We start from the raw sequence: 114,185 nt of genomic DNA on the forward strand, positions 1-114,185 counted from the left end.
AGCGGCGTTTACCGTTGCGGGCACTGCCCGCCTGTTTAAGCGCTTCCCGAACAGTCCTTGATCAGGATGTCTTGGGAGCTCTAATTGTGGATAAGTTCAGCGGCAATCGCCGCCAGGTCGTCAAAAATCAAGGTGCCCACCGGCAGGGTCTTGCCCAGAGTCTTCTCGCCTTTCCCGGTCTTTACCAAAACTGGCTGACAATCGACGGCCTTGGCCGCCTCCAGGTCACCGAGACTGTCACCGACGAACCACACACCTGCCAAAGCCACATCGTAATGCGCGGCAATGGTTTTCAACATGCCCGGCTTGGGCTTGCGGCAATCGCAGCCGTCGTCCGGCCCGTGCGGGCAATAGACGATCAAGCCGACTTCCCCGCCCTGCTCCGCCACGAGGACGCGCAAGCGCTCGTGCATGGCATCGAGGACGGCGAGGTCATAGTAACCGCGGGCAATGCCCGACTGGTTGGTGGCCACCGCCACCGTCCAGCCGGCCTTGCTCAACTGCGCAATGGCTTCGATCGAACCGGGCAGCGGCAGCCACTCCTCCACCGATTTGATGTAAGCGTCGGAGTCGTGATTGATCACCCCGTCCCGATCGAGAATCAGCAGTTTCAAGCGTTACCCCAGCAGCGAAATATCGGCGACGCCGAGGAACAGCCCACGCAGACGCGCCAGCAGCGCGTAACGGTTGGCCCGTACTTTGGGGTCTTCGGCATTGACCATCACCGCCTCGAAAAACGCATCCACCGGCTCGCGCAGTGCCGCCAGGCGTGCCAGGGTTTCGCTGTACTGACGCGCCGCCGCCATTGGCTGTACCGCCTGGTCCGCCTGTTGGATCGCCGAATACAGGGAGAACTCGTTGGCATTGTCGAAGTACTTGGCTTCGACAGTGGCCGCGATGTTGCCTTCGGCCTTGCCCAGCAGGTTCGACACGCGCTTGTTCACCGCCGCCAACGCTGCCGCTTCCGGCAATTTGCGGAATGCCTGCACCGCTTGTACGCGCTGGTCGAAGTCCAGGGCGGAGCCCGGCTTCAGGGCACGCACCGACAGGTAGGTCGCAACGTCGACGCCTTCATCTTCATAACGCGCACGCAGACGGTCGAAGATGAACTCCAGCACCGCATCGGCCAGGCCGGCGGCCTTGACCTTGCTGCCGAACGCATTGACGGCGAACGCCACGGCGTCGTTCAGGTCCAGGTCCAATTGCTTGTCGATCAGGATCCGCAACACGCCCAGCGCCGCGCGACGCAAGGCATACGGGTCTTTGCTGCCGGTGGGCAGCATGCCGATGCCGAAGATGCCCACCAGGGTGTCGAGCTTGTCGGCGATCGCCACGGCCGCACCGGTCAGGGTGGTCGGCAGCTCAGCGCCGGCACCGCGGGGCATGTACTGCTCGTTCAGTGCCAGGGCCACATCTTGCGGCTCGCCATCGTTGAGGGCGTAGTAGTAACCGGCGACGCCTTGCATCTCCGGGAACTCACCGACCATTTCGGTGGACAGGTCGCACTTGGACAGGATGCCGGCACGAGCGGCGCGCTGGGCATCGCCGCCGATGCGTGGGGCGATGAACGCGGCCAGCTTGGACACGCGCTCGGCCTTGTCGTAGACGCTGCCGAGTTTCTCCTGGAACACCACGTTGCGCAGGCGCTCGTTGAAGCTTTCCAGGGGTTGTTTCTTGTCTTGCTTGAAGAAGAACTCGGCATCGGTCAGGCGCGGGCGAACGACTTTTTCGTTACCGGCGATGATCTGCTGCGGGTCCTTGCTTTCGATGTTGGCGACCGTGATGAAGCGCGGCAGCAACTTGCCTTCGGCGTCCAGCAGGCAGAAGTATTTCTGGTTGTCCTGCATGGTGGTGATCAGTGCTTCCTGCGGCACTTCAAGGAAACGTTCCTCGAACGAGCACACCAACGGTACTGGCCATTCCACCAACGCGGTCACCTCGTCCAGCAAGTTGGCCGGCACGATGGCGGTGCCTTCCTGCAGGGTGGCCAGCTCTTCGGTGCGCTTGCTGATCAGCTCGCGGCGCTCGTTGGCGTCGGCCAGCACGTAGGCGGCACGCAGGTCGGCCAGGTAGTTGGCCGGCGAGGTGATGCGCACGCTTTGCGGGTGATGGAAGCGGTGACCGCGGGAATCGCGACCGGCTTTCTGGGCCAGGATCGTGCAATCGATGACCTGGTCACCGAACAGCATGACCAGCCACTGAGTTGGACGTACGAACTCTTCCTTGCGCGCAGCCCAGCGCATGCGCTTGGGGATCGGCAAGTCATTGAGCGAGTCTTCGACGATGGTCGGCAACAGGCTGGCGGTCGGCTTGCCCTTGATGCTCTGGCTGTAGCGCAGCTTCGGACCGCTCTGGTCGATTTCGCTCAGGTCCACGCCGCACTTCTTGGCGAAGCCCAGGGCGGCCTGGGTCGGGTTGCCGTCGGCATCGAACGCAGCCTGGCGTGGCGGGCCATCGAGGTTGATGCTGCGGTCCGGCTGTTGGGTCGCCAGAGCGGTGATCAGCACGGCCAGGCGGCGCGGCGCGGCGTACACCTGTTTGGCTTCGTAGCTCAGGCCGGCAGCTTGCAGGCCCTTGTCGATACCGGCCAGGAACGCATCGGCCAGGGTGTTCAGGGCTTTGGGTGGCAGTTCTTCGGTGCCCAGTTCAACCAGAAAATCTTGAGCACTCATTGTGCAGCCTCCAGCTTAGCCAACACTTCATCACGCAGGTCCGGGGTCGCCATCGGGAAGCCCAGCTTGGCACGGGCCAGCAGGTAGGCTTGCGCAACGGAACGCGCCAGGGTGCGTACACGCAGGATGTATTGCTGGCGCGCGGTCACGGAAATCGCCCGGCGTGCGTCCAGCAGGTTGAAGGTATGGGATGCCTTCAACACCATTTCATAGCTCGGCAACGGCAGCGGCTGGTCCAGCTCGATCAGGCGCTTGGCTTCGCTTTCATAGAAATCGAACAGCTCGAACAGCTTCTCGACGTTGGCGTGTTCGAAGTTGTAGGTGGACTGCTCCACTTCGTTCTGGTGGAACACGTCGCCGTAGGTCACTTTGCCGAACGGGCCGTCGGCCCACACCAGGTCGTAGACCGAATCCACGCCCTGCAGGTACATGGCCAGGCGTTCCAGGCCATAGGTGATCTCGCCGGTGACCGGGTAGCACTCGATGCCGCCCGCTTGCTGGAAGTAAGTGAACTGAGTCACTTCCATGCCGTTGAGCCAGACTTCCCAGCCCAGGCCCCAGGCGCCCAGGGTTGGCGATTCCCAGTTGTCTTCGACGAAACGAATGTCGTGCACCAGCGGGTCGAGGCCGACGTGCTTGAGGGAGCCCAGGTACAGTTCCTGGAAGTTTTCCGGGTTCGGCTTCAGCACCACCTGGAACTGGTAGTAGTGCTGCAGGCGGTTCGGGTTTTCGCCGTAGCGGCCGTCAGTCGGGCGGCGGCTGGGCTGCACATAAGCGGCGTTCCAGGTTTCCGGGCCGATGGCACGCAGAAACGTGGCAGTGTGGAAAGTGCCGGCGCCTACTTCCATATCGTAGGGCTGAAGTACCACGCAACCTTGCTCGGCCCAGTATTGCTGGAGGGCGAGGATCAAGTCTTGGAAGGTACGCACGGCTGGCGTAGGCTGGCTCACGAAATTCACCTGTTTCTTGGGCTGCGATTTAAAGAGCGGGAGTATACCCGATTCGTTCGTGCGCACGCCCCCTGGAGCCTTATGCCACGCTGCTTTTGGTGTTCTGACGATCCGTTGTACATGGCTTATCACGATCAGGAGTGGGGCACGCCGCTGCGCGATGCGCAGGGTTTGTTCGAGTTGCTTTTGCTCGAAGGGTTCCAGGCCGGGTTGTCCTGGATCACCGTTTTGCGCAAACGCGAGCGCTACCGGGAAGTGTTGTACGGCTTCGATGTGCAGCGGGTGGCGCAAATGAGCGATGCGGAAATCGATGAACTGATGCTCGACCCCGGTATCATCCGCAACCGTCTCAAGCTCAAGGCCGCCCGCCGCAATGCGCAGGCCTGGCTGGCGCTGGAAGACCCGGTGGCGTTCCTCTGGTCGTTCGTGGGCGACCAACCCATCATCAATCATTTCAAGGACCGCACCGAAGTGCCGGCCATCACGCCCGAGGCAGTGGCGATGAGCAAAGGCCTGAAGAAAGCCGGATTCACTTTCGTCGGCCCGACCATTTGTTATGCGTTGATGCAGGCCTCGGGCATGGTCATGGACCACACCCAGGACTGCGACCGCTACGCCGAGTTGGTAAACGGCGGTTAGAATAGCCGGCTCGCAACACGGCCCATACATTCAGGAGTGACCTGTGGATAAGTTGAAAGGCGCCTTGCTGGTCGGCGCTCTGCGGTTGTTTGCGCTGCTGCCTTGGGGGGCGGTGCAGGCAGTGGGTTCGGCGATTGGCTGGCTCATGTGGAAATTTCCCAACCGTTCCCGCGACGTGGTGCGGATCAACCTCGCCAAGTGCTTTCCCGAGATGGACCCGGCCGAGCGCGAACGCCTGGTGGGCCAGAGCCTCAAGGACATCGGCAAATCCCTGACCGAAAGCGCCTGCGCCTGGATCTGGCCGGCCCAGCGTTCCATCGAACTGGTGCGCGAAGTCGAAGGCCTGGAAGTGCTGAAAGAAGCCCTGGCTTCCGGCAAAGGCGTGGTTGGCATTACCAGCCACCTGGGCAATTGGGAAGTGCTCAACCACTTCTATTGCAGCCAGTGCAAACCGATCATTTTCTACCGTCCGCCCAAGCTCAAGGCGGTGGATGAACTGCTGCAAAAACAACGCGTACAGTTGGGCAACAAAGTCGCGGCGTCGACCAAGGAAGGCATCCTCAGCGTCATCAAGGAAGTGCGCAAAGGCGGCCAGGTGGGCATTCCCGCCGACCCGGAACCGTCCGAATCCGCCGGCATCTTCGTGCCCTTCTTCGCCACCCAGGCCCTGACCAGCAAGTTCGTGCCGAACATGCTGGCTGGCGGTAAAGCAGTCGGCGTGTTCCTTCATGCCCTGCGCCTGCCGGACGGCTCGGGCTACAAAGTCATCCTCGAAGCCGCCCCGGACGCGATGTACAGCACCGACACCGAAACCTCGTGCGCCGCCATGAGCCAAGTGGTGGAGCGCTATGTACGGGCCTACCCAAGCCAGTACATGTGGAGCATGAAACGCTTCAAGAAACGCCCGCCGGGCGAGGCGCGGTGGTACTGAAGGCCTGTTGCTTCATATGAGCGAGGCGGCTTGGGATTTGTGGTGGATGCAGAAACTGTGAACACCCAAGACCCCGGTGGGAACCGAGCTTGCTCGCGATAGCGGTGGGTCTGCCTGCATCGATGTTGAATGTGCCACCGCCATCGCGAGCAAGCTCAGCTCCCACAGTTTTTCCAAGTCATTCACAGGCATCGCATCCATCCCAAATCCCTGTGGGAGCGAGCCTGCTCGCGATAGCGGTGGGTCTGCTTGCATCGATGTTGAATGCGCCGCCGCCATCGCGAGCAAGCTTAGCTTCCACAGTTTTTCCAAGTCATTCACAGGCATCGCATCCATCCCAAATCCCTGTGGGAGCGAGCCTGCTCGCGATAGCGCCCCGTCAGCCGCCGCATAACCACGGACGCCACTCTCCTGTGGCGAGGGAGCTTGCTCCCGCCGGGCTGCGCAGCAGCCCTCGCTCCTAAAGCTCGGTCCCCCGCTGTCGATAACCCGATGTATCCGCCAATCATGGACCGATGAAATGGAATTCTCAGTTAGCTCTGCCGCTATCGCTCCCGCCAACACCAACCTCACCCGCTCCGACCAGAAGCTGGTAACCAATCCTCCCGCAGACGCCGTAAAGCAGCTGGCAAACGCCGGCCCTGCAGCGATCTACCACCCCAGTGACGACGCCCAGATCATGGTGGAATCGCCAGTGGTCATCGAAAACTGGGTCGGTCGCTCCCAATCGCCAGACTTCCCTCGATTCGCCGCACTTGCCGAGAGCGCGAAAAACACCCTGAAGACCTCTTTCGAGACCTTCCAGTCAACGCTGTCGGCAACCCATCCGGACCTGGCCGGCAAGAAGTACGGCTTCACCGTCGAGGCCGATGGCCGACTCAAGGTGCTCAACACGGCCGGCCAACTCAGCAGCGCAGACACCCAGCGGCTGACCGATCTGCTCAATGATTCCAGCGACCTGAAAACCGCGGCCATTGCGTTCCGCGACGCCTCTATCGACATGGTCGACGCCGACTCGCCCTGGTCCGGCAGCTACTTGGGCCGCTACAACCTGACCAAGGAAAACTTCGCCAACACCATCGACTTGGCGCCGATGCTCAAACCCAGAGGCTCGGTGTCTCCCCAGGAGTTTTCGGACGGGTTGTTTTTCAACCAACTGGCCTACAAAGGCGAACGGGCGACGCGAGAGACCGAAGCCGCGATGCTTGCACGGCGTGCTGCACAGCGATTCAGCGCGCAGGCCTGAAAGGTTGGTCTACCGAATCTTGTGGCGAGGGAGCTTGCTCCCGTTGGGCTGCGCAGCAGCCCCACCCCATGAGCAAACACCCCACCAACCCCTGTGGGAGCGAGCTTGCTCGCGAAGAGGCCGGCACATTTACATGAATGTCGGCTGATGCCCTAAGCTTGCTTGTCCCCAACCAGCCAAGGAAGCATCAATGGGCATTCGCGGAAAAGACCGTCAGATCGATAACATCGAGTTCAATGTCAACGACATCGCCCGAAGCAAAGCCTTCTATGGCGGTGTGTTTGGCTGGAATTTCGTCGACTACGGCCCGACCTACACCGAATTCAGCGACGGTCGCCTGACCGGTGGCTTCACGACCGGCGAACCGGTGCGCCCGGGCGGCCCGTTGATCATCTTGTACGCCGATGACCTTGAAGCCACTCAATCCAGGCTCGAAGCCGCAGGGGCGACCATCTGCCGTGAAGTGTTCGCTTTCCCGGGTGGCCGACGTTTCCACTTTATCGATCCGGATGGTTATGAACTGGCCGTGTGGTCGGTTTCCTGATGACTGACTGATCACAAAGAGGCGCAAAGCCTCAATCGTGTCCATGATTAAAGACCTGCGATATCGGCGACGTCGGGATGGCAACGCCATCTCTACGTCCGTTGGATGACTGTCCAGCCAGAACGATCGCACTTCCTCTGGTCTATTCATCAAGGAGTCCCCTCATGAACATCGACTTCACCGGACGTCACGTCCTGGTCACCGGTTCCACCAGCGGTATAGGTTTTGCGACCGCCAAAGGCTTCCTGGAAGCCGGCGCCCACGTGGTCATCAACGGTCGCAGCGAGAGCAGTGTGGAGGATGCGTTGCAACGCTTGGGCACCCTCTCTTCAAGGGCGACTGGCTTTGTCGGCGATCTCAGCCATGAGTCCGGCTGCCAGGCACTCGTCACCAAGCACCCAAGCTTCGATATCGTCATCAACAACCTGGGCATTTTCAAACAGCAAGACTTCTTCGAAACGCCAGACAGCGAATGGCAGCGCTTCTTCGAAACCAACGTAATGTCCGGCGTGCGAATTTCCAGGGCCTACGCCCAGGGCATGGTCGAGCGCGGTTGGGGGCGGATTGTGTTTATCTCGTCGGAATCGGGCGTGAACATTCCTGCCGACATGATCCACTACGGCTTCACCAAAACCGCGCAACTGTCCATCGCTCGCGGCCTGGCCAAGCGCCTCGCCGGCACGGGTGTGACGGTGAACTCGGTGTTGCCAGGGCCGACCCTTTCCGAAGGCGTTGCCCAGATGCTCCAGGCAGACGTCGAGCGCAGCGGGGAAAGCCTGGAAAAGGTCGCGGCAGATTTCGTCAACGAGCACCGCAGCACCTCGATCATCCAGCGCGCAGCGCGCGTCGAGGAAGTCGCCAACATGATCATCTACGCCAGTTCGGAACAGGCCTCGGCCACCACTGGGGCGGCGCTGCGTGTTGATGGGGGTGTGGTGGATAGCATCGTCTAGGACTTATGCCACATTAAAAAAAACGCCGCTTCCTCGTGAGAGATAAGCGGCGCTTTTGTTTTGGAAGCAACATGGGTGGGTTCGACCGGCTTTCGGAGTGGTGAAGGGATCGTTCAGCTCACTCTGTTTTCCATCAGACGATCCGAGCCGCCTTCGGCCACGCGGTTTTCGATCAGTCGATCCGAGCCACCTTCGGCTATGCGGTTTTGGATCAGACGATCCGAGCCACCTTCGGCAACACGGTTTTGGATCAGTCGATCCGAGCCGCCCTCGGCTATGCGGTTTTGGATCAGTCGATCCGAGCCGCCCTCGGCTATGCGATTTTGGATCAGTCGATCCGAGCCGCCCTCGGCTATGCGGTTTTGGATCAGTCGATCGGAGCCGCCTTCAGCGACGCGGTTCTGGATCAATCGATCCGAGCCACCTTCAGCGACACGGCTTTCGATCAGGCGATCCGAACCACCCTCAGCGAACGTAGGTTGAACAAAAGAACTCGCGAATGCGTTGCTGAGCGACAGCGCCAGAAGCGAGCCAACGAGAGTTTTGCCGAGAGTGTTCATGTCCTGATCCTTTTAGATGATGTGAGTTAGACGGTGACGTGCAAACGGACGTCGACGTTGCCGCGAGTCGCGTTGGAGTACGGGCAAACCTGGTGAGCCGCGTCGACCAGCGCTTGAGCATCGGCTTGATCCAGGCCTGGCAGGCTGATGTGCAGGTCGATGTCCAGGCCGAAACCGCCAGGGATCTGGCCGATGCCGACGTGTGCCGTGATCGAGGCGTCAGCAGGAATGCTGCGTTTGCTCTGGCTGGCGACAAACTTCAATGCGCCGATGAAGCAGGCCGAGTAGCCGGCGGCGAACAACTGCTCAGGGTTGGTAGCTTCACCACCAGCGCCGCCCAGGGCTTTTGGAGTGGCCAGTTTCACGTCGAGAATCTTGTCGCTGGAAACAGCACGGCCATCACGGCCACCGGTGGAGGTTGCGACTGCGGTGTAGAGAACGTTCATGGTGTTTCCTCTTTTGCTGACGGGTCTGATTAGTTTTGGTTTGCGCTAAATGTTTGTGCGCTAACCAGTTGAGATAAAGTTAACGGATGAATAATTAGCGCGCAATATAAATTTTCAAAAATTTATTGTTTTTGCATTAAGCAATTGATCTAAAAGGAAATTTATTTTTAGGCTTTGCAGTATCGTCAGCCGCGTGGGCCGCGAGGAAAGCCAAGGGGAAGGAGTTTCCAGGGAAATCAGCAGGGCCAGCGCAGTGGCAGGCCTTCATAGAGAGGAAAATTCATATAGCAGAATGATGGGTTTTTCGATCGTCCCCACGCTCTACGTAGGAATGCTGTCAGGGGCGCTTCTGAAGGGTGACGCAGACCGCCACGGGATGCATGCCCACGCAGAGCGTGGGTACGATCAACGCCCGACCATCACGCCTCCGCCAGCCCACACATCCTTGCGCCTTTGCCTACAACCACACCAGAACCCACCTGCTTGTGTGCCTCGCCCACGGACTCTATTGTCTTTTTTGCCCTGTCCATCATCGTATTCACCACATGAAACGACCACGCATTAGCAACTTCAAGCATCAGGTGTTCCGCTCGACCGCAATGCAGCTCGCTAAAGAGTTTCTGGTGGATGATCCTAAGGCACTGTCGGAGAAAGGTATCGATGCTGCGCGGATAAGGTACGAGCCGATAACCCAAGAGGCACTCAACCAATGCTATCTATGGGGCTCAGAAGCCCAACTTTATCCATGGGAGGAAATACCTGTCTGGAAGAATCGTGACGGGAAAGCGTTTGATCTTTCTCTGTGGTATGACCAAGAGTTATGTGGGCTTTGCTTTGCCACGCCCAAATCAAGCACCTTGTCCATCAAGGTTGTCCTCCTGGAGGGCAAGCCTGACGCGACTCACCCTTTAAAGGGTGAAGTGGCCGGTTTAGTCTTGATCGCGATCAGCCGATATGCGCGAATGCTGAAGCTTCGCGAGATTGAGATTTTTGAGCCTGACCCTGGCGCCGTCCAGTGGTATCGGTATCTGGGCTTCGATTTCGACGACCAGCGGCGCCTTGTTATAGCGGTGAACGAGGCATAACATTAGCCCCAATTATATTGTGAGTTTTCCATGAAGGCTTCCAAGCGCACTCCAAAATCATCGCTTGCAACTCAATACCAAGCGGAGGCCCGCCGTCTGGCTGGCTGCGCGACCACTATTGAGCGCCAGTTCTTGTCGGTTAGCCTCGCCAAGGGTAAGGAGCTTGAACCCGTGGGCCGTATGGCCGGTGCCACAACCTGATTTTCTGCTGATAAAAAAACCGCCGAATTGGCGGTTCTTTTTTGGTTTCGCTCTGGGCAAAGCCAACCCAACTAAGCAACCGCCACTCGATTACGCCCCAACGCCTTCGCTCGATACAGGGCCTTATCCGCATCGTTCATCAAGCTGTGAAGGTCCTTATTACAGGTCCCCGTCGACGCCACGCCAAGGCTGGCGGATATGCCCTGAACAGGCTCGATCATCAAACCCGAAATCGTATCGATGAGCTGTTCTGCAATTTTGGTAGCGACTTCGATGGACGTATCCGGAAGCAGAATGGCGAACTCTTCCCCACCGAGTCGTCCGTGGATATCGGTTGCCCTAAACGATGAACTGATCACCGTCCCCATCTCGCGTAAAACCTGATCTCCCACTTGATGGCCGTAGGTGTCGTTGATGTGCTTGAAGTGATCCATGTCCAACATGACGGCGCACAATCCTAACCGGCTGCTCTTACATTCGTCATAAAGCTGCTGGGCATGCTCGAAAAAAGCCCGCCGACTCTTCAGGCCGGTCAGTTCATCGGTTTGTGCGGCACGGGTCGAAATGCTGTTCGCCTGTTCCATTTCACGGGTGAGTCGAAAGGCGATTTCCAGTGCCTGGGACATTTTGTGCGTGGCCCGGGCGGCAAATGCCGCAAACACCAGGATCGAAAGGGCGATGCCGACTTGAATCGGGGACGGTTGAAACAGCAGCCAGGCGGTGCACGGGAACAGCACCACGCCAATGGAAGCCAGCGTCATGTCGCGGTAAGCCGAATAGCAGGACACCGCGCTGACGGACATTCCGACGGTGAAGAGCATGACCAACGCCTGGGACAACAGATCATCCGCCGGCATGAGCACAAACGCCCCGCCGCCCCAGATGCTGGCGGACAGCACCAGCGTGACCCAGTATCGGCGCTCCCAGCGTTGCGGTGTACGTTCACTTTCGTCGCTGCGGAAATAGGCGACAAACATCGCGATACGCAACAGCGTCGATGCGGTCAGGATGGCAATCCACCAAAAAATGACGCTGTGCTCAAACCGATCCCAACACAGCCAACTCAGCATGATGGCAGCCAGGTAACTGCCGAAAACCGCAGAAACGGACTGGCGAAACAGTTGCTGCAATCGGTCCGTTCGCACCTGCTCGGCTATGAAAAAAGCCTGGCCGTTCCGAGATCTTGGGCCATCCATTTGATCCACCTGATCGTGACGCAACGAAAACGGCGATTGTGGCACCCTGCCACCAACGCAAACAACTGAATTACACCCAAAGCCCCGATTGAACCGAAACCCCGTGGCGAGGGAGCTTGCTCCCGCTGGGCTGCGCAGCAGCCCCAACCATTCCTACAAACAAACTGCATCATCTTCTTTACAGGAATCAGGCCGGAATCAATCCTGCCTCCCGGTAGCTCAAAATCAGATCATCGAACAGACCGACATCCGCCCGAGTCCGCGCGATTAACTGAGCACCCGCCACAGCGGTGTAAATGGCCAGGGCTCTACGTTCACACTCCGCTGCGCTGCCCATTCCGGCATCCGCCAACACCTGGGCGAGCCACGTTACGTTAACGTCCGCAAATGCCCGGATTTCCCGCAAGACTTCATCGGGAAGGCCCTCGTATTCGGCGGCCATGAAGCTGGACAGACACAGCCTGTTGCCGTCCTCAAGCGATTTTCGAAAAAGGGACGGGTACAGCTGCAAGCACACTTTTGGCTCGGCATTGGCGGCGCGTATCTCGTCTAGTGCCCGCTGCACGTCCTGCCAATAGCGTTCCGCGACCGCAGCAGCCAACCCCGCCTTGCTCGGAAAGTGGTAGTAAATGCTGGCGTTCTTGATGCCTACCTGGTCGGCAATGCTACGGAAATTGATCCCGCTGTAACCGTGCAGTTGGGCAGCGGATTTCGCCGCCGCCAAGATGGCTTCTCGAGCATTTTCGTTCACGTTGCAGCCTCGTTTACCTAGTCGATGCACTCATTTGAATGCGATTCTACGCCCAGATTCGCTTACCTGCCAATTGTCAGGTAGGGGATTGACAGTGCCAAAATATCGGTCCAGTCTTTTACCTACCAATTGACAGGCAGGTATTCCAATCATGTCTTCTTCACATCCACACGCTGACATTTCCACGGTTCCTGAAATGAAAATCTACGATTGGTTCAACGGCCCCTACCCCGCCCGCGTGCGCATTGCACTGGCGGAAAAAGGCCTGTTGCCAAAAATCGAATTCATTCCAGTGAATCTCTGGACCGGTGAGCATAAGAAACCGGAATTCCTCGCCATCAACTACTCGGGGACATTGCCCGTCCTGGAGCTGAGCGATGGGACGCGGATAGCCGAATGCACGGCGATTACCCAGTACCTGGACAGCCTGGTCGGCGAACCGACGCTGACGGGCGAAACGCCTGTTGAAAAAGGCCTCATCCACATGATGACCAAGCGTGCCGAGATCGAGTTTCTCGACGCCGTCAGCACATACTTCCACCATGCCACGCCGGGCCTCGGCCCAGAGGTTGAGCTGTACCAGAATGCCGAGTGGGGCGGCCGGATGCGCGATAAGGCGATCAGAGGCATGCGCTATTTCGACAACTTGCTCAAAGACCAGCCCTTTGTGGCGGGCGACAGATTTTCGATGGCCGACATTGCGGTATTGGGCGGCATGATCTTCGCCTCGCTGGTGCAGCTCCCCGTGCCTGATGAATGTGCCGCACTGCGCGCGTGGCACGCCAGGATGCAAGAACGTCCTAGTGTCCAAACATGGCGCGCGATGGTCGAGCGTGGCGTTGCGTAGCACGGATCACAAAGAAAAAACCCGACGCTTAAAGTCGGGTTTTTTCTTGGAGTACGACGGCAAGTCCGACGTGCTTATCGGTTACTCGACTTGCGACAGCTTGGCGTCGTCGCAACCGGCAGCACGGCACTCGCGCTCGACAGCCTTGAGAATGACGATGCGCGCCTCGGTCTTCTCGTTGGCACAGTCCAGATAGAGCAGGCCATCGTTGGAGCAGGCGCTGTCACGATTTTTGATCCACTGGATTTGAGCGGCTTTCACCTTTTTCTTTTGATCCGGGTTCAGGGCACTCATCGTCTTCTTGTATTGATCGTTGATGTCCTGATCCGACTGAACCATTTTCAGCGACGCGCAATAGGTTCTGTCATAGGCGTTTCTAGGGTTATCGCAACTCATCGCGGATGCCGATGCGGATGCCATTGCCAGCAACGCCCCAACCAACAAAGACTTGATCACTGATTTTCTCTCCCTGAATGCCCTCTATCGATTAGAGGTCGCGGCGGGAATTTATCATGAGGGTTGTCGAACAATGAAGCGGATCCTAGGGTTCATTCGGCCCGAACACTGGGCAAATGCGGATAGAGGTTCGGGAGCCAGTGATTGCTGAAAAAGCCTGCGTCGTTCCCGCCGCCCTCGCCGAATCCCCAACCGGTCAAACGTGGCGAGGGAGCTTGCTCCCGCTGGGCTGCAAAGCAGCCCTCACCCACCCCGAAAAATACCTACAGACAAAACCGTATCACCCACTTCGAACCGCAACCGCAAACCCGTCTAGCCCGATTTACGGGCCAAAACCAAGCCCTGTTTATTCCGCTGGCGCGATCCTTCCATCAAGCTACGAATCCTTGCGCCATTGCCTACAACTACGCCAGAATCCGCCCGCTTGTGCGCCTTGACCATGGGTTCTATTGTTTTCCTGCCATTGCCCATCAGTGGTCGGGTTTAGTAGCTCGGTTAGTCATCTTCGGTTGCATGAGTGTCATCCAGTCAGGCGTTTGCCTGCACTTGATGGTGGCTGTGCGCGAGGCGCCTTCGGGCGCGCCGGGTTTGGTGACTTTACCGGTCTACTAACTTGCGCACAGCTGCCTCCTTTCGTTTAGTAGCGAGATGGTGGCGGCCCTATATAGGAAAGTCCCAATGTTCAAACCTACTCCGAACCCTCCAGAGACAGACCACGCCAAATCCAAGGCAAAAAAGCACGACGAAGCCACCAATCGCGCCTTGGATTATTACCTGCGACCAAAACCGGAAAAGTCCGAAGAGGCGTCCCAACCGGACCAGCTCTTCACCGTCGCAAAAAACGCCGACAACGAATCCCTCCTCGCCAACCTCAGCGAAACCCTGGCGGCAGCTGATGCGATGGTCAGCAACCTGGCCTTCGATTTGGATGGTCCTCGCCGGCACATCCTTCTGGGCGTCCAGCAACTGATTGAGCTGAGTTCATTGCTGGCGAATCGGGTGTTGGATAACGTTGATCCGCGATAGCAGATAAACATTCTTCCCAAAAGCAAACCCGACATCGTGTGTCGGGTTTGCTTTATTAACGCTCTAGAAACACGAAAGCCCGCAGAGATTTCTCTCAAGCGGGCCTCGGAACGTAGGCACGAGAGCCACCTCTCATGCGTTGGGATAAGTATTGTTGCAGGACAATCACTCGGTCAATCAAATTTGATGGATGCCGATCTTGCGAATCTCTGCGCGACACGCATATTTCCGAGCATAAAAAAACGGGCCCGCATTCCCACGCAGCCCCGTTTTTTATTACCTGATCAGCTCAAAACGCCGGCAAAACCGCCCCTTTGTACTTCTCAAGAATAAAAGCCTTCACTTCCGGCGTATGCAGCGCCGCAACCAGCTTCTTCATCGCCTCACTGTCCTTATCATCCGGACGGGCCACCAAGATGTTCACATAAGGCGAGTCGTTACCTTCGATCACCAACGCATCCTTGGAAGGATCAAGCTTGGCCTCCAACGCATAGTTGGTATTGATCAACGCCAGATCCACCTGGGTCAGCACCCGCGGAATGGTCGCCGCTTCCAGCTCACGGAATTTCAGATCCTTTGGATTCTCGGTGATGTCCTTGGTGGTGGACAGGATGTTGCCCGAGTCCTTCAACTTGATCACCCCAGCCTTCGCCAGCAACAACAGCGCACGGCCGCCGTTGGTGGCGTCGTTCGGGATCACCACGTTGGCGCCGCCCGGCAGTTCGGTCAGTGCCTTGTACTTGCTGGAATACGCGCCCAGGGGTTCCAGGTGCACACCGGCCACGCTCACCAGGTTCGTGCCCTTGGCCTTGTTGAACTCATCCAGGTACGGCTGGTGCTGGAAGAAGTTGGCGTCCAGGCGCTTTTCCGCCACCTGTACGTTGGGCTGGATGTAGTCGGTGAAGACTTTGACCTTGAGGTCCACGCCTTCCTTCGCCAAGGCCGGTTTGACGAATTCGAGGATTTCCGCGTGCGGCACCGGCGTGGCCGCGACGGTGAGGGTGTCGGCGGCGTGGGCGGAAAACGCGGCGGCGGCAGCGAAGGCAACCAGTAGTTTTTTCATTCAGCTAACTCCTTGTGGGGCGCCTGCTCTTGGCGCCTGCCAGCGAATGGCCGGCTCATGGTTTATTGGCCGCGAGGCCTTATTTTCTAGAGAAATGCACAACCAGTTTGTCGCCCACGGTCTGTAGGGCTTGCACCAGCACCAGCAGCAACACCACCGTGACCACCATCACATCGGTCTGGAAACGCTGGTAGCCGAAGCGGATCGCCAGGTCGCCCAGACCACCGGCACCGACTACACCGGCCATGGCCGTGTAGGACACCAGCGTAATCGCTGTCACCGTAATCGCTGCAAAAATGCCTGGGCGGGCTTCTGGCAGCAGGGCGTTTACGATGATCTGCCGCGTGGTCGCGCCCATGGCCTGGGTGGCTTCGATGATGCCGCGGTCGACTTCGCGCAGGGCGGTTTCCACCAGGCGGGCGAAGAACGGTGTCGCGCCGACCACCAGTGGTGGGATCGCGCCGGCCACGCCCAGGGAGGTGCCGGTGATCAACACCGTGAACGGAATCATCACGATCAACAGGATGATGAACGGCAGCGAACGCAGGATGTTCACGATCAGCGACAGCAGCGCATAAACACCGCGGGCTTCGAGCAACTGGCGCGGGCTGCACAGGAACAGCAACACGCCCAGGGGCAAGCCGAGCAGCACGGTGAACAGCAACGAGCCGAACAGCATCAGGAAGGTGTCGCCGGTGGCTAGCCAGATTTCCAGCCAGTCGACGTTTGCAAAAAATTCCATCAGCGCAGCACCTCCATGTGGACATCAGCCGCGGTGAAGCGGGCAAACGCCGCCTCCATGTCACCGCCGGTGATGGCGAGGGTCAGTTGCCCGTAGGGGGTGTCTTTGATGCGATCGATGCGACCGGCCAGGATGCTGTAGTCCACACCGGTTTCCCGGGCGACGGTGCCGAGCAATGGCGCGTAGGTTGCGTCGCCTTGGAACGTGAGACGTACGATGCGTCCTGGGACGTGGGCGAAATCGTCGCGCTGTTCGCTTTCGTCGATCTGCTCGTCTTCCTGGACGAAACGCTTGGTGGTCGGGTGCTTCGGATGCAGGAACACCTCGGCCACCGGGCCCTGCTCGACGATCACGCCGGCGTCCATCACGGCCACTTGGTCGCAAACGCGGCGGATCACGTCCATTTCATGGGTGATCAGCACGATGGTCAGCTTCAGCTCGCGGTTGATCTCTGCCAGCAGTTGCAGCACCGAGGCGGTGGTCTGCGGGTCGAGGGCGCTGGTGGCCTCGTCGCACAGCAGGATCTTGGGTTTGGTCGCCAGGGCGCGGGCGATGCCGACGCGCTGCTTCTGGCCGCCGGACAGCTGCGCCGGGTATTTGCGGGCGTGGTCGGACAGCCCTACCCGCGCCAGCAACTCGGCGACGCGGCGGTCGATGTCACTACGGGACAACTCGCCGGCCAGGGTCAGCGGCAGTGCCACGTTGTCGGCCACGGTCTTGGACGCCAGCAGGTTGAAGTGCTGGAAGATCATCCCGACTTGCTGGCGGAAGCGGCGCAGGCCGCTGGCGTCCAGGGCGGTGACTTCTTCGCCGTCGACAATGATCTTGCCGCCCGTGGAATCTTCCAGGCGATTGATCAGGCGCAGCAGGGTACTTTTTCCTGCACCGGAATGGCCAATCAGGCCGAAGACCTGACCGTTCTCAATCGTCAGACTGGTCGGATGCAGGGCGGGGATATCCCTACCGGCAACCCGGTAGGTTTTATGGACGTTTTGAAACTCGATCACGTAGCGAACCTTGTGGGGCGCGTTGGAAAAGGATCAGCGGTTAGCCGGGCGCGCATTTTAGCCTGTCCGTATAGAGGTTCTTAGCATTTATTTGCGATCGGACCAGTCATTTGGCAATAACGCGATCAAAGGCCATAAAAAAGGAACACAGCCAAACGGCATGGGTCACTCATTAAGCCACTCCAAATGCCCGGGTCCTGCACCTGCGGCATCGAACTCAAGAGTCCTGGCCACAGCGAGGAACGCAAAGAGGAGTCATGCCTGATGAGTATCAACAAGCCCACGGTCGACAAGAGCCAGCTGGCCGGGACCGACACCCTGGACCGCGGTAACACCAACGCCAAGCTCGAAAGCCTGGAACAGTTTCGCTCCGACGCCACCGAGCAGGCGCTGCGCACCAACCAGGGCGTGAAGATCGCCGATAACCAGAACACCTTGCGCGCCGGCCCGCGCGGGCCCTCGCTGCTGGAAGATTTCATCATGCGTGAGAAAATCACGCACTTTGACCATGAGCGCATCCCGGAGCGCATCGTTCACGCCCGCGGCACCGGTGCCCATGGCTACTTTCAGGCCTATGAATCCCATGCGGCCCTGACCAAGGCTGGTTTCCTACAAGACCCGAGTAAAAAGACGCCAGTGTTCGTGCGCTTTTCCACCGTGCAAGGTCCACGGGGTTCCGGTGACACCGTGCGGGACGTGCGCGGCTTTGCGGTGAAGTTCTTCACCGACGAAGGCAACTTCGACCTGGTGGGCAACAACATGCCGGTGTTTTTCATTCAGGACGCGGTGAAGTTTCCAGACTTTGTCCACGCGGTAAAACCCGAGCCCCATAACGAAATTCCTACGGGCGGCTCGGCCCACGACACGTTCTGGGATTTCGTCTCGCTGGTGCCGGAATCGGCCCACATGGTGATCTGGGCGATGTCTGACCGGGCCATTCCAAAAAGCCTACGCACGATGCAGGGCTTTGGGGTGCACACCTTCCGTATGATCAATGCGGAAGGCCGCAGTAGCTTCGTCAAGTTTCACTGGCGACCCAAGGCCGGGACCTGTTCCCTGGTGTGGGACGAAGCCCAGAAACTCGCGGGCAAGGACACCGATTACCACCGTCGCGACCTGTGGGAATCCATTGAGATGGGGGACTACCCGGAATGGGAGTTCGGCGTGCAGATCGTTGCCGAGGAGGACGAGCACAAATTCGACTTCGACCTACTTGACCCGACCAAGATCATTCCCGAAGAACTTGTGCCTATCACCCCGTTGGGCAAGATGGTGCTGAACCGCAACCCGGACAACTTCTTCGCCGAAGTCGAGCAAATCGCCTTCTGCCCTGGGCACATCGTGCCGGGCATCGACTTTTCCAACGACCCGCTGCTGCAAGGCCGGCTGTTTTCCTACACCGATACGCAGATCAGCCGACTCGGCGGGCCGAACTTTCATGAGCTGCCAATCAACCGTGCGATTACGCCCGTTCACAACGGCCAGCGTGACGCGATGCACCGCACCACCATCGATAAGGGGCGTGCGTCCTACGAGCCGAACTCCATCGACGGCGGCTGGCCAAAAGAAACCCCGCCCGGCCCGCAGGACGGCGGCTTCGAAAGTTACCCAGAGCGTATCGATGCCTACAAGATCCGCCAACGCAGCGATTCGTTCGCCGATCATTTCTCCCAGGCGCGGCTGTTCTACAAGAGCATGAGCCCCCACGAAAAAGAGCACATCATCGCCGCCTACAGCTTCGAGCTGGGCAAGGTCGAGCGGGAGTTCATCCGGGCGCGGCAGGTCAATGAAATCCTGGCCAACATCGACCTGGAACTGGCCGGGCGGGTAGCGAAAAACCTCGGCTTGCCGGCACCGACCGCTGGAACTGTCGATGTTCCGACGCCATCGCTGGAGCAATCCCCGGCCTTGAGCCAGGCGAACCTGCTGTCCGGTGACATGAAGACGCGCAAAGTGGCGGTGCTGGTGGCCAACGGTGTCGATGGCGCGATCATCGATACGCTCAAGCGGGCTCTGGAGGCTGAGGGCGCCCACGCCAAAGTGCTAGGGCCGACTTCTGCGCCGGTCACCACGGCCGATGGGAAAACCCTGGCGGTGGATGCGTCCATGGAAGGCTTGCCGTCGATTGCCTTTGACGCGGTGTTCGTGCCCGGTGGCGCGGAGTCGATCAAGGCCTTGAGTCGCGACGGCGTGGCGTTGCATTACGTGCTGGAGGCCTACAAGCATCTGAAAGCCATCGGGCTTCATGGTGAGGCCCGGCAGTTGTTGGTGGAGTTGAAGCTGGAGGTGGATGCAGGGTTGATCGAAGATGCGGATGCGAGCGGTTTTTCGCGGTTTTTCGCGGCGATTGCTCAGCATCGGGTTTGGGCGCGGGAGCCCAAGGCGAAGGCGGTTCCGGCTTGATGGCTGCCTGAAAGAAGCTTGTTGCTAGTAGGGACGCCTTCGCGAGCAGGCTCGCTCCCACATGAGATTTTGTGATCGACACAAAACCACTGTGGGAGCGAGCTTGCTCCGGGCGGCGTTCCGACGATGCTTTTAGGGCTTACGCGGTGTCAACACAACCTGCGCCGGCACACTGCGCAAAATCTGCTTTTGCAGTTTCAAATCAAACCCCGGATCCAGTTTCTTGACCCGCTTGCTCAGCAACGTCGCCAACCACGGATAATCATCGGTACGCGGCGCCTGGATGCTGACGTCGCACTGATAATTCACCACATCGGCGGCGATGGCGTCCAATTGCCGACGCATTTGCTGGATATCGGCTATGTTGAGCGCAACGGTAGTGCTGGGTGCGCTCGGGTCGATCACCTTGGCGACCGGTTTGGCTTCGGCGGCCTTGAGGTCGGCCTCGGCTTTTTCCAGGTCGGCCTTGCGGGCTTCGGCAATGGCGCTGTTGACCTCGCCAGTGAGCGCTGGGGCCTTGGGCATCAGCGCTCGGGCACGGCTCAGGGCGGTGGCGGCGGCGTTGACATCGCCTTTTTGCAGGTCGATCTGGCTGCGGCGCAGGTACGCCTCGGCCAATTGCCGCTGGTAGGGTTCCAGCGTCGGGTCTTCGGGCGACTGGGCTTGCAAGGCGGCCAACTGGCCTTCAGCGGTGGCCAGCTCATTGCTGGCCAGGCTTTGTTCGAGCTGCGCGATGGCCGGGCCCCGCGTATCGGGGGCCTGGGTAACCGGCGGAGTACTCTGGCACGCGCCCAGCAGCAGGGAAAATGCGACAAGGAGCAGATAACGGGAGGCGAACGGCTTCATTCCTGCGACTCTCTATTTGCGCAAAAAGCGAGCAAGTCTACACCCCTCGACGGGGCAGGACAAAACTCAGCAGAAACAACGCAGCGGCGCTGACCACGATCGACGGGCCGGCCGGGGTGTCCTTGAACCAGGAAAGGGCCAGGCCGCCGCACACCGCGAGCACGCCCAGCAGGCTCGCACCCAAGGCCATTTGCTCGGGCGAGCGGGCGTGACGCTGTGCCGCAGCCGCCGGAATGATCAGCAATGACGTAATCAGCAACACACCGACAATCTTCATCGCCACGGCGATGACCACCGCAATCAACAGCATCAGCGCCAAGCGCAGGCTGACCACGGGCAAACCCTCGACCCGTGCCAGCTCTTCATGGACGGTGACCGCCAGCAACGGTCGCCACAGCGCCACCAGCAGCAGCAACACCGCCGCGCTGCCGCCCAGGATCCAGGCAAGGTCCGTCGGACTGATCGCCAGCAGATCGCCGAACAGATAGGCCATCAGGTCGATCCGCACGTCGCGCATGAAGCTCAGCACCACCAGCCCGAGGGACAGCGTGCTCGGCGCGAGGATGCCCAGCAGTGTGTCGGACGCCAGTGGCTGGCGCTGTTGCAGGGTGACCAGCACCACCGCCAGCAACAGGCAGCCAACGGTCACCGCGATGGCGGGGCTGACATCCAGCAGAAACCCCAGGGCGACGCCCAGCAGTGCCGCGTGGGACAAGGTGTCGCCGAAATAGGCCATGCGCCGCCAGACCACGAACGAACCCAGCGGACCGGCGACCAGGGCGAGTGCCAAGCCTGCGAGCAGGGCGTACAACAGAAAATCAGCCATGCTTGCAGCCGTCTCCATGAACATGATTGGAAGCAGAAGGGGCGCTGACCACCGAGCCATGCAGGTCATGGGCGTGGTCATGGTGGTGGTGATAAATCGCCAGGCTTTGTGCGTTCTTTCCGAACAACTCGACGAAGGCCGGATCGCCGCTGACCTGCTCGGGATGCCCGGAGCAGCAAACGTGGCGGTTGAGGCAGACCACCTGGTCGGTGGTGCTCATCACCAGATGCAAGTCATGGGAGACCATCAGCACGCCGCAGCCGTGGCGGTCGCGCAGGCGGGTGATCAGGCTGTACAGCTCGGCCTGGCCCGCCACATCGACGCCTTGCACCGGTTCGTCGAGCACCAACAATTCAGGTTCGCGCAGCAGGGCGCGGGCCAGCAGCACGCGTTGCATCTCGCCACCGGACACGCTTTGCACTGGGCTGTCGATCACCTGTTCGGCGCCGACCTCGTTGAGCGCAGCCAAGGCCCGGGCGCGGTCCACCCCAGGCACCAGGCGCAGGAAACGCAGCACCGACAGTGGCAGCGTCGGGTCGACGTGGAGTTTTTGCGGCATGTAGCCGACGCGCAACCTGGGCTTGCGCCAGACGCTGCCACTGTCGGGCTTAAGCAAACCCAGCACGGCGCGCACCAGGGTGGTCTTGCCGGCGCCGTTGGGACCGATCAAGGTCACGATCTGCCCCGGCTCGACGCTCAGGTGAATGTTGTCCAGCACGTTCTGCCCGGCGAACGTCACGGCCACCTGCTCGAGGCGGATCAGCGCGTTGCTCATCAGGCCCCCTGGCAGCCGGAGCAGAGGCCGACGACTTCGACGGTCTGGGTGTCGACGACGAAGCCGACTTCCCTGGCGCTGGCGACGATGGCATCGCTGATGGATTTCTGTTCCAGCTCGATGGCGGCGTGGCATTCGCGGCAAATCAGGAATTGGCCTTGGTGGGCGTGCTCCGGATGGTTGCAGCCGACGAAGGCGTTGAGCGACGAAATCCGATGCACCAGGCCGTTTTCCAAGAGGAAGTCCAGCGCCCGATAGACGGTTGGCGGCGCGGCGCGGCGGCCGTCCTGCTCGCTGAGCACCGCGAGGATGTCGTAGGCGCCCAGTGGCTTATGGCTTTGCCAGACCAATTCCAGGACGCGCCGCCGCAGGGCGGTCAGGCGCAACCCTTGGCGCGCGCAGATGGCGTCGGCCTCGGACAGCGCGCTGTGCACGCAGTGGGAGTGATCGTGGGGACGACTGGCAAGGGGTGTAATAGGCATGGGCAGCGACGAGTTTAGTGAGAGACGTTATTATGTTACCCGTTCTCGCCTCTACGAGTGGTCATCGTGTCCCGATTTTTTTCGCTCTTTGTCGCTTTTGTCGCAAGTTTTCTACTGATCGGCCCGGCCCAGGCCGACGTCAAGGTCCTAACCAGCATCAAGCCGCTGCAACTGATCGCCGCCGCCGTGCAGGACGGCGTGGCCGTTCCGGAAGTGTTGCTGCCCCCGGGGGCTTCGCCGCATCACTACGCGTTGCGGCCCTCCGATGTACGCAAGGTGCAGTCGGTGGACCTGCTGTACTGGATTGGGCCGGACATGGAAGGTTTCCTACCGCGCGTGCTGAACGGTCGTACCCTGCCCTCCGTTGCGGTGCAGGAGCTGCCCGGGCTCAAGTTGCGTCACTTCGCCCAGGACAGCGCGTCCCACGAGGATCATGACCATGATGAAGGCGACGATCACGATCACGATCACGACCATCGCCCCGGCACCGTGGACGCCCACCTGTGGCTTTCGCCGCACAATGCGCGGGTGATCGCCGCCAGGATGGCGGCTGACCTGAGCGCGGCGGATCCAGCGAATGCGGCCCGCTATCAAAACAACCTCAAGGGCTTCAACCAGCGCCTCGATGCCTTGGACACGCGCCTCAAGACGCGCCTGGCCGGGGTCGCGGGCAAGCCGTACTTCGTCTTCCACGAGGCGTTCGACTATTTCGAAGACAACTACGGCCTCAAGCACGCCGGGGTGTTCGCCGTGGCCGCCGAAGTCCAGCCCGGGGCCCAGCACGTGGCGGCGATGCGCACGCGATTGCAGGCGGTGGGCAAGACCTGCGTCTTCAGCGAACCGCCCCTGCGCCCGCGCCTGGCCGAAACCCTGGTGGCCGGGTTGCCGGTGAAGCTGGCGGAGCTGGATGCACTGGGCGGCTATACCCCGGCGACGGCGCAGGGGTATGAGCAGTTGTTGGAAAAGTTGGGGAATGATTTGGCGGGGTGCCTGGAGGCGTTATAACCCCACTGCTCTTGTGGCGAGGGAGCTTGCTCCCGCTGGGCCGCGAAGCGGCCCTAAAAATCTTGCGGTCGCTGCGCAACCGAGCGGGAGCAAGCTCCCTCGCCACAAAGGCATTCAGATCCACTAGGTGTCAGAGGGCGAACGGCAACACCGTATGAACCGTCTGCCGCTGCGCCAACCGCTGCTGGAACTCCTTTGGGTCATGGATCAACACATCCTGCCCGGCAAACGATTCGGCGGCGATCAACCGCGACAACCAGAACCGCACGCATGCCACGCGCAACAGGGTCGGCCATAGCTCGGCCTCGGCAGCCGTGAACGGCCGCAACGCTGCATAAGCACCCAGCAACGCCCGGGCCCGGGCGCCATCGAGCACGCCGTCGTCATCCGAGCACCAGTCATTCAGGGCGATGGCGACGTCATACAGCATCGGCCCGGAGCAGGCGTTATAGAAGTCGATCAACCCGGTCAGGTGCGTGCCTTCGAACATCGCATTGTCGCGGAACAGATCGGCGTGGATGTTGGCCCGGGGCAGCGCCAGGATGCCGACCTTCTTCAACGAAATTTCTTCCAGCGCAGCCTCCAGCAGCTGACGCGGTTCGGCGTCGAGGTGCGAAAGCAGTTTGCCGCCCTCCTCCTCCATCCAGTCCAGGCCGCGATCGGTCTTGCGCTTGATCATGTTGCCTTTGGTCGCCAGGTGCAGATGGGCTAGCAATTCGCCGACCTGGGCGCAATGCTGGGCGTTGGCCTGCTTGATGTGCTTGCCGGCCAGGCGCGGTTGCAGCAGCGCCGGTTTGCCCGCCAGCTCCCGCAGCGCGACGCCGTCGGTGGTGCGCAAGGCGTAAGGCACCGGCAGGTTGGCGTCGTGCAGCACGTCCAGCAGTTCGATGAAGAACGGCATTTCCTGCACCGGGCCGCGCTCTACCAGGGTCAGGACGAACTCGCCCTGCTCCAGGCTGATAAAGAAATTGGTGTTTTCGCTGCCAGCGGCGATCCCCTGGAAATCAAGCAAGCGGCCGAGCCCGTAAGGGGCGAGAAAGGTTTCCAGCTCGGGCCGAGCCAGGGGCGTGAACACAGACATGGTTAAACTGCCAGTACGGGCGCCCTTCAGCGGGCGCCGGTTGAAGTCGCGAGCGGTATTACCACTCAAAGATTTTCCACGAAGGGATCAGCATATCCGGCTGGTCCGAGCGGATGAAGTTTGCATCAGTGCCGTCGGCGCGTACCAGGAAATAAGGCTTGCCGTTCTTGGGCGTGACCTTGATCGCGTACAAAAAGCCGTTTTGCCGATATTCCTGAATGGTTTTATCGCCTTCGGTGCGGATGGTGACATCCGGGTCCGCCGAGGGCGCGTCATCCGCCGCCATGACGGCCAGCGGGGTGAATGCAAACAAGCCAGCCAGTAACAGGCGATTTAGTGTACGCATGATAACCTTGTCCCTTTGTCGTCAACGGTCCCGCTATTCTAGCCCCGGACCCGCCGAAAAGGTTGATCCTGCTCATGAGCCAAGCCCCCCTCGTCCTGGTGGACGGTTCTTCTTATCTGTACCGCGCCTTTCATGCGCTGCCACCGCTGACCACGTCCAAAGGCCTGCCGACCGGTGCGGTCAAGGGCGTGCTGAACATGCTCAAGAGCCTGCGCAAGCAGTATCCGGACAGTCCGTTCGCCGTGGTGTTCGACGCCAAGGGTGGGACGTTTCGCGATGCGCTGTACGCCGAATACAAGGCCAACCGCCCGAGCATGCCCGACGACATGCGCGTGCAGATCGAACCGCTGCACGCCAGCGTCAAGGCCCTGGGCTTCCCGTTGCTGTGCGTGGACAACGTCGAGGCCGATGACGTGATCGGCACCCTGGCCCGCAGCAGCGCGGCGGCCGACCGTCCGGTGGTGATCTCCACCGGCGACAAGGACATGGCGCAGTTGGTCGACGGGCACATTACCTTGGTCAATACCATGACCGGTAGCGCCCTGGACGTGGCTGGCGTGAAGGAGAAGTTTGGCGTCGCTCCGGAGCAGATCATCGATTACCTGGCGTTGATGGGCGATTCGTCCGACAACATCCCGGGCGTCCCGGGTATCGGACCGAAGACCGCTTCCGGCCTGCTGGTGGGCGTCAACGGCGGCCTGACCGAGCTGTACGCGCAACTGGACATCGTCGCCACCTTGCCGATCCGTGGCGCCAAGACCCTCGCCGCCAAGCTCGAAGAACACAAGGAAATGGCATTCCTGTCCTACGAACTGGCGACCATCAAGACCGACGTGCCATTGGATGTCGGCCTCGACGACCTGCAAATGGGCACGCCCGACCACGAGAAACTGGCCGAGCTGTATACGTTGCTGGAGTTCAAGAGCTGGTTCGAAGAAAACCAGCGGGACGCCAAGCGTGCCGGCCAGGAGATCGTCGAAGTGGCCGACGAACAGCCCGGCGCTGCCGAGGCCAAGTACGAGGTCATCCTCGACCAGGCGCGCTTTGACGCGTGGCTGGCGAAACTGGAAAAAGCGCCGCTGTTTGCCTTTGTCACCGAAACCAACGGCGGCGATGCCCAGCATTCGCAACTCGTTGGCCTGTCGTTCGCCGTGGCCCCGTTCGAGGCGGCCTACATCCCGCTGACCCATTCCTACATGGGCGTGCCGGAGCAACTGGACCGCGACACAGTGCTCAAGGCGCTCAAGCCGCTGCTGGAAAACCCGGACAAGCTCAAGGTTGGCCAGCACGCCAAGTTCGAAACCAACATCCTGGCCAACTGCGCCATTGGCGGTGACCAGAACAACGGCATCCTGGTCCAGGGCATCGCCTTTGACACCATGCTGGAATCCTACGTGCTGGACTCCACTGCGACCCGTCACGACATGGACAGCCTGGCGCTCAAATACCTGGGCCAGAGCAAGACCGATTTCCAGGACATCGCCGGCAAAGGGGTCAAGCAACTGACCTTCGACCAGATTTCCCTGGAACTGGCCGGCCCTTACGCCGCCGAAGACGCCGACGTGACTTTCCGCCTGCACCAGGCCTTGCAGGAAAAGCTGGCCGCCACGCCAAGCCTGGGCCCGGTGCTCAACGACATCGAAATGCCGCTGATGCCGGTCCTGGCGCGCATCGAGCGCCAGGGCGCGCTGGTGGATGCCAACCTGCTGGGCGTACAAAGTGTCGAGTTGGGCGAGAAGTTGGTGGCCCTGGAGCGTGAGGCGTTTGCCATCGCCGGTGAGGAATTCAACCTCGGTTCGCCGAAGCAATTGGGCGTGATCCTGTACGAAAAGCTCGGCTTGCCGGTGCTCAGCAAAACTGCCAAGGGCCAGGCTTCCACCGCCGAAGCGGTGCTCGCCGAACTGGCGGAGCAGGATTACCCGCTGCCCAAGGTGCTGATGCAGTACCGCTCCCTGAGCAAGCTCAAGAGCACCTACACCGATCGCCTGCCGGAACAGATCAACAGCCGCACCGGCCGCGTCCATACCAATTACCAGCAAGCCGTCGCCGCGACCGGGCGCTTGTCGTCCATCGATCCGAACCTGCAGAACATTCCGATTCGGACCGCCGAAGGCCGGCGCATCCGCCAGGCGTTCGTTGCGCCGAAAGGCTACAAGCTGCTGGCGGCGGACTATTCGCAGATCGAACTGCGGATCATGGCGCACCTGGCCAAGGATGAAGGGTTGCTCCACGCCTTTCGCAATGACCTGGACGTGCACCGGGCCACGGCGGCCGAGGTGTTCGGCGTCGACCTGGAAGCCGTCACCCACGACCAACGCCGCAGCGCCAAGGCGATCAACTTCGGCTTGATCTACGGCATGAGCGCGTTCGGCCTGGCCAAGCAGATTGGCGTCGATCGCAAGCAGTCCCAGGCCTACATCGACCGCTACTTCGCCCGCTACCCGGGTGTGTTGGCCTACATGGAGCGCACCCGCGCCCAGGCGGCCGAGCAAGGTTTCGTCGAAACCATTTTCGGTCGTCGCCTGTACCTGCCAGACATCAACGCGAAAAACCCGGCCCTGCGCAAAGGCGCCGAGCGCACCGCCATCAACGCGCCGATGCAAGGCACGGCGGCTGACATCATCAAGAAAGCCATGGTTGCCGTGGATGGCTGGCTGACGGCGTCAGGGCTGGATGCGAAAGTCATCCTGCAGGTCCACGACGAACTGGTGCTGGAAGTGCGTGAAGACTTGGTTGACCAGGTGCGCGAAGAGATCCGCCAGCACATGAGTGCCGCCGCTAAGTTGGACGTGCCGCTGCTGGTGGAAGTGGGCGTGGGCAATAACTGGGACGAGGCGCACTGATTCCCACGTCCTGAGGCCTAGGGCTTTTGTGGCGAGGGAGCTTGCTCCCGCTCGGCTGCGCAGCAGTCGCAAACCGGGCGATGCAGTCCGCCTGGAAAAATGCAGGGGCCTGCTGCGCAGGCCAGCGGGAGCAAGCTCCCTCGCCACAGGGAGTCACCGCAATGCCAGCGATGGCTTCGTTAGCTCGGAAAATTCCTACGGTTATTTCCAAAAAAAATCTGAACTAAACCCGTGAATCGCCACTCAGAGATTCTGAATGGCTGGTGAAGCCCTTCAATGCTCCTATGTTGTGTTAAGTGTTGGCAGATATCTGGACCCCGCCCTAGCGGTCCGGAACTTGGACCCCGAACTTCCCCCTCCCCATAAGAAGTCCGGGGTTTTTTTTGCCTGCGATTTGGCTTATTCGGCCTCTTCGCTGCCCTTGTCCGCCAATTCCATCCAGTCCGCCAGCACGGTATAGGCTTCTTCCAAGCCCATGCGCTTGGGTGCCGAGAACAGTTGGATAGTGATCGCGTCGCCCCAGCCCTTGCGAATGTCCGACTGCACTTTGAGCAAGGTATTTTTCGCCGCGCCGTAGGTGAGCTTGTCGGCCTTGGTCAGCAGGATGTGCATCGGCATGCCGCTGGCGACTGCCCAATCGAGCATCAACAGGTCGAAGTCGGTCATCGGATGGCGAATATCCATCATCAAGATCAGGCCTTTCAGACTCTCGCGGCTGCCCAGGTAGGCTTCCAAGTGACGCTGCCAGTGTTGCTTGAGCGGGATCGGTACCTTGGCGTAGCCGTAGCCGGGCAGGTCGACCAAACGCCGTTCATCGTCTAGCTTGAAGAAGTTCAAGAGCTGCGTGCGACCCGGGGTTTTCGAGGTGCGTGCCAGGCTCGCATGGGTCAAGGTGTTCAGCGCGCTGGATTTGCCGGCGTTGGAACGGCCGGCAAACGCCACTTCGAAGCCTTCGTCGTCTGGGCATTGATCGACTTTGGCGGCGCTGAGCATGAAGGTGGACTGTTGGCACAGGCCGAGGATAGGGTTCTTCAGTTGCATGGGATTTCCGATGTGGGCGGCGTCGGGAATGGACGCGGCAAGCTGTGTCGTTTCCGTTTCAGTGACGCCAGTATATAATGCCGCAGATTTTGTGTGCGTTTTGTCCCAGCGTAGGATGAAGCTCACGGGAGCGACCGACCGAAATTGCGCATTAGAACGCAGCTCGTTCCCAACCCTGAAAAGGTCGTTTTATGACGAAATGGCTGCTAGCTGCCGGTGTCTTGATGCCGCTTTACAGCGCTCAGGCTACACAGGATCCGGAAGCTGTGTACAACCGTGTTTGTGGTGCCTGTCATTCCGGCCAACTCCCCATGGCGCCCCGCAAGGGCGATCAGGAAGCTTGGACGCCGAGGTTGGCGAAAGGTATGGAGACGCTGGTGCAACACGTGACCCAGGGTTTCAAGGCGATGCCGCCGCGTGGTTTGTGCATGGACTGCAGTGCCGAGGATTACCGAGCCATCATCCAGTGGATGAGCGAGTGAACCCGGTCCATAACTCTTTAACCCTTAGCCGTAGTTGGATTAGCTGATGAACAAACTGATCGTGAGTCTGCTGTTGACCTTGGGGATATCCGGCGTAGCCCACGCCGCTGGCGATGCCAAGGCCGGTGAGGCGAAAGTGGCCGTATGCGGGGCCTGCCACGGCCCGGATGGCAATAGCATGGCGCCCAACTTTCCGAAACTGGCGGGCCAGGGCGAGCGCTACTTGACCAAGCAGTTGAAGGAAATCAAGGACGGCAAGCGTGTCGTGCTGGAAATGACCGGCCTGCTGACCAACCTGAGCGATCAGGACCTGGAGGACATCGCAGCCTACTTCGCCAGCCAGAAGGGCAGCGTCGGCGCCGCCGATCCAAAACTCGTGGCTCGCGGTGAAGCGCTGTTCCGCGGCGGCAACCTGGAAAAAGGCCTGCCAGCCTGCACTGGCTGCCATTCCCCTGACGGCAAGGGCAACGCCGCTGCCGGTTTCCCACACTTGGGCGGCCAGCATGCCCAGTACATCACCAAGCAATTGACCGATTTCCGCAAGGAAGAAGGCGGTCGTGCCAACGACGGTGACGCAATGACCATGCGCACCATTGCCCGCAAGCTGAGCGACGAAGATATCGCGGCAGTTTCCAGCTACATCCAGGGCCTGCACTAAGGCCGTTGCGAGGGGATACACCTCTTGCAACGTTAACGCTCGATTAATCTGTCGATGCGAGCATCAAAAGGGTGGCTTTGGCCGCCCTTTTTTGTGGCCGCTGCCGTTACACTAGAGAACTTGAACCCGCCACGGTCTGTCTTAGAAACAGGCCTTGCCAGGCCCCCTCATTGTCCAGGAGTAAAGCATGCGTAATCTGATCATCAGCGCCGCGCTCGTCGCCGCCAGCCTGTTCGGCGTGACTGCCCAAGCGGCTGAAAAGCCCGCCGCCCCCTATGTCGAACTGGCCAACCCCGTTCCGGTGGCAGCGCCTGGCAAGATCGAAGTCGTGGAGCTGTTCTGGTACGGCTGCCCGCATTGCTACGCATTCGAACCGGTGATCAACCCATGGGCTGAAAAACTGCCTTCGGACGTCAATTTCGTCCGCATTCCCGCCATGTTCGGTGGCCCATGGGACGCCCACGGCCAGATGTTCCTGACCCTCGAAGCCATGGGCGTCGAGCACAAGGTTCACGCTGCGGTATTCAACGCGATCCAGAAAGAAGGCAAGAAGCTGGTCAAGAAAGATGAGATGGCGGACTTCCTCGCCACCCAGGGCGTCGATAAGGACAAGTTCCTCGCCACCTTCGATTCCTTTGCCATCCAGGGCCAGATCAAGAAGGCCCGCGAGCTGGCGAAGAAATACGAAATCACCGGCGTACCGACCATGGTCGTCAACGGCAAGTACCGCTTTGACATCGGCTCTGCCGGCGGTGCCGAACAAGCCCTGCAACTGGCCGACCAGTTGATCGCCAAAGAGCGAGCGGCCACCAAGGCTGCTGCCAACTAAGCGCGGCCCACGCCCATGGCCCGCTGGAGTACCGAACGCATCGTTGGCCTGCATGAACCACGGGTCAACGAGCATCATGTCACGTCCACGGGCCTGCCTGGCGACAGCCGCTTGCGGCTGCTCAGCTTCAATATCCAGGTGGGCATCAGCACCGAGCGCTACCGGCATTACCTGACCCGCGGCTGGCAACATTTGCTGCCGCACACCGGGCGTGCCGGCAACCTGCAGAAAATCGGCGACCTGCTCAAGGACTTCGACCTGGTGGCGCTGCAAGAGGCCGACGGCGGGAGCTTGAGGTCAGGCTACGTCAATCAGGTGGAACACCTGGCCCAACTGGGCGCTTTTCCCTACTGGTACCAGCAACTCAATCGCAACCTCGGACGCCTCGGCCAGCACAGCAATGGCGTGTTGAGTCGCCTGCGTCCGTGGGCGATCGAAGATCATCCGCTGCCGGGCCCCAAGGGGCGCGGGGCGATCCTGGCGCGTTTCGGCGAAGGTCCGGAGGCGCTGATCGTGGTCATGATGCACCTGGCCCTCGGGGCGCGTACCCGGACAATGCAGCTGGCCTACATTCGCGAGCTGATCGGCGGCTACAAACATCAGATCCTGATGGGCGACATGAACACCCACGCCACCGACTTGCTGCAGACGTCGCCCTTGCGCGATCTCGGCTTGCTCGCCCCGCAACTGGAAGCGACATTCCCCAGCTGGCGCCCCCAGCGCTGCCTGGACCATATTCTATTGAGCCCGACCCTGACCCTCGAACGCGTCGAGGTGCTGGCCCAACCCATTTCCGATCACCTGCCGGTCGCGGTAGAAATTCGTTTGCCGGGTTCGCTCACGGCCGATGCATTCCCTGCGCTGAGTACTGCCCTCGCGGATCCGAATGAATGAGCGACGACGCCGAACGCTGGAGAGAGAAATACCTCAAGAGCATCGAACAGCAGGAAAAGCTCGAGCGCCGCTGGGATGCTCGGCTCGACTTGCTGCGTCGTGGCCTGGTGCGCAGCACCCTGGCCGCCGAGGGCACTGACCGGGCTGTCGATCAATGCATGAAAGAGATGCGCGAGGTAGTGCGCACCGATGACATGGATGCCGGCCTCGCTGCCCTGCTGCCGCGCCTGGAGAAAGCCGTACTCGATTCCGAGCAACGCCGCGAAACCCGGGTCGAGCAGACGAGCGCTGCGTTGACCGCCCTGGTCGCCCAGTTGCAGAGGCTGCCGTTGCCCAAAGAAGTCAGCCGGCCGCTGAAGAAGTTTGCCAAGCAACTGGAGGACCGAGCCGGCCAGGCCCGGGAGATTCCGCTGCTGCTCAGCGAACTGAGCGGTTTGCAAGGCAAGGCCCTGAGCGCCTTGGACGCCCCTGTCGAACCGAATCGACCCGGCCTGCTGCAACGGCTGTTTGGCGGCCAAGGCCATGAGGAAGCGACGCCGCAGCCCCACGAGCCTGCCCAGGCCAGCGTGGCGTCTGCGCCAGAAACGACTCTGCCGGTAGCCGTTGAGCCGGCAGGTGATGCAGCCTCCGTCGCACCAGGGCCAGCACCGCAGCCATTGGTCGCGGAGCAAGCAGCCGAGGCGACGCCCGAACCGGTCGGCCCGGTTGCGCCGCAGACCCAAGTCGCGCCGACGCCCACTCCGACACCCGTCGCCGAAGTGATTCAGCCAACCAGCGAGCCGGACGAAGCAACCGCGCCCGCCCCGTCGCAAACACCGGTCGCCCACGAGCTCCCGGTAGCAGCGTCCAGCCCGGAGAATCCCGACGAACTGATGCCCGAGGATGAGCCTCAGGCCCTTCCCGCCTCCTCGTCGCCGCCAACAGAAGTCGAGCCCGACGACCCCCTGGCCGCAGCCGATATCGTAGACGCCCAGTACGCCCTGCCCGACTCGCCGGAGCCGTCCTACAGCTCGGTCGCCAAACACATTGAAGACACCTTGTTGGGCCTGTTGGGCGACCTGACCTTGCCCGAACGCCATCGCCCACAAGCCGAAGCCATGCGCGAGCGGCTGCGAAATGGGATGAACTGGTACGAACTGCTACCGATCCTCGATGATCTGGCGGTATTGATGCTGGCCATCACCGACACCGGCCAGCATGAGTTCGAAGCGTACTTGCAGCGCCTCAATGATCGGCTGGAGTCCTTCCAGAGCAGCCTGCAAGCCGCCAGTGAAGACCACGCCGACAACCTGTCGGCCTCCCGGCAAATGGACACCCAGATTCGCGAACAGGTGGACGGGCTGCAAAGCAGCGTGCAACAAGCCGATGACCTGGAAGGCCTCAAGCAGGTGCTGGAGAATCATCTTGAAGGCTTGCTCGGCACGATGGACCAACACCGTCAACAACGGGATCAGCGCGAGCAGGAAGTCTCGACGCGCCTGAAAAGCCTGGCCGATCGTGTCGCGCTGATGGAGCAGGATGCCCAGGTCGTGCGGGAAAATCTCGAAGAGCAACGGCAAAAAGCGCTGGTCGATCCGCTCACCGGCTTGCCCAACCGTGCTGCCTGGTCCGAGCGGCTGGAACATGAAGTCGGCCAGTGGCAGCAACATGGCAACAGCTTGCTGCTGGCCATGCTGGACCTCGATCATTTCAAGCGCATCAATGACAACTATGGCCATCTGGCCGGCGACCGGGTGTTGAAACTGATCGCTTCGGTCCTGCGCAAGCGTCTGCGTGGCAGCGATTTCATCGCGCGTTTCGGTGGCGAAGAGTTTGTCCTGCTGGTGCCGGATACGCCGCTGGCCGCTGGCGCCAAGCTGGCCGAGGCGCTGCGCCTGGCCATCGAAGCTTGCCCATTCCATTTCAAGGGCGAGCCGGTGACCGTGACGGTATCGGTGGGCATGACGGCCTTCAAGCCGGGCGAACACAGCGATTCAGTGCTTAAAAGAGCCGATCAGGCGCTCTACCGGGCGAAAAATGCCGGGCGCAACCGCGTGGAGCTGGGCTGAGGGCTAATTGTTCCAATTTGTTTATTATCGTCCCGCGCACCGGATCATCGCGGGGCGATACGTTACACTGTTGCATTACTTCCAGCGCGTAATGCCTTCCGCCATGAAATTTCTTTCGCTCATCGTTGCTTTCATTGTCCTGGCCGGCTGCACCAGCGGCCCGCGGTTCGACACCAGTCACCCTTCCGTCAACCATGACAACCGCATCCAATTCGTGGTGGTGCATTACACCTCGGCCTCCCTGGAACGTTCCCTGGCCCTTCTGACCCATGGCGAAGTCAGTGCCCATTACCTGATTGGCGACGATAAAGACGCAACCATCTACAAGCTGGTGGATGAAAGCCGACGGGCCTGGCACGCCGGGGAAAGTGAATGGGAAGGTCGGACCTGGCTCAATTCCAGCTCCATTGGCATCGAAATCGTCAATCCAGGTTTCATCGACACGCCCACCGGGCGTCTCTGGTATCCCTACAGCGAAGCCCAGGTCCAGGCGCTGACCGTGTTGCTCAAGGACATCCTGAAGCGCAACGGGCTCAACCCGCGCAGCATCATCGGCCACAGCGACATCGCGCCCCTGCGCAAGCTCGATCCAGGCCCGCTGTTTCCATGGAAGCGCCTGGCGCAGGCGGGCTTGGGAGTATGGCCGGACGAGCAGGCAGTCGCGCGCCAGCAGGTACTCTTCGCCGCGCAGCTACCGTCCGCCAGTTGGTTCCAGGCCGAACTGGCCCGCCTGGGCTACCCAACGCCCCAGACCGGCGAATGGGACGTGGCCACCCAACAGGTGCTGGCCGCCTTCCAGATGCACTACCGTCCGACCCGCTTCGACGGCACACCGGACGCGCAAAGCGCGGCGATTCTGCAGGTGCTCAACCAGACAAAATAATGACGCCCGTCCGACGAATCGGGCCAAATCCAAATCAGAGGCTATAACTCATTGGTAACTTTCGGATTACCGATGATGACGGCTGCCCGCGAAAACCTACAGAGCTGGCTCCATCGCCCCCTTTTCCTGGCGATGATAGCGGCTGCCCTGAGTACCGTCCTGCTGCTGGCGGGCAGTCTGTTCGTGGTGGTGCAGCAGATCCAGCAGCGTGAAAGCGACCAGATGAATGCCCAGGGCGAGCGCTTCCTGCTCCGGCTGGAACAGCTCTTCGGGCAACTGCGTGAAAGCCTCGACGACCTGCAAAACCAGCCCTTGCGCGGCTGCGACGATGACATGATCGCGACCTTGCGCGAGGTCAGCTTCAACTACCGTTTCGTTTATGAAGCGGTGTACATCGACGGCAGCGGCGTTTGTACCAATCGCCCGCGCCCGAGTGGATTGTCGGTGACCCGCCCGCCCGACCTCCGGGGCCCGACCTACAGTTACTGGCTCAATACCACCACCGAACCCGATGAAGACCGCGCGGCGTTGATGCTAGGGCGTGGCAATTTCCGCGTCGCGACCTCCCGTGGACATTTGGCCGACGTGGTCGACCTGCCACCCGGCAGCAGTCTTCTAGTGGTCCTGGATCATGGCGAGCGGGCCATTCCCGTGTTGGGCACCCAACAACGCTGGCCGCCCGCGGAGCCTTGGCCACCGAAAAGCCAAAATGCCTTGCAGGTAACGCAGACCCGGCTGATCTATCGGATGCCCACTGACAGCCCGGAATATCAGCTAGTGCTGATTGCCCAGCGCAACGGTTTCAAGGTTCCGCCCTATGCTTGGTGGATGTTGCCCATCAGCCTGGTGCTGGGCCTGGGGATTGGTTTCCAGGTGTATCTCCTGGCACGCCACCGCCAGTCCATGGATGCCGAACTGCACGGGGCCATTCGGCGCGGTGAACTACAGGTGTTGTACCAGCCGATTTTCGACCTCGACAGCCGCAACTGTGTTGGCGCCGAAGCCTTGCTGCGCTGGCGACGACCGGACGGCACCCTGACCAGCCCGGACTTGTTTATCCCGATGGCCGAAAACACCGGGCAGATCCGCCAGATCACCGATTTCGTGCTGCAGCGGCTGTTCGACCAACTGGGCCAGCTGTTGCGGGCCAATCCGCAGCTGTATATCTCGGTGAACCTGGCGGCCTGCGACGTGATGGTGCCGCGCATTGGCGAAGTCATCGCTCGCCTGCTGGCGTTGCATCGGGTTTCGGCGAACCAGATAGCTTTCGAAGTGACCGAGCGCGGGCTGATCGATGTGTTGGTCGCCCGGGATAACCTGCAATCGCTGCGTGATGTCGGGCACCAGGTGCTGATCGACGATTTTGGCACCGGTTATTGCAGCCTGGCCTACCTGCAGACCCTGCCGGTGGACTGCCTGAAAATCGACAAGGCTTTCATCGACGCCCTGGGCCACGATGCCGCCAGCAGCGGCGTGGCCCCGCACATCATTCGCATGGCCCACGCCCTGGAACTCAAGGTGATCGCCGAAGGCATCGAGCATGAAGCCCAAGCCTCCTATTTGAGCAGCGAAGGGGTGAGGTTCGGCCAGGGCTGGCTGTTCGCCCATGCTCTTAGCGCGGTGCAGCTCATTGAGTTGATTACCCGCGGCCGACGCCTGCGCGGACGTCGCCTTGATGATGAAGCCTAAGCCGTGAGTCAGACCGTCAGCGCCATGTAGAACTGCGTGCCCTGTCCCGGCCTTGAATACACGCCCATGCGGCCGCCGTGGAGCTGGACGATCTCCTTGCACAGGGCCAGGCCGAGACCGGCGCCACCCTTCTTGCGTCCGACCTGGACGAAAGGCTCGAAGATCCGTCCCTGTTGGCCGTAGGCAATGCCTTCACCGTTGTCTTCGACGCTAATGATCACCCGCTCGCCATGGCGCCGGGCCTGCAAGCGGATCTGGCCGTCTTCGCCGGTGTGGCGCATGGCGTTGTCGATCAGGTTGTCGAGCACGCGATCCAGTTGCCCGGCGTCGGCGTGCAACCGTGGCAGCGGACCCTGGATGGCCACGAGCAGCTCGATACCCTTGGCGTGGGCCTGTTCGGCGAACCGCAACCGGGCATCCTCCAGCAGGTCGTCGATGGAACAAGGCGCCAGGGTCAGCTTTTGCAGGCCGTTCTGGTAGCGAGAAAAATTCAGCAGGTCATTGATCAGTTGCATCAGCCGCTGCATTTCTTCCGTGACGGTGTTAAGCAGGTCCGCCTCGCGGGACTCCGGCGGGAAGTGCAGGCGTTCCTGCAACAGGCCGAATGCCATGTGCATGCCCGTCACCGGCGTGCGCAACTCGTGGGAGGCACGCAGGACGAACTCGCTGCGCACCCGTTCGAAGGCGCGCTGTTCGGTGACGTCATGCAGCACCATGACCGCGCCGAGGATGTGGCCCTGGGTATGACTGACCGGCGTGAGGCTGTAGGTCAGCACCCGCGACTCGCCGTCGACCTCGATGCTCAGGTCTTCCGGTGCGCGCTCCAGGGTTCCACCGCGCAATACCAGGTGCAATTCTTCATCCAGTTCCAAGCGTCCCAAGGCCTCGCCCAGCCCTTGGCCCAGGCGCGCCTCATCCCAGCCCAATTGGCGCTGGGCCACCGGGTTGAGGTGTTCCAACCGGCCTTGGCGGTCGATCATCAGCAAGCCGTCGTCGATGCTGTCGAGCACGGCTTGCAAACGTTGCTGGCCGGCGAGCAGTTCATCGACATTGGTGGCTTGGTGTTCGCGCAGTGCCTGGGCCATGACCCCGAAACGACGGGTCAGCAGATTCAACTCGGCGGCGGAAGAAATGGGCAGCGTGACCTCGAAATTGCCCTGGCCGATGTCATCCGCCGCCGCGGCCAGCGCCTCGATCGGCGCGCCGAAACGCCGGGCAATGCCGTGGGCCGTAATAAAGCCGATGACCAGCACCGCCAGCCCCACCAGGCCCAGCAGCCCGGAAATCCACATCGCACGTTTCCGGGCGCGGTCCTGGGTTTCACTGATGTTGGTCAAGGCCTCGCGATAACCCTCGATCAACCCGTTACGCAGCACGTTGAATTTCTCGGTGAGCGCCTTGATACCGGTGAGCTGGCTCGCCTGCTGGCGAGACGCGGTGAAAGCCTCGAGAAACTCGACATAGTCGGCCTTGGCCCGGCTGAAGCTGACCGCTGCATCGTCCAGTTTTCGTTCGTGGGCAATCCCCTCGTCGATCAACGCCAGGTATTGCTGCTTGGACGCCTCCAGCGCAGCCAGGTTGGGCTTGTCGTCGAGCATGATCATCAACTGATCGCCCAGGGTCTGGCGCAGCTTGAGGCCCAGGTCCAGCAGGATGAAGTTGTCGCGTACCGATTGTTCCTGGGTGTTGGCCATCTGCATCACGCTGACCAGGCCAAGCACCAGCCCCAGCAAGGCCACGGTGATCAGCGCCGAGATGCTGAGAAACAGTCGCGTGCGCAGCTTCATCGCCAGTTTCATAAGGTGTCGCTCACAGGTTGTACTGCTTGCGTTTGCGATACAGCGTGGAAGCATCGATACCCAGGGTCTTGGCCGCCTGGTCGAGGGTATCGGCCGTGGCCAGCACCGCGCCGATGTGGGCTTTTTCCAGTTCATCGAGGCTCAAAGCGGCACCGATGCGCGGCGCATTGTTGACCGGCTGCTCGGCCATGCCCAAGTGACTGATTTCGACTTTTTCCTGTGGGCAGATGATGCTGGCGCGCTCGACCACGTTGCGCAGTTCGCGGATGTTGCCGGGCCAGCGATAGCCTAGCAGCGCTTCGCGCGCCTCGTCGCTGAAGCCCCGGGCCGGGCGCGCGTATTCCTTGACGAAGCGGGCCAGGAAGCGATCGGCCAGGGTCAGGATGTCTTCGGCGCGCTCACGCAGCGGTGGCAAGTGCAGGGTGATGACGTTCAGGCGATACAGCAGGTCTTCGCGAAAACGCCCGTCGCGCACCATGTCTTCGAGGTTGAGGTTGGTGGCGGCGAGAATTCGCACATCGGCGCGGCGAGTGACCGGATCCCCTACCCGCTCATATTCCTTGTCTTGGATAAAACGCAACAACTTGGGTTGCAAAGTCAGCGGAAAATCGCCGATCTCGTCGAGAAACAGTGTGCCGCCGTCGGCCTGGTTGACTCGGCCCAAGGTACTTTCGCTGGCGCCGGTGAACGCCCCTCGGCTATGGCCAAACAACTCGCTTTCCATCAATTCGGCGGTCAGTGACGGGCAATTGATGGTGACGCAGGATTTCTTCGCGCGCTTGCTCCAACCGTGGATCGCTCGAGCCAGCTCGCCTTTACCGGTGCCGGATTCGCCGAGGATCAGGATGTTGGCGTCGGTGCTGGCCACTTGGCGCGCGGTCTCCAGCACGACTTTCATCGCCGGACTGTGGGAGTCGAGGCCGTCCTTGGGTTTACGCACCTCGCCTTCCAAGGCTTCGAGCCTTGCCGACAGTTGGCGCACTTCCAGTTGCTTGGCGGTGGCCAGGCGCAGCTGATCCGGGCTGCAAGGCTTGACCAGGTAATCGGCGGCGCCAGCCTGGATGGCATCGACCGCGGTGTCGACGGCCGAGTGGGCGGTGACGATCACCACTCGCATCCAAGGCGCTTGGATACGCATTTGTGCCAGGACATCCAAGCCGTTGTCTTCCCCCAGGCGCAGGTCGAGAAAACACAGGTCGAACACCTGGCGTTGCAGCAGTGCGTCGGCTTGGGCAGCGCTGTTGGCCGTGGCGACGGTATAGCCTTCGTCTTCCAGGCAGTAACGGAACGTACGCAGGATGGCGGACTCGTCGTCTACCAGCAGAATGCGGCCTTGGTGCTCAGTGGCGGATTCCATTTTTCCTACGCTCCTTTAATGAATGATGTTGGTTAGTGTCAGAAAAATCGGGCAAGTTGCATGGTCGATTCTGAGGGGATATTACCCACCGAGCGTGCCTCTGTGGATGTCTGACTCCTAAAAGCCTGATTTGAGTTCCTTTTTTTCTGCTTCCTACGGGTCGGACGGTTCGTATCGCTGATTCCGACGGTTGCGTCTGACAGGCAGTTCCAAAACAACCTGACGCGTTTTCTTTTTCCACTCGTGCAATACGCACGACAGGCGCGCGGGCCATCGTGCAGGATGCGTTCCCCGCGTTTTGTGGTGATTCCACAACATATTGATTTTAAAGAGATTTATCTGAACAAAATCCTGGCACGGCGGCTGCAATGCTCTGGTCAACGTTGGCGTATATGCGCCTCAACCAGACACCACACCCGGGTGGGGAGGAATTTCAGGATGAATCGTCAAAGTGCCGCCCAATTTAAAAGCGCCGCCCAATTTCGACTCTCTTCTCTGCACCTCCAGCAGGGCTTGTGGGCTGCCCTGGCCCTGTTGGTCACGCTCGTGATTGGCCAGCAATGGTTGCTCTGGCAGGAGCGTCAGCAACCAGAAGCGCCGCAAGTTTCGATTCATCGCGCCCCACAAACCCACTTCAGCGCCGTCAGCAACCTCAAGGACGCTTCCTCTGCCATGCGCATGATGGATGTCGATCAGGTTCAGCCAATGACCGACATGCCGCGTGAAGAGCGCTGGGTGTTTTAACCCGATGTACCGGTCGTCCACTGCGCCGGAACCATCACCGCCAGACCCTCACTAAATAGAAAAGCGTAAGGAGAATCACCATGTTGAGCTGGGCAATTACCTTCCTGATCATTGCCATCATCGCCGCCGTACTGGGCTTCGGTGGTATCGCAGGCACCGCCACGGGCATCGCCAAGATTCTCTTTGTCGTGTTCCTGGTGATGTTCATTGCTTCCTTCTTCTTTGGCCGTCGTGGCCGAGGCTGACCATGAGCGTTTCATTCAAAGGACTGGCCGCCGCCCTGTTGCTGGGCGGCAGTGCCATGGCAATGGCTGCCAATGACGGACAGATGCGCGTCAACCAAGTGCTGCAGGCGGACCCGCAATACCGCGAGACTTGGCAGCACGTCGTGAAAAAAGAAGAACGCCTGCCGGAATGGGTGATGAACCTGACAGGCGATTCGGAACAGATGAATGCTGTCGAGGAAGACGGCGACAAGTACTTGGTGGGGCCGCTCTGTGAAACCCAGGCAACGTGTCGCAGCAAGCGTCTGATCGTTGCCTTCAGTTTCGACAAGGACGAGGCCTATGCCATGTTGGTGGAAGTCCCTGCCGGACTGCCGGCGGACAAGTCCCCAACCCGTCATGCCGATTACCGCTTCCTCGGTAATCCCAATGAAGGTATGCAAGAACTGTTGATGGAACAACTGAAGAAAGATCCGAACTGGTACTGATTCTGAAAACGGGAAAAGCAGCCCTGCTTTTCCCTGCTGCACAGCCCGAGGAGGGCCGGTGCATGACCAGGGGGCCGGGACGTTCTGACGGATGAGCGTCGGAGTGACCTACGGGCACAAGGGGTGCCTGCGAAAGGGCCGGGTCAGGTAATAGCTGCGACGCAAGTTCGCAAAGCCCGCATGGCTTGGCGAACTTGCGTAGAGCTTCGTGTCGCACAATGCGTGGGCCAGAGCGATTGGGTTCTTCTGGCGTCATACGCCGGTCGCGATGCGGCATTTTGTCTCCTCCCGCCAATTTATTGCCCTTTCCTCGACCGTATATCGGAGAATGCCGAGATAAATTGTCTCGTGGGCTGCGCTTCGATGCGTTGCCATTTCATCGGTTTACCAACCCAGGCTGAATCAGCCCAGCTACGCTGAAATGGCCGCTCCACGGCACTTATGCCTGCATAAATGGCGCATTCGAACCGCTTGTTAGGCGGGTTTCGTTTGGAAAATCTCATGCCGATTCGGCATGGGGTAGGCGTTTACGGCATTAGACGATCCCCCCTGGCATCGCAATAGTTGCGCCTTTTTTCGCCTGCCAGTAAGCCGCTCGCGCGTGCTCGGGGTGACCTTATACGGGGGCAGGGGCGCGAATGTTTTTCGTCATCGACGAGCCATTCGCGCCCCTGTCCGAGTCCAACTGAAGTAAGGGTAACGATATGAAGAAGGCACGACTAAGCCTCGCCTGGCAGATCCTCATCGGTCTGGTGCTAGGGATTGCATTGGGCGCGCTGCTCAACCATTTCAGTGCCGAGAAGGCCTGGTGGATCAGCAACGTGCTGCAACCGGCGGGCGATATCTTTATCCGTCTGATCAAGATGATCGTGATCCCGATCGTGATTTCCTCGCTGATCGTCGGCATCGCCGGGGTGGGTGATGCCAAGAAGCTCGGGCGTATCGGTCTCAAGACCATCCTTTACTTCGAAATCGTCACCACCATCGCCATCGTCGTCGGCCTGCTGTTGGCCAACTTCTTCCAGCCGGGCAGTGGCATCGACATGAGCACCCTGGGTACGGTGGATATTTCCAAGTACCAGGCCACGGCGGCGGAAGTCCAGCATGAACATGCGTTCATCGAGACCATCCTCAACCTGATCCCGTCGAACATCTTTGCCGCCGTCGCCCGTGGCGAGATGCTGCCGATCATTTTCTTCTCCGTCTTGTTCGGCCTGGGCCTGTCCAGCCTGCAATCGGACTTGCGCGAGCCGCTGGTGAAAATGTTCCAGGGCGTGTCGGAAAGCATGTTCAAAGTCACCCACATGATCATGCAATACGCCCCGATCGGTGTGTTTGCCCTGATCGCGGTGACAGTCGCCAACTTCGGCTTCGCCTCCCTGCTGCCGTTGGCGAAACTGGTGATCCTGGTTTACGTCGCCATCGCCTTCTTCGCCTTCGTCGTGCTGGGCCTGATCGCCCGCCTGTTCGGCTTCTCGGTGCTCAAGCTGATGCGCATCTTCAAGGATGAGCTGGTGCTGGCCTACTCCACCGCCAGTTCCGAAACCGTGCTGCCGCGCGTGATCGAGAAGATGGAAGCCTACGGTGCGCCGAAAGCCATCTGCAGCTTCGTGGTGCCGACCGGTTATTCGTTCAACCTTGATGGCTCGACCCTGTACCAGAGCATCGCGGCGATTTTCATCGCCCAGCTGTACGGCATCGACCTGTCCATCAGCCAGCAATTGCTGCTGGTGCTGACGCTGATGGTCACGTCCAAGGGCATTGCCGGCGTGCCGGGCGTGTCGTTCGTGGTGCTGCTGGCCACCTTGGGCAGCGTGGGTATTCCGCTGGAAGGCCTGGCCTTCATCGCCGGTGTCGACCGCATCATGGACATGGCCCGTACTGCGCTGAACGTTATTGGCAACGCCCTGGCGGTGCTGGTCATCGCGCGTTGGGAAGGCATGTACGACGATGCCAAGGGGCAGCGCTACTGGAACTCCCTGCCGCACTGGCGCAGCAAGGAGCCGTTGCCGGCGGGGGAAACTTCCAGCAATTGATGCCTGCCTTGAGGCCGCCATCGCGAGCAGGCTCGCTCCCACACTGACGAGTGTTCCCTGTGGGAGCGAGCCTGCTCGCGATGGCGGCGGCACATTCAACATCAAGCCAACCAAACCCCGGAGCAATCCGGGGTTTGTCGTTTCTGCCAGCCCCGCTATCATTCGCGGCATCTTCCGAGGGACTTAACCGATGCTCAATGGCCTGTGGCTTGGCTTCTTTATCGTGGCAGCCGTGTCGGCGCTGGCGCAGTGGCTGATTGGCGGCAACGCCGGGATCTTCGCGGCCATGGTGGAAAGCATTTTCGCCATGGCCAAGCTGTCGGTGGAGGTGATGGTCCTGCTGTTCGGTACCTTGACCCTGTGGCTGGGCTTCCTGCGCATCGCCGAAAAGGCCGGGATCGTCGACTGGCTGGCCAAGGCCCTCGGCCCGCTGTTCTTGCGCTTGATGCCGGAAGTGCCCGCAGGCCATCCGGCGATCGGCCTGATCACCCTCAACTTCGCCGCCAACGGCCTGGGGCTGGACAACGCGGCCACCCCCATCGGCCTCAAGGCCATGCGCGCCCTGCAAGACCTCAACCCCAGCCCGACCATCGCCAGCAACGCGCAGATCCTGTTCCTGGTGCTCAATGCCTCGTCGCTGACCCTGCTGCCGGTGACCATCTTCATGTACCGCGCCCAGCAAGGCGCGCCGGATCCGACCCTGGTGTTCCTGCCGATCCTGCTCGCCACCAGCGCCTCGACCCTGATGGGGCTGCTGTCCGTGGCGTTCATGCAACGCCTGCGCCTGTGGGACCCGGTGGTGCTGGCTTACCTGATTCCGGGTGCGCTGGTGCTGGGCGGTTTCATGGCGTTGTTGGCGACGCTCTCGGCCACGGCGCTGGCGGGGCTGTCATCGATCCTCGGCAACCTGACGCTGTTCGGCCTGATCATCTTGTTCCTGGTGGTGGGCTCACTGCGCAAGGTCAAGGTGTATGAAGCCTTTGTCGAAGGCGCCAAGGAAGGGTTCGACGTTGCCAAGAGCCTGTTGCCGTACCTGGTGGCCATGCTCTGCGCCGTCGGCGTGCTGCGGGCCTCGGGCGCGCTGGATTTCGGCCTGGACGGTATCCGCCACCTGGTGCAGTGGGCCGGCCTGGACACGCGGTTCGTCGATGCCTTGCCGACTGCCATGGTCAAGCCGTTCTCTGGCAGCGCCGCCCGGGCCATGTTGATCGAGACCATGAAGACCTCCGGCGTGGACAGCTTCCCGGCCCTGGTGGCGGCGACCATCCAGGGCAGCACCGAGACCACGTTCTACGTGCTGGCAGTGTATTTCGGTGCCGTGGGCATCCAGCGGGCGCGCCATGCCGTGGGCTGCGCGTTGCTGGCGGAGTTCGCCGGAGTCGTGGCGGCGATTGGTGTGTGCTACTGGTTCTTTGGCTAAGCGGCGGGAGTGAGTTCTTGCGATAGCGGTGGTTCAGCTGACAGCGCTGCTGGATATGCCGCCGTCATCGCGAGCAAGCCCGGCTCCCACAGGGTCTAGAGCCGGACATAAATATTGGCTACACCTCAGAACCACTGTGGAAGCTGAGCTTGTGGGAGCAAGGCTTGCCCGCGATGCAAACACCTCGGTGTAGCGGATAGACCCAGGCGCTGCCATCGCGAGCAAGCCCGGCTCCCACAGGTCACCGCGAATCCCTGTGGGAGCGAGCTTGCTCGCGATAAGGTCCGAAGGGCCTTCAGTCCGTCACCTCGAAACGCAGCACGCCGATCATCTGGCCGTTTTCCGTAAGCACTCGCACTTGCCATTTGCCGGTCGAATTTTCCGGGAAGTTCTGCTTGTGGGTCCAGGCGCGATAGCCTTCCTTGCGCCCGCCATGGATGTCCAGGGCGATGCGGTCGACTTCTTTGCCGTTGAACTGCCAGACGTGATAAATCCGCTCGTCGAGCCCTCGCGGCGCATTGATGGCCGTGTAGGCGTACAGGCCATTGCCGCGAATCTGCGCCGCGCTGACCTGCTTGAGGCTGGCGCCCGGCGTGCGGTCCTCCAGTTGGGTGCTGATGGCCACTTCGGTCATCCACAGCGTGGCCGGTGGCACCCAGGAGCGCAGCATCCACCCAGCGGCCCCAATCCCCACGGTGATGCAGAGGATCGCCAGGGCGTTGCGCACGGTGCGGATCGGGAAGATCGAGGCCAGGCTGGGAAACGACAGCAACATGGCAGTGCCCAGCGCCAGCTTGAAGCTCTGGTCGGTGGTCAGGTGCAGGATCACCGGCAACGCGGTGAGCAGGGCGGCGAACAGCGTCAGCGTGTGCAGCGCCAGGAACGCCCAGCGCCGGGGCGCCAGCCATTTGTAGTACAGCGGATCGGTGATCGAAATCAGCGCCGCGATGGTCAGCAGCCCGGTGAAAAGCAGCTGGCTGCTGTTCCAGGTGGTGGTGATAAAAAAGAACGGCAGGACGAAAAACAGGCTTTCCTGGTGAATCATCTGCGTGGCATAGCGCAACAGCGGCTGGGGGATTTCCCGTTTGAAAATCCGCGTGAACAGCCGGGTCATGCTGTTCTCCACCATCAGCCAGAGCCAACTCACCAGCATCATGATGGCAATCCAGGTCGCCAGGCCCTGCTGGCGGTCCACCAGCATGAAACTGCCGACCCCGGAGATGAAACCGCCGAGCGCAATGACCCCTGGATAGCGCTTCATCAATTCAAGGATGCGCTGGAGATAGACCGTCAGGTTTTGCATTCAGTGGTTTCACAGTAAGTCGTAGGAAATATCCCTGACAGAGTATCGCCAGGACGATGACAAGGCGAGGAGCGCGACGCCTACCGTGGCTATCTTTTGTGGCGAGGGAGCTTGCTCCCGCTGGCCTGCGAAGCAGGCCCCTGAATTTCTTCAGACAGACCGCATTGCCCGGGGTTGCGACTGCTGCGCAGCCGAGCGGGAGCAAGCTCCCTCGCCACGGGATTTGAGTGCTCCTGAGCGAGGGTCATCGCGAGCAAGCTCGCTCAATCAGACGTCGGTCGCGCCCTGCGACTCCATCGCCACCCAATCCCCACCAGCAGCAACCCCAGCAAACCAGCCAGCCCCCAGACAAGCTCATCATCACTGAGCAACGGCTTCTCGATGCGCAAATACCCCGGGTCCTTGAGCAGTTCGCGCAGGGCCGCGTTGGCCTGTTCCAGGCTCACCCCCTGCAGGCGGACCGCCGGGTTGGCGAAGCGGCCGTCTTCGTAGTCACCCAGGGCGCTCCAATAGTAATCGGCCAGTGCGCTGTTGCCTTGAACCGCCCAGGACTGATGGGCGATGGCCGCGCGTTTGATGCGCACGAAACTGGCCGGGTCCAGGCCATCCTTGAGCAAGGTCTTGCGCAGCTCTTCGAGGGCTTGTTCGGCTTCGGGCAGGTCCTCGCGGGAAAGGTCGGCGTTCAGGCTGAAGAAGCCAACGCCGCCGAACACTTCGCGCTCGGTCCACGGCCCGTAGGACAGGCTGCGGTCCAGGCGCAATTGGCGATAGAGCGCCCAATCCAGGTAATCCTTGAGCAGGTCGAACGTCTCGTCATGTTGCTCGTCCAGCACCGGCTCGGGGAACAGCCAATGCAGCTTGGCGCTGTCGCCGACCAGGCCACGGATCAGATTGCGCTTGGTGACCGCCTTGTAGCGGATCTGCGGCAGCGCCTCGTGGACGCTGGGCTCCACCGGTTCGAGCTCGCCAAAGGCGCGTTCCAGGTAGGCCGGCAGCAGTCGGTCGAGATCGCCGACCATGATCAGCGTCATGTTGTTCGGCGCATACCAGTCCTTTCGCACTTGTTCGAGGCGGGCGAGGGTATGGCGCTGGACCTCGGGCCGTTCCGCGCAGCGCAGGCCCAGCTCAACCGCCAACTGATTGCTGGCCTTGTGGCCTAGGTCTTGGCGATCGAGCCAGCGTTGCAAGTGGGTGTAGTGGCCGCCGTCTTCGCGCTCCACCACCCGCTTGGCCGCTTCCAGGGCTTTTTCATCGATGCGGGTGCGGGTCAACAGCGCCAGCAGCAGGTCCAGGACCTTGCGTTGATTGCGTGCCGGGGCCTCGATGACGAACGTGGTGTCGGCGTTGCTGGTGAACGCGTTCCACTCGCCACCCAAGGCTTGCATGCGCTCTTCCAGGCCGCCTTCGCCGCTTTCGTCGACGCCGCTGAACAGCAGGTGTTCGAGCAGGTGCGGCAGTTCCTTGTCGGCGCAACTGAAGTCGTCCAGGCCCACGCCCACCACCAGCCGGATCGCCACGTGCCCGCGCTCGGTGCCGGGCTTGAGCAGCAGTTGCAGGCCGTTGGGCAGCATGTAGCCTTCGACCTGGAACCGGTCCAGGGCGACCACGGGCAGTGAACCGAGCAAAAGAACGGCGAGCAACAGACAACGCATAAAGGCTTCCTGGCGGCTGGGTGGAGGTCCATGGTGTCGGGCAGGCCGTCAACGGCGGAGTGTCGCCCGGAGTCGGCTCGCTCCCCCTATCGAATCTATGCGGTGTTCATGACAACGGGAGCAGGCGGGCCGGTGAACGGTTTCAGGCCCGAGCCATTGTTTTTGACTGACGTTTTTCACTGACATTGTTACTGACTGACCAATGCGCCAGTCGTTCACGGCGAATGGGTAATGTCGCTAATTTCATCGGCCGCCAGCGCGCCGATCTCGGACGTCTCCAGCACCACGTAGGCACTGCCGCAAAACAGCGAATTGAGGCGTCGCATGTCAGCAATCAGCTCCAGGTGCAGGGAACTGGTCTCCATGCTTTGTACGACTTTGCGTTGCAAACGGCTGACATGGGCGTGGGCCATGCGCCGCTCCTGCGCTCGAAAGCGACGTTTCTCACGCAGCAACTGCCGGGCGCTTTCCCGGTCGGCGCTGAGGAATACCGACAGGCCCAATCGCAGGTTGGCGATCAAGTGGCTGTGCAGCCCCGCCAATTCCTCCAGGCCGACCTCGGAAAAGGAACGACGTTGCGAGGTTTTCTGCTGCTGGACCTTGCGCAACATGCGCTCGATGAGGTCGCTGGCCAGCTTGAGGTTGATCGCCAGTTCGATGATCTCCGCCCAGCGGCGGCTGTCCTGTTCGCTGAGGTCCTCACGGGGCATTTGCGCCATGTACAACTTGATGGCACTGCACAGCGCTTCGACGTCATCGCTCATGCGCCGGACGTCCTGGGTCACCGCCGTTTGCGCTCCGCGCAGCACGTCCAGCATGGCTTCGAGCATGTTTTCGATCAGGTCGCCGATGCGCAAGGTTTCCCGGGCCGCGTTCGCCAGGGCCAGGCTCGGGGTGGCGAGGGCGGTGGCGTCCAGGTGGCGGGGCTTGGCCGTGCCGTTGGTCTCGGGCCGCTCCGGCAGCAGCCAGGCACAAAGCTTGGCCATCGGGCCGACGCTGGGCAGCAACACCAGGCACCGCACGGCGTTGTAGAGCAGATGGAAGCCGATCACGGTTTCCTGGGGGCTGAAATCCAGGCTATCGAGCCAGCCCACCAGCGGATCGAGCACCGGAATGATCAACACCAGCCCGATCAGCTTGTACAGCAGGCTGCCCAGCGCCACCTGGCGTCCGGCGGTGTTCTGCATGCTGGTACTGAGGAACGCCAGGATGCCGCTGCCGATGTTGGCGCCGATCACCAGGCCGATGGCCACCGGCAGACTGATCACCGCGGCGCCGGCCAGTGTCGCGGTGAGCAGCACGGCCGCGAGGCTGGAATAGGAGACCATCGCGAACAGCGCGCCGACCAGCGCATCGAGCAGGATGTCGCCGGTCAGTGAGGCGAAGATCACTTTCACGCCTTGGGCGTGGGTGATGGGCGCGGCGGCTTCGACGATTAACTGCAAGGCGAGGATGATCAGGCCCAGGCCGATGCTGACTCGGCCCATTTGCCCGACGCGCGTCTGTTTGCGCGAGAGGAAAAAAATCACCCCGAGGAAAATCAGCAGCGGCGACAGCCACGACAGGTCGAGGGTCAGCACCCGCGCCATCAGCGCGGTGCCGACATCGGCGCCCAGCATGGTGGCCAGGGCCGGGGTCAGCGCCATCAGGCCCTGGCCGACGAACGAGGTGACGAGCATGGCCGTGGCGTTGCTGCTCTGGACCATGGCCGTGACCATGATGCCGGCGATGAACGCCAGCCAGCGCCGGGACATGTTCTGGCTGATGACGTGGCGCAGGTTCGAGCCATAGACCCGCAGGATGCCGGTACGCACGATATGCGTGCCCCAGATCAGCAGGGCCACGGCGGAGAGCAAATTGAGCAGGGTCAGCATGAGAGGCCCCCTGTTAGCGTCCCAAAGGAACAAATGGGTGATGCCACATTCTTCGTTCTTGTACTTAAGCTGTAGTTGGCGAACGGTACGGGCGCCAGCATTGCACAGCTAAAGAATCGATTGAAACAAAACTGTCATGAAAACAGGTCGTCCAGAACGACAAAGATCCTGTGGGAGCGGGCTTGCTCGCGAAAGCGGTAGGTCAGTCGCATCGGTGCTATCTGATCCACCGCCTTCGCGAGCAAGCCCGCTCCCACAGGGGTATGCATTCCAGCTTAATGACCTGGCCGCTTTCCCGCAGGCATGAAAAAGGGGCTCCAAGAGCCCCTTTCATTCACTGCCCTCTACCTTACTGACCCGGCATGTCCTTGCGCAGTTTCACCGGATCCTGTTGCTTGCGCTTGCGCGCCATCGCGGTGCGCATCTTGATGTTGACTGCTTCCACCGCCAGGGAGAACGCCATGGCGAAGTAGACGTAGCCTTTTGGCACGTGCACGTCGAACGACTCGGCAATCAGCACGGTACCGACCACCAGGAGGAACGACAGCGCCAGCATCTTCAGCGACGGGTGCTTGTCGATGAACGTGCTGATGGTGCCCGAGGCCAGCATCATCACCAGTACGGCGACGATGATTGCCGCGACCATGACCGGCACATGGGAAACCATGCCGACCGCGGTGATGACCGAATCCAGGGAGAACACGATGTCGATGATCGCGATCTGGATGATGGTGTAGATGAAATTGCCGCCCTTGCCCGAAGGCGCGTCGCTGCTTTCATCTTCGCCTTCCAGCGCGTGGTACATCTCCTGGGAGCTTTTCCATAGCAGGAACAGGCCGCCGAAGAACAGGATCAGGTCACGACCGGAGATGCCCTGGCCGAACACTTCGAACAAATCGGCCGTCAGGCGCATGACCCAGGTGATGGACAGCAGCAACAGGATCCGCGTGATCATGGCCAGTGCCAGACCGAAAATCCGGGTGCGCGCCTGCATGTGCTTGGGCATGCGGCTGACCAGGATCGAGATCATGATGATGTTATCGATGCCCAGGACGATTTCCAGGGCGGTCAGGGTAAAGAAGGCAACCCAGATTTCCGGGTTGGTCAGCCATTCCATGTGAGTTCCTTTGAGCGAGTGTTAGGCCGCGCCGCGCCTTCGGTTACCCGAGAGGGGCGACGCAGCGGGCGTTGCTTTTATAGAGTGCTGAACAGCGGAAAAATCCCCATCAGCAAGGCGGCGAACATTATGCACAGGCAAACCAGTACTGCCCACTTCAAGGTGAAGCGTTGGTGATCGCCGAACTCGATTCCCGCCAGGGCCACCAGCAGATAAGTCGACGGAACCAGCGGACTCAGCAGATGCACGGGCTGGCCAACGATGGAGGCACGGGCCATTTCGACGGCGGTGATGCCGTAATGACTGGCGGCTTCGGCCAAAACCGGTAACACCCCGTAATAAAATGCATCGTTGGACATGAAGAACGTGAACGGCATGCTCACCAGTGCGGTGATGACCGCCAGGTAAGGACCGAGGAATTCCGGAATCACCGCCAGTAGGCTCTTGGACATGGCGTCGACCATGCCGGTGCCGGACAGGATGCCGGTGAAAATCCCTGCCGCAAAAATCAGCCCGACCACCGCCAGTACACTACCGGCGTGCGCCGCGACGCGGTCTTTCTGCTGTTGCAGGCACGGGTAGTTGACGATCATCGCGATACTGAAGGCCACCATGAACAGCACCGGCAATGGCAACAGGCCAGCGATCAGGGTGCACATCAGGGCCAGGGTCAGCGCGCCGTTGAACCAGATCAGCTTCGGACGGCGGGCGTCCGGGAACTGGGACACGCTGATTTCGCTGTGGTCGATCTCATCGCCCGCCAGGTGCAATTCACCCAGGCGCGCACGTTCGCGCTTGCCGTACATGTAGGAAATCGCCAGGATCGCCACGACACCGGCCAGCATCGCCGGGATCATCGGCACGAAGATGTCGGACGGGTCCACATGCAGCGCACTGGCCGCCCGGGCGGTTGGGCCGCCCCACGGGGTCATGTTCATCACGCCGCCGGCGAGAATGATCAGGCCAGCCATGATGCGCGGGCTCATGCCGATGCGGCTGTAGAGCGGCAGCATCGCGGCCACGCAGATCATGTAAGTGGTCGCGCCGTCACCATCAAGGGAAACGACGAGCGCCAGAACGGCGGTACCGACCGAAACTTTCAACGGGTCGCCCTTGACCAGCTTGAGGATCTTGCGCACGGCCGGGTCGAACAGGCCGGAGTCGATCATCAGGGCAAAATACAGAATCGCGAACATCAGCATCACCCCGGTCGGGGCGAGCTTGGTGATGCCTTCGAGCATCATCGGGCCGATCTTCGGCGCGAAGCCACCGAACAGGGCGAACAGGATCGGGATGATGATTAGGGCGATCAGCGCGGACAGGCGCTTGGTCATGATCAGGAACATGAACGTGATGACCATGGCGAAGCCAAGGAAAGTCAGCATGGGAAATACTCCAGGCGTGGCGCGGCTATGGAAGGCGAACCGGACAGGTCAGCGCAGGATGCAAAGCACGGGGCGGACGGATGGAGTGGGTGCAGCGGGACGGGTAGCAGCGGACATCAGAATCACCATTGTTGTTGTTAAAAAGGCCGAACGAGCATCAGAAAGACTCGTTGTAGGCCACCGGTCTGTTGCCGGTAGGTGAGGCGATCCTAATCGCGCAAGCTTTCAGCAGCCTTTCGCAAGCCGAGCGTATGACCAAACGCACGAAGTTACTTTGTGGCGAGGGGATTTATCCCCGCTGGACTGCGCAGCAGGCCCAATAAAGGCAGAACGCATTTCTCCTGAAAATTGCGCGATGACAGATTTAGGGGCCGCTTCGCGCCCCAGCGGGGATAAATCCCCTCGCCACAAAAGCAGTCAGGTTTTTGCTTTGAAGGCTGAAAGATTCAACGGCCGCACCGCGCCCATCCAGATCGCATGGTCGGTGTGATCGGCCAGGTCATCGCCGGTCTCCGGGTGCAGGAAAATCACCAGCCCCTTGCGATTCAGGGCCAGCCACGGCAGGACCACGCCGATGTACTGCGGATCGAAGGCCAGCTGACAACTCCAGTCCGGATGCGGGCCGACCGGGCGTTGATGGACGCGGCCCATTTTCAGCGGGAACAACTGCGCCGCTTCCTCACACAGCGCCCGCGCCTGGTCGAGGGTATTGGCGTCGAAATACACGTGGGCGTGGTAGCCCTTGATCCGCTGCATCTGTTTCTCCTTGAAAAGAGGCCGAACCCTCGCCGTTTGCCGCGGGTCAGAGCCTTTACAGGCGGGACAACGAGGAAAACAGCCATGAAAAACGCCGAAACCCCGGTCATCAAAGTGGTGCTCTATGGTGCCATGAGCAGCCTCGGCAGTGCGTTGATGGCTGAACTGCTACGGCGCCAGCATGAGGTCATCGCCATTCTCGATGACCTCACCGCCCTGGCCCCACGCCCGGGCCTGCGGACCAAGACCGGCGATCTGTTCGACCCGGAGCGGGTCAAGCAAAGTGTCGCCGGCGCCAGCGCCGTGGTGTGCCTGTTGAATGCACCAGGGCTGCCGATGAACAGCGAACAGGTGGAGCGCACCCTGGTTCCCGGCCCGGTGGAGCAGGTCTTGGCGGTGGATGCCCTGATCGCCGGCATGCAGGCGGTGAACATTTCACGGCTGTTCCTGGTGGGCGATTTTGCGCTGCTGGACGAAGAACAGGCCGACGATGATTTGCAGCGCCACGCCGCCGAAGAAATGCTCGACGCCCTGAAGAGCAGTGCCTTGCAGTGGACCCTGATCAACGCGCCCTACGCCGCGCCTGGCCTGGGCATCGAACATTTCAGCCAGGTCAGCACCAGCCTGGAACCCGGCCTGGCCGAAACCTTGGAGCGGCTCAACCGCGTGGCGGTCGGCATTGCCGACGAGCTGCGCCTGAACCTGCACGTGGGCGAGCACGTCAGCTTCGTGCCCGCCAATTAGAGATGGACATCCCGTGGCGAGGGAGCTTGCTCCCGCTGGGCCGCGTAGCGGCCCCAAAAAGACGGCCACGTACTCAAACAGCAATCGACGGCAACGGCAATCCCGTGAGCGACTCGGCGCTGTTAGCCTGTTCTTCCATCAGCCAATCAACGAATTGCCGGATCAACACACCGCGCCGTTTACGCTGGGGCAAAACCACGTAATACCCCAGCCGCGACAGCACCGTTTCCGCGATCGGACGACACAACAGGCCCTGGGCCAATAAGTTATCCACAAGGTGACGCCAGCCAATCGCGACGCCTTGGCCGCCAATCGCCGCCTGGATGAGCAGCGTGTAGTTGTCGAAGCGCAACTGCCCGGGCGCCGGCGGCGAGGTGATGCCCAATTCGCGGAATACACCACTCCAGTCGAACCAGCTGTTGCTGTTGCTCGCGCGCAAATGCAGCAACGGAAATTCCGCCAAGGCCTGGGCGGGCAAGGGCAGGGGACGCTCCTTGAGCAGCAGCGGGCTGCACACCGGAAAGACTTCTTCGCTGAATAGCCAACGACTTTCGCCTTGTTTGAAGCGACCGTCGCCGAACAGCACGGCAACGTCGATATCGGTGCGGAGCATGTTGTGATTGCGTTCGCTGGTCACCAGGCTCACGTCCACTTGCGGGTTGGCGGCGTGAAAGCGATGCAGGCGCGGCATCAGCCAATAGGCGGCGAAGGCGAAGTCCGTGGCGACTTGCAGCACCTCGTGCTGGTGCTGGGCGGTGATGGCGCTGAGCCCGGCATCGATGCTCTGCAAACCGGCCTGCACCTGCTCGAACAGGATCGTCCCGGCCTCGGTCAGTTCAATGCCACGGTAGATGCGATCAAACAACCGCGTACCCAGTTGCTCTTCCAGGCGCTTGATCTGTTGGCTGATGGCCGGTTGCGTGGTGCCCAGCTCAATCGCCGCCGCGGTAAAGCTCTGTTGGCGAGCCGCGGCTTCAAAGGCTCGGAACAGTTCCAAGGACAGGCTACCCAGGGCGTCATACATAAGCTGTGCTTATCCTAGTCATTATCCTGCATGGGCTTTACCCAAAAACCCGGGGGCTACATGCTCAATCGCAGCAATGTCGCATAACTGCCTACTATGGAATGCCGCGAATACATGAAGCGCAAGAACATTCTTTTCATCATGGCCGATCAAATGGCCGCGCCAATGTTGCCGATCTACGGTCCTTCACCGATCAAGCTGCCGAACCTGTCGCGCCTGGCCGCCGAAGGCGTGGTGTTCGACGCCGCCTATTGCAACAGCCCACTGTGCGCGCCGTCGCGGTTTACCCTGGTGAGCGGCCAGTTGCCGAGCAAGATCGGCGCATACGACAACGCGGCGGACTTTCCCGCAGATGTGCCGACCTACGCCCATTACCTGCGCCGCCTCGGCTACCGCACGGCGTTATCCGGCAAGATGCACTTTTGTGGCCCCGACCAACTGCACGGCTACGAAGAGCGCCTGACCAGCGACATCTACCCGGCCGACTACGGTTGGGCGGTGAACTGGGACGAGCCGGACGTGCGGCCCAGTTGGTACCACAACATGTCGTCGGTGTTGCAGGCCGGGCCTTGCGTGCGCACCAACCAATTGGATTTCGATGAAGAAGTGGTGTTCAAGGCCCAGCAGTACCTGTTCGACCACATCCGCGAGGACGGTGACCAGCCGTTCTGCCTGACCGTGTCGATGACCCACCCACACGACCCGTACACAATTCCCAAGGCTTTCTGGGATTTGTATGACGACAACGACATCCCATTGCCCCAGACCCCGGCGCAAACGGACCTTGATCCACATTCCCAGCGGTTGCTGAAAGTCTACGACCTGTGGGACAAGCCGCTGCCTGTGGATAAGATTCGCGATGCCCGTCGCGCCTATTTCGGTGCGTGCAGCTACATTGACAGCAACGTCGGCAAGCTGCTGCAAACCCTGGAGGACACCGGTCTGCTGGACGATACGATTATCGTCTTCTCCGGCGATCACGGGGACATGCTCGGCGAAAAGGGCCTCTGGTACAAAATGCACTGGTTCGAAATGGCCGCTCGCGTACCGCTGCTGATCAGCGCACCTGGGCAGTTCGCCAGCGGCCGGGTGGGTGCGGCCGTGTCCACCGCCGACTTGCTGCCGACCCTGGTGGAACTGGCCGGCGGCACGCTGGAACCGGGCTTGCCGCTGGATGGCCGTTCGCTGGTGCCGCACCTGCAAGGGCAGGGCGGCCATGATGAAGTGTTCGGTGAATACATGGCCGAAGGCACCATCAGCCCGTTGATGATGATTCGTCGTGGCCCGTGGAAATTCATCTACAGCGAAGATGACCCGTGCCTGCTGTTCGACGTTCGCAATGACCCCAAGGAACTGGAAGATCTCAGCCAATCCGCCGAGCATCATTCCCTGTTCAGCGATTTTCTCGCCGAAGCCCGCGCCAAGTGGGATATCTCGACCATTCACCAACAGGTGCTCGCCAGCCAGCGCCGCCGCCGTTTCGTCGCCCAGGCGCTGACCCTGGGCAAACTCAAGAGCTGGGATCACCAGCCGCTGGTGGACGCCAGCCAGCAGTACATGCGTAACCACATCGACCTCGACGATCTGGAGCGCAAGGCCCGTTATCCACAACCCTGCCAAAACCAATAACGTAAGGGGCAAGCCATGCAAAAGTTATCCACAGTACTGACCGCTGGGCTGTTGGCATTGAGCAGCGTTTCGGCCTGGGCCGAGCAGAGCTGCGAAACGGTGAAGATGGCCGATCCGGGCTGGAGCGACATTGCCGCCACCAACGCCATCACCGGTTTCCTGCTGGACGGGATGGGCTACAAGGCCAAGGTCGACACCCTCGCCGTGCCGATCACCTTCGGTGGCCTCAAGGAAGGCCAGGTGGATGTGTTCCTGGGTAACTGGATGCCGGCGCAGCAGGGTTTCTATGACAAGTTCGTGGCCAATGGCGACGTCACGCAACTGGCCAAGAACCTGGACGGCACCGAATTCACCCTGGCGGTCCCGGATTACGTCTGGGATGCGGGTGTGCATAACTTTGCCGACCTGAACAAATTCGCCGACAAGTTCGACAAGAAAATCTACGGCATCGGTTCCGGCGCCCCGGCCAACCTCTCGCTGAAAGAAATCATCAAGACCAACGACTTCGGCATGGGCGAATGGAAACTGGTGGAGTCCAGCGAGCAGGCAATGTTGGCGGAAGTCTCCCGGGCGGTGAAAAAACAGAAATTCGTGACCTTCCTCGGCTGGACCCCGCACCCCATGAACGTGCAATTGAAAATGCACTACCTCAAGGGCGGCGAGAAATACTTCGGCGACACCGGCGCCGTCTATACGCTGACGCGCAAAGGTTATGCACAGGCCTGCCCGAACGTGGGCAAGCTGCTGACCAACCTGAGCTTCACCCAGGAAATGGAAAACAGCATCATGGCCGAGGTGGTCAACAACAAGGTCAGCAACGCCGAGGCGGCCAAGGCCTGGATCAAGGCCAACCCGGCGGTGCTGGATAAATGGCTGGACGGTGTGAAGACCCTGGATGGCAAGGACGCGTTGGCGGCGGTGAAGGCCAAGCTCTGACAATCATGCTGGCTCCGCGTGCTTTCCCAGCGTGACGCGGAGCCATTGTGGCGAGGGGATTTATCCCCGCTGGGTTGCGAAGCAACCCTAATGTGTCGACTCGGTGTGTCAGGCCAACTGCGTTCAGCCTTTTTGGGGTCGCTTCGCAACCCAGCGGGGATAAATCCCCTCGCCACAGGGAGAACAGTGCCTTGTCCTGATACCCTTGCTTGCAAACCCCATCCTTGAGGCCCCATGGCAATCCCCACGCGCCATTCACTCTTTCCCTTCCTGAGCTGGCTGCCCCGGCAGACCCGGGCCAGTGTCGGCCGTGACCTGATCGTCGGCCTCAGCGGCGCGATTCTCGCGTTGCCGCAGTCCATTGCCTACGCCCTGATTGCCGGCCTGCCCCCCGAGTACGGCTTGTACGCGGCGATCGTGCCGGTGCTGATCGCCTGCCTGTGGGGTTCGTCGTGGCACCTGATCTGCGGGCCAACGGCGGCGATTTCCATCGTCCTGTACGCCACCGTCAGTCCCCTGGCTGTGCCCGCATCCCAGGACTACATCACCTTGATCCTGCTGCTGACGGTGCTGGCGGGTATCTTCCAATGGTTGCTGGGTTTGCTGCGTTTCGGGGCGCTGGTGAATTTCGTCTCCCACTCGGTGGTGCTGGGTTTCACCCTGGGCGCGGCGGTGGTCATCGCCCTGGGGCAGTTGCCGAACCTGCTGGGCCTCGACCTGCCGAACGAAGCCACGGCCTTGAGGGGCCTGCTGATGCTGGTCGACCACATTGGGGCTGTGGATAAGCCATCGCTGCTGCTGGGATTGGGCACTTTGATTCTGGGTGTCCTGCTCAAGCGCTTGCTGCCGCGCTGGCCGAGCCTGTTGATAACTTTAGTCATCAGCAGCCTGGTGGTCTGGTTGTGGCCGGCGATGTTCGGGCATGTGGCGCTGGTCAGTGCTTTCGCCGGGCGCCTGCCGCCGCTCACTTTGCTGCCGCTGGACCTGGAGCTGATCCTGCGTCTGCTGCCCGGTGCCGTCGCGGTGGGCATGCTCGGGTTGGTCACCAGCTTGTCTATCGCTCGTTCATTGTCGGTACGGTCCGGGCAATTGCTCGATGCGAATCAGGAGGTGAGGGCGCAGGGGCTTTCCAATATTGTCGGAGGATTTTTCTCCGGATCGTTGTCAGCCGGTTCCTTCACCCGTTCCGGCCTCAGCTATGAAGCCGGGGCCTGTTCGCCCCTGGCCGGGGTGTTCTCGGCCTTGTGGGTGGCGTTGTTTGCGGTCGCCGGGGCGAAACTGATCGCGCACATCCCGATTCCCGCCATGGCTGGCAGCATTTTGCTGATCGCCTGGGGGCTGGTGGATCACCGGGGTATCCGCGCGTTGTACCGCGTGAGTCGCGCCGAATTCGTGGTGATGAGCCTGACCTGCCTGGCCACGTTGCTGCTGGAACTGCAAACCGCCATTTATGCTGGCGTACTGGCTTCGCTGTTCTTTTACCTCAAGCGCACCTCGCAGCCCCGGGTGCAGCATTTTCGCGAAGGGGAGGCGGAGATTTTGCGGGTGGGCGGCTCGATCTTTTTCGGCGCCAGCCATTACCTGCAAGTGCGCCTGCAACGGTTGCAGGCGCAGCGGGTGGTCATCGATGCCCAGCAGATCAACTTCATTGATTATTCCGGGGTGGAAATGCTCCATCAGGAAGCCCGGCGCCTGCGCGGCCAGGGGCGTAGCCTGACGTTGCGCATGGCCCGGCCGCAGGTGGTGGAGGAGTTGTTGAAGTTGGAAGGGGCGCAGGCGTGCCCGATTCATTTCGAGGACTGAAGAGATTGCACTGAGCTTAAGGTTCACACACACCCGTGGCGAGGGGATTTATCCCCGCTGGGGCGCGCAGCGGCCCCGTTTTTGGGACTGCTTCGCAGTCCAGCGGGGATAAATCCCCTCGCCACAACAGCCTAAAGCCTACAGCGCCAACTGGCGGCGCAGTTCGGCCAGCACCGGCGCGGTGTCCGGGCGTACCCCGCGCCACAGGTAGAAGGCTTCGCCCGCCTGCTCGGCGAGCATGCCCAGGCCATCCATCGCCACCGCCGCCCCGTGCTCACGGGCCCAACGGCAGAATGAAGTCGGTTCCTTGCTGTACATCATGTCGTAGCAAACCGTCTTGCCGGGCTCGATCAAGCTGGCGGCAATCGGTGGCACATCCCCTGACAGGCTCGCGGAGGTGGCGTTGATGATCAGGTCCACCGGCTCTTGCAGCCAGTCGAAGCCACTGGCCGAAACCGGGCCCAGGTCGGCGAACAACTCGGCGAGCAATTCGGCTTTTTCCACCGTGCGATTGGCGATGATCACCGAGGCCGGCGCTTCGGCCAGCAGCGGTTCCAGGGCCCCGCGCACCGCGCCGCCGGCCCCCAGCAACAGGATGCGCTTGCCCTTGAGGCTGAAGCCGGCGTTGACGGTCAGGTCGCGGACCAAGCCGGCGCCGTCGGTGTTGTCACCCAACAGGCGACCGTCGGCCAGCTTGCTCAACGTATTGACCGCCCCGGCCCGTTGGGCCCGCTCGGTCAGGCTGTCGGCCAGGCGAAAGGCGTCCTCCTTGAACGGCACCGTGACGTTCGCCCCACGCCCCTCGCGGAAAAATGCCTGGGCGCACCCGGAAAAATCCTCCAGCGGTGCCAGCAGCGTGCTGTAGTCCAGGCGTTGCCCGGTCTGCTCGGCAAACAGGCGATGGATCAACGGCGACTTGCTGTGGCCGATCGGGTTACCCATTACAACGTAGCGGTCCATGGATAATCCCCGTTCAGGCCGTAGCCAGCCAATCGCGATCCTGCAGGAAATACTCGGTCAGCCGCGCTTCTTCGCTGCCCGGCTCGGCTTTCCAGTCGTAGCCCCAGCGCACTTGCGGCGGCAAGGACATCAGGATCGATTCGGTGCGCCCGCCCGATTGCAGCCCGAACAGGGTGCCGCGGTCGTAGACCAGGTTGAATTCCACGTAGCGCCCGCGGCGGTATTCCTGGAACTCCCGTTGCTGGGCGGTGAACGCATCGTGCTTGCGACGACGCACGATCGGCAGGTAGGCGTCGATGTAGGCGTCGCCGATGGCGCGCATGAAGGCGAAGCTGGTGTCGAAGTCCCACTCGTTCAGGTCATCGAAAAACAGGCCGCCGATGCCCCGGGGCTCGTTGCGATGCTTGATGTGGAAATAGCTGTCGCACCAGGCCTTGTAGCGCGAATAGACGTCCGGGCCGAACGGTTCGCAGGCTTGCTGGGCGATGCGGTGCCAATGCACGCAATCCTCTTCCACGCCGTAATAAGGCGTCAGGTCGAAGCCACCGCCAAACCACCAGACCGGCTCTTCGCCTTCCTTTTCGGCGATGAAAAAGCGCACGTTGGCGTGGGAAGTCGGCACGTGGGGGTTGTGCGGGTGGATCACCAGCGACACGCCCAGGGCTTCAAAGCCGCGACCGGCCAATTCGGGCCGATGGGCGCTTGCCGACGGTGGGAGACCGCTGCCGAAGACGTGGGAAAAGTTGACGCCGCCCTTTTCGATCACCGTGCCGTTTTCGATCACCCGCGTGCGACCGCCACCGCCGGCAGGCCGGGTCCAGGCGTCTTCGACGAAGCGCGTGCCGCCGTCCTCGGTTTCCAGGGCGGCGCAGATACGGTCTTGCAGGTCGAGCAGGTAGGCTTTCACGGCCTCGGTGCGAGTGGACATGACATCACCTTGATCAGGGCTACGCTACGCGGCGTATAGCGGGCCGGTGGCAAATGGGCGCACAGGATACCACCGCACTTGCCCACGCCACAGTTGACGACGGTCAAGCTTAGGAGTCCGATAGCAGGCTTGGTAAAAAGTCCTGCGACAAGGAGAAAGTGAAGATGGCCAAACGTATCCAGTTCAGTTCCCACGGCGGTCCCGAAGTGCTCGAGTACGTCGATTACTCGCCTGCCGAGCCCGGCCCGCAGCAGGTGCGCGTCAGCAACAAGGCGATCGGCCTGAATTTCATCGACACCTATTACCGCAGCGGCCTGTATCCGCCACCGGCGTTGCCTTCTGGCCTGGGCGCCGAGGGCGCGGGCGTGGTCGAGGCGATCGGCTCCGATGTTACGCGGTTCAAGGTCGGCGACCGGGTGGCGTACGGCAGCGGCCCGCTGGGGGCCTACAGCGATGTGCATGTGTTGCCCGAAGCCAACCTGGTGCACCTGCCCGAAGCCATCAGTTTCGAACAGGCCGCCGGGGTGATGCTCAAGGGCCTGACCGTGCAATACCTGTTGCGCCAGACCTATGAACTCAAGGGCGGCGAAACCATTTTGTTCCACGCGGCCGCCGGTGGCGTGGGCTCCTTGGCTTGCCAGTGGGCCAAGGCTCTAGGCGTGAAGCTGATCGGCACTGTCAGCTCGGCGGAAAAGGCCGCCATCGCCAAATCCCACGGCGCCTGGGAAGTCATCGACTACAGCAAGGAAAACGTCCCGCAGCGCGTGTTGGAATTGACTGACGGCAAGAAAGTCCCGGTGGTGTACGACGGCGTTGGCAAGGACACCTGGCTGACGTCGTTGGATTGCACGGCGCCCCGTGGCCTGGTGGTGAGCTTCGGCAACGCCTCCGGCGCGGTGGATGGCGTGAACCTGGGGATTCTCTCGGCCAAGGGCTCGCTGTACGTCACCCGCCCAACCCTGGCGACCTACGCCAACAACGCCGAAAACCTGCAGCGCATGGCGGATGAGTTGTTCGGGATGATCGCCAGCGGCAAGCTCACGGTGGATATCAACCAGCGTTATCCACTGGCGGAAGCGGCCAAGGCCCATACCGAGTTGTCGGCGCGGCGCACGACGGGGTCGACCGTTCTCCTGCCTTGAGATTGGGTACCCAAGGGTACATGCAGTACCTGTGGGAGCGGGCTTGCTCGCGAATTCGGTGGGTCAGCTTGCATCAATGTTGAATGTGCCGACGCCTTCGCGAGCAAGCCCGCTCCCACACTTGCTCGGTGGTGCTCATAAATACTGGGTACAACACAAAACCTTGTGAAGGCGAGTTCGATTTCCCTGGCCGCCGCAAATCCCCTGTGGGAGCGGGCTTGCTCGCGATAGCGGTGGATCAGCCAACATCAATGCTAACTGACCTGACGCCTTCGCGAGCAGGCTCGCTCCCACACTTGCTCTGTGGTGCTCATAAATACTGGGTACAACACAAAACCTTGTGAAGGCGAGTTCGATTTCCCTGGCCGCCGCAAATCCCCTGTGGGAGCGAGCCTGCTCGCGAATTCGGTGGGTCAGCTTGCATCAATGTTGAATGTGCCGACGCCTTCGCGAGCAAGCCCGCTCCCACACTTGCTCTGTGGTGCTCATAAATATTGGGTACAACACAAAACCTTGTGAAGGCGAGTTCGATTTCCCTGGCCGCCGCAAAAAACCTGTGGGAGCGGGCTTGCTCGCGAATTCGGTGGGTCAGCTTGCATCAATGTTGAATGTGCCGACGCCTTCGCGAGCAAGCCCGCTCCCACACTTGTTCGGTGGTGTTCATAAGTACTGTGTGCAACACAAAACCCTGTGCGAGCCTGCTCGCGATAGCGGTGGATCGGCCAACATCAATGCCAACTGACCTGACGCCTTCGCGAGCAAGCTCGCTCCCACAGTGGTTTATGCAAGATGCAGAGTCTGTGTTCGGGCTCAGTCCGGCCGCACGACCTTGCCGGTCGCCAGGTCGCGAATCACGCTGGGGTTCTTGCGCCCGCCCAGGTTGCCGCCCAGCACCAGGTCGATCTGCCCGCGGAAATACTGCTCGACGCGAATCCGCGTGCGCGCTGCCGGGCGCCCCTGCGGGTTGGCCGACGTGGACACCAGCGGCCCGACCAGCGAACACAAATCACGCACGGTGGGATGATCGCTGACCCGCAGCGCGACGGTGTCGTGCACGCCAGTAATCCACTCCGGCAGCAGGTTCTGGTGCGGCACCAGCCAGGTATTGGGCCCTGGCCAGGTGCTGGCCATGCGGTCCATCCAGGTTTCGGGGAAGTCTTCGAACAGAAAGTCGAACTGGTGGATGTTGTCCGCCACCAGGATCAGGCCTTTGTCGGGCAGCCGCGACTTGATCGCCAGCAGGCGTTCCACCGCCTCCTCGTTCCATGGGTCGCAACCCAGGCCCCAGACCGCTTCGGTTGGATAGGCAATCACCGCCCCGGCGCGAATTTCTCGCGCGGCTTGTTGCACACGCCAACTGTTGACCATGAAAGATTCTCCCGCAACGCAATTAAGGCTGTGGGCAGTTTACCGATCTTCCCCATAAAACCTAGCGTGCGAACCAGCGTCCGTTGTCACGAGTGGCGCGCCCCTCCATTTCCAGCTCAGTCAGCGCCGCCAGCACCTTGGGCAAACCCCAGCCACTGGCATCGGCCAACGCCTCGCTGCTCTGCGGCGCGGCATGCAGCAGGCGCAGCAGCGGATGGGTCACGGGCACAGGCTCGGCGGCCAGCGGCAGCCGCTGCCAACCGCGCAATGCTTCGAGAATGTGCTCGACGGTTTCCACCAGCGCCGCCCCGTCGCGGATCAGTTGATGACAGCCCCGGGCCCCAGGGTGATGGATCGACCCTGGAATGGCATACACCTCGCGACCCTGTTCCGCCGCCAGCCGCGCGGTGATCAGCGAACCACTGGCGACACTGGCCTCCACCACCAGCACACCGAGGGACAAGCCACTGATGATCCGGTTGCGGCGCGGAAAGTTGCTGGCGTTGGGCGCTGCGTCCAGCGGGAACTCCGAAACCACCGCGCTGCCCTGGGCAATCATCGCCTCCGCCAGCCGACGATTTCGCTGTGGATAAAAATTTTCCAGGCCAGTGCCGAGCACGCCGACGGTGCATCCGCCAACGTCCAGCGCCGCCTGATGGGCCGCCGCATCGATGCCCAACGCCAGGCCACTAGTAATGACAAAACCCGCCCCGGCCAGGCTCCTGGAAAACGCCGCCGCCGTGTCCATGCCCGGTCGCGATGCCCGGCGACTGCCGACCATCGCCAGCTGCGGTTTTTCCAGGATCGAGGGGTCGCCAGCGACGAACAGCAGCGGCGGCGCATCGCTGATCTGTGCCAACAGCGCCGGGTAGTCAGGCTGGTCCCACATCAGTAAATGCTGGGCCGAGCCGTCTAGCCAGGCCAATGCATGGGCGGCGCCGTCGCGTATGTCCGGGGCGCGTCGGGCCTCGGCGCACGAGGCCGGCAACCCCAGCGCCCGCCAGGCGCTGGCCGGCGCGCTGATGGCTTTGGAGGCCGAGCCAAAGGCCTCCATCAAGGTCATGAAACGTTTAGGTCCCAGCTCCGGCAAGCGATGCAAGCGCAGACGGGCCTCCAGTTCCGCAGGCGGAACCGAAGCAGATTCAGGCAAAGGCATGTGATCAATCCTTGATCATTATCGTCCCGTTGAAACGGGAACAAGCTGTGGATAACTCTGTTGGTAACTTGTGAGACCCGTTACGGATTGCGCACCTTGTCGAGGATCGCCAACGACCGCGAGGCGTACAGCACCAAGCCGTAACTGAGTTTGTCGTAAGTGCGGAACACCATCAGCAGGCCGGCCCGTTCATCGGGGATTTTCACCGGCTCGCCGGTGATGCGGTCGCGCACCGTTTCGCCGGTCTTCATCACCGCCAGCACGTTGCCTTCCACCAGCCCGTCGCGCCGCCCCTTGTTCAGGGTGACCACGTCCAGCGCGCCGATCTGCGTCACGCCCCGAGGCACGTCCAGGATCAACCCCTGGATGTCCGATTTCGGCGCGCTGGGCATGAAGGTCGAGTTGATCGAGCGCTCTTCGCCGCTGAACAGGCGATCACCCAGGCGCACTTCCTGGGTGGTGCGTTGCAGGGCCAGGGTGGTGACGTCGCCCTCGCTGGCGACCACTTCGCCGCTGCCGATGTCGTCGGCGTTGATGCCCAGGAATTCCTTGGTCTCGGGGTCGGTGTAGACCTTGCCCTGGCGGAAGATGCCGTACGCCGTCTGGCTCTCATCGAACGCACCACGAGCAAAGACCCGGTCCCCCATGCCACTGAGCACCCGCTCGGCATTGCCGGCGACGACGTAGGGCGCCTTGTTGAAATCTTCCGCCGTGTCGACGATGCGGTTGCTCAGCAAAAAGCTGTTGATGGCCTGCAGCGGAATGCTCGGGATGGCGTCGGCCACCGGCGAACTGCGAATGCGCGGCGACAGCTTGATGGTGCCCCGCGAGGCGCCGCGATTGAGGGTCAGGCGCGGCTGGCCGTTGACGTAGACCAGCGACAGGGTGTCGCCCGGATAGATCAGGTTGGGGTTTTCGATCTGTGGGTTGGCCTGCCACAGCTCCGGCCATTTCCACGGCTCGCGCAGGTATTTACCGGAAATGTCCCACAGCGTGTCCCCCGTCACCACCGTGTATTGCTGGGGAAAACCTTCCCGAAGTTGCACTTGCCCGTGCGCGATACCGGCCGAGGCCAGGAGCAGCAGGGCGAGTAGTGATTTCCTCATGCGGTGAATCCCTTTATTATGTGCGTTCGCGTAAAACGCCAGAGCCCCCGTGGCTCGCTCTGTTCAAGAGCAACGTTTTACAACGGTAGCCTGCATCCCGACACACGCCAGGCCAGCCACCCGACTTTACCTCACACGTGCATTTATCAAGCTTATGGCCATTTTGAACATTCTCGAATTTCCGGACCCGCGCCTGCGCACTATCGCCAAACCGGTGGCCGTAGTGGACGACGAAGTGCGTCAGCTGGTCGATGACATGTTTGAAACAATGTATGAGGCGCCCGGCATCGGCCTCGCCGCGACCCAGGTCAACGTGCACAAGCGTATCGTCGTCATGGACCTCTCCGAAGACCGCAGCGAGCCCCGGGTGTTCATCAACCCCGAGTTCGAAACCCTGACCGACGAGATGGACCAATACCAGGAAGGCTGCCTGTCGGTGCCGGGCTTCTACGAAAACGTCGACCGTCCGCAGAAGGTCAAGATCAAGGCCCTGGACCGTGACGGCCAACCTTACGAGCTGATCGCCGAAGGCCTGCTGGCGGTGTGCATCCAGCACGAATGCGACCACCTCAACGGCAAGTTGTTCGTTGATTACCTGTCTAATCTCAAGCGTGACCGGATCAAGAAAAAACTGGAAAAGATCCATCGCCAGAACGCTTGATGCCCCTCTTCAAAGGCTTGCCGCGGCAAGCCTTTTTCTTTTTGCGACTGCTTTGTAATTGAGAGTTTTCCATGACTGAGCCACTGCGCATCGTCTTTGCCGGCACTCCCGAGTTCGCCGCCGAACACCTCAAGGCCCTGCTGGCCAGCCCCCATGAAATCGTCGCGGTCTACACCCAGCCGGATCGTCCCGCCGGTCGCGGGCAAAAATTGATGCCCAGCCCGGTCAAACAACTCGCACTGGAAAATGGTTTGCCGGTGTTGCAGCCGCCAACCCTGCGCGACGCGCAAGCCCAAGCCGAACTGGCCGCGCTCAAGCCGGACTTGATGGTGGTGGTCGCCTACGGCCTGATCCTGCCGCAAGTGGTGCTGGACATCCCGCGCCTGGGTTGCATCAACAGCCACGCCTCGCTGCTGCCGCGCTGGCGCGGCGCGGCGCCGATCCAACGTGCGGTGGAAGCCGGCGATGCCGAGAGCGGCGTGACCGTGATGCGCATGGAAGCCGGTCTGGACACCGGGCCGATGCTGCTCAAGGCCAGCACCCCCATCAGCGCCGAAGACACTGGCGGCAGCCTGCACGACCGCCTCGCGCTGATCGGCCCGCCAGCGGTGGTCCAAGCCATCGCCGGCCTGGCCGCTGGCACGCTGGAAGGCGAAGTGCAGGACGACAGCCTCGCCACCTACGCGCACAAACTGAACAAGGACGAAGCTCGCATCGACTGGAGCCGCCCGGCCGTCGAGCTGGAGCGCCTGGTGCGGGCCTTCAACCCTTGGCCGATCTGCCACAGCACCTTGAACGGCGAAGCCCTGAAAGTGCTGGCGGCCAGTTGCGCCGAAGGGAAGGGCGCGCCGGGAGAAATCCTCAGCGCCAGCAAGGACGGCCTCGTCGTTGCCTGTGGCGAGCAAGCGTTGTGCCTGACGCGCCTGCAACTGCCCGGCGGCAAGGCGCTGAACTTCAGCGACCTGTTCAACAGCCGCCGTGAGAAATTCGCCGTCGGCACCGTCCTCGGCCAAGCGGCGGACGCCTCATGAACCCGCGTCTGGCCGCCGCCAAGGCACTTGCCGCCGTCCTCAGCGGCAAAGCCTCGCTGAACAGTTCCCTGCCGACCCAGCTGGACAAGGTCGAAGACCGTGATCGCGGTTTCACCCAGGACCTGGCGTTCGGCACCGCCCGTTGGCAGCCGCGCCTCTCGGCCCTCGCGGCCAAGTTGTTGCAAAAGCCCTTCAAGGCTGCCGATGCCGACGTCGAAGCGCTGCTGCTGGTGGGTCTCTACCAACTGCTCTACACCCGCGTCCCCGCCCACGCCGCCATCGGCGAAACCGTGGGCTGCGCCGACAAGCTGAAAAAACCTTGGGCCAAGGCCCTGATCAACGCCGTGTTGCGCCGCGCCCAACGGGAAAGCGAAACCCTGTTGGCCGAACTGGAACACGACCCGGTGGTACGCACCGCCCATCCACGCTGGTTGCAGAAATCCCTCAAGGCCTTCTGGCCCGAGCAGTGGGAAGCCATCTGCGCCGCCAACAATGCCCATCCGCCGATGATCCTGCGGGTCAATCGCCGCCACCACACCCGCGATGCCTACCTGGCGTTGCTGGGCGAGGCGGGCATCCCGGCCATCCCGTGCCAGTACAGCCGCGACGGCATCATCCTGGAAACCCCGGGCGATGTGCGCGCACTGCCGGGCTTCGCCGAAGGCTGGATCAGCGTCCAGGACGAAGCCGCGCAACTGGCCGCCGACCTGCTGGAGCTGGCGCCCGGCCAACGGGTGCTGGACGCCTGCTGCGCGCCAGGGGGCAAAACCTGTCACATCCTCGAAGCTGAGCCGAAACTGGCTGGCGTCGTGGCCGTGGACCTGGAAGCCAAGCGCCTCGTGCGAGTGAAGGAAAACCTCGAACGCCTGGGCCTGGACGCCGAACTGTTCGCCGCCGACGGTCGCGACACGGCTGCATGGTGGGACGGCAAACCGTTCCAGCGCATCCTCCTCGACGCGCCATGCTCGGCCACGGGCGTTATCCGCCGCCATCCGGACATCAAGCTCACCCGTCAGCCGGACGACATTGCGGCATTGGCCGTGTTGCAAGGCGAACTGCTCGACGCCCTGTGGTCGACCCTGGACGTGGGCGGCATGCTGCTCTACGCCACCTGCTCGACCTTGCCGACCGAAAACACCGAAGTGATCGAAGCCTTCCTCGCCCGCACGCCGGGCGCCCGGGAGTTGGACATCGCTACCCAGGCCGGCCTCAAGCAGCCTCACGGCCGCCAGTTGCTGGCCCAGGAAGGCGGCCACGATGGGTTCTATTACGCCAAGCTGATCAAAATCGCCGCCGCACGCGGTTAAAACCGATTCGATAGGAGTGAATGGATGAAAATCATCATCCTGGGTGCAGGGCAGGTCGGCGGTTCGCTGGCGGAACATTTGGCCAGCGAGGCCAACGACATCACCGTGGTCGACACCGACAGCGAACGCCTGCGCGACCTCGGCGACCGCCTCGACATCCGCACCGTGCAAGGGCGCGGTTCCTTGCCGACGGTATTGCGCCAGGCCGGCGCCGACGACGCCGACATGCTCGTGGCCGTGACCAACAGCGACGAAACCAACATGGTCGCCTGCCAGGTCGCCCACACGCTGTTCCACACCCCGACCAAGATCGCCCGGGTGCGCGAAGCCGCCTACCTGACCCGCGCCGACCTCTTCGACAACGAAGCGATCCCGGTGGACGTGCTGATCAGCCCCGAACAGGTGGTCACCAACTACATCAAGCGCCTGATCGAACACCCCGGCGCCTTGCAGGTGATCGACTTCGCCGAAGGCAAGGCGCAACTGGTGGCGGTCAAGGCCTACTACGGCGGCCCGCTGGTGGGCCAGCAACTGCGCCAATTGCGCGAGCACATGCCGAATGTCGAGACCCGCGTCGCCGCGATCTTCCGCCGCGACCGGCCGATCCTGCCCCAAGGCGACACGGTGATCGAAGCCGACGACGAAGTGTTCTTCATCGCCGCCAAGGCGAACATTCGCGCGGTCATGAGCGAAATGCGCCGCCTCGACGAGAACTACAAACGCATCGTCATCGCCGGCGGCGGCCAGATCGGCGAACGCCTGGCCGAAGCCATCGAAAGCCGCTACCAGGTCAAGATCATCGAGATGAACCCGGCACGCTGCCGCTACCTCTCCGACACCCTCGACAGCACCGTGGTGCTGCAAGGCAGCGCCTCCGACCGCGACCTGCTGCTGGAAGAAAACATCGCCGACGCCGACATCTTCCTGGCCCTGACCAACGACGACGAAGCCAACATCATGTCCTCGCTGCTAGCCAAGCGCCTGGGCGCGAAAAAGGTCATGACCATCATCAACAACCCGGCCTACGTCGACCTGATCCAGGGCGGCGACATCGACATCGCCATCAGCCCGCAACTGGCCACCATCGGCACCTTGCTGGCCCACGTACGCCGCGGCGACATCGTCAGCGTCCACTCCCTGCGCCGCGGCGCGGCCGAAGCCATCGAAGCCATCGCCCACGGCGACGCCAAGTCCAGCAAAGTGATCGGCAAAGCCATCCGCGACATCGGCCTACCGCCCGGCACCACCATCGGCGCGATCATCCGCGACGAACAAGTGCTGATCGCCCACGACGACACCGTGATCCAGACCGGCGACCATGTGATCCTGTTCCTGGTGGACAAGAAGCACATTCGCGATGTCGAGAAGCTGTTTCATGTGGGGTTGAGCTTTTTCTGATCCAGCATCTGCGGTGCTGGTCCTCTGCCTTCGCGAGCAAGCCCGCTCCCACAGGTTTGCTGTTGTTCACGACAATGGTGAGCAACAAAGATCTACTGTGGGAGCGGGCTTGCTCGCGAAAGCGCACCAACGGCCAACAGATCAATCACTGACACCCCCGAGGAAGCGCCCCCATGCTCGACTCCCTGGAAAAAATGCTAGCCAAGGGCATGGACAACGCCCTCCTGCGCTTCGGCCTCGGCAAAGGCTACCTAGACCTAGGCGAATTCCCCCGCGCCGCCGAACACCTCCAACGCTGCGTCGAATTCGACCCCAAATACTCAGCCGCCTGGAAACTCCTAGGCAAGGCCCACCAAGGCCAAGGCAACGCCGCCGCAGCCCGCCAAGCCTGGCAACAAGGCCTTGAAGCCGCCCGAGCCCACGGCGACAAACAAGCCGAAAAAGAAATGACCGTGTTCCTCAAAAAACTGGACCGCCACCCCTGACTTCACACAAAACTGCTTTTGTGGCGAGGGAGCTTGCTCCCGCTTGAGTGCGCAGCACTCACAAAAAAGCCCACCGCGCCCTCAATACCAGCCCACCAGACAGCCAACACACAAAACCCCTGTGGCGAGGGGATTTATCCCCGCTGGGCTGCGCAGCAGCCCCAAAACAGCCAACGCGGTCTGTCTGATGTACCGGAAACTAACAGAGATTTGCTTCTTAATAGGATGCCCACCGATTTTTACCAAATCTATGGAGTGGACAATGACGAACGAAAATAGAGAATTAAGTCCGGATCTACACTCGCAAATACTGAAATTCAGTAGTGACGGAGATCTGCTGGCCGAGTCAGGCTGCTTTGAGGAAGCGGTAGCCCAATATAACAAGGCGTGGTCATTAATCCCTTCCCCCCAAAATGATTGGGAGGCTGCAACCTGGATCCTGGCGGCCATCGCTGACGCTTGCTTTCTATCCGGATTTACGGCCTCCGCTCGCGAAGCTTTGCAGTACGCAATGACTTGCCCTGGCGGGATTGGAAATCCTTTTTTGCACCTGCGTCTTGGACAGGTTTTGCTCGATGATAGTCAAGATGATCGTGCAGCAGATGAGTTGATGCGCGCATACATGGGAGCTGGCCCACAGATTTTCGCCGCGGAAGACGCCCGCTACTTGGCTTTTCTCAGGACACGTGCTGATCTTGACGCAGGGTGAAAAAGCGATGAAGCGAATTTCCCGGTTGTTAGCCGTGTTATGGGTGCTAATCCACGCCTCATATTTGCCAATGACGCAGAAAGCGTAAGCCTCTCAGGCGAAGCTACAGACATCAATCCCACCGTCCGCAGGGATGCGGTTATGAGTTGCCACGAAGGCAAACAATTCCCAGCAATCATACGCGCGACGACAATTATGAAAGCTCCGAGAATGACTAAGACACACGGCGCTCTCCGGGCTCAAAAGCTCGTGGAGCTTGGCTGGACTGTTAAACATGAATTTAAGGCTGGCAACGAAACATACGAGTGGTATCTGGAATGGGAGCACGTTGAAGAGCCTCCATTGCTTTCCTCACAAGATAATTGGGATGACCTAGCCAATACCGCCCCTGGTGACTGATTCAAAATGGCAGATTGAAGAACCCGAGGGACAAAGCACGATTTGGGCTCACCTGTAATCGGACTGTCTCATAATCGTGGTCTGTTCCCGTTTCCCCAGGACATCATCTCAACCCTTAGGTTGAATAGAACGTAAGTACGCTCTCATATATTGCTGCGTCTTGAGTTATCAGCAAGAGGCGACAGGCGCCAAGCAGAGCGTGCACGGGTTGTAAGTCTTCAATTTGTGCCCAGAACGCGTCGACCTTACCGCCCTCTCCGAACGGTTGAAATGCGATAGCGTTGCTGAATTTGGAGAGCCTCGCCCGATCAGGCAAGCGCTCAAAAACGTACCACTCATCAAAGCCCGGCGTGGGTAACTGAGCGATATCCATAACGATAGGACTGATCGCCAAGTCACCTACACGTTGCCACCCGCTAGCGATCTCAACGGCGCTAAGGCTATAGGGCCCGCTATCCGACGCAGCAATCGCCACATAACGCCCACGTACGAGCTGAGGAAGCTGGCGAATGAGGTCGCCTAGGTTAACGTCGTATCCATCGTGCCAGTCGAGAGTGCTGTAGCCCGCGCGCGCCCCGGTATGCAGCTCGGTTGTCATATATTTCCTTTGAGGATCAGCGAATGACAAAAAAGGGATTTATCTTCTGAAACTAAATCTGTCCCCCGACTCCTAGTAAAAGTCGTAATACAGCGCCCACTCCCCAGTTTCACTGTGCTTCCAGAACATCAGGCTCCCACTGTCGACCACGTTCAGATTGATCTTCGAGTCCGATGAGATCTGGAACACAAACTCGAAGCCTTCACCCGGATCAACACCCGACTGGCAGAACGAGGGGTAACCGCCGATCTTGTGTTCGTAGGTGTGGGTGACCAAGTCGTAATAGCTCTGGATCTTGCCCGCGCGTTCCAGCGTGAGGATTGCTTGCTCAAGGTCTTCCGGGACACCACCGCCATCCCACAGCGGAAAGTCCTCCGGCACCGCTTGCGCTGTCAGTGGGAAGGGTTTGAGGAATGAATCTGCCACCGACAGAGACTTGCGCACCAACACATCATCCGGCCCGTACTCGCGGATAACCCAATTATCCCCCATCGGCTCAAGGTGCTCGGGGAACGGGTTTGAAATGAACACCGTCAGCACACGAACCCCTGCTAGCAGAGGGCTGTTGATGGGCAGGGCGGGCAGGTAAAACTGCGCATAGGGGAGCAACTGCTGCCCCGCCTGATTAGTGGGCACCTCTTCATCCGGTCGGAACAGGAAGACATTGCCCAGCCAGCTTTCTTCATCGGTGCCGGTAGGACGAAAGCCGCCGGCAATGAGCTTCACGGCGGGGCGGGCCAGGCGTTGCTTGATTTCCTGGATTTCCATGGCGATGTAAACCTCCTTTTTGCTACAGGTATTAAGGCCGCAGATGGGCAGTGTACGAGAGTGGATGGCAGCGCTTCTTTGCCCGAGCTAGGCCACATTAGCGTCCTTCACGGATAAGAGAGTGGACCTCCTCCCACTTCCCGGGCCAATGACTTTCGAGGGCTCCTAGCGTGCCTGAGTGTCATCGATACCGGCTCGGCCAGTGGAAGGAAACGATAGAGCCCGAGGGCAAGGCTGCAAAGCCGGCGGATTCTGGTGCGGTTGTAGGCAAAGGCGCGGGGATATGTGGCTTGGAGGTGCGGTGGTCAGGTCCTGGCTTGGCCCACAGCAGGTGGAGAAGCAGGAGCAAGCATCCGTTGCGAGTGTTATTGAAGGGGCAAATCTACGGAAAATAAATCCGTCCCCTTATTTCGTCCCCTTATTTCATGTGCCAGAGTGCGAAGGCTGCGCACGCAAATCCCAATGTGGTGGCTTCTTTTCTTCTGGCGTGCGTAATGGATACAGCACAGCTATCACTCCTTTTCTAATGTGACGTCCGCTTAATGAGGAGCTTAGTGCTCGTGCCCGCTTCGGGCTAGGCCAGAGAAAACGTGCCGGCCGACTTACTATCGACTTACTATCTGGAATAAATCCCTTTTTTCCAACCCACCCTGTTTACAAATGCCTGCTGACACGAAGGATCCTGTGCATGCTCCAATCCCTGCTCGACAAAATCCTCAGTCGTCCTCTGACTCAGGAAGGATTTGCCAAAAAATTTATCGAGTCAGCCCGCAAGGCTGGCTACAGCGAGGCCATGGACTTTCAGACTAGCGAGTTTCGCATCCGTCATAACAATGGTTCGTACTTCAATCTTCATAACGCCTTTCGCGACTATCAAAATGGAGACAAGACCCAGAAGGTCGCAATTTTGAATGGGTACGTATCGACTCTGTTGGCGTCTGGCCAGAGAACCGGGACGGTCTTTGAAAACGTGAAAGCACACTTACGTCCGGTTATTCGAAATCTTGCCATGCTTGAGGAAGTTCGACTGGAGCACGCCAGAAATGGTGGCGATAAGCCGCACGATGTCGTTTATCAGTCCTTGGGTCGCGACTGTGTGATTATGCTTGCCGTCGACTCGCCCGAGTCCACCGCCACCCTTACGAGGGGCCCTGAAGCGCAGTGGGGTGTCACAATGGATGAGGCAGTGGCGATCTCCATTGAGAACTTGCGCGATGCTACGCACGAGGCCTTTGATGAGATTATCCCTGGGCTCTACGCCGCGCAGTGGGCGGACGGATACGACAGCAGCAGAGTCTTGTTGCCAGATGTTCTACATCGCGCATCAGTTAAAGGTCGACCGGTGTTCATGATCCCCAGTCGTGACGTCTTGATGGTCACGGGCGACAAGGATGAGCAAGGCATCCGTCAGATGGTCGAGCTTAGCTTCATAGCGCTTGAGAGGGGCAGGGCAGTCTCCACCGACATTTATACCTATGACGGGCGCGATATCGTCCCATTTCACCCTGATGATGAAGGGGTCAATAACCGTCTGGCCAAGCTGGAACATCTGCTGCTCCAGGGTAGTTACAGTATTCAGAAAGAGTTGCTCGATAAGGTCAATCTGGAAACGGGCGTCGATGTGTTTGTTGCCTCGTACCATCTCTACGAGCTGGCTGACCAGAACGGCAAAACCGTATCGATGAGCGCTTGGACAAAAGGTGTGCTGACCCTATTGCCCAAGACGGATCGCGTCGCGTTGGTTGAACCCGTTCAGGGTGGGGAACCGACAGTCAAAACCGTTCCCTGGGGCGAACTTGAATCCGAGCTTGGCGATCTGCTGACTACAGACGCTGGCTATCCACCTCGCTATCGGACACTAGGATTTCCTTCGGCAGAGCAGCTTAATCGCCTGACTGCCTTATGATCGCTGCTCAACTAATATGGCGCACTGCGATGGAGGGTTGAATGCCCGATACTTTCAGCGCGCATGATCATGCGAACCGCAATCAGGCAGAAATCCTCATTAGCAACGATTGCGCTTGCTTTGGTTGCTATGCGGTATTTCCTGCTTCTGATGTGACACGGTTTACTGAGACCACGGCATGGTGTCCAAAATGCGAGGCTTTCAGTACGGTCGTTGGCGATGCCTCCGAGCTGCCTTTGGATCGAGAGTTTCTGGAGGCAGTTCACGATCATTGGATCGGGCCTCAAGATTGGTTAGATGAGATGGCGGCGCAGACTCACGCGATCGCAACTGCTGTTTACACGCAGACAAGCACAACGATGGATGAGGAACGAGTTCGTCCTTGGTGGAGGTTTTGGCGATGACACTCCCAATTATCCAGCGAATGCATGCGATCAGTTTGCTGTGTCTTTTCTGTCTAAGCCGCTATGCGATTGCAGGAGCAAAAAGGGGATTTATATACATAACACACCGTCCGTCCGCTTTTAGCCCGTTTGCGGCTTATCGCTAGAAAGAACCCTTGGGGGCCATGGGGAAACGATTCTAGGATATTCAGAAAATATCATCTGTTCCACGGATGGAAGAAACCCGACGCAAAACGTCGGGTTTTTTCGTTGAGAGATTAAATACTACTGCCGCGGCTCCACATTATCCAACACCCGATTCGCCAGCAACGAACGCAGCTCAATCAACTGCTGAATCCCCTGCGCCACATGACGCCTCGATCCCTCCAGATCAAACGCCAAATCACTCACCATCGCATCAGCCGAAGCCAGCGTCTCAGTGAGGTTGGCGAGCAAACATTCGTTATCGAGGCCTTTCACGACGGCGTATAGCTGCCCCGGTTTGGGCTCGTCTTTGGATTTATCCGGTTTCGGTAGCAGGTAGTGATCGAGCACCCGTTTGGTGGTTTCGTCTTGCTGCTTGGCTTTGGATTTTGCGGATGTAGAGGTGGAATCTGCTTCTGGCGGATTCGGAGTTATTTTGAACATAGGTATGTCTTCTCAGTTAGGCCGCAACCATTTCGCTACTAAACGATAGGGTGGCGGCTGTGCGCAGGTTAGTAGACCGGTGACATACCTAAAACCGGCGCGCCCGAGGGCGCCATGCGCACAGCCACCATCGAGTGCAGGCGAATGCCTAACTGATGAGACTCATGCAGCCGATATGTCATCTGGGCTACTAAACCCGACCACTGATGGGCAGTGGCAGGAAGACAATAGAACCCCGGGACAAGGCGCACAAGCGGGCGGATTCTGGCGTAGTTGTAGGCAAAGGCGCAAGGATGCGTAGCTTGATAGAGGATGTAGGTGAGGGCTGTAGGAGGGAGGTTTTTTGGCGATTCGGGTGGTGTGTTCTGTGCTGGAACTGGGGTGATTTCATCGCGAGCAGGCTCGCTCCCACAGGGTTTTGTGTGGCACACAGTATTGATGAACACCACCGAACAAGTGTGGGAGCGGGCTTGCTTGCGAAGGCGTTGGTGCATTCAACACTGATGCAAGCTGACCCACCGTATTCGCGAGCAGGCTCGCTCCCACAGGGGATTTGCGGTGGCCAGGGAAATCGAACTCACCCCTGAGCCACGCCTCAGCTCCCTTCATTGTTGCAGCTGGCCCCGTGTTTGAGATACGTCAGGGCTTTCTGCACACCCATCGAATCAAGGTAGGTAATCCGCGCATTCACCAACCCGCAGGTCTGGCCGCCGTCTTCAGTCAACGAGATCACTTTGTCGATGTCCAGGTGGGTGCCGTAGGAATAGCTTTCGCTCGCTGCTTTGTCTTGGGCCAAGGCGGGTAATGCGCCGGCGCTCAGAGCGGTGATCAGGCAAGCCGTTGCGATGGTTTTCAGGTTCATGGTCGTTTCCCTTCAATGAGTTGGATGGCGCTCATTAAAGGCCCATGACGTATCTCGGCTGTGTCGAAAAAACGCCGTGGTTGGATGCGTACGTATCTGAGGTGAATTGCGATACAGATCGATACAATCGCCACTGTTTTTTGCTTATTTCGGGCTGGATAGGCTGGACGACGATGCGCTGCCAACCGGCAACACGGCATCGTCACACTGCGCAAATCGATGCGCGCATTTCGGAGAGCAGGGCATGGAACATGTCGATCACGTATTGATCGTGGATGATGATCGGGAAATCAGGGAACTGGTCGGCAACTACTTGGTGAAGAATGGCCTGCGCACCACCGTGGTCGCCGATGGGCGTCAGATGCGGGCCTTTCTCGAAGCCAATCAGGTGGACCTGATCGTGCTCGACATCATGATGCCGGGGGATGACGGGCTGCTGTTGTGCCGCGAGCTGCGCGCCGGCAAGCACAAGGCGACACCGGTGCTGATGCTGACGGCTCGCAGCGACGAGACCGACCGCATCATTGGCCTGGAAATGGGTGCCGACGATTACCTGGCCAAACCCTTCGCGGCCCGGGAGCTGCTGGCGCGCATCAACGCGGTGCTGCGGCGCACGCGCATGCTGCCGCCCAACTTTGTCGTCACCGAAAGCGGCCGCATGCTCAAGTTCGGCCGCTGGCGCCTCGACACCACTGCTCGCCATCTGCTCGATGAAGACGACACGCTGGTCTCGCTGAGCGGCGCCGAGTACCGGCTGCTGCGGGTGTTTCTCGATCATCCTCAGCGGGTGCTGAGCCGCGACCAGTTGCTCAACCTGACCCAGGGCCGTGACGCGGACATCTTCGACCGTTCCATTGATTTGCTGGTCAGTCGCGTGCGTCAGCGCTTGCTGGATGACGCCCGCGAGCCGCTCTACTTGAAGACGGTGCGCAATGAAGGCTACGTCTTTACCTTTGCGGTGGAAATGCTTGAGGAGCAGGCATGAAACTCCCGTTGCAATGGCCTCGCACGCTGGCCTCGCGGTTGTGGCTGGTGTTCCTGGTCGGCCTGATACTCGCACAGGCCCTGACCTTCGCAGCCCAGTACTACGAACGCTACGAAAGCACCAAGACGGCGATGTTGGGCAACTTCGAACACGACACGGCGACGTCCATCGCCATCCTCGACCGTCTGCCTGCCGACGAGCGCCTGGCATGGACCAAACGCTTGCAGCGTCGCAATTATGATTATTTGCTGCGCGAGCATGATCCCGGCATTCCACTCACGTCGAACGATCTCGCGGCGACGGCGGCGCAATCCCTGCAAGTCTCGCTGGGCCGCAACTATGACCTGACCTTTGTCGAGATCCCGGGCCCACGCCAGCATTTTCAAGCCCAGGTGCGACTGGCCGACGGCAGCCCGGTGACCATTGATGTGCGTCCCTCGGTCAGGCCATTGTCGCCCTGGTTGCCCTTTGTCCTGTTCGGTCAGTTGCTGTTGATGATCGGCTGCACCTGGCTGGCCGTGCGCATCGCCATACGCCCCCTCAGTCGACTGGCCGAGGCGGTCGAGAACCTCGACCCGAACGCCCATCCCGTGCCGTTGGATGAAACCGGTCCACGGGAAGTGGCCTACGCCGCTCGCGCCTTTAACAGCATGCAGGCGCGCATTGCCGCGTACCTCAAAGAGCGCATGCAATTGCTCGCGGCGATTTCCCACGACTTGCAGACGCCCATCACGCGCATGAAGCTGCGCGCCGAGTTCATGGACGACTCGGTAGAGAAAGACAAACTGGGCAACGACCTCAACGAGATCGAGCACCTGGTGCGCGAGGGCGTCGCTTATGCGCGCAGTGTCCATGGTGCGACGGAGACCAGTTGCCGCATCAGTCTGGATTCTTTTCTCGACAGCCTGGTGTGCGACTACCAGGACACCGGCCGGGAGGTCAGCCTGCGCGGCCAGAACGGCGCGATCATCGAGACAAGGCCCCATGCGCTGCGGCGTATTCTGGTGAATCTGGTGGATAACGCGCTGAAGTACGCCGGCACCGCCGAGGTGGAAATCGGCGGCCATGCGAGCACTGGCGTTTCCATCAGCGTGCTTGATCGAGGGCCGGGCATTCCCGAGGAGATCCTGGCCGAGGTGGTGAAGCCGTTCTATCGGGTGGAAAGCTCCCGCAACCGCAGTTCTGGCGGCACCGGCCTGGGCCTTGCCATCGCCCAGCAGTTGACCGTCGCGATTGGTGGAACGCTGAGCCTGCGCAACCGCGACGGCGGTGGTCTTTGCGTGACCCTCGATTTCGGCGGCGATCAGTAGGCCGCGCTGGCTGCACGTCAGGAACAGTGGCATGCATTTGTAAGCCACTGTATCCAGCGCATCTACAGACTCAAAACAACGCATAACGGCCGGGTGTAGAACATTTCCGGTATACATGCCGCTGCAAGAATGCTCCCCATCAAGTCGCCATCGGATCCCCGGTGGCGAGCCATGACCTAAGGAGATCTTGCAATGAATACCCAGTCCTCCCGCGCTCAAGCAGCCAGCTACATCACCACCCCGGATGGCGTACAGCTCTATTACAAGGACTGGGGCCCGAAAGATGGACCAGTTGTCACCTTCAGCCACGGCTGGCCGCTGAATTCCGATAGCTGGGAATCGCAGATGCTGTTCCTGGCGGACCAAGGCTATCGGGTGATCGCCCACGACCGCCGCGGCCATGGCCGTTCCAGCCAGCCGTGGGAAGGCAACGACATGGATCACTATGCCGATGACCTGGCCGCTGTGATCAACACCCTGGACCTTAACGACGTCACCTTGGTGGGTTTCTCGACCGGGGGTGGCGAAATCACCCGCTACATCGGCCGCCACGGCACCGACCGGGTGAAGAAAGCCGCACTGATCAGCGCCGTTCCGCCGATGATGCTCCAGACCGAAGACTACCCAGGCGGCCTGCCGATCGAGGTGTTCGACGGCCTGCGCAAGGCCTCGCTGCACAACCGCTCGCAGCTGTATCGCGACATCGCGTCTGGCCCGTTCTTCGGCTTCAACCGCGACGGGGCGAACGTCTCCCAGGGGCTGATCGATTCGTTCTGGGTGCAGGGCATGCAAGCGGGCCACAAGAATACCTATGACTGCATCGCGGCGTTCTCGGCGACGGACTTCCGCGCCGACCTGGCCAAGTTCGACGTGCCGACACTGATCGTACATGGCGACGACGACCAGATCGTCCCGATTGACGCCTCCGCCCATGCCGCCGCTGAGTTGGTGCAGAACGCCGAGTTGATCGTCTATCCGGGCGCGCCGCACGGCCTGACCGACACCCACAAGGACCGCCTCAATCAAGATCTGTTGGATTTCCTGGCTAAGTAAGCCCATCGCATCCTCCGATAAATGAAAAAGGAATGATCATGCTCACTATCAAATCGCTGTTGGCCGTCACCATCACCGCTGCGCTGGCACTGACATCCGTTCAAAACGCAACCGCCGCGCAACCCGACGCCGCCAAGCCCACCATCGTGCTGGTGCATGGCGCCTTCGCCGAATCGTCCAGCTGGAATGGCGTTGCCGCCCAGTTGCTGAACCAGGGTTATCCGGTCGTTGCCGCGGCCAACCCGCTGCGCGGCGTGAAGCAGGACGCCGATTACGTCGCCGATATCGTCGAGCAAACCGCTGGCCCGGTGATCCTGGTGGGTCATTCCTACGGCGGCGCCGTGATCACTAACGCCGTGCATAACAACCCCAAGGTCAAGGGGCTCGTCTATGTCGCAGCCTTCGCGCCGGACAAAGGTGAAACCGCCATCGAACTGTCCGGTCGCTACCCTGGCGGCACCCTTGGCCCGACCTTGGCGGCTCCGGTGCAGTTGGACGACGGCAATAAGGATCTCTACATCCAGCAGGACAAATTCGGCCAACAGTTTGCCGCCGACGTCCCAGCGGCTGATTCCGCGCTGATGGCTGCGACACAACGCCCAATCAGCGAGGCGGCCTTGAAGGAAGCGTCTGGCGACCCGGCCTGGAAAACACTGCCGTCCTGGTTCATCTACGGCTCGGCGGACAAGAACATCCCCGAGGCGGCCCTGAAGTTCATGGCCGAACGCGCCGGCTCGAAAAAGACTGTCACCGTTCCAGGGGCTTCCCATGTGGTGATGACGTCGAATCCGGGGAAGGTTGCGGAGCTGATCGTTGAGGCGGCGCAGGCCAGTTCCAAGGGGTGATCATGTGAAGCGGGGCGACTGACCCTCATCCGTTGGCCTTCGAGAAGACCAAAAACCCGGCACAGGTGGCCGGGTTTTTTCGTTGGGGGCATAAATACTATTGCCGCGGTTCTACGACCTCAGCTCAATCAGCGGCTAGTACCCTGCACCACATGACGCCTCGATCCATCCAGAACAAATGCCAGGTCACTCACCATGGCGGCGCACAGTGTGCAGCCTTGGGCTCGGTATTCGGCTCGACACAAACCCCCTGTGGCGAGGGAGCTTGCTCCCGCTGGCCTGCGCAGCAGGCCCCTGCATTCCTCCAGGCAAACCGCATCGCCCGGTGTTGCGACTGCTGCGCAGTCGAGCGGGAGCAAGCTCCCTCGCCACGGGGGCTGTCTGGGCTGACCAAACCGCTGTCCAAATTTTTATGGCAACGAGCCATTAGTATAGATAATCCATCTGCGAATCATTAGCATTAGTGGCATTGGCTTCCCGTTTCCGCAGGTACTCCCCTCCATGCTATTTCCATCTCGCCTTACCTTGCTTGCTATGTGCTGCTCAGTCAGTTTTCTTGCCCAGGCGGCAGAGCCTATTGAATTGGGCGTGACCGACGTGACTGCCGATGCGATCAAACCCAACTCCAACACACTACCAGCGCCCTATGCGGGTGGTCAGGTGGCGAGTGGAGGCCAGATGGGGGTGCTGGGTAATCAGGACAATATGGATGTCCCGTTCGTGATGACCAGTTACACCTCGCAGTTGATCGAAGATCAACAAGCGGAAGACGTGGGTGATGTGCTGCTCAACGATCCGTCGGTGCGTCAATCCTATGGGTTTGGTAACCAATCCCAGGTGTTCGTGATTCGAGGCCTGCCGCTTGCCAGCGACGACATTTCCTACAACGGGCTGTACGGCGTTTTACCCCGTCAAATTCTGTCGACGGATGCGATCGAGCGTGTCGAGGTGTTCAAGGGCCCCAACGCGTTTATCAACGGTGTCAGTCCGACGGGCTCGGGCCTTGGGGGCGGCGTCAACCTGCAGCCCAAACGCGCGGAGGATGTTCCGACGCGTCGCTATACCCAGGACATCAGCACCGATGGCCGCATTGGCGAGCATTTGGATATCGGGCAGCGATTCGGCGAGGACAACCGCTTTGGCGCCCGGTTGAACCTGAGCCAGCGCGAAGGTGATACAGCGATCGACAACCAGGATCAGCGCACCAAGTTGTTCGTGGCGGGCTTGGACTATCGAGGTGATGACTTCCGCGTTTCCACCGATTTCGGCTACCAGAAACAGCGTATCAACGGCCTGCGTAACTCGGTGAATATCGGCAGCGCCACCCGCATTCCCACGGCTCCGCACGCGAGCCACAATTTTGGCCAGGACTGGACTTACTCCGAAACCGAAGACACCTTCGGCATGGTTCGTGGCGATTGGGATTTGAACGAAAACTGGACCGCCTACCTGGCTGGCGGTGTAAAGCACACCCGAGAAACTGGGGTCTACGCCACACCGACACTGGTCGGCAATCACGGTGTCGCGACGATTGGCGGCTCGGAAATTCCTCACAATGAAGACAACACATCGTTCAGTGGCGGGTTGAATGGGCGCTTCAACACGGGCCCTGTTTCCCACCAGGTTGCGATCGGCGGCTCAACGATCTGGACCGAGCAGGAAAACGCCTACACGTTCTATCGCTCCGTTACCGGGAACAGCAATATTTACGACACCCCGAAGCTCCCCAAGCCGACGGCGGTGTCCAGCACCGGCGGTGAAATGGGCGATCCCGGGGTGACCGGCAAAACCCGCAACCGTAGCCTGGCGATTTCCGACACAGTGGGCTTGTTCGATGACACGTTGCTGGTCACTTATGGTGTTCGTCGTCAGCAGTTGCGTGTCGAAAACTATAAGTACGATGGCACCACTTCAAACGGTGTCGCCAATCCAGCAAACGATGGCAGCCGCAGCACGCTCTACGATGAAGCCGTTACCACGCCGGTTTACGGCATCGTCTACAAACCTGTGGAGAGCGTGTCGCTCTACGCCAACCGAATCGAAGGCCTTGCAAAAGGGCCCGTGGCGTCCGGTTCAGGCATCACCAACCTGGGCCAAGCCTTTCCCCCTGGCCGCACTAAACAGTTGGAAGCGGGCATCAAGCTGGACATGCAAACCTTTGGGGCCAACGTGGGTGTTTTCCGCATCGAGAAACCCTCCGATGGTTACGTCGACAACGCGCGGAACCTCTATGTGCGTGATGGCGAGCAGGTCAACAAGGGGCTGGAGATCAGCGTGTTCGGCGAGCCCATCGACGGCCTCCGGTTGATGGCCGGCGGCACCCGCATGACGTCCGAACTCAAAAACACCGCGGGCGGCCTCAACGATGGCAACCACGCCATCGGCGTGCCGACGTTTCAGCTCAATGCCAGCGTGGATTGGGATGTCCCGGGTATCGAAGGTGCCGCGCTCAGCGCGAGGATGTTGCGCACGGGCGGGCAGTACGCTGACCAGGCCAACAACCTGAGCTTGCCGACCTGGAACCGTTTCGACGCGGGCGCACGTTATAAGATGAAATTCGTGGAGAAAGACCTGACGTTGCGCGTCAATGTGGAGAACATTACCGATAAGAACTACTGGGCCTCGGCCAACGGCGGCTACCTTTCGCAGGGGGATCCGCGGTTGGTGAAGTTTTCGGGGACTGTTGATTTCTGATCAGAAGCGGAACACGGAGCGTCCCTGGCGACATCCGTGGGAGCAAAGCTTGCTCGCGATAGCGGTAGACCAGCCAAACCCGTTATCGACAGACCTGCCCCAATCGCGAGCAAGCTTTGCTCCCACAGTGGGTGGCGTTGGGCTGGATATTCGGCTCGACACTAACCCTCTGTGGCGAGGGAGCTTGCTCCCGCTGGCGTGCGCAGCAGGCCCCTGCATTTCTTCTGGGAAACCGCATCGTCTGGTTTTGCGGCTGCTGCGCAGCCGAGCGGGAGCAAGCTCCCTCGCCACGGGCGGTGTCAGGGCTGGCGTCATCGCGAGCAGGCTCGCTCCCACAGGAGGGCAGGGCTGTTGCAGATGTTCATCACTGCCGGGTGTGGGAGCAGCAGATGCTGTGTTCACCGCCGCCCAGTGTGGGAGCGGGCTTGCTCGCGAAGAGGGTGGCACATTCAATATTGATGCAAGCTGACCCGCCGCTTTCGCGAGCAAGCTTTGCTCCCACAGTGCGTGGCGTTGGGCTGGATATTCGGCTCGACACTAACCCCTGTGGCGAGGGAGCTTGCTCCCGCTGGCCTGCGCAGCAGGCCCCTGCATTTCTTCAGGGAAACCGCATCGTCTGGTTTTGCGACTGCTGCGCAGTTGAGCGGGAGCAAGCTCCCTCGCCACGGGCGGTGTCTGGGCTGGCGTCATCGCGAGCAGGCTCGCTCCCACAGGAGGGCAGGGCTGTTGCAGATGTTCATCACTGCCGGGTGTGGGAGCAGCAGATACTGTGTTCACCGCCGCCCAGTGTGGGAGCGGGCTTGCTCGCGAAGAGGGTGGCACATTCAATATTGATGCAAGCTGACCCGCCGCTTTCGCGAGCAAGCTTTGCTCCCACAGTGGCTGGCGGTTGGGCTGGATATTCGGCTCGACACAACCCCCTGTGGCGAGGGAGCTTGCTCCCGCTGGCGTGCGCAGCAGGCCCCTGCATTTCTTCTGGGAAACCGCATCGTCTGGTTTTGCGACTGCTGCGCAGTCGAGCGGGAGCAAGCTCCCTCGCCACGGGCGGTGTCTGGGCTGGGGTTATCGCGAGCAGGCTCGCTCCCACAGGAGGGCAGGGCTGTTGCAGATGTTCATCACTGCCGGGTGTGGGAGCAGCAGATACTGTGTTCACCGCCGCCCAGTATGGGAGCGGGCTTGCTCGCGAAGAGGGTGTCACATTCAATATTGATGCAAGCTGACCCGCCGCTTTCGCGAGCAAGCTTTGCTCCCACAGTGGGTGGCGTTGGGCTGGATATTCGGCTCGACACTAACCCCTGTGGCGAGGGAGCTTGCTCCCGCTGGCCTGCGCAGCAGGCCCCTGCATTTCTTCAGGGAAACCGCATCGTCTGGTTTTGCGACTGCTGCGCAGTCGAGCGGGAGCAAGCTCCCTCGCCACGGGCGGTGTCAGGGCTGGCGTCATCGCGAGCAGGCTCGCTCCCACAGGGATCTGTATTCCCATTGATGCCCCAGGCTGCCGAGAGCAGTTGGCCTCGCCTTGGCCTTATTTACGCTTGAGCATCTCCGGCAACTGCGCCACCAGCTTCTGGTTATTCAACGGCGCCCGAATAAACCCACGCTGGGTGCCGTCCGGGCCGATCACGGCAAGATTGCCGCTGTGGTCAACCGTGTAGTTGGGCTTGCTGGTGTCCGCCGGGATGAACGGAATGCTCACCGCATTCGCCAGTTTCTGCAGGTCTTCCACCGAGGCGGCGGTCAGGCCTTTGAATTGCGGGTCGAAGTAACCCAGGTACTGCTTGAGTTGCTTGGGCGTGTCGCGATTCGGGTCGACGCTCACCAGTACGATCTGCAACTTGGCCACCGCCTCGGGCGGCAGTTCGCTCTTGATCTGGCGCAGTTGGGCGAGGGTGGTCGGGCAGATGTCCGGGCAGAAGGTGTAGCCGAAGAACAGCAGGCTCCATTTGTCTTTCAACCCGTCCATCGCCACGGGCTGGCCGTCCTGGTCGGTCATTTTCACGTCCGGCAGGTTGCGGCTTTGGGGCAGCAGGATGATGCCGGCGTCGATCAACGCGGTCGGGTCACCCTGGCCTTTGCTGGACAGCACTTTGTTGATGGTCAGGCCGAGGATCACTGCGATCACGGCCGCGAGGATGAAGACGGTTTTCTGGGTTCGAGTCATAGGCTCAACAGTAAGTAGTGATCAACGAGCAGGGCGATGAACAGCAGGAACAAGTACCAGATAGAGTACTTGAAGGTGTTGATCGCCGCGTGCGGCCGACTGCCACGGTACAACACCACGGCCCATTGCAGGAACCGGGCACCCAGCACCAGTGCGCAAATCAGGTACAGCATCCCGCTCATCTGGATCACGAACGGCATCAGGCTCACCGCCAGCAGCACCAAGGTGTACAGCAGGATATGAATCTTGGTGTAGTGCTCGCCGTGGGTCACCGGCAGCATCGGGATGTCGGCCTTGGCGTATTCCTCCTTGCGGTGAATCGCCAGGGCCCAGAAGTGCGGCGGGGTCCAGGCGAAGATGATCAGCACCAGCAGCAGCGGTTCGGCGCTGACATGTCCGGTAGCCGCGACCCAGCCCAGCAGGGGCGGCGCGGCGCCGGCGAGGCCGCCGATGACGATGTTCTGCGGCGTCGCCCGTTTCAGGAAACCGGTATACACCACCGCATATCCCAGCAACGAGGCCAGGGTCAGCCAGGCCGTCAGCGGGTTGGTGAACGCCAGCAGCATGGCTTGGCCGGCCACCGCCAGCGCCAGGGCGAAGGTCAGTGCGGCGGCCGGCGAGACCCGGCCCTCGGCCAATGGCCGCTTGTGGGTGCGGGCCATCACCGCGTCGATGCGCCGGTCCACCACATGGTTGACCGCCGCCGCGCCGCCGGCACACAGGGCGATGCCGAGGTTGCCGAACACCAGGACTGTCCACGGCACGCCGGCACGGGTGGCGAGGAACATGCCGACCAGCGAGGTGATCAGCATCAACACCACCACTTTCGGCTTGGTCAGCTCCAGGTAGTCGCGCCAGATCGCTTGGCTGTGGCGTTCACCGGTCAAGGTTGCCATGGCATCTCTCCTTTTATTGTTATAGGGCTGACGCTGTGTTTATGCGGGTTGAAGCGCCAGCGCAGCGGGACCTGATGCTTGACCCGGACCAGGCTGGTACGGGCGTGATAGTTGACCAATACCAGGGTCAGCAACAACGCGGCGCCCCCGGCGTTGTGGGCGACGGCCACCGGCAACGGCAGATGGAACAGCACGTTGCTGATGCCCAGGGTGATTTGTGCCGCCAGGGCAGCCAGCACCAGCCCGGCGAGCCGGGTCATGCCGACGTTTTTCAGTTGCCAGGCCAGGCCCAGCAGCACCACGGTCACCAGCAAGGCGCCGATGCGGTGGGTCAGGTGAATGGCGGTGCGGGCGTCACTGTCCAGTTGCCCGCCGAGGTAGTTGGGGCCGATGTGTTGGGTCAGGTGGAAGCCGTTGGCAAAATCCGCCGGTGGCAGCCATTGACCGTGGCAGGTGGGGAAGTCGATACACGCCACGGCGGCATAGTTGGAGCTGACCCAACCGCCCAGGGCAATCTGGCCGATCACCAACAGCAGTCCGGCGGTGGCCCAATGTTGCAGGCGCTTGGGCACGGTCAGCGCGGGTAATACGCCAGACAATCTCAGCGTCAGCAGGAACAGCAGGCTCAACGTCGCGAACCCGCCCAGCAAATGCCCGGTGACCACCTGCGGCCAGAGCTTGAGGGTCACGGTCCACATGCCGAACGCTGCCTGGGCGAAGACCACGGCCAGCAAGAACAGCGGCAATTTCAAAGGCTGGCCGGGGCGGCGACGGTTCATCCAGGCCCGGGCGGCCAGCGCGGTAATCATCAGCCCCAGGGCCCCGGCAAAGTAGCGATGGACCATCTCGTTCCAGCCTTTGTGGGCTTCCACCGGGGTGTCGGGGAAATGCAGCTCGGCATGGGCCAGTTGGGCTTCGCTCTTGGGCACGCTGATGAAGCCGTAGCAACCGGGCCAGTCCGGGCAACCGAGGCCGGCGTGGGTGAGCCGGGTGTAGGCGCCCAGCAGGACGACGATCAGTGCCAGCAGCGTGGCAAACAGCGCGAGGCGAAATCCAGGTTTGGCCATGTCGATGCCCTCATCCGATGTTCGACAGTTTCAGCAGGTGGCGCAGGTCGTTGAGCAGGTCCTTGCCCTTGACCCTGGCGTCATAGCGCAGCACCAGGTTGCTGTGGGGATCGATGATCCACAGTTGGGCGCCGCCGGAGCCTTGGGCGCCTTTCTGATACGCCGGCAGGTCCAGTGGATAACGTTGCAGTTGTGGATACTCGCGTTGCAGTTGGGCGTCGTACTCGCTGTCCAGCGGCTGCGAGATGGCCAGGGCATGGCTGGCGCGGCCGGCATCGCGTCCCAGGCCGATCTGCACCTGCCGCGCCAGATAGACCAATTGGCGACAATCCACCGAGCACTCCTGCGGCGCGGTGACCAGGATCTGCCAGCGTTGCTCATCGGCTTGTACGCCAATCTCGGCGCGGGTCTGGCCGGTGCCGATCAGCTCGCCGTGGTAGCTGCGACTGTCGGGCACCCAGAACTGGAATTTGTACATGCCGGTGGCGAGGATCATCGGGCCGATCACGCCCAGCACGATCAACAGCAATTGCACGCGCCCCTTGCGACGGCTGCGTGCGTCGGGCGCCTCAGACGTGTTGGTTGGATTCATGGTGTTTCCCATGGTGTCTCCCTGCGTTGTGCCATCCGAGATAAAGGAACAGGCCGAACAGCGCCGCCGCCATGGCGAACCACTGCACGGCATAGCCGAGGTGTTTTTCCGGCCCCATGGCCACCACCGGCCAATCGGTCCGGTAGGCGCCGGGGCCGCTTTGTTGGCGTAATTCATAGGCGAAGCCGTTGCGGTCGAGGTCGGCCCAGAGCTTGTCCGGCTCGATGGCGGTGACCAGTCGCGGCCAGGGGGCGCCGGCCGGGTCGGCGTGAAGTTGAAAGGTGGCGCCCGGGGCGACGTAGACCCAGGCCTGAAGGCTCACGGGTTGTTCCGGGGTGTTGAACACGGGCGGGATGCGCCGGTCCGGCCAGGGCAGCCAGCCGCGATTGACCAGCAGCCACAGCCCGGTGCGGTGGTCGAGGAACGGTTGCAGCAGTTCGACACCGACCTTGCCGCCGTGCTGGCGGTTGTCCAGCAGGATGCTGTGCTCGGCGTCGAACTGGCCTTGCAGCGTGACCGGTCGAAAGGCCGGATCGGCGGTGTGCGCCAGCTCGCTGCTGTCCATCGGCGCCGCCACGCGGCGCTCGGCGTAAGTGTCCATGAGCACACGCTTCTGTTCGCCCCGGCTCAATTGCCAGAACCCCAGGCACACCATCACCGGCACCAGCACGGCCACCACCAATGACGGCACGATGCCCGGCCGGAAGCCTTTCATGGCGTCGCCCGAAAGCTGTCGAACGGGATAGCTATACTCACGTGCATCGCGTCCCCCCGGAGTGTCCCTAATGCTCAAAGCAGCCATCGCCCTGATGCTGATCGCCACGATTGCCAGCCTGTTCAGCGGCCTGTTTTTTCTGGTCAAGGACGACAGCAGTTCCAATCGACTGGCCATCGCCCTGGCGATTCGTGTCGCCTTGGCCGCCGTCACCGTCGGCTTGATCGCCTGGGGCTTTTTCAGCGGCCAGTTGGTGTCGCATGCTCCTTGGTAAAGCGCCGCCCTGGTAACGGCTGCCTCAGAGGATGTAGACGAAGAAGAACAAGCCGATCCACACCACGTCGACGAAGTGCCAATACCAGCTCGCGGCCTCGAAGCCGAACTGGTGCTCGTTGTCGAAATGCCCGCGCATGATGCGCATCAGCATCACGAACAAAATGATCGTGCCAATGGTGACGTGGGCGCCGTGAAAGCCCGTGAGCATGAAGAACGTCGCGCCGTAGATCCCCGAGCCCAACGTCAGGCCCAGCTCTTTATAGGCGTGGATGTATTCCTCGGCCTGGAAGCCCAGGAAGGCGCACCCCAGCAGCACGGTGATCGCCAGCCAGATTTTCAGCGCGCCACGATGGCCTTTTTTCAGGGCATGGTGGGCGATGGTCACGGTGACGCTGGAACTGACCAGCAGGATGGTGTTGAGCAGCGGCAAGCCCCAAGGGCTGATCACATCCTTGGGCGGTGGGAATAGCTTGGGGTCGGGGTTGTTCAACAACGGCCAGACGTATTCGAAGTTCGGCCAGAGCATCTCCGATAAACCCTTGCTGCCTTCACCGGCCAACCCCGGCGCCGAGACCATGCGCACATAGAACAGCGCACCAAAGAAGGCGACGAAGAACATCACTTCGGAAAAGATGAACCAGCTCATGCCCCAGCGGAACGAGCGGTCGAGCTGGGCGCTGTACAGCCCGGCGCGGCTTTCCTTGATGACCGCGCCGAACCAGCCGAACAGCATGTAGGCCACCAGCAGGCCGCCGACGAAAAAGATCAGCGGGCCGTGGGAATCCGGGCGGTCGGCTTTCAGGTCGTTGAACCAGGTCGCCAGGCCGTACACCGTGACGAACATCCCGACCGTGGCGATGATCGGCCATTTGCTCTGGGCCGGAACGTAATAGTGCTCATGAGTTGCCATTTATTGTTCTCCTTATCGGGCACGCTATCGGTCAGTGTTTAGAGCCACCGGTGGATGACGAGCGGTGATGTCGAACAGCGTGTAGGACAGCGTCAGATGCTTCACTTCCTTGGGCATGTCCCGGTCGACGATGAAGCGCATGGGCATTTCGATGCGTTCGCCGGGTTGCAGCACTTGCTGGGTAAAACAAAAACATTCGGTCTTGTGGAAATACGCCGCCGCGTTGCTCGGCGAGATGCTCGGCACCGCCTGGGCGCTCATCGGCCGGTCGGTGGGGTTGTGCGCGACAAACACCATCTCGTTGACCGCCCCGGCCTTGACCACCAGCTCATCGCCCTTGGGGTAGAAGTCCCAGACCATGTCCACCGCGTTGGTCGACAGGAACTGCACACGCACCTGGCGTGACTCATCGACGACCTGCTCGCCTTCGTACTGCCCGCCGGTCTTGCCGTTGATGCCGAACGCCTTGCACATCACGTCGTAGATCGGCACCAGGGCAAACCCGAAGATGAACATGGCCACCACCACCAGCAGCAGGCGGGTGACCAGTTTTTTCAGCGAGATCGAGTCAGCCATGATTCTGAACCCCTACAGATAACTCTGTGGGAGCGGGCTTGCTCGCGAAGCAGGCGCTACGGTCTAACAGGAACACCGCGTCATCGTTCTTCGCGAGCAAGCCCGCTCCCACATTCATTTCACTTCCGGCGGCGTAGTAAACGTGTGATACGGCGCCGGCGACGGCACGCTCCACTCCAGCCCTTCGGCCCCATCCCATGGCTTGGCCGGTGCCGGGGGGCCGCCGCGGATGGTCTTGATCACGATGAACAGGAAGAAGATCTGCGTGGTGCCGAACATGAACGCGCCGATGGACGAGACCATGTTGAAGTCGGCGAACTGCAGGTTGTAGTCGGGAATCCGCCGGGGCATGCCCGCCAGGCCCACGAAATGCATCGGGAAGAACGCCAGGTTCATGCCGATGAACGACAGCCAGAAGTGCAGCTTGCCAAGGGTTTCGTCGTACATGTGGCCGGTCCATTTCGGCAGCCAGTAGTAGGCCGAGGCAAAGATCCCGAAGATCGCCCCGGGCACCAGCACGTAGTGGAAGTGCGCGACCACGAAGTAGGTGTCCTGGTACTGGAAGTCCGCCGGGGCGATGGCCAGCATGAGCCCGGAGAAACCGCCGATGGAAAACAGGATCACGAACGCCACGGCGAACAGCATCGGCGTCTCGAAGGTCAGCGAGCCCTGCCACATGGTGCTGGCCCAGTTGAACACCTTCACCCCGGTGGGCACGGCGATCAGCAGGGTCGCGTACATGAAGAACAGCTCGCCCACCAGCGGGATGCCGACCACGAACATGTGGTGCGCCCAGACGATGAACGACAGGAACGCAATGGCGGCCGTGGCGTAGACCATCGAGGTGTAACCGAACAACGGCTTGCGCGAGAACGCCGGGATGATCGAGCTGACGGCACCGAAGGCCGGCAGGATCATGATGTACACCTCGGGGTGGCCGAAGAACCAGAACACGTGCTGGAACAGCACCGGGTCACCGCCACCGGCGGCACTGAAGAAGCTGGTGCCGAAGTGGATGTCCATCAGCATCATCGTCACGCAGCCGGCCAGCACCGGCATCACCGCGATCAGCAGGAACGCGGTGATCAGCCAGGTCCAGACGAACAGTGGCATTTTCATCAGGGTCATGCCGGGGGCGCGCAGGTTGAGGATGGTGGCGACCACGTTGATCGCCCCCATGATCGAGCTGATGCCCATCAGGTGGATGGCAAAGATGAAGAACGTCACGCTTTCCGGCGCGTAGGTGGTGGACAGCGGCGCATAGAAGGTCCAGCCGAAGTTCGGCCCGCCGCCGGGAGTGAACAGCGTCGAGACCAACATCAGGAACGCCGCCGGCAACAGCCAGAAGCTGAAGTTGTTCATGCGCGGCAGGGCCATGTCCGGCGCGCCGATCATCAGTGGGACCATCCAGTTGGCAAGGCCGACGAACGCCGGCATCACCGCGCCGAAGACCATCACCAGGCCATGCATGGTGGTCATCTGGTTGAAGAATTCCGGCTGCACGATCTGCAAACCGGGCTGGAACAGCTCGGCGCGGATCACCATGGCGAACGAGCCGCCCAGCAGGAACATCGAGAAGGCGAACCACAGGTACAGCGTGCCGATGTCCTTGTGGTTGGTGGTCAGCACCCAGCGCATCAGGCCCTTGGCGGGGCCGTGGGCGTGGTCGGCATGACCGTGGTCATCGATCACAGCACTCATGTCCTTTCTCCTTCGAACCAATGGGCTGGACGGCGCGGGGCAACGCGCCCCGACCGGTTTTGGGAACGAGCGTCGGGCCGGCTCATTGGCTTTCCGCCTGTTTGAGTTCCAGCACTTCTTTAGGCGTCACCATGTCGCCCTTGTTGTTGCCCCAGGCGTTGCGTTCATAGGTCACGACCGCGGCGATATCGACTTCCGACAGTTGTTTGCCGAAGGCGGCCATGGAGGTGCCGGGCTTGCCGTGGAAGACAATGTTCAGGTGATCCTTGATCGGCCCGGTGGCGATTTTCGAGCCCTTGAGCGCCGGGAACATCGGCGGCAAGCCTTGGCCTTCGGCCTGGTGGCAGGCCACGCAGGTGGTGTGATAGACCTTGTCGCCACGCTCGACGAGCTCTTCGCGGGTCCATTCCTTGCTGGTCAGCTCCTTGAGCTGCGCGGCTTCGGCCTTGCGTTCGCCCAGCCATTTCTCGTAGTCGGGCTTGCTCTTGACCTCCACCACGATCGGCATGAAGCCGTGGTCCTTGCCGCACAGCTCGGCGCATTGGCCGCGATAGAGGCCGGGCTTGTCGACGCGGGTCCAGGCTTCGTTGACGAACCCCGGAATGGCATCGCGCTTGACCGCGAAGGCCGGCACCCACCAGGAGTGGATCACGTCGGCGGAGGTCACCAAAAAGCGCACCTTGGCATCGACCGGCAGCACCAGCGGCTTGTCGACTTCCAACAGGTAGTGCTCGCCCTTGGCGCTCTGGTTGTGGATCTGTTCGGCGGGGGTCGCCAGGTTGCTGAAGAACTCGACGTCCTGGCCCAGGTACTTGTAGTGCCACTTCCACTGGTAGCCGGTGACCTGGATATCGATCTCCGACTCACTGGAGTCGTACATCTTGATCAGGGTCGCGGTGGCGGGAATCGCCATCAGCACCAGGATCAGGAAGGGCACGATGGTCCAGAGGATTTCGACGCGGGTGTTTTCGTGAAAGTGCGCGGCATTCTGGCCGGTTGAGCGGCGGTGCATCATCATCGACCAGAACATGGCGCCGAAGACGATGATGCCGATGACCACACAGATCCAGAAGATGGTCATGTGCAGGTCGAACACTGCGTTGCTGATCTGTGTCGCTCCAGGCGCCATATTCACAGTCCAGGCCGCTTGTGCCTGACTGAAAATCGACCACAACAGGAGGCCCATCCATACGTGTGGATGTCGCGTCATTGCGGGTTCCCCTTATCGTTCTTGTTATCCCGTAGGCGTAAAGCCTGCGGCAAGGGATCGGCTATCAGACTGCTTAATTGACTCGCCGCGCCTTGCTGCACATGCAATCGGGTGTCATCAGCTAACTCCATTCCAAACCGAGTATAGACAGCACCTGCAACCTCGCAACGCGATGGCGTAAATCGTTTGAAACAGCCGGGGCTTGCGCTAGAGCCCACGAATGGAGAAGGATGCGAACTGAGTGATGGCAAACCGATATAACTGTGACGCAGCAAGGAAGGGGCAGTTATGAAAAATAGGTCTTAGGAGTGTTTTTGCGCCAGCTAAGTTATGTCTTCCCTATTTCATTGCCTTTGTTTCCTGGAGTTGTCATGAACACCGCCGCATTGCGCGAGCAGATCCAAAAAGCCCAACAACACGAAGCCGAGACCGGCCAATTGACCCGTCAACTGGAGGCCCAGTTACCGCATCTGCATCGCACCATTCAATTGCCGGACACGAACCCCAATAACGCCCTCGCGCGGTTTGTCGCGGCGTACATCGATGAAGTGCCCGACCTGCTGGACGCAGCCAACGACGTGGCGAGGGAAGCGGGTATCGAGTCGCAGATCAAACCGGTACTGAAGATTGCCGAACAGTACTTCCTCCAGCCGCCGACCATCATGGCCGGGCATGTCGGGCTCGACAGCCTGCTGGACGAAGCCTATCTGGCGCACCGGTTTGTCGAAGAGGTGAATGACCTTTATATCAAGCATTTCGGCCAGCCATTGATCCCCTTGGACATGACGGTCGCCAACCTGATCGCCCACCAGTTGATCGGTGAGGCATTTGCCAACCAGCTCGATGAAGTGGTGCATCACACGTTCGACGAGATGCTCAACGACGAGACGTTTGCCTTGGAATCAGTAGAAGCCTATCGCGAGAAGCTCAGCAGCCCTGAGACCGGCGCAGCCTGGAAGCGCTGGCCGTGCATGTCCCGTCGCCTGGGCGTGGGCCTGGAGCTGGATCAGCCGGCGGCTTGATCCATCAGGACAACATGAAGCTTTTGTGGGAGCGGGCTTGCTCGCGAAGGCGGAGTGTCAGGCAGCCTATTAGCCAACTGATCCACCGCCTTCGCGAGCAAGCCCGCTCCCACATTGGATCTGTGGTGTTCATAAAATAGGTGTCCAGCACCAGCCCCTTGTGGGAGCGAGCCTGCTCGCGAAAGCGGTTGGACATTCAACATCTATGTCGACTGATCCACTGCCATCGCGAGCAGGCTCGCTCCCACAGGGGCATGGTTAACCGGTCGCTGCACCAACCCCTACGGTCGTGCGCAACCGCCCTTCCAATCGACGCTTGAGCCCACGGGATTCAATCAGCAGCTTCGACCCCTTGCTGGCATTCGCCCGGCCCCATTCTTCCAGCAACTCCAGGCACGAGTGATCGATGTAGCTCAGGTTATTGAGCGGCACGTGCACGGTCGCGCCCGTTGGGATGGTGCCCAGCACCTGGGTCAGCGCCGGCACCTTGAGGAAGGTGGCCGCACCCACCAGGCGCAGTTCCATCTCGCCTTCCTGAGGCAGGTCGATCAGGCTGATTTTCAGGCGCGAGGCTTTCCAGGCGAGTTTCACCAGGGTCAGGCCGAAGCCGATCAGCACACCGGTCAACAGGTCGGTGAAGATGATCGCCAGCGCCGTGGCGGCGTAGGTGAACATCGGCATCCGGCCATAACGGCCCAGGCTTCGAAACGCCTTGAGGTCCACCAGTTTGAAACCGGTGTAGACCAGCACGCCGGCCAGGCTCGCCACCGGAATGCTTTGCAGCACGCTGGACAGCAACAGCACGAACAGCAGCAACCACAGGCCGTGGAAAATTGTCGACATCCGCGTGGTGGCCCCGGCTTGGACGTTGGCCGAACTGCGCACGATCACCCCGGTCATCGGCAGGGCGCCGAGCAGGCCGCAGAGCATGTTGCCGATCCCTTGTGCCGACAGTTCCCGGTCGAAGTCCGCACGTTCACCGCTGTGCATGCGATCCACGGCGGCCGCCGACAGCAGGGTTTCGGCACTGGCGATGAAGGCCACGGCGAACGCGGCGATCAGCAGCGTTGGGTCGGCCAGGTTCAGCAGGTCCGCCGGGCGCAGCCAATCAATGGCTTCGGCCAGGTTCTCCGGAACCTCCACGCGCTTGACCTGCAAGGCCAGCAGCAGGCTGGCGACGGTCGCCAGGCCGACGCCCAGCAAGGCGCCGGGAACGAAGCGCAGGCTGTGGGGGCGAAACTTCTCCCACAGCCACATCACCGCGATCGTCGACAGACCGAGCAGGCCGGCCTGCCAGCCGAAGGACGGCAATGCCTGGGCCACTGCCGCCGGGAACGCCGCGAGGTTATCCAGCCCGGAGGGCTTGGGCGCCGCGTCCAGCATCACATGGACCTGGGACAATACGATCAGCACGCCGATACCCGCGAGCATCCCGTACACCACGGCTGGCGCGGTGACCCGGAACCAGCAGCCCAGGCGAAAGCGCCCGGCCAGCAATTGCAGTAGACCGGCCAGCAGCAGGATCGGCCCGAGCATGGCCACGCCATGCTGGCGCACCAGTTCGAAGACCAACACCGCCAACCCGGCGGCCGGACCGCTGACTTGCAGCTTCGAGCCAGCCAGGAAACCCACTACCAGACCACCGATGATCCCGGTAATCAGGCCCTTGGCCGGCGGCAGGCCGGAGGCGATGGCAATGCCCATGCACAAGGGCAGCGCCACCAGGAACACAACCACCGAAGCCAATAACTCCCGTGGCAGAACAGCTTTTAGTTGAGCAGCACGCATGGCGACTCTCCCGAAGTTTCTTCAGGCATGGCGAGGCCCTACCGCCTGGATAGCGGTAAGGCTAGAACCACACAAGGATGATTAGGAGTGGTTAGAAGCGCGCTTTGGGCGTCGCCACCGGTATCGGATGGCTGCCATCGAGCGGCAGGAAACGTCCCTGGTCCGCGTCAAAGGCTTTGATCTCGCTGGTCTCGATGTTGTACACCCAGCCATGGATGAACAACTGACCGCTGGCCATGCGCGACGCGACCGAGGGATGCGTTCGCAAATGCTGCAACTGCGCGATCACGTTTTCTTCGGTGAGGATGGGCATGGTCTGTTTTTCGTCGCCGCACGGACAGTTGTCGTGGACCATGGTCTTGGCCACTTCGGCGTGGCGCAGCCAGGCTTTTACCGTGGGCATTTTTTCCAGGGTGTCCGGGTTCAGCACGGCACGCATGGCGCCGCAATCGGAATGGCCGCAAACAATGATGTGTTGCACACCAAGGGCCAGCACGGCGTATTCGATGGCGGTGGAGACGCCGCCATTCATCTGCCCGTAAGGCGGAACGACGTTGCCGACGTTGCGGGTCACGAACAGGTCGCCGGGGGAGCTATGGGTGATCAGCTCGGGCACGATGCGCGAATCGGCGCAGGTGATGAACATCGCCCGGGGCGCCTGGGCGGTGGCGAGTTTCTTGAAGAGCTCTTCCTGTTGCGGAAAGATCTCGTGATGGAAATGCAAAAAGCCGTCAACAATATGCTGCAGCGCTGCATCGGCGGTTTCCGCCACGGGTTGGGCTGAAGCCGACGCAGCCAACGGCTGTTTATCCTTGTCACTCATTGATTCATCCTCTTTTGACGGTATGACGCCAGTGGCTAAAACATCCAGGTCGACATCTGCGACCCGTCAGTCACTCGCTGAACAAGGTAGCGGCCGAAACTTAACTCAAACTGAAATCGAAGGCTCTAGGACAATGATTCCAGGGGTGGCGAAACACTGGCGCAGCTCATGTCCAGTGGCCTTTCCAGGGTCAACTTTAATCAAATCAACGACATCTGTCGGCCCGGCGGACAGAAGGCAGCGCAATCGAGATTGTATCCGTCGCGTCGCTCCAGTCCCAGGCGCTTGAGTGCCTTGGCGAAGCGCTGGGCCAGCAGGTCGGCGAACGGGCCTTCGCCGCGCATTCGCGCACCGAAGCGGCTGTCATACAGCTCGCCACCGCGGCTCTGGCGCACCAGGCTCAGTACATGGGCGGCGCGTTGCGGGTAGTGCGCCTGCAGCCACTCCTCGAACAGCGGCGCGACTTCCAGCGGCAGGCGCAGCATCACGTAGGCGGCATTCTGCGCGCCGGCGGCGTGGGCTTCGGTCAGCAGGCTCTCGATCTCGCTGTCGTTGATCATCGGGATCATCGGTGCGCAGAGCACGCCCACGTTGATGCCTGCCTCACGCATGACCTTGATCGCCCGCAGCCGCGCCTTGGGCGCCGCCGCCCGGGGTTCGAGAATGCGCTTGAGCTCATCGTCCAGGGTGGTGAGGCTGATCATCACGTGCACCAGGCGTTGCTGTGCCAGTTCGGTCAGCAGGTCCAGGTCGCGCAGGATCAGCGAGCCCTTGGTGACGATGGTCACCGGATGCCGATAACGCAGCAGCACCTCGAGGATCCGCCGGGTTATCCGTTGTTCCCGTTCGATCGGCTGATAGGGGTCGGTGTTGGAGCCCAGTGCGATCGGCGCGCATTGATAGCCGCGCCGGGACAATTGCTCCTCCAGCACGTCGGCGGCATTGGTCTTGGCGATCAGCTTCGTTTCGAAATCCAGCCCTGGCGACAGGTCCCAATAGGCATGGCTGGGCCGCGCATAGCAGTAGATGCAGCCGTGTTCACAGCCTCGGTACGGGTTGATCGAGCGGTCGAATGGGATATCGGACGAGGTGTTGCGGGTAATGATGGTCTTCGCCGTTTCGATGCGCACTTCGGTGCCCTGGGTCGGCGGGACTTCCTGGTACCAGCCGTCATCCTCGACCACCGAGCGATTCGGGGCGAAGCGGTTGTGCGGGTTGGTCGCGGTGCCGCGGCCGCGAGGTGGAAGGGAGGCAGGCATGGGAATACTCCGAAGGCTGTATGTGCATACAGTATTCGCTGATTGCGGTTCAGGCCAGTGCCATTGGGCGGGTCACGGAACAAAGCCGACATTCACGCAATGCTGTTCACTTAAGGCAATCGACAAACCCGTGGCGAGGGAGCTTGCTCCCGCTGGGCCGCGAAGCGGCCCCAAAACCTGCCAGTTGCGGCGTATCAGACACACCGCACCCGCCGGTTTACGACTGCTTCGCAGCCGAGCGGGAGCAAGCTCCCTCGCCACAGGGTCATCATTTTTCTTAAGTGAACGGCATTACGACATTCACGACGCTTTGACGTCCTGCTCACGGAGTTTTAACCGGGGCGAACCGAAACTGATCGTCACCACATTCCCTGGTTATCGGTCGCCTCCTGATGCTCAAGCTCTGTTTTCATTCGCTGTTCAGCCTGGCCTTGCTCGTGATACTTGCCGACCCGGCGGCCCAGGCGGGCGAGGTTGCCGAGACCAGGCCCGCTGAATGGGCGCAGCCGGTGGAAAAGGACTACAACCTCTACCAGATGTCACCGACCCTCTATCGCAGCTCCCTGCCAGACGGCGGTGCCGTGCCTTTGCTGACGAAGCTGCGGATCGGCACGGTCATCACCTTCCTGCCGCAGTCGGACAAGCGCTGGCTGTCCACCCCCGGCATCGAGCAGGTGCAGTTGCCCTACCGCACCAATCATGTCGATGACAGCGACATACTCAGGGCCTTGCGTGCCGTCCAGGCGGCCGAAGCCAAGGGGCCGGTGCTGATGCACTGCAAGCACGGCTCGGACCGCACCGGGCTGGTGGCCGCCATGTACCGGGTGGTGGTGCAGGGCTGGAGCAAAGAGGACGCGTTGAATGAAATGACCGAAGGTGGCTTCGGCGACAGCCATCATTTCAAGGACGGCGTGCGCTACATGATGCAGGCCGATGTCGACAAACTCCGCGTGGCGTTGGCGAACGGCGATTGCAGCACCAGCGTCTTTGCCCTTTGCTCCCTGGAAAGTTGGGTCAACTCGACCACGACGACACGTCCCCTCGACCCTCAGGCGCTGGTGCCTGCACGCTGATCGGTCGCCTGCAAGAACGCGGTGATGGATTCGGACAGCGGCCGTGAATCGCCCCGTTCGAATATCGTCTCGCGTAATGCCTTGCACGTTTGCCTATCGAACAGCCCGTTGCGCTTGAATCGCTTGAACACCGTGTCGGCCAGTTGTTTCGACCAGGCATAGGCGTAGATGCCGGCGGCGTAGCCCGTGACGATGTAGTCCAGGCCATTGGGCCAACGTTCGTTCGCGAACACGGGCAGATGTCCGACCTGTGCGTTGATTTGATCGAAGACCTGCTGGGCCGTTCGTCCGTCGCCATGGCTGCGGTGCAGCTCCATGTCGAACAACGCATCGCGCAAGAACGCGGCTGTATCCCAACTGGTCTGGGTGTCGAGATAAGCCAGCAACTGATCGGCAATGGCATCGGGCAGGGGCGCCCCGGTTTGGTGATGCCTGGACAGGCGCACCAGGCATTGCTTGGTGAAGCACCATTGTTCGAGCAGTACGCCAGCGAATTCCGCCGAATCCCGGGACAGCTCGGAAATACCCGAAACAGCGCGATATTCGACCCGGCTCAGCACATGGTGCAAACAGTGGCCCAATTCGTGAAAAAGCATTCGCAGTTGCAGATGATCAAGCAGCACCGGGCTGGCACGTGAACCCCGCGGCAGCCAGCCGTGCAGCGTGGCGATCGGATAGCGAGGTCGGCCTTCGGCGGTGATGCGGCGGTTTCGCAGGGTGGAGGTATTGGGAAAGCTTTCCTGATTCGGGTCCTCGAACGGATCGAAATAGAGATAGCCCAGAAGCTCGCCCCGTTCGAAAACTTCAAGAAGACGCACCTGCGGGTGCCAGGTCGCCACGTCCCGACGTTCGATGATGTCCACGCCGAACAGGTCCCGGGCGACCAGCAGCATCCGTGAAAAGGTCGATTCCAACTCGAACCAGGCGCTGACGGTCTGTTCCGAGACGCCGGTCATTTGCTGGCGAAGCTTTTGTGCCAGGTATTGATAGTTCCATGGCTGCAACCCGCTGAAACCCTGGGCTTGGGCAAATGCCTCCAACTGCGCGCTGTCGCGGATAAACACGCTTTGCTGCTGTTCCAGCAGGCCTTGCAGGAACGTCTGGACCTCTTCCGGCGACTGGGCTTGTTCCGGTTCGAGCGCCAACTGAGCGTAACTCGAATAGCCCAGCAGGGTGGCCAACTCATGACGATCCCTGAGCAACTGCCACAGCACATCGCCGTTGTCGTACACGCCGGCATGTGGCCCTTGATCGGACGCGCGCGTGCTGTAGGCGACATACACCTGCTTGCGCAGCACGGCATCGTCCGCGTAACGCATGACGATACGAAACGATTCTTCATCGAGGGTCAACAACCATCCCGTGCGCCCCTGTTCACGGGCCTGCTCGGCCATGCGCTGCCTGAAGGCAAGCGGCAGGCCACCCAATTGGGTTTGATCATCAAATGTTCGGCTCCAGGCTTTGTTGGCCTCATGCAAATGTTCCTGGAACAGGCTCCGGGCGCCTTGGATGCGCAGTTGCAAATCCTCCAAGGCCGGCTGCGAATCGGACCCCAGCCCGTTGCGGCGAAATTGCCTGAGGATCTTTTCCAGGGTCCGCTTTCTCACTGAGGAGAAATGCTTGGCGATCTCGCTGTCCGCCAAGCGTTGATAGAGTTGGAAGAGCTCGGGGTTCTGTTTTAGCGACCGCTTGAACTGCTGCAAGCGTGGGGTGCAGTCGAGCGAAGCCTGCTTCCAGGCGTCTGCGGTACTGGTGGATGCCAGGCGCTCCAGCACATAACCGAACCCCCTGAGTCGCGCATGGATTTCATCCATGGCCAACACCAGGTCGTCCCAGGTGGGAAAAGGTGCTTGAGTCCGGATGATCTCGGCTACTTTGGCGCGGCTTTCGATGATGATCTGGTCGAGGGCCGGGGAAAAGTGTTCGGCTTTAATGTCGGAAAACGGCGGCAGGTCATAGGCCTGCAGCAGTGGGTTATCAGCGTGGCGCATGGAGACTTCCTGTCAGTCTGGACGTGTCACGGCAGTCTGGGCAGGAAGGCGATTGGCGCTGCGGTACATAGTTATCGCTTCCGGGCCGGGCGGCCCGGAAGGTAATGCCAAAGTTGTCAGTCGGTTTTTTTCTTCAACTTGGGGTTGGGGAAAAACTGCACCGCCTGGACTTTTGCGTCCGGCGCCTTGAGCGCCGAGGTGTTGACCCGGGTGCCCAATTCCTTGGGCACCGACAGGCCTTGCTCGTTGAGTGTGTCGGAATAACCGCAGGCCACGCATTCGCGGTGCGGCACGCCGTCTTCGTTCCACATCATCAACTTGTCCGGCTCGCTGCAGGCCGGGCAGACCGCCCCGGCGATAAAGCGTCGCTTGGTAATCACAGGCCCCTCACTCATGCTGCCGCGTCCTCGGTCAGGCCGCTATGGCGCAAGAGTGCGTCAATCGATGGCTCACGGCCACGGAAGTCGACGAACAGCACCATCGGTTCCTGGGAACCGCCACGGGCCAGGATTGCCTCGCGGAAGGCGCGCCCGGTGTCGGCGTTGAGCACGCCGTCTTCTTCGAATTTGGAGAAGGCATCGGCCGAGAGCACTTCCGCCCATTTGTAGCTGTAGTAACCCGCCGCGTAGCCGCCGGCGAAAATGTGCGCAAAGCTGTTGGGGAAGCGGTTGTAGGCCGGCGGACGCATGACGGAGACCTCGTCACGCACGCCTTCGAGCACTTGCAGAACGCTGCGGCCATCGCCGTGGGTGGCGTGCAGTTCGAAGTCGAACAGCGAGAACTCCAACTGACGGACCATCATCAGGCCGGACTGGAAGTTTTTCGCCGCGAGCATTTTTTCCAGCAGGTCCTGGGGCAGCGGTTCGCCGGTTTCGTAGTGGCCGGAAATCAGCGCCAGGCCTTCGGGTTCCCAGCACCAGTTTTCCATGAACTGGCTCGGCAGCTCCACGGCATCCCAGGCCACGCCGTTGATGCCGGACACACCGGCGTGTTCGACGCGGGTCAGCAGGTGGTGCAGGCCATGGCCGAATTCGTGGAACAGGGTGGTGACTTCATCGTGGGTCAGCAGCGCGGGCTTGCCGCTGTCGGCCGGGGTGAAGTTGCACACCAGGTTGGCGACCGGGCTTTGCAGGACGCCGTCGAAGGTGCGACGACGGTCGCGGGCACCGTCCATCCAGGCACCGCCACGCTTGTTGGCGCGGGCGTAGAGGTCGAAGAAGAAGCGGCCGACGTGCTGGCCGTTCTCCTTGATTTCGAACAGGCGCACGTCCGGGTGCCAGCTGTCGAAGCCTTTCAGTTCGGCGATCTCGATGCCATAGAGGCGCTGCACAATGGCGAACAGGCCGCTCAGTACCTTGTCGATCGGGAAGTAGGCGCGCAGGGCTTCCTGGGCCACGCTGTAGCGCTGTTGGCGCAGTTTTTCGCCGTAGAAACCGCTGTCCCAGCTTTGCAGGTCGGGGCAGCCCTGCTCGGCGGCATAGGCTTTGAGCTGTTCCAGGTCTAGGGCGGCGAACGGCTTGCTGCGCTTGGCCAGGTCACGCAGGAAACTGAGGACCTGATCGCTGGATTCGGCCATCTTGGTTGCCAGGCTCAACTCGGCGAAGTTAGCGAAACCGAGCAAATGGGCCAGTTCCTGGCGCAGGTCGAGGATCTGTTCCATCACCGGGCCGTTGTCGTTCTGGCCGGCATTCGGGCCTTGGTCCGAGGCGCGGGTGCAGTAGGCGGCGTAGACTTCTTCGCGCAGGGCGCGGTCTTCGGCGTAGGTCATCACCGCGTAGTAGCTAGGGAATTCCAGGTTGATCAGCCAGCCGTCCAGTTCCTTGGCCTGGGCAGCGGCGGCCATTTGCGCCTTGGCCGAGTCGGTCAGGCCGGCGAGGGCGGCTTCGTCAGTGACGTGCTTGGTCCAGGCCTGGGTCGCGTCCAGCAGTTGATTGGAGAAGCGGCTGCCCAGCTCGGACAGTTTGCTCTGCACTTCGGCGTAGCGCTTCTGTTGCTCGGGCGGCAGGTCGATGCCCGACAGGCGGAAATCCCGCAGGGAATGTTCCAGGATGGTTTTCTGCGCCACGTCGAAACCGGCCGCCTCCGGGCTGTTCGCCAGGGCTTCGAAGGCCTGGAACAGCTCGCGGTTCTGGCCCAGCTCGGTGGAATAGGCACTCAGCGCCGGCAGGCAGGCCTCGTAGGCCTCGCGCAGTTCCGGGCTGTTGCGCACGGCGTTCAAATGGCTGACCGGGCTCCAGGCCGCGCCGAGACGATCATTGAGCTCGTCCATCGCCAACACCAGGCCGGCCCAGGTAGGCTGTTGGACTTGGGTCTTGAGGATTTCGGCGATGGCCGCACGGTTGTCCGCCAGGATCTGCTCGATGGCCGGTTGCACGTGCTCGGCACGGATCGCCGAGAATGGCGGTAGGTCATAGGGCTGCAAAAGAGGGTTGTTCACGCTCACGGTCGACACCTTGGCTGGAAGAAACATCGGCCCATCTTAATTACAATCGACGCTCACCGCAGCTAGCAGCGCCTATCACCGGATAAGAGAGAGCCTATCGTGACCCTTCGCACGTACCAGAACCACAGCCCGAAGCTTGCCCGTGGGGCGTTTGTCGACAGCACCGCGGTGGTGATCGGCGACGTCGAGATCGGCGAAGACAGCTCCGTCTGGCCGCTGACGGTCATTCGTGGCGACATGCACCGCATCCGTATCGGTGCGCGCACCAGCGTCCAGGATGGTTGCGTGCTGCACATCACCCACGCCGGCCCCTTCAATCCGGATGGCTTCCCGTTGCTGATCGGCGACGACGTGACCATCGCCCACAAGGTCATGCTCCATGGCTGCTCGGTGGGCAGCCGGATCCTGATCGGCATGGGCAGCATCGTCATGGACGGCGCGGTGGTCGAAGACGATGTGATCATCGGCGCCGGCAGCCTCGTACCGCCGGGCAAGCGCCTGGACAGCGGCTTTTTGTACGTGGGCAGCCCGGTGAAGCAGGTGCGGCCGCTGACGGACAAGGAGCGCGCGTTCTTCACCTACAGCGCGGCGAACTACGTGAAGCTCAAGGACTTGCATCTGGCCGAAGGTTACGACCAGCCTTGAATCCCCCCCAAGATGTCGAATGAACCATTGTGGCGAGGGGATTTATCCCCGCTGGGCTGCGCAGCAGCCCCAAACCCTGCCAGCACAGCGTGTCAGGTTTGTTACATTCAATTTTTTGGGGGCTGCTGCGCAGCCCAGCGGGGATAAATCCCCTCGCCACAGTTTCATTCAAGCCTGTTGAGTGAACTGCATGACCACGCAGGAACAGCCATGCACTACCAGACCGTACTCTTCGACCTCGACGGCACCCTCACCGACCCCCGTGAAGGCATCACCCGTTCGATCCAGTTCGCCTTGGCCAAGCTGGGCATCGACGAACCCGACCTGACCCGCCTCGAACATTTCATCGGCCCGCCGTTGTTGCAGGCCTTCATGCAGTTCTATGACTTCGACGAAGCGAAGGCCTGGGAGGCGGTGAATTTCTATCGTGAGCGCTTCAAGGTCACCGGCCTTTATGAGAACCGGGTCTTCGACGGCGTAATGCCGCTTCTGGAAACCTTGGGCGGCCAAGGGCGCCAGCTGTACATCGCCACTTCCAAGCCCTGGGTCTTCGCCCGGGAAATCGCCCGCCATTTCGACTTCGCCCGGCACTTCAAGGTGATCTACGGCAGCGAACTGGACGGCACCCGCACTGACAAAGTCGAGCTGATCGCCCACCTGCTGGCCGAAGAAAGCCTCGACCCGGCCAGCACCCTGATGATCGGCGACCGCAAGCACGACCTGATCGGCGCCCGCAGCAATGGCCTGGATGCCGCGGCGGTGGGGTATGGGTTTGGCAGCCACGAAGAACTCAGCGCCGAGGGCCCGGCGTATCACTTCCAGACGGTGGATGCGTTGCATCAGGCGTTTCTGCGGCGTTGACTAGATGGCCATCGCGAGCAAGCTCGCTCCCACATTTTTCCGAGACGTCCACAATACGGGTGCCCACCGCCAAACCCCTGTGGGAGCGAGCTTGCTCGCGATGGCGGCAGCACAAACATCCCTGGCCTCAAGACAACACTATCGTGGCGAGGGAGCTTGCTCCCGCTCGGCGGCGCAGCCGTCGTAAGCTCGCTGATGCGGTTTGTCTGTGGAAATGAGTTGTCTTTTTTGGGGCTGCTGCGCAGCCCAGCGGGAGCAAGCTCCCTCGCCACAGGTGTTAACCATGTCCCCGGACCAAACAGGGTTAGCCAGATCCCCGCCCGCACAGGGGGTATAGATGAACGCGACAGTTCAGGCCCTGAACTGGCTGGGCGCCACGCCGCTCCAGCGCACGAAGGCATGGCGGAAGCTGGCGGTTTCGCTGAAGCCCAGTCGTTCGGCGATTCGATGGATCGGCAATTGGTCCTCGCAAAGCATCTGCTTGGCTCGTTCGAAGCGCAGTTCGTCCAGCAGTTCCTGATAGCTGCAGCCCAGGTCCTTGAGGTGCCGCCGCAAGGTGCGCGCCGAGCAGTTCATTTGCTCGGCCAAGCCTTCCAGGCCGGGGGCTGCGTTCAGTTGGGCGTCGAGCAACTGGCGGATCCTTCCTAGCCAGGCCTGGCGTCCGGTGAATTCGGTGTTCTGCCGGCGGCAGCGTTCGGCCATGGCGTGATGGGTGATGGGGTCGGCCAGGGGCAAGGGTTGTTCGAGCCAGTGGCGGTCGAAGGAAAACGCGTTATCGACGCTGTCGAAGCGCACCGGGCAATCGAAGAGTGCGGTGTAGCGCGCCTGGTAATCGGGCGCCGGATGTTCAAAGCGCGCGGCGTGCAAGGGCAGTGCATGGCCGAGGAGGTCATTGCAGATCACCTTCAGCGAAACCATGCAGAACTCGGCATTGAACACCGCCAGGGCCGGATTCTCCCGATAGTCGCTGGCGCTGAACCAGATGTGCTCGCCGTCATCGTCCAGGTTCAGCTCGAAGAGTGTTCCCAATAGCGCCGGATAGCGCAGTGCCAGGCGCAAGGCGTCACCTAAGGTGGCACTGGTGAGCAGGGCATAGCCGAGCATGCCGTAGGACGAAACGTGCATGCGCAGGCCCAGCTCCAGGCCGATGTCGCGCTTGAGGGCCACGGCGTTGGCGCAGACCTGCATCTCCTGGTTGGTGGTGATGCGCGTATCGGCCCGGCTCAGGTCCGCGGCGCTGATGCCGCTGCCGGCCAACAAGGCATCGCTGGACAGTCCTTCGTTTTTTAAGGTGCTCAGTACCAGCGAGACGGCGTTGAGGGTAGTGAGGTGGGAATGCAGCATGTCCGTTTCCAGCCTGGGGTAGGCTGGAGACGGAGCAAGTTATATGCCGGGTACTTTGGCATGACGTCGCTTTTGTGGCGAGGGAGCTTGCTCCCGCTGGGCTGGTCCGACGCTTCGGGCGAAGCGGCCCACGAAAGCTTGCGGCCGCTGCGCGACCGAGCGGGAGCAAGCTCCCTCGCCACAAAAGCCCCTCACCACAAGTTGATGCAGGTTCGGATCAGCTCAGCTCGCCACACAGGTCCAGTTCTACCAGCCGCCGAACCTCTTCCACCGGCAGCCCGGCGCCAATCAACGCCTGCAATTTGCCGAACGCGGCCTCGCGGGTCATGCCGCCACCGGACAGCACGCCGACACCGCGCAAGCGACTGCCGGCTTCGTACACGTCCAGCTCAACGCCACCTTCATGACATTGGGTCACCGCCACCACCACCACACCGCTGTCCCGCGCCCGCTCGAGGCTGGCGAGGAAGGCCGGGTTGTCGCTCGGCCCGGTGCCGCTGCCGTAGCACTCCAGCACCAGGCCCTGGATACCGCTGCCCAATAGACCATCGAGCACCTGGGCGCTGATGCCGGGAAACAGCGGCAGCGCCGCGATGTTCGCCAATTGCTTGGGCTGGTTGTAATTCAACTGCGCCGGCAGGGCCGGCGCCGGGGTGCCGCCGCCCTGGCGTTCCAGGCGCTTGAATGGGTGGCGACCGAAGCTGCGTACTTTCGCGCAACGGGTCGGCGCCAGCAGCTCACCGTGGAAGTACAGGTGCACGCCCGGCGCCAGGCCCTGGCCGAGGGCAACCAGGGCACCGCCGAGGTTTTCCCAGGCGTCGCTGTCGGTCACGCCGGCGGGCAGCATCGAGCCGGTGAAGCAGACCCGCGCATGCAGGCCCAGCAGTTGGAAGCTCATCGCCGCCGCGCTATAGGCCAGGGTGTCGGTGCCATGCAGGATCAACACGCTGTCGCAGCCCTGCACATCCACGGCGTCGACCACCGCTTCGCGCAGTTGCTGCCAATAGGCTGGGGTCATGTTGGCGCTGTCGATCAGCGGCGACATCTCCCGGAAGCGCCATTGCGGTATGACGAGTTCGGGCTGGCTGTGCAGGTAGTCGCGCATCCGCGCTTCGAAACCGGATGCCGGGGCCAGGCCGTGGGCGCTGGCTTGCATGCCGATGGTGCCGCCGGTGTAGAGCACCATGACGTGCTGGGCGGCAGGGTAGGTCAAGGAATTCATGGTTGTTCTCCGAGGACGAAAACGGCGGCTTGGGTCAGCCGCCACAACATAAGGCCGAGCATGACGCCGACCTTACGCTGTGTCACGCCGGGCGCAGGGGATGCGCCCGGTTTTTTACATCAGCCTGCGGCTCAGCGTTGCGCTGCGGCCACGCCGGCAGTCGCGGCGTCAGGTTTGGCAACCGGTGCCGACGGGGTGGCTGGCCATGCGTTGCGGTCCAGGTCCAGGTCCGGGAACTTGCTGGAGTCGAACACAGGGACCTTGATGCCGGCCGCACGCTGGTCATCGTAGTCACGCAGGATGCGCATGCCGACCTTGAACAACAGGAACAGCGCGATCAGGTTCACGAACGCCAGCAGGGTCATGGTGATGTCGGCGAACGCGAACACGGTGCCGAGGTTTTCGATGGCACCCCAGAAAATCAGGACCAGGACCAGCGCACGGTAGCCCATCAGGACCTTGCGATTGTCACCGATCATGAAGCGCAGGTTGTTCTCGCCCAGGTAGTAGTTGTAGAGGATCGAGGTGAACACGAACAACGACAGGGCCACAGAGATGAATATCCGGCCCCAGTCACCCACGACCGCCGCCAGGGAGTTCTGGGTCAGGGCAATGCCGTCGCCTTCGAAACCTGGGGTGTAGAAGCCCGACAGCAGGATCAGCAGCGCGGTGCAGGTGCAGATCACGAAGGTGTCCAGGAATACGCTGAACGCCTGGACCACGCCCTGGGCGACCGGGTGCTCGACCGACGCGACGGCGGCAACGTTAGGCGCACTGCCCAGGCCGGCTTCGTTGGCGAACACGCCACGCTTGACGCCCATGACGATGGCGCTGCCGATCAGGCCGCCGAAGGCCTGGTCCAGACCGAAGGCGCTTCTGACGATGGTCGCCAGCATGTCCGGTACATGTTCGAACTGCAGCACGATCACGTAGAGGGTCACGCCGATGTACGCCAGGGTCTTGACCGGAACCAGCAGGTCGGCAACCTTGGCGATACGCTTGATCCCACCGATGAACACCAGGCCCAGCAGCACCGCCAGGCCCAGGCCGGTGTAGGTGGTGTCAAAGCCGAAGGCGTTGTTCAGGGAGTGGGTGACCGCGTGGGCTTGCAGGCCGTTGAAGGCGAAGCCGAAGGTCACCAACAACAGGAATGCCATGATCATGCCCAGCCAGCGTTTCTGCAGGCCGTGCTGGATGTAATAGGACGGGCCGCCACGGTACTGGCCTTCGGAGTCGCAGCGCTTGTAGAGCTGGCCGAGGGAGCATTCGAAGAAGCTGCTGGACATGCCGACCAGCGCGGTCACCCACATCCAGAACACCGCACCAGGACCACCGAGGGTCACGGCGATGCCGACACCGGCGATGTTGCCCGCGCCGACACGGCCGGCCAGGCTGAGCATCAGGGCCTGGAAGGAGCTGAGCTGGTCAGTGCTGCTTTTCAGGCTGTCACGGAACACCGTGAACATGTGGAAGAAGTGACGGAACTGGACGAAACGCGAGCGGATCGTGAAGTAGCCACCGAGCCCGACAATGAGCACGATCAGCACTTTCCCTGATAGGAAGTCGTTGATGACTTCGAGCATGAGTATTCCTCGCTGTTTTTTGTTTAAGCAAATGCTGGCCATTTGGAAACATCGCGTTACATCGGTCGGCGCGCGGCCTGACAGGTGAGGCGGAGTTTCGTCCCGGTCCATTTTCGCGGGTTTGTTATTAGTTCGGTTTTCGCATGTTTAAAGGTCTCGTTGCGGACGACCGCTCATGCGAAGAGGGGCGGCACTATACCTATCAGTGCGGTGCCCGTCTGCACAGTTGTGGTGCGTCCGACGAAGCGGACCCTTTGAAACACCTGGCCTTCCGGTCAGGTTCTTGTGGGGACGAGCCTGCTCGCGTTGGCTGGCGACGCGGTTTACAACGGGCAGCGCGTCGTCGTTTATCGCGAGCAGGTTCCTTCCCACAGATTCAGTCATCCTTGGCGGCTATCAATTAAAAAAAGGGCTTGGGGAAGATCCCCAAGCCCTCAAAAGGTGAGAGGTGTCTAGTCCCTCGACCTGGTGAGCGGTGGCCGTGTCGATCACGCTTTGAGCGGGACCAGACGCGGAGCAATCATGTTTTCCGGGCGCAGGATGTCGTCGAGCATGGCGTCGTCGAGCAAACCTTCTTCGCGCACCAGTTCCAGTACGCCGCGGCCACTTTCCAGGGCGATGCGGGCGATACGGGTGGCGTTTTCATAGCCGATGTACGGGTTCAGGGCGGTGACCAGGCCGATCGAGTGCTCGACCAGCTCACGGCAGCGCGCTTCGTTGGCGGTGATGCCGACGATGCAGTGCTCGCGCAGCATGTCCATGGCCCGTTGCAGCAGGCGGATCGAGTCGAAGATCTTGAAGGCGATCAGCGGTTCCATCACGTTCAGTTGCAGTTGGCCGCCTTCAGCCGCGATGGTCAGGGCCAGGTCGTTGCCGATGATCTGGAACGCCACCTGGTTGACCGCTTCCGGGATCACCGGGTTGACCTTGCCGGGCATGATCGAGCTGCCTGGCTGGCGGGCCGGCAGGTTGATTTCGTTGATGCCGGTGCGTGGGCCGCTGGACAGCAGGCGCAGGTCGTTGCAGATCTTCGACAGCTTGACCGCGGTGCGCTTGAGCATGCCGGAGAACAGCACGAAGGCGCCCATGTCGGAGGTGGCTTCGATCAGGTCGGCGGCCGGGACCAGCGGCTGGCCGCTGATGGTTGCCAGGCGCTGTACGGCCAAGGCCTGGTAGCGCGGGTCGGCGTTGATGCCGGTGCCGATGGCGGTGCCGCCCAGGTTCACTTCGGTGAGCAGCTCAGGCGCCAGGGTTTTCAGGCGTGCCAGGTCTTCGCTCAGGGTGGTGGCGAAGGCGCGGAATTCCTGGCCGAGGGTCATCGGCACGGCGTCCTGCAGCTGGGTGCGGCCCATTTTCAGGACGTGGCTGAATTCTTCACCCTTGGCCGCGAACGCCTGGATCAGGCTGTCGAGGCTGGCCAGCAACGCGTCGTGACCCAGCAGCAGACCCAGGCGGATCGCGGTCGGGTAGGCGTCGTTGGTGGACTGCGCCATGTTCACGTCGTTGTTGGGGTGCAGGTACTGGTACTCGCCTTTCTGGTGGCCCATGGCCTCCAGCGCGATGTTGGCGATGACTTCGTTGGCGTTCATGTTGGTCGACGTGCCGGCGCCGCCCTGGATCATGTCCACCACGAATTCTTCGTGGAAATCGCCGCGGATCAAACGTGCACAGGCTTCACTGATGGCAGCGTGCTTGGCTTCGCTGAGCTGGCCAAGTTCGCGGTTGGCGTCAGCGGCGGCCTGTTTGACCATTGCCAGGCCGACCACCAGCTTCGGGTAATGCGAGATCGGGACGCCGGAGAGACGGAAGTTGTTTACCGCTCGTAGGGTCTGGATGCCGTAATACGCTTGCGCCGGTACTTCGAGTACGCCAAGCAGGTCTTTTTCTGTGCGGAATGATGCAGCGGAGGACATGACGGAAATCATCTCGATATGGACCCGGTCTGTGCCGGAACGCTGTGGATCCTAGGCTCTGGGGAAAAATAGGGCCAATGCTGTTAAACACTGGCCTATGCATATTCGGCATAATGCCGGTGTGACGCCGACGGTGCGGCGAACGTGTGACCTGTTTTGGTGCGTGTAGGGAGGCGTGATGAATCTTGAAAGCAAATGGCTTGAGGACTTCAGTGCCCTGGCCGCTACTCGCAGTTTTTCCCAGGCGGCCGAGCGGCGTTTCGTGACGCAGCCGGCGTTCAGCCGACGCATCCGCAGCCTTGAGGCGGCGCTGGGGCTGACCCTGGTCAACCGTTCACGTACGCCCGTCGAGCTGACGGCGGCGGGGCAGTTGTTCCTGGTGACGGCGCGTACGGTGGTGGAGCAACTGGGCGAAGTGCTGCGCCATTTGCATCACTTGGAAGGCGGGCAGGGCGAAGTCATCCAGGTGGCCGCCGCCCACTCCCTGGCGCTGGGCTTCTTCCCGCGCTGGATCGCGCAACTGCGCAACGAAGGGATGAACATCGCCACGCGCCTGGTGGCGACCAACGTCGGCGATGCGGTCCACGCCTTGCGCGAGGGCGGCTGCGATTTGATGCTGGCCTTCTACGACCCGGATTCGGCCATGCAGATGGACCCGGAAATCTTCCCATCGCTGCACTTGGGCCAGACCGAAATGCTCCCGGTGTGCGCCGCCGATGCCAACGGCAACCCGCTGTTCGACCTTGAAGGCGAGGCCAGCGTGCCGTTGCTGGCCTACAGCGCCGGGGCGTTCCTCGGGCGTTCGGTCAACCAGTTGCTGCGCCAGCGGGCGCTGCGTTTCACCACGATCTACGAAACGGCCATGGCCGACAGCCTGAAAAGCATGGCCCTGGAAGGCCTGGGCATCGCCTGGGTACCGCACCTGAGCGTACGCGCCGAACTGGCCCGGGGCGAACTGGTGATTTGCGGCGGCACGCAATGGCATGTGCCCCTGGAGATCCGCCTGTACCGCTGCGCCCTGGTGCGCAAGGCCAATGTGCGGTTGTTGTGGCGCAAGCTTGAAGGCGGTGTGGCGCAGGGTGCTGTCGGATCCTGAAACCAACGCAGAACCCTTTGTGGGAGCGGGCTTGCTCGCGAATGCGGTGTGTCAGCTCAGAAGGTGGCGACTGACACACCGCATTCGCGAGCAAGCTCCCACAGGGGATTTGTGGTGTTCCGACGCTGACCTGCGAGTCAATAAAACCGCCGCTTCAGCGCAAATGACAGATGGTCGGCGAAAGTGCGTTTAACCCACCATTTTCGGTATACTGCCCGGCCTTCGGTCGGTTCGCCCGGCCATCATTCGTACAACAAGCCACGCCGGTTTCCTGCGTGGCTTGTTGTTTTTTGACGCGCCTGCGGGCGCCCAGAGAGAAGAGGCACGACGATGAGTGCACTGGTTGGCGTGATCATGGGCTCCAAGTCCGATTGGTCCACCCTTAGCCACACCGCCGATATGCTGGAAAAGCTCGGCATCCCTTACGAGGTGAAAGTGGTCTCTGCCCACCGTACCCCGGACCTGCTGTTCCAGTACGCCGAAGAGGCCGAAGCGCGTGGCATCGAGGTGATCATCGCCGGTGCCGGTGGCGCGGCCCACCTGCCGGGCATGTGCGCGGCCAAGACCCACTTGCCGGTGCTGGGCGTGCCGGTCCAATCGTCGATGCTCTCGGGCGTTGATTCGTTGTTGTCGATCGTGCAGATGCCCGCCGGTATTCCGGTTGCGACCCTGGCCATCGGCAAGGCCGGCGCGATCAATGCGGCCCTGCTGTCGGCGAGCATCCTGGGCGCCAAGCATCCACAATTTCATACCGTGCTGAAAAAATTCCGCGCTGAGCAGACAGACAGCGTCCTGGACAATCCAGACCCACGCATTGCCTGAGGTTGTTGACGAATGAAGATCGGTGTAATCGGTGGCGGCCAGTTGGGTCGCATGTTGGCCCTGGCAGGTACGCCGCTGGGGATGAACTTCGCTTTCCTGGACCCGGCGCCGGACGCCTGTGCCGCGGCGCTGGGTGAACACCTGCGGGCCGACTACGGCGACCAGGATCACCTGCGCCAGTTGGCCGATGAAGTCGACCTGGTGACCTTCGAGTTCGAAAGCGTCCCGGCCGAAACCGTGGCCTTCCTGTCCCAGTTCGTGCCGGTCTACCCGAGCGCCGAAGCCTTGCGGATCGCCCGTGACCGCTGGTTCGAAAAGAACATGTTCAAGGACCTGGGCATCCCGACGCCGGCCTTCGCCGACATTCAGTCCCAGGCCGACCTGGACGCCGCCGTCGCGGCCATCGGCCTGCCCGCCGTGCTCAAGACCCGCACCCTGGGTTATGACGGCAAGGGCCAGAAAGTCCTGCGCAAGCCTGAAGACGTGGCCGGTACGTTCGCCGAGCTCGGCAGCGTGGCCTGCCTGTTGGAAGGCTTCGTGCCGTTCACTGGGGAAGTTTCGTTGATCGCCGTGCGTGCCCGCGACGGTGAAATCCGCTTCTACCCGCTGGTGCACAACACCCACAAGGACGGCATCCTCAAGCTGTCCGTCGCCAGCACCGATCACCCGTTGCAGGCCTTGGCCGAAGACTATTCCAGCCGGGTGCTCAAGCAGCTCGACTATGTCGGCGTGATGGCGTTCGAGTTCTTTGAAGTGGACG

104 protein-coding genes (1 of these 104 running past the window's edge) are annotated in these 114,185 nt (G+C 61.1%); 49 read left to right on the forward strand and 55 right to left on the reverse strand.

The annotated features are described in order from the left end of the window. Positions 1-80: 80 nt before the first annotated feature. The 3 genes from gmhB to glyQ are packed head-to-tail and all read right to left on the reverse strand — an operon-like array spanning position 81 to position 3,622. On the reverse strand, positions 81-614 hold the full coding sequence (gene gmhB, locus HU715_RS20550; RefSeq protein WP_186706452.1) for a D-glycero-beta-D-manno-heptose 1,7-bisphosphate 7-phosphatase: 534 nt from the start codon (positions 612-614) through the stop codon (positions 81-83). Positions 615-617: 3 nt separating this feature from the next. Then, positions 618-2,672: a glycine--tRNA ligase subunit beta gene (gene glyS, locus HU715_RS20555; protein ID WP_186706451.1), complete on the reverse strand. Its 2,055-nt coding sequence runs from the start codon at positions 2,670-2,672 to the stop codon at positions 618-620. Beyond that, the gene (glyQ, locus tag HU715_RS20560; protein ID WP_003177094.1) at positions 2,669-3,622 is read right to left on the reverse strand and encodes a glycine--tRNA ligase subunit alpha; all 954 of its coding nucleotides are present in this window, start codon (positions 3,620-3,622) and stop codon (positions 2,669-2,671) included. Before glyQ ends, glyS begins: the two co-directional genes overlap by 4 nt. An 81-nt stretch (positions 3,623-3,703) precedes the next feature. Between glyQ and HU715_RS20565 the strand changes: the two genes are divergently transcribed. The 5 genes from HU715_RS20565 to HU715_RS20585 all read left to right on the forward strand — a co-directional run bounded on the left by HU715_RS20565 (position 3,704) and on the right by HU715_RS20585 (position 7,935). Further along, positions 3,704-4,261 carry a DNA-3-methyladenine glycosylase I gene (locus tag HU715_RS20565; RefSeq protein ID WP_186706450.1) on the forward strand — a complete coding sequence of 186 codons (558 nt, stop codon included), beginning with the start codon at positions 3,704-3,706 and terminating at the stop codon, positions 4,259-4,261. A gap of 43 nt (positions 4,262-4,304) precedes the next feature. Continuing rightward, positions 4,305-5,192, forward strand: a complete 888-nt coding sequence (locus HU715_RS20570; RefSeq protein ID WP_186706449.1) for a lysophospholipid acyltransferase — start codon at positions 4,305-4,307, stop codon at positions 5,190-5,192. A gap of 520 nt (positions 5,193-5,712) precedes the next feature. Continuing rightward, complete coding sequence (locus tag HU715_RS20575; protein ID WP_186706448.1) at positions 5,713-6,438, forward strand: hypothetical protein; 726 nt, start codon at positions 5,713-5,715, stop codon at positions 6,436-6,438. A 190-nt stretch (positions 6,439-6,628) separates the two neighbouring features. Beyond that, positions 6,629-6,982 carry a VOC family protein gene (locus HU715_RS20580; protein ID WP_186706447.1) on the forward strand — a complete coding sequence of 118 codons (354 nt, stop codon included), beginning with the start codon at positions 6,629-6,631 and terminating at the stop codon, positions 6,980-6,982. A gap of 164 nt (positions 6,983-7,146) precedes the next feature. Further along, positions 7,147-7,935, forward strand: a complete 789-nt coding sequence (locus HU715_RS20585) for an SDR family NAD(P)-dependent oxidoreductase (protein WP_186706446.1) — start codon at positions 7,147-7,149, stop codon at positions 7,933-7,935. A gap of 113 nt (positions 7,936-8,048) precedes the next feature. Here the strand turns inward: HU715_RS20585 and HU715_RS20590 are convergent, their stop codons facing one another. Further along, the gene (locus HU715_RS20590; RefSeq protein WP_186706445.1) at positions 8,049-8,495 is read right to left on the reverse strand and encodes a phage infection protein; all 447 of its coding nucleotides are present in this window, start codon (positions 8,493-8,495) and stop codon (positions 8,049-8,051) included. A gap of 26 nt (positions 8,496-8,521) precedes the next feature. Beyond that, a complete protein-coding gene (locus HU715_RS20595; protein WP_030139009.1) occupies positions 8,522-8,941 on the reverse strand; it encodes an organic hydroperoxide resistance protein in 420 nt (139 codons plus the stop codon). A gap of 545 nt (positions 8,942-9,486) precedes the next feature. Here HU715_RS20595 and HU715_RS20600 point away from each other — a divergent pair. Further along, positions 9,487-10,026, forward strand: coding sequence for an N-acetyltransferase (locus HU715_RS20600; protein WP_186706444.1), 540 nt, complete (start codon positions 9,487-9,489; stop codon positions 10,024-10,026). A 272-nt stretch (positions 10,027-10,298) separates the two neighbouring features. Here the strand turns inward: HU715_RS20600 and HU715_RS20605 are convergent, their stop codons facing one another. Both HU715_RS20605 and HU715_RS20610 read right to left on the reverse strand, forming a co-directional pair. Then, entirely contained in the window at positions 10,299-11,423 is a 1,125-nt protein-coding gene (locus HU715_RS20605) for a GGDEF domain-containing protein (protein ID WP_186706443.1), read from the reverse strand. 187 nt (positions 11,424-11,610) lie between these two features. Next, on the reverse strand, positions 11,611-12,174 hold the full coding sequence (locus HU715_RS20610; protein ID WP_186706442.1) for a TetR family transcriptional regulator: 564 nt from the start codon (positions 12,172-12,174) through the stop codon (positions 11,611-11,613). Between the two features lie 196 nt (positions 12,175-12,370). Between HU715_RS20610 and HU715_RS20615 the strand changes: the two genes are divergently transcribed. Continuing rightward, positions 12,371-13,021: a glutathione S-transferase gene (locus HU715_RS20615; protein WP_186706441.1), complete on the forward strand. Its 651-nt coding sequence runs from the start codon at positions 12,371-12,373 to the stop codon at positions 13,019-13,021. A gap of 81 nt (positions 13,022-13,102) precedes the next feature. On the opposite strand, the gene HU715_RS20620 is transcribed toward HU715_RS20615, so the two are convergent. Beyond that, the gene (locus HU715_RS20620; protein WP_033062452.1) at positions 13,103-13,477 is read right to left on the reverse strand and encodes a lysozyme inhibitor LprI family protein; all 375 of its coding nucleotides are present in this window, start codon (positions 13,475-13,477) and stop codon (positions 13,103-13,105) included. A gap of 678 nt (positions 13,478-14,155) precedes the next feature. On the opposite strand from HU715_RS20620, the gene HU715_RS20625 reads away from it, so the two are divergent. Continuing rightward, the gene (locus tag HU715_RS20625) at positions 14,156-14,503 is read left to right on the forward strand and encodes a DUF6124 family protein (protein WP_186706440.1); all 348 of its coding nucleotides are present in this window, start codon (positions 14,156-14,158) and stop codon (positions 14,501-14,503) included. Positions 14,504-14,792: 289 nt separating this feature from the next. On the opposite strand, the gene HU715_RS20630 is transcribed toward HU715_RS20625, so the two are convergent. The 3 genes from HU715_RS20630 to HU715_RS20640 form a co-directional block, all read right to left on the reverse strand. Further along, complete coding sequence (locus HU715_RS20630) at positions 14,793-15,566, reverse strand: MetQ/NlpA family ABC transporter substrate-binding protein (RefSeq protein WP_186706439.1); 774 nt, start codon at positions 15,564-15,566, stop codon at positions 14,793-14,795. Positions 15,567-15,645: 79 nt separating this feature from the next. Further along, positions 15,646-16,308, reverse strand: coding sequence for a methionine ABC transporter permease (locus HU715_RS20635; RefSeq protein ID WP_186706438.1), 663 nt, complete (start codon positions 16,306-16,308; stop codon positions 15,646-15,648). After that, on the reverse strand, positions 16,308-17,315 hold the full coding sequence (locus HU715_RS20640) for an ATP-binding cassette domain-containing protein (RefSeq protein ID WP_186706437.1): 1,008 nt from the start codon (positions 17,313-17,315) through the stop codon (positions 16,308-16,310). Before HU715_RS20640 ends, HU715_RS20635 begins: the two co-directional genes overlap by 1 nt. Positions 17,316-17,501: 186 nt before the next feature. Here HU715_RS20640 and katE point away from each other — a divergent pair, with 186 nt between their 5' ends. Then, positions 17,502-19,718: a catalase HPII gene (katE, locus tag HU715_RS20645; RefSeq protein WP_225917675.1), complete on the forward strand. Its 2,217-nt coding sequence runs from the start codon at positions 17,502-17,504 to the stop codon at positions 19,716-19,718. 132 nt (positions 19,719-19,850) lie between these two features. On the opposite strand, the gene HU715_RS20650 is transcribed toward katE, so the two are convergent. From HU715_RS20650 to zur, 4 genes are read right to left on the reverse strand one after another with little or no spacing between them, the layout of a single operon-like run. Continuing rightward, a complete protein-coding gene (locus HU715_RS20650) occupies positions 19,851-20,564 on the reverse strand; it encodes a PA5502 family lipoprotein (protein WP_186706435.1) in 714 nt (237 codons plus the stop codon). Positions 20,565-20,601: 37 nt separating this feature from the next. Then, entirely contained in the window at positions 20,602-21,390 is a 789-nt protein-coding gene (znuB, locus tag HU715_RS20655; RefSeq protein WP_186706434.1) for a zinc ABC transporter permease subunit ZnuB, read from the reverse strand. Beyond that, positions 21,383-22,165 (reverse strand): zinc ABC transporter ATP-binding protein ZnuC, encoded by a 783-nt coding sequence (gene znuC, locus HU715_RS20660; RefSeq protein ID WP_060739886.1) that lies wholly within the window; start codon positions 22,163-22,165, stop codon positions 21,383-21,385. The genes znuB and znuC overlap by 8 nt, the downstream gene beginning before the upstream one ends. Further along, positions 22,165-22,647, reverse strand: coding sequence for a zinc uptake transcriptional repressor Zur (zur, locus tag HU715_RS20665; RefSeq protein ID WP_186706433.1), 483 nt, complete (start codon positions 22,645-22,647; stop codon positions 22,165-22,167). Before zur ends, znuC begins: the two co-directional genes overlap by 1 nt. A gap of 66 nt (positions 22,648-22,713) precedes the next feature. Here zur and znuA point away from each other — a divergent pair, with 66 nt between their 5' ends. Beyond that, positions 22,714-23,652 carry a zinc ABC transporter substrate-binding protein ZnuA gene (gene znuA / locus HU715_RS20670; protein WP_186706432.1) on the forward strand — a complete coding sequence of 313 codons (939 nt, stop codon included), beginning with the start codon at positions 22,714-22,716 and terminating at the stop codon, positions 23,650-23,652. Between the two features lie 130 nt (positions 23,653-23,782). Here znuA and HU715_RS20675 read toward each other — a convergent pair whose 3' ends face one another. Further along, complete coding sequence (locus HU715_RS20675; protein ID WP_186706431.1) at positions 23,783-24,733, reverse strand: homoserine kinase; 951 nt, start codon at positions 24,731-24,733, stop codon at positions 23,783-23,785. A gap of 58 nt (positions 24,734-24,791) precedes the next feature. Beyond that, the gene (locus HU715_RS20680; RefSeq protein WP_053126892.1) at positions 24,792-25,079 is read right to left on the reverse strand and encodes a DUF2782 domain-containing protein; all 288 of its coding nucleotides are present in this window, start codon (positions 25,077-25,079) and stop codon (positions 24,792-24,794) included. Between the two features lie 74 nt (positions 25,080-25,153). Between HU715_RS20680 and polA the strand changes: the two genes are divergently transcribed. Beyond that, positions 25,154-27,922, forward strand: coding sequence for a DNA polymerase I (gene polA, locus HU715_RS20685; RefSeq protein WP_186706430.1), 2,769 nt, complete (start codon positions 25,154-25,156; stop codon positions 27,920-27,922). Positions 27,923-28,321: 399 nt separating this feature from the next. Here polA and yihA read toward each other — a convergent pair whose 3' ends face one another. After that, on the reverse strand, positions 28,322-28,963 hold the full coding sequence (gene yihA / locus HU715_RS20690) for a ribosome biogenesis GTP-binding protein YihA/YsxC (RefSeq protein WP_186706429.1): 642 nt from the start codon (positions 28,961-28,963) through the stop codon (positions 28,322-28,324). 191 nt (positions 28,964-29,154) lie between these two features. Here yihA and HU715_RS20695 point away from each other — a divergent pair, with 191 nt between their 5' ends. From HU715_RS20695 to HU715_RS20725, 7 genes are all read left to right on the forward strand, one after another. Continuing rightward, the gene (locus HU715_RS20695; protein WP_003196231.1) at positions 29,155-29,445 is read left to right on the forward strand and encodes a c-type cytochrome; all 291 of its coding nucleotides are present in this window, start codon (positions 29,155-29,157) and stop codon (positions 29,443-29,445) included. A gap of 46 nt (positions 29,446-29,491) precedes the next feature. Beyond that, the gene (locus HU715_RS20700) at positions 29,492-30,103 is read left to right on the forward strand and encodes a c-type cytochrome (protein ID WP_186706428.1); all 612 of its coding nucleotides are present in this window, start codon (positions 29,492-29,494) and stop codon (positions 30,101-30,103) included. A 187-nt stretch (positions 30,104-30,290) separates the two neighbouring features. Beyond that, complete coding sequence (locus tag HU715_RS20705) at positions 30,291-30,932, forward strand: thiol:disulfide interchange protein DsbA/DsbL (protein WP_186706427.1); 642 nt, start codon at positions 30,291-30,293, stop codon at positions 30,930-30,932. 15 nt (positions 30,933-30,947) lie between these two features. Next, positions 30,948-31,826: an endonuclease/exonuclease/phosphatase family protein gene (locus HU715_RS20710; RefSeq protein ID WP_186706426.1), complete on the forward strand. Its 879-nt coding sequence runs from the start codon at positions 30,948-30,950 to the stop codon at positions 31,824-31,826. Continuing rightward, the gene (locus tag HU715_RS20715) at positions 31,823-33,874 is read left to right on the forward strand and encodes a GGDEF domain-containing protein (RefSeq protein ID WP_186706425.1); all 2,052 of its coding nucleotides are present in this window, start codon (positions 31,823-31,825) and stop codon (positions 33,872-33,874) included. Before HU715_RS20710 ends, HU715_RS20715 begins: the two co-directional genes overlap by 4 nt. A 103-nt stretch (positions 33,875-33,977) precedes the next feature. Then, the gene (locus tag HU715_RS20720) at positions 33,978-34,757 is read left to right on the forward strand and encodes an N-acetylmuramoyl-L-alanine amidase (protein ID WP_186706424.1); all 780 of its coding nucleotides are present in this window, start codon (positions 33,978-33,980) and stop codon (positions 34,755-34,757) included. A gap of 75 nt (positions 34,758-34,832) precedes the next feature. Further along, positions 34,833-36,446, forward strand: a complete 1,614-nt coding sequence (locus tag HU715_RS20725; protein WP_186706423.1) for an EAL domain-containing protein — start codon at positions 34,833-34,835, stop codon at positions 36,444-36,446. Between the two features lie 8 nt (positions 36,447-36,454). Here HU715_RS20725 and HU715_RS20730 read toward each other — a convergent pair whose 3' ends face one another. Together HU715_RS20730 and algB are read right to left on the reverse strand one after the other, a co-directional pair. Continuing rightward, positions 36,455-38,245, reverse strand: coding sequence for an ATP-binding protein (locus tag HU715_RS20730; RefSeq protein WP_186706422.1), 1,791 nt, complete (start codon positions 38,243-38,245; stop codon positions 36,455-36,457). Positions 38,246-38,255: 10 nt separating this feature from the next. Then, positions 38,256-39,602 carry a sigma-54-dependent response regulator transcription factor AlgB gene (gene algB, locus HU715_RS20735; RefSeq protein ID WP_003177149.1) on the reverse strand — a complete coding sequence of 449 codons (1,347 nt, stop codon included), beginning with the start codon at positions 39,600-39,602 and terminating at the stop codon, positions 38,256-38,258. Between the two features lie 438 nt (positions 39,603-40,040). On the opposite strand from algB, the gene HU715_RS20740 reads away from it, so the two are divergent. From HU715_RS20740 to HU715_RS20760, 5 genes are all read left to right on the forward strand, one after another. Then, positions 40,041-40,346 (forward strand): hypothetical protein, encoded by a 306-nt coding sequence (locus HU715_RS20740; protein WP_186706421.1) that lies wholly within the window; start codon positions 40,041-40,043, stop codon positions 40,344-40,346. An 80-nt stretch (positions 40,347-40,426) separates the two neighbouring features. Beyond that, positions 40,427-40,591, forward strand: coding sequence for a DUF1328 domain-containing protein (locus HU715_RS20745; RefSeq protein ID WP_003177151.1), 165 nt, complete (start codon positions 40,427-40,429; stop codon positions 40,589-40,591). Between the two features lie 2 nt (positions 40,592-40,593). Next, positions 40,594-41,058, forward strand: coding sequence for an inhibitor of vertebrate lysozyme family protein (locus HU715_RS20750; RefSeq protein ID WP_186706420.1), 465 nt, complete (start codon positions 40,594-40,596; stop codon positions 41,056-41,058). Between the two features lie 704 nt (positions 41,059-41,762). Continuing rightward, positions 41,763-43,094, forward strand: coding sequence for a glutamate/aspartate:proton symporter GltP (gltP, locus tag HU715_RS20755; protein ID WP_186706419.1), 1,332 nt, complete (start codon positions 41,763-41,765; stop codon positions 43,092-43,094). A gap of 190 nt (positions 43,095-43,284) precedes the next feature. After that, a complete protein-coding gene (locus tag HU715_RS20760) occupies positions 43,285-44,514 on the forward strand; it encodes a nucleoside recognition domain-containing protein (protein WP_186706418.1) in 1,230 nt (409 codons plus the stop codon). 295 nt (positions 44,515-44,809) lie between these two features. Here HU715_RS20760 and HU715_RS20765 read toward each other — a convergent pair whose 3' ends face one another. The 6 genes from HU715_RS20765 to HU715_RS20790 form a co-directional block, all read right to left on the reverse strand. After that, positions 44,810-45,817: a DUF5924 family protein gene (locus tag HU715_RS20765; RefSeq protein ID WP_186706417.1), complete on the reverse strand. Its 1,008-nt coding sequence runs from the start codon at positions 45,815-45,817 to the stop codon at positions 44,810-44,812. A 263-nt stretch (positions 45,818-46,080) separates the two neighbouring features. Then, complete coding sequence (locus HU715_RS20770) at positions 46,081-47,469, reverse strand: M16 family metallopeptidase (protein ID WP_186706416.1); 1,389 nt, start codon at positions 47,467-47,469, stop codon at positions 46,081-46,083. Between the two features lie 215 nt (positions 47,470-47,684). Beyond that, positions 47,685-49,343, reverse strand: coding sequence for a Na/Pi cotransporter family protein (locus HU715_RS20775; protein ID WP_186706415.1), 1,659 nt, complete (start codon positions 49,341-49,343; stop codon positions 47,685-47,687). Positions 49,344-49,692: 349 nt separating this feature from the next. Continuing rightward, positions 49,693-50,460 (reverse strand): TerC family protein, encoded by a 768-nt coding sequence (locus HU715_RS20780; protein WP_186706414.1) that lies wholly within the window; start codon positions 50,458-50,460, stop codon positions 49,693-49,695. Between the two features lie 77 nt (positions 50,461-50,537). Next, positions 50,538-51,845, reverse strand: coding sequence for a CitMHS family transporter (locus HU715_RS20785; protein WP_060739862.1), 1,308 nt, complete (start codon positions 51,843-51,845; stop codon positions 50,538-50,540). A 417-nt stretch (positions 51,846-52,262) separates the two neighbouring features. Then, positions 52,263-52,601, reverse strand: a complete 339-nt coding sequence (locus HU715_RS20790; protein ID WP_186706413.1) for a DOPA 4,5-dioxygenase family protein — start codon at positions 52,599-52,601, stop codon at positions 52,263-52,265. An 84-nt stretch (positions 52,602-52,685) separates the two neighbouring features. Here HU715_RS20790 and HU715_RS20795 point away from each other — a divergent pair, with 84 nt between their 5' ends. Beyond that, complete coding sequence (locus HU715_RS20795) at positions 52,686-53,345, forward strand: NAD(P)-dependent oxidoreductase (protein WP_186706412.1); 660 nt, start codon at positions 52,686-52,688, stop codon at positions 53,343-53,345. 73 nt (positions 53,346-53,418) lie between these two features. On the opposite strand, the gene HU715_RS20800 is transcribed toward HU715_RS20795, so the two are convergent. Continuing rightward, positions 53,419-54,369: a choline sulfate utilization transcriptional regulator gene (locus HU715_RS20800; protein ID WP_186706411.1), complete on the reverse strand. Its 951-nt coding sequence runs from the start codon at positions 54,367-54,369 to the stop codon at positions 53,419-53,421. 114 nt (positions 54,370-54,483) lie between these two features. Between HU715_RS20800 and betC the strand changes: the two genes are divergently transcribed. The 3 genes from betC (at position 54,484) to HU715_RS20815 (ending at position 58,737) form a co-directional block, all read left to right on the forward strand. Further along, positions 54,484-55,998, forward strand: a complete 1,515-nt coding sequence (gene betC / locus HU715_RS20805) for a choline-sulfatase (RefSeq protein WP_186706410.1) — start codon at positions 54,484-54,486, stop codon at positions 55,996-55,998. Positions 55,999-56,013: 15 nt separating this feature from the next. Then, positions 56,014-56,934 (forward strand): choline ABC transporter substrate-binding protein, encoded by a 921-nt coding sequence (choX, locus tag HU715_RS20810; RefSeq protein ID WP_186706409.1) that lies wholly within the window; start codon positions 56,014-56,016, stop codon positions 56,932-56,934. A 234-nt stretch (positions 56,935-57,168) separates the two neighbouring features. After that, on the forward strand, positions 57,169-58,737 hold the full coding sequence (locus HU715_RS20815) for a SulP family inorganic anion transporter (RefSeq protein WP_186706408.1): 1,569 nt from the start codon (positions 57,169-57,171) through the stop codon (positions 58,735-58,737). 138 nt (positions 58,738-58,875) lie between these two features. On the opposite strand, the gene aroE is transcribed toward HU715_RS20815, so the two are convergent. After that, positions 58,876-59,697, reverse strand: coding sequence for a shikimate dehydrogenase (gene aroE, locus HU715_RS20820; protein ID WP_186706407.1), 822 nt, complete (start codon positions 59,695-59,697; stop codon positions 58,876-58,878). Between the two features lie 13 nt (positions 59,698-59,710). Next, a complete protein-coding gene (gene hemF / locus HU715_RS20825; RefSeq protein WP_186706406.1) occupies positions 59,711-60,625 on the reverse strand; it encodes an oxygen-dependent coproporphyrinogen oxidase in 915 nt (304 codons plus the stop codon). Positions 60,626-60,789: 164 nt separating this feature from the next. Between hemF and HU715_RS20830 the strand changes: the two genes are divergently transcribed. Then, positions 60,790-61,767 (forward strand): NADPH:quinone reductase, encoded by a 978-nt coding sequence (locus HU715_RS20830; protein WP_186706405.1) that lies wholly within the window; start codon positions 60,790-60,792, stop codon positions 61,765-61,767. An 810-nt stretch (positions 61,768-62,577) separates the two neighbouring features. Here HU715_RS20830 and tsaC read toward each other — a convergent pair. From tsaC to HU715_RS20845, 3 genes are all read right to left on the reverse strand, one after another. After that, positions 62,578-63,135, reverse strand: a complete 558-nt coding sequence (tsaC, locus tag HU715_RS20835) for an L-threonylcarbamoyladenylate synthase type 1 TsaC (RefSeq protein ID WP_014335849.1) — start codon at positions 63,133-63,135, stop codon at positions 62,578-62,580. 61 nt (positions 63,136-63,196) lie between these two features. Then, positions 63,197-64,291, reverse strand: coding sequence for a DNA-processing protein DprA (gene dprA / locus HU715_RS20840; protein ID WP_186710658.1), 1,095 nt, complete (start codon positions 64,289-64,291; stop codon positions 63,197-63,199). Positions 64,292-64,371: 80 nt separating this feature from the next. Then, on the reverse strand, positions 64,372-65,397 hold the full coding sequence (locus HU715_RS20845) for a LysM peptidoglycan-binding domain-containing protein (protein WP_186710651.1): 1,026 nt from the start codon (positions 65,395-65,397) through the stop codon (positions 64,372-64,374). Between the two features lie 154 nt (positions 65,398-65,551). On the opposite strand from HU715_RS20845, the gene def reads away from it, so the two are divergent. From def to HU715_RS20875, 6 genes are all read left to right on the forward strand, one after another. After that, a complete protein-coding gene (gene def / locus HU715_RS20850) occupies positions 65,552-66,058 on the forward strand; it encodes a peptide deformylase (RefSeq protein WP_030138961.1) in 507 nt (168 codons plus the stop codon). Between the two features lie 71 nt (positions 66,059-66,129). Then, complete coding sequence (fmt, locus tag HU715_RS20855) at positions 66,130-67,089, forward strand: methionyl-tRNA formyltransferase (RefSeq protein ID WP_186710649.1); 960 nt, start codon at positions 66,130-66,132, stop codon at positions 67,087-67,089. Next, positions 67,086-68,396 carry a 16S rRNA (cytosine(967)-C(5))-methyltransferase RsmB gene (rsmB, locus tag HU715_RS20860; protein WP_186710647.1) on the forward strand — a complete coding sequence of 437 codons (1,311 nt, stop codon included), beginning with the start codon at positions 67,086-67,088 and terminating at the stop codon, positions 68,394-68,396. Before fmt ends, rsmB begins: the two co-directional genes overlap by 4 nt. A gap of 24 nt (positions 68,397-68,420) precedes the next feature. Then, complete coding sequence (trkA, locus tag HU715_RS20865) at positions 68,421-69,794, forward strand: Trk system potassium transporter TrkA (RefSeq protein ID WP_186710645.1); 1,374 nt, start codon at positions 68,421-68,423, stop codon at positions 69,792-69,794. A 173-nt stretch (positions 69,795-69,967) separates the two neighbouring features. Continuing rightward, a complete protein-coding gene (locus HU715_RS20870) occupies positions 69,968-70,279 on the forward strand; it encodes a tetratricopeptide repeat protein (protein ID WP_186710643.1) in 312 nt (103 codons plus the stop codon). 262 nt (positions 70,280-70,541) lie between these two features. Further along, on the forward strand, positions 70,542-70,988 hold the full coding sequence (locus HU715_RS20875; RefSeq protein WP_186710641.1) for a tetratricopeptide repeat protein: 447 nt from the start codon (positions 70,542-70,544) through the stop codon (positions 70,986-70,988). Between the two features lie 514 nt (positions 70,989-71,502). On the opposite strand, the gene HU715_RS20880 is transcribed toward HU715_RS20875, so the two are convergent. Further along, the gene (locus HU715_RS20880; RefSeq protein ID WP_186710639.1) at positions 71,503-71,985 is read right to left on the reverse strand and encodes a hypothetical protein; all 483 of its coding nucleotides are present in this window, start codon (positions 71,983-71,985) and stop codon (positions 71,503-71,505) included. Between the two features lie 72 nt (positions 71,986-72,057). Beyond that, on the reverse strand, positions 72,058-72,753 hold the full coding sequence (locus tag HU715_RS20885) for a DUF1963 domain-containing protein (protein WP_186710638.1): 696 nt from the start codon (positions 72,751-72,753) through the stop codon (positions 72,058-72,060). A 688-nt stretch (positions 72,754-73,441) separates the two neighbouring features. Between HU715_RS20885 and HU715_RS20890 the strand changes: the two genes are divergently transcribed. Both HU715_RS20890 and HU715_RS20895 read left to right on the forward strand, forming a co-directional pair. Continuing rightward, complete coding sequence (locus HU715_RS20890; protein WP_186710637.1) at positions 73,442-74,659, forward strand: DUF1444 family protein; 1,218 nt, start codon at positions 73,442-73,444, stop codon at positions 74,657-74,659. A 41-nt stretch (positions 74,660-74,700) separates the two neighbouring features. Next, complete coding sequence (locus HU715_RS20895; RefSeq protein ID WP_186710636.1) at positions 74,701-75,063, forward strand: hypothetical protein; 363 nt, start codon at positions 74,701-74,703, stop codon at positions 75,061-75,063. Positions 75,064-75,327: 264 nt separating this feature from the next. Here the strand turns inward: HU715_RS20895 and HU715_RS20900 are convergent, their stop codons facing one another. Continuing rightward, on the reverse strand, positions 75,328-75,690 hold the full coding sequence (locus tag HU715_RS20900) for a DUF6124 family protein (RefSeq protein ID WP_186710635.1): 363 nt from the start codon (positions 75,688-75,690) through the stop codon (positions 75,328-75,330). Between the two features lie 595 nt (positions 75,691-76,285). Next, positions 76,286-76,552 carry a DUF2790 domain-containing protein gene (locus tag HU715_RS20905; RefSeq protein ID WP_186710634.1) on the reverse strand — a complete coding sequence of 89 codons (267 nt, stop codon included), beginning with the start codon at positions 76,550-76,552 and terminating at the stop codon, positions 76,286-76,288. A gap of 244 nt (positions 76,553-76,796) precedes the next feature. Here HU715_RS20905 and HU715_RS20910 point away from each other — a divergent pair, with 244 nt between their 5' ends. The 5 genes from HU715_RS20910 (at position 76,797) to HU715_RS20930 (ending at position 83,439) form a co-directional block, all read left to right on the forward strand. Beyond that, the gene (locus HU715_RS20910; RefSeq protein ID WP_186710633.1) at positions 76,797-77,537 is read left to right on the forward strand and encodes a response regulator; all 741 of its coding nucleotides are present in this window, start codon (positions 76,797-76,799) and stop codon (positions 77,535-77,537) included. After that, positions 77,534-78,847, forward strand: a complete 1,314-nt coding sequence (locus HU715_RS20915; protein WP_186710632.1) for an ATP-binding protein — start codon at positions 77,534-77,536, stop codon at positions 78,845-78,847. Before HU715_RS20910 ends, HU715_RS20915 begins: the two co-directional genes overlap by 4 nt. 192 nt (positions 78,848-79,039) lie before the next feature. Further along, positions 79,040-79,900, forward strand: coding sequence for an alpha/beta fold hydrolase (locus HU715_RS20920; RefSeq protein ID WP_186710630.1), 861 nt, complete (start codon positions 79,040-79,042; stop codon positions 79,898-79,900). A gap of 32 nt (positions 79,901-79,932) precedes the next feature. Further along, positions 79,933-80,745, forward strand: a complete 813-nt coding sequence (locus HU715_RS20925; protein ID WP_186710628.1) for an alpha/beta fold hydrolase — start codon at positions 79,933-79,935, stop codon at positions 80,743-80,745. A gap of 501 nt (positions 80,746-81,246) precedes the next feature. Further along, the gene (locus HU715_RS20930; protein WP_186710626.1) at positions 81,247-83,439 is read left to right on the forward strand and encodes a TonB-dependent receptor; all 2,193 of its coding nucleotides are present in this window, start codon (positions 81,247-81,249) and stop codon (positions 83,437-83,439) included. 1,522 nt (positions 83,440-84,961) lie between these two features. Here HU715_RS20930 and HU715_RS20935 read toward each other — a convergent pair. The 5 genes from HU715_RS20935 to HU715_RS20955 are packed head-to-tail and all read right to left on the reverse strand — an operon-like array spanning position 84,962 to position 88,867. Next, entirely contained in the window at positions 84,962-85,597 is a 636-nt protein-coding gene (locus HU715_RS20935; RefSeq protein ID WP_053126982.1) for an SCO family protein, read from the reverse strand. Continuing rightward, entirely contained in the window at positions 85,594-86,493 is a 900-nt protein-coding gene (cyoE, locus tag HU715_RS20940) for a heme o synthase (protein WP_018600879.1), read from the reverse strand. The genes HU715_RS20935 and cyoE overlap by 4 nt, the downstream gene beginning before the upstream one ends. Then, positions 86,481-87,560 (reverse strand): COX15/CtaA family protein, encoded by a 1,080-nt coding sequence (locus tag HU715_RS20945; protein WP_186708290.1) that lies wholly within the window; start codon positions 87,558-87,560, stop codon positions 86,481-86,483. The genes cyoE and HU715_RS20945 overlap by 13 nt, the downstream gene beginning before the upstream one ends. Positions 87,561-87,570: 10 nt before the next feature. Beyond that, a complete protein-coding gene (locus tag HU715_RS20950) occupies positions 87,571-88,164 on the reverse strand; it encodes a PA_0111/PP_0108 family redox-active disulfide protein (RefSeq protein ID WP_186708288.1) in 594 nt (197 codons plus the stop codon). Then, entirely contained in the window at positions 88,130-88,867 is a 738-nt protein-coding gene (locus tag HU715_RS20955) for an SURF1 family protein (protein WP_186708286.1), read from the reverse strand. The genes HU715_RS20950 and HU715_RS20955 overlap by 35 nt, the downstream gene beginning before the upstream one ends. A 70-nt stretch (positions 88,868-88,937) precedes the next feature. Here HU715_RS20955 and HU715_RS20960 point away from each other — a divergent pair, with 70 nt between their 5' ends. Next, on the forward strand, positions 88,938-89,141 hold the full coding sequence (locus tag HU715_RS20960; protein WP_186708284.1) for a twin transmembrane helix small protein: 204 nt from the start codon (positions 88,938-88,940) through the stop codon (positions 89,139-89,141). Positions 89,142-89,165: 24 nt separating this feature from the next. Here HU715_RS20960 and HU715_RS20965 read toward each other — a convergent pair whose 3' ends face one another. The 4 genes from HU715_RS20965 to coxB form a co-directional block, all read right to left on the reverse strand. Further along, entirely contained in the window at positions 89,166-90,053 is an 888-nt protein-coding gene (locus HU715_RS20965; RefSeq protein WP_186708282.1) for a cytochrome c oxidase subunit 3, read from the reverse strand. A 24-nt stretch (positions 90,054-90,077) separates the two neighbouring features. Then, positions 90,078-90,629 (reverse strand): cytochrome c oxidase assembly protein, encoded by a 552-nt coding sequence (locus tag HU715_RS20970; protein WP_186708280.1) that lies wholly within the window; start codon positions 90,627-90,629, stop codon positions 90,078-90,080. A 114-nt stretch (positions 90,630-90,743) separates the two neighbouring features. Then, positions 90,744-92,330: a cytochrome c oxidase subunit I gene (gene ctaD, locus HU715_RS20975; protein WP_186708278.1), complete on the reverse strand. Its 1,587-nt coding sequence runs from the start codon at positions 92,328-92,330 to the stop codon at positions 90,744-90,746. Between the two features lie 82 nt (positions 92,331-92,412). Beyond that, positions 92,413-93,540, reverse strand: coding sequence for a cytochrome c oxidase subunit II (gene coxB / locus HU715_RS20980; protein ID WP_186708276.1), 1,128 nt, complete (start codon positions 93,538-93,540; stop codon positions 92,413-92,415). 371 nt (positions 93,541-93,911) lie between these two features. On the opposite strand from coxB, the gene HU715_RS20985 reads away from it, so the two are divergent. Beyond that, positions 93,912-94,562 carry a hypothetical protein gene (locus HU715_RS20985; RefSeq protein ID WP_186708274.1) on the forward strand — a complete coding sequence of 217 codons (651 nt, stop codon included), beginning with the start codon at positions 93,912-93,914 and terminating at the stop codon, positions 94,560-94,562. A gap of 258 nt (positions 94,563-94,820) precedes the next feature. Here the strand turns inward: HU715_RS20985 and HU715_RS20990 are convergent, their stop codons facing one another. From HU715_RS20990 to HU715_RS21000, 3 genes are all read right to left on the reverse strand, one after another. After that, positions 94,821-96,350, reverse strand: a complete 1,530-nt coding sequence (locus HU715_RS20990; protein ID WP_186708272.1) for a SulP family inorganic anion transporter — start codon at positions 96,348-96,350, stop codon at positions 94,821-94,823. Between the two features lie 91 nt (positions 96,351-96,441). After that, positions 96,442-97,173, reverse strand: coding sequence for a carbonic anhydrase (locus HU715_RS20995; RefSeq protein WP_053127002.1), 732 nt, complete (start codon positions 97,171-97,173; stop codon positions 96,442-96,444). A 200-nt stretch (positions 97,174-97,373) separates the two neighbouring features. Continuing rightward, entirely contained in the window at positions 97,374-98,432 is a 1,059-nt protein-coding gene (locus HU715_RS21000) for a PA0069 family radical SAM protein (RefSeq protein WP_186708270.1), read from the reverse strand. A 392-nt stretch (positions 98,433-98,824) separates the two neighbouring features. Between HU715_RS21000 and HU715_RS21005 the strand changes: the two genes are divergently transcribed. Next, a complete protein-coding gene (locus HU715_RS21005; RefSeq protein WP_186708268.1) occupies positions 98,825-99,505 on the forward strand; it encodes a phosphatase domain-containing protein in 681 nt (226 codons plus the stop codon). On the opposite strand, the gene HU715_RS21010 is transcribed toward HU715_RS21005, so the two are convergent. The 3 genes from HU715_RS21010 to prlC form a co-directional block, all read right to left on the reverse strand. Next, positions 99,481-101,496, reverse strand: coding sequence for a M3 family metallopeptidase (locus tag HU715_RS21010; RefSeq protein WP_186708266.1), 2,016 nt, complete (start codon positions 101,494-101,496; stop codon positions 99,481-99,483). The two genes, HU715_RS21005 and HU715_RS21010, sit on opposite strands and share 25 nt — an antisense overlap. Positions 101,497-101,612: 116 nt before the next feature. After that, positions 101,613-101,891, reverse strand: a complete 279-nt coding sequence (locus HU715_RS21015; protein WP_018600854.1) for a YheV family putative zinc ribbon protein — start codon at positions 101,889-101,891, stop codon at positions 101,613-101,615. After that, complete coding sequence (prlC, locus tag HU715_RS21020) at positions 101,888-103,966, reverse strand: oligopeptidase A (protein ID WP_186708264.1); 2,079 nt, start codon at positions 103,964-103,966, stop codon at positions 101,888-101,890. Before prlC ends, HU715_RS21015 begins: the two co-directional genes overlap by 4 nt. A gap of 72 nt (positions 103,967-104,038) precedes the next feature. Between prlC and HU715_RS21025 the strand changes: the two genes are divergently transcribed. Beyond that, on the forward strand, positions 104,039-104,584 hold the full coding sequence (locus HU715_RS21025) for a gamma carbonic anhydrase family protein (RefSeq protein ID WP_186708262.1): 546 nt from the start codon (positions 104,039-104,041) through the stop codon (positions 104,582-104,584). Between the two features lie 210 nt (positions 104,585-104,794). After that, complete coding sequence (locus tag HU715_RS21030; RefSeq protein ID WP_186708260.1) at positions 104,795-105,445, forward strand: HAD family hydrolase; 651 nt, start codon at positions 104,795-104,797, stop codon at positions 105,443-105,445. Between the two features lie 351 nt (positions 105,446-105,796). On the opposite strand, the gene HU715_RS21035 is transcribed toward HU715_RS21030, so the two are convergent. From HU715_RS21035 to aspA, 4 genes are all read right to left on the reverse strand, one after another. After that, positions 105,797-106,789: an AraC family transcriptional regulator gene (locus HU715_RS21035; RefSeq protein WP_186708258.1), complete on the reverse strand. Its 993-nt coding sequence runs from the start codon at positions 106,787-106,789 to the stop codon at positions 105,797-105,799. Positions 106,790-107,006: 217 nt separating this feature from the next. Then, a complete protein-coding gene (locus HU715_RS21040; RefSeq protein WP_186708256.1) occupies positions 107,007-108,011 on the reverse strand; it encodes an asparaginase in 1,005 nt (334 codons plus the stop codon). A gap of 131 nt (positions 108,012-108,142) precedes the next feature. After that, positions 108,143-109,594: an alanine/glycine:cation symporter family protein gene (locus HU715_RS21045; protein ID WP_186708254.1), complete on the reverse strand. Its 1,452-nt coding sequence runs from the start codon at positions 109,592-109,594 to the stop codon at positions 108,143-108,145. A gap of 488 nt (positions 109,595-110,082) precedes the next feature. Then, positions 110,083-111,507: an aspartate ammonia-lyase gene (aspA, locus tag HU715_RS21050; protein ID WP_186708252.1), complete on the reverse strand. Its 1,425-nt coding sequence runs from the start codon at positions 111,505-111,507 to the stop codon at positions 110,083-110,085. Between the two features lie 178 nt (positions 111,508-111,685). Here aspA and HU715_RS21055 point away from each other — a divergent pair, with 178 nt between their 5' ends. From HU715_RS21055 to HU715_RS21065, 3 genes are all read left to right on the forward strand, one after another. Further along, positions 111,686-112,603 carry a LysR substrate-binding domain-containing protein gene (locus tag HU715_RS21055; RefSeq protein WP_186708250.1) on the forward strand — a complete coding sequence of 306 codons (918 nt, stop codon included), beginning with the start codon at positions 111,686-111,688 and terminating at the stop codon, positions 112,601-112,603. 330 nt (positions 112,604-112,933) lie between these two features. After that, the gene (gene purE / locus HU715_RS21060) at positions 112,934-113,425 is read left to right on the forward strand and encodes a 5-(carboxyamino)imidazole ribonucleotide mutase (protein WP_003196369.1); all 492 of its coding nucleotides are present in this window, start codon (positions 112,934-112,936) and stop codon (positions 113,423-113,425) included. 12 nt (positions 113,426-113,437) lie between these two features. Further along, positions 113,438-114,185 carry the 5' portion of a 5-(carboxyamino)imidazole ribonucleotide synthase gene (locus HU715_RS21065; RefSeq protein ID WP_186708248.1) on the forward strand. The gene runs 338 nt beyond the window's last position, so the window shows 748 of its 1,086 coding nt (coding positions 1-748); the start codon lies at positions 113,438-113,440; the stop codon falls past the right edge of the window.

Source organism: Pseudomonas zanjanensis, assembly GCF_014268745.2.
GTDB classification, from domain to species: domain Bacteria; phylum Pseudomonadota; class Gammaproteobacteria; order Pseudomonadales; family Pseudomonadaceae; genus Aquipseudomonas; species Aquipseudomonas zanjanensis.

Bases quoted from the DNA above. Each gene is read 5' to 3' on its own strand.
- glyS (WP_186706451.1), bottom strand. From the start codon at position 2,672: ATGAGTGCTCAAGATTTTCTGGTTGAACTGGGCACCGAAGAACTGCCA.
- HU715_RS20565 (WP_186706450.1), top strand. From the start codon at position 3,704: ATGCCACGCTGCTTTTGGTGTTCTGACGATCCGTTGTACATGGCTTAT.
- HU715_RS20575 (WP_186706448.1), top strand. From the start codon at position 5,713: ATGGAATTCTCAGTTAGCTCTGCCGCTATCGCTCCCGCCAACACCAAC.
- HU715_RS20580 (WP_186706447.1), top strand. From the start codon at position 6,629: ATGGGCATTCGCGGAAAAGACCGTCAGATCGATAACATCGAGTTCAAT.
- HU715_RS20585 (WP_186706446.1), top strand. From the start codon at position 7,147: ATGAACATCGACTTCACCGGACGTCACGTCCTGGTCACCGGTTCCACC.
- HU715_RS20590 (WP_186706445.1), bottom strand. From the start codon at position 8,495: ATGAACACTCTCGGCAAAACTCTCGTTGGCTCGCTTCTGGCGCTGTCG.
- HU715_RS20595 (WP_030139009.1), bottom strand. From the start codon at position 8,941: ATGAACGTTCTCTACACCGCAGTCGCAACCTCCACCGGTGGCCGTGAT.
- HU715_RS20600 (WP_186706444.1), top strand. From the start codon at position 9,487: ATGAAACGACCACGCATTAGCAACTTCAAGCATCAGGTGTTCCGCTCG.
- HU715_RS20605 (WP_186706443.1), bottom strand. From the start codon at position 11,423: ATGGATGGCCCAAGATCTCGGAACGGCCAGGCTTTTTTCATAGCCGAG.
- HU715_RS20615 (WP_186706441.1), top strand. From the start codon at position 12,371: ATGAAAATCTACGATTGGTTCAACGGCCCCTACCCCGCCCGCGTGCGC.
- HU715_RS20625 (WP_186706440.1), top strand. From the start codon at position 14,156: ATGTTCAAACCTACTCCGAACCCTCCAGAGACAGACCACGCCAAATCC.
- HU715_RS20630 (WP_186706439.1), bottom strand. From the start codon at position 15,566: ATGAAAAAACTACTGGTTGCCTTCGCTGCCGCCGCCGCGTTTTCCGCC.
- HU715_RS20635 (WP_186706438.1), bottom strand. From the start codon at position 16,308: ATGGAATTTTTTGCAAACGTCGACTGGCTGGAAATCTGGCTAGCCACC.
- katE (WP_225917675.1), top strand. From the start codon at position 17,502: ATGCCCGGGTCCTGCACCTGCGGCATCGAACTCAAGAGTCCTGGCCAC.
- HU715_RS20650 (WP_186706435.1), bottom strand. From the start codon at position 20,564: ATGAAGCCGTTCGCCTCCCGTTATCTGCTCCTTGTCGCATTTTCCCTG.
- znuB (WP_186706434.1), bottom strand. From the start codon at position 21,390: ATGGCTGATTTTCTGTTGTACGCCCTGCTCGCAGGCTTGGCACTCGCC.
- znuC (WP_060739886.1), bottom strand. From the start codon at position 22,165: ATGAGCAACGCGCTGATCCGCCTCGAGCAGGTGGCCGTGACGTTCGCC.
- zur (WP_186706433.1), bottom strand. From the start codon at position 22,647: ATGCCTATTACACCCCTTGCCAGTCGTCCCCACGATCACTCCCACTGC.
- HU715_RS20675 (WP_186706431.1), bottom strand. From the start codon at position 24,733: ATGTCTGTGTTCACGCCCCTGGCTCGGCCCGAGCTGGAAACCTTTCTC.
- HU715_RS20680 (WP_053126892.1), bottom strand. From the start codon at position 25,079: ATGCGTACACTAAATCGCCTGTTACTGGCTGGCTTGTTTGCATTCACC.
- polA (WP_186706430.1), top strand. From the start codon at position 25,154: ATGAGCCAAGCCCCCCTCGTCCTGGTGGACGGTTCTTCTTATCTGTAC.
- yihA (WP_186706429.1), bottom strand. From the start codon at position 28,963: ATGCAACTGAAGAACCCTATCCTCGGCCTGTGCCAACAGTCCACCTTC.
- HU715_RS20695 (WP_003196231.1), top strand. From the start codon at position 29,155: ATGACGAAATGGCTGCTAGCTGCCGGTGTCTTGATGCCGCTTTACAGC.
- HU715_RS20700 (WP_186706428.1), top strand. From the start codon at position 29,492: ATGAACAAACTGATCGTGAGTCTGCTGTTGACCTTGGGGATATCCGGC.
- HU715_RS20705 (WP_186706427.1), top strand. From the start codon at position 30,291: ATGCGTAATCTGATCATCAGCGCCGCGCTCGTCGCCGCCAGCCTGTTC.
- HU715_RS20710 (WP_186706426.1), top strand. From the start codon at position 30,948: ATGGCCCGCTGGAGTACCGAACGCATCGTTGGCCTGCATGAACCACGG.
- HU715_RS20715 (WP_186706425.1), top strand. From the start codon at position 31,823: ATGAGCGACGACGCCGAACGCTGGAGAGAGAAATACCTCAAGAGCATC.
- HU715_RS20720 (WP_186706424.1), top strand. From the start codon at position 33,978: ATGAAATTTCTTTCGCTCATCGTTGCTTTCATTGTCCTGGCCGGCTGC.
- HU715_RS20725 (WP_186706423.1), top strand. From the start codon at position 34,833: ATGACGGCTGCCCGCGAAAACCTACAGAGCTGGCTCCATCGCCCCCTT.
- HU715_RS20730 (WP_186706422.1), bottom strand. From the start codon at position 38,245: ATGAAACTGGCGATGAAGCTGCGCACGCGACTGTTTCTCAGCATCTCG.
- algB (WP_003177149.1), bottom strand. From the start codon at position 39,602: ATGGAATCCGCCACTGAGCACCAAGGCCGCATTCTGCTGGTAGACGAC.
- HU715_RS20740 (WP_186706421.1), top strand. From the start codon at position 40,041: ATGAATCGTCAAAGTGCCGCCCAATTTAAAAGCGCCGCCCAATTTCGA.
- HU715_RS20745 (WP_003177151.1), top strand. From the start codon at position 40,427: ATGTTGAGCTGGGCAATTACCTTCCTGATCATTGCCATCATCGCCGCC.
- HU715_RS20750 (WP_186706420.1), top strand. From the start codon at position 40,594: ATGAGCGTTTCATTCAAAGGACTGGCCGCCGCCCTGTTGCTGGGCGGC.
- gltP (WP_186706419.1), top strand. From the start codon at position 41,763: ATGAAGAAGGCACGACTAAGCCTCGCCTGGCAGATCCTCATCGGTCTG.
- HU715_RS20760 (WP_186706418.1), top strand. From the start codon at position 43,285: ATGCTCAATGGCCTGTGGCTTGGCTTCTTTATCGTGGCAGCCGTGTCG.
- HU715_RS20765 (WP_186706417.1), bottom strand. From the start codon at position 45,817: ATGCAAAACCTGACGGTCTATCTCCAGCGCATCCTTGAATTGATGAAG.
- HU715_RS20770 (WP_186706416.1), bottom strand. From the start codon at position 47,469: ATGCGTTGTCTGTTGCTCGCCGTTCTTTTGCTCGGTTCACTGCCCGTG.
- HU715_RS20775 (WP_186706415.1), bottom strand. From the start codon at position 49,343: ATGCTGACCCTGCTCAATTTGCTCTCCGCCGTGGCCCTGCTGATCTGG.
- HU715_RS20780 (WP_186706414.1), bottom strand. From the start codon at position 50,460: ATGGAATGGCTGACCAACCCGGAAATCTGGGTTGCCTTCTTTACCCTG.
- HU715_RS20785 (WP_060739862.1), bottom strand. From the start codon at position 51,845: ATGCTGACTTTCCTTGGCTTCGCCATGGTCATCACGTTCATGTTCCTG.
- HU715_RS20790 (WP_186706413.1), bottom strand. From the start codon at position 52,601: ATGCAGCGGATCAAGGGCTACCACGCCCACGTGTATTTCGACGCCAAT.
- HU715_RS20795 (WP_186706412.1), top strand. From the start codon at position 52,686: ATGAAAAACGCCGAAACCCCGGTCATCAAAGTGGTGCTCTATGGTGCC.
- HU715_RS20800 (WP_186706411.1), bottom strand. From the start codon at position 54,369: ATGTATGACGCCCTGGGTAGCCTGTCCTTGGAACTGTTCCGAGCCTTT.
- betC (WP_186706410.1), top strand. From the start codon at position 54,484: ATGAAGCGCAAGAACATTCTTTTCATCATGGCCGATCAAATGGCCGCG.
- choX (WP_186706409.1), top strand. From the start codon at position 56,014: ATGCAAAAGTTATCCACAGTACTGACCGCTGGGCTGTTGGCATTGAGC.
- HU715_RS20815 (WP_186706408.1), top strand. From the start codon at position 57,169: ATGGCAATCCCCACGCGCCATTCACTCTTTCCCTTCCTGAGCTGGCTG.
- aroE (WP_186706407.1), bottom strand. From the start codon at position 59,697: ATGGACCGCTACGTTGTAATGGGTAACCCGATCGGCCACAGCAAGTCG.
- hemF (WP_186706406.1), bottom strand. From the start codon at position 60,625: ATGTCCACTCGCACCGAGGCCGTGAAAGCCTACCTGCTCGACCTGCAA.
- HU715_RS20830 (WP_186706405.1), top strand. From the start codon at position 60,790: ATGGCCAAACGTATCCAGTTCAGTTCCCACGGCGGTCCCGAAGTGCTC.
- tsaC (WP_014335849.1), bottom strand. From the start codon at position 63,135: ATGGTCAACAGTTGGCGTGTGCAACAAGCCGCGCGAGAAATTCGCGCC.
- dprA (WP_186710658.1), bottom strand. From the start codon at position 64,291: ATGCCTTTGCCTGAATCTGCTTCGGTTCCGCCTGCGGAACTGGAGGCC.
- HU715_RS20845 (WP_186710651.1), bottom strand. From the start codon at position 65,397: ATGAGGAAATCACTACTCGCCCTGCTGCTCCTGGCCTCGGCCGGTATC.
- def (WP_030138961.1), top strand. From the start codon at position 65,552: ATGGCCATTTTGAACATTCTCGAATTTCCGGACCCGCGCCTGCGCACT.
- fmt (WP_186710649.1), top strand. From the start codon at position 66,130: ATGACTGAGCCACTGCGCATCGTCTTTGCCGGCACTCCCGAGTTCGCC.
- rsmB (WP_186710647.1), top strand. From the start codon at position 67,086: ATGAACCCGCGTCTGGCCGCCGCCAAGGCACTTGCCGCCGTCCTCAGC.
- trkA (WP_186710645.1), top strand. From the start codon at position 68,421: ATGAAAATCATCATCCTGGGTGCAGGGCAGGTCGGCGGTTCGCTGGCG.
- HU715_RS20870 (WP_186710643.1), top strand. From the start codon at position 69,968: ATGCTCGACTCCCTGGAAAAAATGCTAGCCAAGGGCATGGACAACGCC.
- HU715_RS20875 (WP_186710641.1), top strand. From the start codon at position 70,542: ATGACGAACGAAAATAGAGAATTAAGTCCGGATCTACACTCGCAAATA.
- HU715_RS20880 (WP_186710639.1), bottom strand. From the start codon at position 71,985: ATGACAACCGAGCTGCATACCGGGGCGCGCGCGGGCTACAGCACTCTC.
- HU715_RS20885 (WP_186710638.1), bottom strand. From the start codon at position 72,753: ATGGAAATCCAGGAAATCAAGCAACGCCTGGCCCGCCCCGCCGTGAAG.
- HU715_RS20890 (WP_186710637.1), top strand. From the start codon at position 73,442: ATGCTCCAATCCCTGCTCGACAAAATCCTCAGTCGTCCTCTGACTCAG.
- HU715_RS20895 (WP_186710636.1), top strand. From the start codon at position 74,701: ATGCCCGATACTTTCAGCGCGCATGATCATGCGAACCGCAATCAGGCA.
- HU715_RS20900 (WP_186710635.1), bottom strand. From the start codon at position 75,690: ATGTTCAAAATAACTCCGAATCCGCCAGAAGCAGATTCCACCTCTACA.
- HU715_RS20905 (WP_186710634.1), bottom strand. From the start codon at position 76,552: ATGAACCTGAAAACCATCGCAACGGCTTGCCTGATCACCGCTCTGAGC.
- HU715_RS20910 (WP_186710633.1), top strand. From the start codon at position 76,797: ATGGAACATGTCGATCACGTATTGATCGTGGATGATGATCGGGAAATC.
- HU715_RS20915 (WP_186710632.1), top strand. From the start codon at position 77,534: ATGAAACTCCCGTTGCAATGGCCTCGCACGCTGGCCTCGCGGTTGTGG.
- HU715_RS20920 (WP_186710630.1), top strand. From the start codon at position 79,040: ATGAATACCCAGTCCTCCCGCGCTCAAGCAGCCAGCTACATCACCACC.
- HU715_RS20925 (WP_186710628.1), top strand. From the start codon at position 79,933: ATGATCATGCTCACTATCAAATCGCTGTTGGCCGTCACCATCACCGCT.
- HU715_RS20930 (WP_186710626.1), top strand. From the start codon at position 81,247: ATGCTATTTCCATCTCGCCTTACCTTGCTTGCTATGTGCTGCTCAGTC.
- HU715_RS20935 (WP_053126982.1), bottom strand. From the start codon at position 85,597: ATGACTCGAACCCAGAAAACCGTCTTCATCCTCGCGGCCGTGATCGCA.
- cyoE (WP_018600879.1), bottom strand. From the start codon at position 86,493: ATGGCAACCTTGACCGGTGAACGCCACAGCCAAGCGATCTGGCGCGAC.
- HU715_RS20945 (WP_186708290.1), bottom strand. From the start codon at position 87,560: ATGGCCAAACCTGGATTTCGCCTCGCGCTGTTTGCCACGCTGCTGGCA.
- HU715_RS20950 (WP_186708288.1), bottom strand. From the start codon at position 88,164: ATGGGAAACACCATGAATCCAACCAACACGTCTGAGGCGCCCGACGCA.
- HU715_RS20955 (WP_186708286.1), bottom strand. From the start codon at position 88,867: ATGAAAGGCTTCCGGCCGGGCATCGTGCCGTCATTGGTGGTGGCCGTG.
- HU715_RS20960 (WP_186708284.1), top strand. From the start codon at position 88,938: ATGCTCAAAGCAGCCATCGCCCTGATGCTGATCGCCACGATTGCCAGC.
- HU715_RS20965 (WP_186708282.1), bottom strand. From the start codon at position 90,053: ATGGCAACTCATGAGCACTATTACGTTCCGGCCCAGAGCAAATGGCCG.
- HU715_RS20970 (WP_186708280.1), bottom strand. From the start codon at position 90,629: ATGGCTGACTCGATCTCGCTGAAAAAACTGGTCACCCGCCTGCTGCTG.
- ctaD (WP_186708278.1), bottom strand. From the start codon at position 92,330: ATGAGTGCTGTGATCGATGACCACGGTCATGCCGACCACGCCCACGGC.
- coxB (WP_186708276.1), bottom strand. From the start codon at position 93,540: ATGACGCGACATCCACACGTATGGATGGGCCTCCTGTTGTGGTCGATT.
- HU715_RS20985 (WP_186708274.1), top strand. From the start codon at position 93,912: ATGAACACCGCCGCATTGCGCGAGCAGATCCAAAAAGCCCAACAACAC.
- HU715_RS20990 (WP_186708272.1), bottom strand. From the start codon at position 96,350: ATGCGTGCTGCTCAACTAAAAGCTGTTCTGCCACGGGAGTTATTGGCT.
- HU715_RS20995 (WP_053127002.1), bottom strand. From the start codon at position 97,173: ATGAGTGACAAGGATAAACAGCCGTTGGCTGCGTCGGCTTCAGCCCAA.
- HU715_RS21000 (WP_186708270.1), bottom strand. From the start codon at position 98,432: ATGCCTGCCTCCCTTCCACCTCGCGGCCGCGGCACCGCGACCAACCCG.
- HU715_RS21005 (WP_186708268.1), top strand. From the start codon at position 98,825: ATGCTCAAGCTCTGTTTTCATTCGCTGTTCAGCCTGGCCTTGCTCGTG.
- HU715_RS21010 (WP_186708266.1), bottom strand. From the start codon at position 101,496: ATGCGCCACGCTGATAACCCACTGCTGCAGGCCTATGACCTGCCGCCG.
- HU715_RS21015 (WP_018600854.1), bottom strand. From the start codon at position 101,891: ATGAGTGAGGGGCCTGTGATTACCAAGCGACGCTTTATCGCCGGGGCG.
- prlC (WP_186708264.1), bottom strand. From the start codon at position 103,966: ATGTTTCTTCCAGCCAAGGTGTCGACCGTGAGCGTGAACAACCCTCTT.
- HU715_RS21030 (WP_186708260.1), top strand. From the start codon at position 104,795: ATGCACTACCAGACCGTACTCTTCGACCTCGACGGCACCCTCACCGAC.
- HU715_RS21035 (WP_186708258.1), bottom strand. From the start codon at position 106,789: ATGCTGCATTCCCACCTCACTACCCTCAACGCCGTCTCGCTGGTACTG.
- HU715_RS21040 (WP_186708256.1), bottom strand. From the start codon at position 108,011: ATGAATTCCTTGACCTACCCTGCCGCCCAGCACGTCATGGTGCTCTAC.
- HU715_RS21045 (WP_186708254.1), bottom strand. From the start codon at position 109,594: ATGCTCGAAGTCATCAACGACTTCCTATCAGGGAAAGTGCTGATCGTG.
- aspA (WP_186708252.1), bottom strand. From the start codon at position 111,507: ATGTCCTCCGCTGCATCATTCCGCACAGAAAAAGACCTGCTTGGCGTA.
- HU715_RS21055 (WP_186708250.1), top strand. From the start codon at position 111,686: ATGAATCTTGAAAGCAAATGGCTTGAGGACTTCAGTGCCCTGGCCGCT.
- purE (WP_003196369.1), top strand. From the start codon at position 112,934: ATGAGTGCACTGGTTGGCGTGATCATGGGCTCCAAGTCCGATTGGTCC.